Source organism: Nocardia canadensis (genome assembly GCF_032656385.1).
Taxonomy (GTDB): Bacteria; Actinomycetota; Actinomycetes; order Mycobacteriales; family Mycobacteriaceae; genus Nocardia; species Nocardia canadensis.
Genome location: NZ_JAVCWB010000008.1, coordinates 1,757,289 through 1,871,857 on the forward strand (window position 1 = coordinate 1,757,289; position 114,569 = coordinate 1,871,857).

Annotated in this window: 104 protein-coding genes (2 of these 104 cut by a window edge); 50 read left to right on the forward strand and 54 right to left on the reverse strand. The window is 70.6% G+C overall.

From position 1 onward, the window contains the following. A protein-coding gene (locus tag Q7X29_RS22010; protein ID WP_316575244.1) for a cytochrome P450 family protein crosses the window boundary here: on the forward strand, positions 1–787 show its 3' portion. It extends 440 nt beyond the left edge of the window; only the last 787 of its 1,227 coding nucleotides appear in the window; its start codon lies beyond the left edge, outside the window; its stop codon occupies positions 785–787. Positions 788–912: 125 nt separating this feature from the next. Here the strand turns inward: Q7X29_RS22010 and Q7X29_RS22015 are convergent, their stop codons facing one another. Both Q7X29_RS22015 and Q7X29_RS22020 read right to left on the reverse strand, forming a co-directional pair. Next, complete coding sequence (locus tag Q7X29_RS22015) at positions 913–1,830, reverse strand: DUF2797 domain-containing protein (protein WP_316575245.1); 918 nt, start codon at positions 1,828–1,830, stop codon at positions 913–915. Between the two features lie 296 nt (positions 1,831–2,126). Beyond that, positions 2,127–3,062 (reverse strand): PDR/VanB family oxidoreductase, encoded by a 936-nt coding sequence (locus tag Q7X29_RS22020; RefSeq protein ID WP_308248568.1) that lies wholly within the window; start codon positions 3,060–3,062, stop codon positions 2,127–2,129. Positions 3,063–3,208: 146 nt separating this feature from the next. On the opposite strand from Q7X29_RS22020, the gene Q7X29_RS22025 reads away from it, so the two are divergent. The 8 genes from Q7X29_RS22025 to Q7X29_RS22060 are packed head-to-tail and all read left to right on the forward strand — an operon-like array spanning position 3,209 to position 10,923. After that, a complete protein-coding gene (locus Q7X29_RS22025) occupies positions 3,209–4,369 on the forward strand; it encodes an acyl-CoA dehydrogenase family protein (protein WP_218719799.1) in 1,161 nt (386 codons plus the stop codon). Positions 4,370–4,380: 11 nt separating this feature from the next. After that, positions 4,381–4,905: a YiiD C-terminal domain-containing protein gene (locus Q7X29_RS22030; RefSeq protein WP_218719800.1), complete on the forward strand. Its 525-nt coding sequence runs from the start codon at positions 4,381–4,383 to the stop codon at positions 4,903–4,905. Beyond that, positions 4,905–5,771 carry an alpha/beta hydrolase family protein gene (locus Q7X29_RS22035; RefSeq protein ID WP_316575246.1) on the forward strand — a complete coding sequence of 289 codons (867 nt, stop codon included), beginning with the start codon at positions 4,905–4,907 and terminating at the stop codon, positions 5,769–5,771. Before Q7X29_RS22030 ends, Q7X29_RS22035 begins: the two co-directional genes overlap by 1 nt. Positions 5,772–5,780: 9 nt before the next feature. Further along, positions 5,781–6,911 (forward strand): ABC transporter ATP-binding protein, encoded by a 1,131-nt coding sequence (locus Q7X29_RS22040; RefSeq protein WP_316575247.1) that lies wholly within the window; start codon positions 5,781–5,783, stop codon positions 6,909–6,911. A gap of 33 nt (positions 6,912–6,944) precedes the next feature. Further along, positions 6,945–8,312, forward strand: coding sequence for an ABC transporter substrate-binding protein (locus Q7X29_RS22045; protein WP_316575248.1), 1,368 nt, complete (start codon positions 6,945–6,947; stop codon positions 8,310–8,312). Beyond that, positions 8,309–9,166, forward strand: coding sequence for a metallophosphoesterase (locus tag Q7X29_RS22050; protein ID WP_218719804.1), 858 nt, complete (start codon positions 8,309–8,311; stop codon positions 9,164–9,166). The genes Q7X29_RS22045 and Q7X29_RS22050 overlap by 4 nt, the downstream gene beginning before the upstream one ends. A gap of 1 nt (position 9,167) precedes the next feature. Continuing rightward, complete coding sequence (locus Q7X29_RS22055) at positions 9,168–10,121, forward strand: carbohydrate ABC transporter permease (protein WP_316575249.1); 954 nt, start codon at positions 9,168–9,170, stop codon at positions 10,119–10,121. Then, positions 10,111–10,923 carry a carbohydrate ABC transporter permease gene (locus Q7X29_RS22060; RefSeq protein ID WP_218719806.1) on the forward strand — a complete coding sequence of 271 codons (813 nt, stop codon included), beginning with the start codon at positions 10,111–10,113 and terminating at the stop codon, positions 10,921–10,923. Before Q7X29_RS22055 ends, Q7X29_RS22060 begins: the two co-directional genes overlap by 11 nt. Here Q7X29_RS22060 and Q7X29_RS22065 read toward each other — a convergent pair. Genes Q7X29_RS22065 through Q7X29_RS22075 form a run of 3 tightly spaced genes read right to left on the reverse strand, consistent with a single transcriptional unit; the run spans position 10,916 to position 13,815 of the window. After that, positions 10,916–11,773, reverse strand: coding sequence for a sterol desaturase family protein (locus tag Q7X29_RS22065; RefSeq protein WP_218719807.1), 858 nt, complete (start codon positions 11,771–11,773; stop codon positions 10,916–10,918). The two genes, Q7X29_RS22060 and Q7X29_RS22065, sit on opposite strands and share 8 nt — an antisense overlap. Before the next feature lie 4 nt (positions 11,774–11,777). Further along, positions 11,778–12,566, reverse strand: a complete 789-nt coding sequence (locus Q7X29_RS22070) for a helix-turn-helix transcriptional regulator (protein ID WP_316575250.1) — start codon at positions 12,564–12,566, stop codon at positions 11,778–11,780. A gap of 31 nt (positions 12,567–12,597) precedes the next feature. After that, on the reverse strand, positions 12,598–13,815 hold the full coding sequence (locus Q7X29_RS22075) for a pyridoxal phosphate-dependent aminotransferase (protein WP_305082661.1): 1,218 nt from the start codon (positions 13,813–13,815) through the stop codon (positions 12,598–12,600). A gap of 87 nt (positions 13,816–13,902) precedes the next feature. Between Q7X29_RS22075 and Q7X29_RS22080 the strand changes: the two genes are divergently transcribed. Continuing rightward, positions 13,903–14,454: a winged helix-turn-helix transcriptional regulator gene (locus Q7X29_RS22080; protein WP_316575251.1), complete on the forward strand. Its 552-nt coding sequence runs from the start codon at positions 13,903–13,905 to the stop codon at positions 14,452–14,454. Positions 14,455–14,620: 166 nt separating this feature from the next. Here Q7X29_RS22080 and Q7X29_RS22085 read toward each other — a convergent pair whose 3' ends face one another. The 11 genes from Q7X29_RS22085 to Q7X29_RS22135 all read right to left on the reverse strand — a co-directional run bounded on the left by Q7X29_RS22085 (position 14,621) and on the right by Q7X29_RS22135 (position 34,055). After that, the gene (locus Q7X29_RS22085) at positions 14,621–15,991 is read right to left on the reverse strand and encodes an acetyl-CoA carboxylase biotin carboxylase subunit (protein WP_218719810.1); all 1,371 of its coding nucleotides are present in this window, start codon (positions 15,989–15,991) and stop codon (positions 14,621–14,623) included. Then, positions 15,988–16,503, reverse strand: a complete 516-nt coding sequence (locus Q7X29_RS22090; RefSeq protein ID WP_218719811.1) for an acetyl-CoA carboxylase biotin carboxyl carrier protein — start codon at positions 16,501–16,503, stop codon at positions 15,988–15,990. The genes Q7X29_RS22085 and Q7X29_RS22090 overlap by 4 nt, the downstream gene beginning before the upstream one ends. Positions 16,504–16,619: 116 nt before the next feature. Then, positions 16,620–18,308, reverse strand: a complete 1,689-nt coding sequence (gene accD, locus Q7X29_RS22095; protein WP_316575252.1) for an acetyl-CoA carboxylase, carboxyltransferase subunit beta — start codon at positions 18,306–18,308, stop codon at positions 16,620–16,622. Further along, positions 18,305–19,870, reverse strand: coding sequence for a PfaD family polyunsaturated fatty acid/polyketide biosynthesis protein (locus tag Q7X29_RS22100; protein ID WP_316575253.1), 1,566 nt, complete (start codon positions 19,868–19,870; stop codon positions 18,305–18,307). Before Q7X29_RS22100 ends, accD begins: the two co-directional genes overlap by 4 nt. Continuing rightward, the gene (locus Q7X29_RS22105) at positions 19,870–22,071 is read right to left on the reverse strand and encodes a beta-ketoacyl synthase (protein WP_316575254.1); all 2,202 of its coding nucleotides are present in this window, start codon (positions 22,069–22,071) and stop codon (positions 19,870–19,872) included. The genes Q7X29_RS22100 and Q7X29_RS22105 overlap by 1 nt, the downstream gene beginning before the upstream one ends. Beyond that, positions 22,068–28,376 (reverse strand): polyketide synthase, encoded by a 6,309-nt coding sequence (locus Q7X29_RS22110; protein WP_316575255.1) that lies wholly within the window; start codon positions 28,374–28,376, stop codon positions 22,068–22,070. Before Q7X29_RS22110 ends, Q7X29_RS22105 begins: the two co-directional genes overlap by 4 nt. A 34-nt stretch (positions 28,377–28,410) precedes the next feature. Next, entirely contained in the window at positions 28,411–29,016 is a 606-nt protein-coding gene (locus tag Q7X29_RS22115; RefSeq protein WP_218716282.1) for an SGNH/GDSL hydrolase family protein, read from the reverse strand. 73 nt (positions 29,017–29,089) lie between these two features. Beyond that, entirely contained in the window at positions 29,090–30,340 is a 1,251-nt protein-coding gene (locus Q7X29_RS22120; protein ID WP_218716283.1) for an NAD(P)/FAD-dependent oxidoreductase, read from the reverse strand. A 141-nt stretch (positions 30,341–30,481) separates the two neighbouring features. Further along, positions 30,482–32,143 (reverse strand): AMP-dependent synthetase/ligase, encoded by a 1,662-nt coding sequence (locus Q7X29_RS22125; RefSeq protein ID WP_218716298.1) that lies wholly within the window; start codon positions 32,141–32,143, stop codon positions 30,482–30,484. Between the two features lie 96 nt (positions 32,144–32,239). Then, positions 32,240–33,163 (reverse strand): LysR family transcriptional regulator, encoded by a 924-nt coding sequence (locus Q7X29_RS22130; protein WP_218716284.1) that lies wholly within the window; start codon positions 33,161–33,163, stop codon positions 32,240–32,242. 220 nt (positions 33,164–33,383) lie between these two features. After that, positions 33,384–34,055 carry an O-methyltransferase gene (locus Q7X29_RS22135; RefSeq protein ID WP_218716285.1) on the reverse strand — a complete coding sequence of 224 codons (672 nt, stop codon included), beginning with the start codon at positions 34,053–34,055 and terminating at the stop codon, positions 33,384–33,386. 253 nt (positions 34,056–34,308) lie between these two features. Here Q7X29_RS22135 and Q7X29_RS22140 point away from each other — a divergent pair, with 253 nt between their 5' ends. Next, positions 34,309–35,616 (forward strand): lipase family protein, encoded by a 1,308-nt coding sequence (locus tag Q7X29_RS22140; protein WP_218716286.1) that lies wholly within the window; start codon positions 34,309–34,311, stop codon positions 35,614–35,616. A gap of 55 nt (positions 35,617–35,671) precedes the next feature. Here Q7X29_RS22140 and Q7X29_RS22145 read toward each other — a convergent pair whose 3' ends face one another. From Q7X29_RS22145 to Q7X29_RS22155, 3 genes are read right to left on the reverse strand one after another with little or no spacing between them, the layout of a single operon-like run. After that, positions 35,672–37,393: an urease subunit alpha gene (locus Q7X29_RS22145; protein WP_316575256.1), complete on the reverse strand. Its 1,722-nt coding sequence runs from the start codon at positions 37,391–37,393 to the stop codon at positions 35,672–35,674. A 27-nt stretch (positions 37,394–37,420) separates the two neighbouring features. After that, positions 37,421–37,732, reverse strand: coding sequence for an urease subunit beta (locus Q7X29_RS22150; protein WP_316575257.1), 312 nt, complete (start codon positions 37,730–37,732; stop codon positions 37,421–37,423). Positions 37,733–37,741: 9 nt separating this feature from the next. Beyond that, positions 37,742–38,044 (reverse strand): urease subunit gamma, encoded by a 303-nt coding sequence (locus Q7X29_RS22155; RefSeq protein ID WP_218716289.1) that lies wholly within the window; start codon positions 38,042–38,044, stop codon positions 37,742–37,744. Between the two features lie 185 nt (positions 38,045–38,229). Between Q7X29_RS22155 and Q7X29_RS22160 the strand changes: the two genes are divergently transcribed. After that, positions 38,230–38,826 (forward strand): 3'-5' exonuclease, encoded by a 597-nt coding sequence (locus tag Q7X29_RS22160; protein ID WP_316575258.1) that lies wholly within the window; start codon positions 38,230–38,232, stop codon positions 38,824–38,826. On the opposite strand, the gene Q7X29_RS22165 is transcribed toward Q7X29_RS22160, so the two are convergent. Continuing rightward, complete coding sequence (locus Q7X29_RS22165; RefSeq protein ID WP_316575404.1) at positions 38,806–39,189, reverse strand: PaaI family thioesterase; 384 nt, start codon at positions 39,187–39,189, stop codon at positions 38,806–38,808. The two genes, Q7X29_RS22160 and Q7X29_RS22165, sit on opposite strands and share 21 nt — an antisense overlap. A gap of 272 nt (positions 39,190–39,461) precedes the next feature. Next, positions 39,462–40,163 carry a TetR family transcriptional regulator gene (locus Q7X29_RS22170; RefSeq protein ID WP_316575259.1) on the reverse strand — a complete coding sequence of 234 codons (702 nt, stop codon included), beginning with the start codon at positions 40,161–40,163 and terminating at the stop codon, positions 39,462–39,464. 598 nt (positions 40,164–40,761) lie between these two features. Between Q7X29_RS22170 and Q7X29_RS22175 the strand changes: the two genes are divergently transcribed. From Q7X29_RS22175 to Q7X29_RS22185, 3 genes are all read left to right on the forward strand, one after another. After that, positions 40,762–41,274, forward strand: a complete 513-nt coding sequence (locus Q7X29_RS22175) for a L,D-transpeptidase (RefSeq protein ID WP_316575260.1) — start codon at positions 40,762–40,764, stop codon at positions 41,272–41,274. Positions 41,275–43,362: 2,088 nt separating this feature from the next. Next, positions 43,363–44,400 (forward strand): alpha/beta hydrolase, encoded by a 1,038-nt coding sequence (locus tag Q7X29_RS22180; protein ID WP_316575261.1) that lies wholly within the window; start codon positions 43,363–43,365, stop codon positions 44,398–44,400. Continuing rightward, entirely contained in the window at positions 44,397–45,818 is a 1,422-nt protein-coding gene (locus Q7X29_RS22185; protein WP_218715951.1) for a wax ester/triacylglycerol synthase domain-containing protein, read from the forward strand. The genes Q7X29_RS22180 and Q7X29_RS22185 overlap by 4 nt, the downstream gene beginning before the upstream one ends. On the opposite strand, the gene Q7X29_RS22190 is transcribed toward Q7X29_RS22185, so the two are convergent. After that, positions 45,815–46,522, reverse strand: a complete 708-nt coding sequence (locus Q7X29_RS22190; RefSeq protein ID WP_218715952.1) for a hypothetical protein — start codon at positions 46,520–46,522, stop codon at positions 45,815–45,817. The genes Q7X29_RS22185 and Q7X29_RS22190 overlap by 4 nt on opposite strands. Positions 46,523–46,633: 111 nt before the next feature. Between Q7X29_RS22190 and Q7X29_RS22195 the strand changes: the two genes are divergently transcribed. The 13 genes from Q7X29_RS22195 (at position 46,634) to Q7X29_RS22255 (ending at position 60,149) form a co-directional block, all read left to right on the forward strand. Beyond that, complete coding sequence (locus tag Q7X29_RS22195) at positions 46,634–47,680, forward strand: FecCD family ABC transporter permease (protein WP_316575262.1); 1,047 nt, start codon at positions 46,634–46,636, stop codon at positions 47,678–47,680. Beyond that, a complete protein-coding gene (locus Q7X29_RS22200) occupies positions 47,677–48,795 on the forward strand; it encodes a FecCD family ABC transporter permease (RefSeq protein WP_316575263.1) in 1,119 nt (372 codons plus the stop codon). Before Q7X29_RS22195 ends, Q7X29_RS22200 begins: the two co-directional genes overlap by 4 nt. Beyond that, positions 48,792–49,616, forward strand: coding sequence for an ABC transporter ATP-binding protein (locus Q7X29_RS22205; RefSeq protein ID WP_316575264.1), 825 nt, complete (start codon positions 48,792–48,794; stop codon positions 49,614–49,616). Before Q7X29_RS22200 ends, Q7X29_RS22205 begins: the two co-directional genes overlap by 4 nt. A 71-nt stretch (positions 49,617–49,687) precedes the next feature. Beyond that, positions 49,688–50,068: a BlaI/MecI/CopY family transcriptional regulator gene (locus tag Q7X29_RS22210; RefSeq protein WP_019047691.1), complete on the forward strand. Its 381-nt coding sequence runs from the start codon at positions 49,688–49,690 to the stop codon at positions 50,066–50,068. Between the two features lie 64 nt (positions 50,069–50,132). After that, entirely contained in the window at positions 50,133–51,071 is a 939-nt protein-coding gene (locus Q7X29_RS22215) for a M56 family metallopeptidase (RefSeq protein WP_218715956.1), read from the forward strand. A 254-nt stretch (positions 51,072–51,325) separates the two neighbouring features. Beyond that, entirely contained in the window at positions 51,326–52,801 is a 1,476-nt protein-coding gene (locus Q7X29_RS22220; RefSeq protein WP_316575265.1) for a DEAD/DEAH box helicase, read from the forward strand. Positions 52,802–53,008: 207 nt separating this feature from the next. Further along, positions 53,009–53,881 carry a DMT family transporter gene (locus tag Q7X29_RS22225; RefSeq protein ID WP_316575266.1) on the forward strand — a complete coding sequence of 291 codons (873 nt, stop codon included), beginning with the start codon at positions 53,009–53,011 and terminating at the stop codon, positions 53,879–53,881. A gap of 42 nt (positions 53,882–53,923) precedes the next feature. Beyond that, positions 53,924–55,360 carry a GuaB1 family IMP dehydrogenase-related protein gene (locus Q7X29_RS22230; RefSeq protein ID WP_316575267.1) on the forward strand — a complete coding sequence of 479 codons (1,437 nt, stop codon included), beginning with the start codon at positions 53,924–53,926 and terminating at the stop codon, positions 55,358–55,360. Positions 55,361–55,662: 302 nt separating this feature from the next. Further along, positions 55,663–57,018: a hemolysin family protein gene (locus tag Q7X29_RS22235; RefSeq protein WP_316575268.1), complete on the forward strand. Its 1,356-nt coding sequence runs from the start codon at positions 55,663–55,665 to the stop codon at positions 57,016–57,018. After that, on the forward strand, positions 57,011–58,075 hold the full coding sequence (locus tag Q7X29_RS22240; RefSeq protein WP_218716528.1) for a hemolysin family protein: 1,065 nt from the start codon (positions 57,011–57,013) through the stop codon (positions 58,073–58,075). The genes Q7X29_RS22235 and Q7X29_RS22240 overlap by 8 nt, the downstream gene beginning before the upstream one ends. Positions 58,076–58,220: 145 nt before the next feature. Then, positions 58,221–58,586 (forward strand): ArsR/SmtB family transcription factor, encoded by a 366-nt coding sequence (locus Q7X29_RS22245; protein ID WP_218716527.1) that lies wholly within the window; start codon positions 58,221–58,223, stop codon positions 58,584–58,586. Then, a complete protein-coding gene (locus tag Q7X29_RS22250; protein WP_218716526.1) occupies positions 58,583–59,107 on the forward strand; it encodes an SRPBCC family protein in 525 nt (174 codons plus the stop codon). The genes Q7X29_RS22245 and Q7X29_RS22250 overlap by 4 nt, the downstream gene beginning before the upstream one ends. Positions 59,108–59,216: 109 nt before the next feature. After that, positions 59,217–60,149 (forward strand): 3-methyladenine DNA glycosylase, encoded by a 933-nt coding sequence (locus tag Q7X29_RS22255; RefSeq protein WP_394358725.1) that lies wholly within the window; start codon positions 59,217–59,219, stop codon positions 60,147–60,149. Here Q7X29_RS22255 and Q7X29_RS22260 read toward each other — a convergent pair. After that, positions 60,146–61,858, reverse strand: a complete 1,713-nt coding sequence (locus Q7X29_RS22260) for a BCCT family transporter (RefSeq protein ID WP_218716525.1) — start codon at positions 61,856–61,858, stop codon at positions 60,146–60,148. The two genes, Q7X29_RS22255 and Q7X29_RS22260, sit on opposite strands and share 4 nt — an antisense overlap. A gap of 223 nt (positions 61,859–62,081) precedes the next feature. Here Q7X29_RS22260 and Q7X29_RS22265 point away from each other — a divergent pair, with 223 nt between their 5' ends. From Q7X29_RS22265 to Q7X29_RS22275, 3 genes are all read left to right on the forward strand, one after another. Next, positions 62,082–63,656 carry an LVIVD repeat-containing protein gene (locus tag Q7X29_RS22265; RefSeq protein WP_316575270.1) on the forward strand — a complete coding sequence of 525 codons (1,575 nt, stop codon included), beginning with the start codon at positions 62,082–62,084 and terminating at the stop codon, positions 63,654–63,656. Continuing rightward, positions 63,653–64,273 (forward strand): DUF305 domain-containing protein, encoded by a 621-nt coding sequence (locus Q7X29_RS22270; RefSeq protein WP_308248364.1) that lies wholly within the window; start codon positions 63,653–63,655, stop codon positions 64,271–64,273. Before Q7X29_RS22265 ends, Q7X29_RS22270 begins: the two co-directional genes overlap by 4 nt. 250 nt (positions 64,274–64,523) lie before the next feature. Next, positions 64,524–65,732: a molybdopterin-binding protein gene (locus Q7X29_RS22275; protein ID WP_308248363.1), complete on the forward strand. Its 1,209-nt coding sequence runs from the start codon at positions 64,524–64,526 to the stop codon at positions 65,730–65,732. A gap of 9 nt (positions 65,733–65,741) precedes the next feature. Here the strand turns inward: Q7X29_RS22275 and Q7X29_RS22280 are convergent, their stop codons facing one another. From Q7X29_RS22280 to Q7X29_RS22295, 4 genes are all read right to left on the reverse strand, one after another. Continuing rightward, positions 65,742–66,554, reverse strand: a complete 813-nt coding sequence (locus Q7X29_RS22280) for an IclR family transcriptional regulator (RefSeq protein WP_218716523.1) — start codon at positions 66,552–66,554, stop codon at positions 65,742–65,744. 232 nt (positions 66,555–66,786) lie between these two features. Then, positions 66,787–69,066, reverse strand: a complete 2,280-nt coding sequence (locus tag Q7X29_RS22285; protein WP_316575271.1) for an ATP-binding protein — start codon at positions 69,064–69,066, stop codon at positions 66,787–66,789. A gap of 85 nt (positions 69,067–69,151) precedes the next feature. Beyond that, a complete protein-coding gene (locus tag Q7X29_RS22290) occupies positions 69,152–70,393 on the reverse strand; it encodes an SPFH domain-containing protein (RefSeq protein ID WP_218716522.1) in 1,242 nt (413 codons plus the stop codon). Between the two features lie 2 nt (positions 70,394–70,395). Then, a complete protein-coding gene (locus Q7X29_RS22295; protein ID WP_218716521.1) occupies positions 70,396–70,827 on the reverse strand; it encodes an NfeD family protein in 432 nt (143 codons plus the stop codon). 142 nt (positions 70,828–70,969) lie between these two features. Between Q7X29_RS22295 and Q7X29_RS22300 the strand changes: the two genes are divergently transcribed. Both Q7X29_RS22300 and Q7X29_RS22305 read left to right on the forward strand, forming a co-directional pair. Then, entirely contained in the window at positions 70,970–71,785 is an 816-nt protein-coding gene (locus Q7X29_RS22300) for a DUF3097 domain-containing protein (RefSeq protein WP_316575405.1), read from the forward strand. A gap of 71 nt (positions 71,786–71,856) precedes the next feature. After that, positions 71,857–72,672: a hypothetical protein gene (locus Q7X29_RS22305; RefSeq protein WP_218716519.1), complete on the forward strand. Its 816-nt coding sequence runs from the start codon at positions 71,857–71,859 to the stop codon at positions 72,670–72,672. A 6-nt stretch (positions 72,673–72,678) separates the two neighbouring features. On the opposite strand, the gene Q7X29_RS22310 is transcribed toward Q7X29_RS22305, so the two are convergent. From Q7X29_RS22310 to moxR1, 10 genes are all read right to left on the reverse strand, one after another. Further along, positions 72,679–73,080 carry a hypothetical protein gene (locus Q7X29_RS22310; RefSeq protein ID WP_218716518.1) on the reverse strand — a complete coding sequence of 134 codons (402 nt, stop codon included), beginning with the start codon at positions 73,078–73,080 and terminating at the stop codon, positions 72,679–72,681. Between the two features lie 112 nt (positions 73,081–73,192). Next, positions 73,193–74,263 carry a hypothetical protein gene (locus Q7X29_RS22315; RefSeq protein WP_218716517.1) on the reverse strand — a complete coding sequence of 357 codons (1,071 nt, stop codon included), beginning with the start codon at positions 74,261–74,263 and terminating at the stop codon, positions 73,193–73,195. A 23-nt stretch (positions 74,264–74,286) separates the two neighbouring features. Next, positions 74,287–75,420 carry a hypothetical protein gene (locus tag Q7X29_RS22320; protein WP_316575272.1) on the reverse strand — a complete coding sequence of 378 codons (1,134 nt, stop codon included), beginning with the start codon at positions 75,418–75,420 and terminating at the stop codon, positions 74,287–74,289. A 120-nt stretch (positions 75,421–75,540) separates the two neighbouring features. Further along, on the reverse strand, positions 75,541–75,939 hold the full coding sequence (locus tag Q7X29_RS22325) for a hypothetical protein (protein WP_316575273.1): 399 nt from the start codon (positions 75,937–75,939) through the stop codon (positions 75,541–75,543). Between the two features lie 86 nt (positions 75,940–76,025). Next, positions 76,026–77,075, reverse strand: coding sequence for a ferrochelatase (locus Q7X29_RS22330; RefSeq protein WP_218716514.1), 1,050 nt, complete (start codon positions 77,073–77,075; stop codon positions 76,026–76,028). Further along, a complete protein-coding gene (gene inhA, locus Q7X29_RS22335; RefSeq protein ID WP_218716513.1) occupies positions 77,075–77,911 on the reverse strand; it encodes an NADH-dependent enoyl-ACP reductase InhA in 837 nt (278 codons plus the stop codon). Before inhA ends, Q7X29_RS22330 begins: the two co-directional genes overlap by 1 nt. Before the next feature lie 73 nt (positions 77,912–77,984). Further along, positions 77,985–78,701: a 3-oxoacyl-ACP reductase FabG1 gene (gene fabG1, locus Q7X29_RS22340; RefSeq protein ID WP_019050352.1), complete on the reverse strand. Its 717-nt coding sequence runs from the start codon at positions 78,699–78,701 to the stop codon at positions 77,985–77,987. A gap of 84 nt (positions 78,702–78,785) precedes the next feature. Further along, positions 78,786–79,790 carry a VWA domain-containing protein gene (locus Q7X29_RS22345; protein WP_218716512.1) on the reverse strand — a complete coding sequence of 335 codons (1,005 nt, stop codon included), beginning with the start codon at positions 79,788–79,790 and terminating at the stop codon, positions 78,786–78,788. Next, a complete protein-coding gene (locus Q7X29_RS22350; protein WP_218716511.1) occupies positions 79,787–80,743 on the reverse strand; it encodes a DUF58 domain-containing protein in 957 nt (318 codons plus the stop codon). The genes Q7X29_RS22345 and Q7X29_RS22350 overlap by 4 nt, the downstream gene beginning before the upstream one ends. 23 nt (positions 80,744–80,766) lie before the next feature. Next, complete coding sequence (moxR1, locus tag Q7X29_RS22355) at positions 80,767–81,933, reverse strand: chaperone MoxR1 (RefSeq protein WP_218716510.1); 1,167 nt, start codon at positions 81,931–81,933, stop codon at positions 80,767–80,769. 443 nt (positions 81,934–82,376) lie between these two features. On the opposite strand from moxR1, the gene Q7X29_RS22360 reads away from it, so the two are divergent. Together Q7X29_RS22360 and Q7X29_RS22365 are read left to right on the forward strand one after the other, a co-directional pair. After that, positions 82,377–83,861, forward strand: a complete 1,485-nt coding sequence (locus Q7X29_RS22360) for a hypothetical protein (protein WP_316575274.1) — start codon at positions 82,377–82,379, stop codon at positions 83,859–83,861. 237 nt (positions 83,862–84,098) lie between these two features. After that, a complete protein-coding gene (locus tag Q7X29_RS22365) occupies positions 84,099–84,719 on the forward strand; it encodes a class F sortase (protein ID WP_316575275.1) in 621 nt (206 codons plus the stop codon). Positions 84,720–84,913: 194 nt separating this feature from the next. Here Q7X29_RS22365 and Q7X29_RS22370 read toward each other — a convergent pair whose 3' ends face one another. Together Q7X29_RS22370 and Q7X29_RS22375 are read right to left on the reverse strand one after the other, a co-directional pair. Further along, positions 84,914–86,278, reverse strand: coding sequence for an NlpC/P60 family protein (locus tag Q7X29_RS22370; protein ID WP_316575276.1), 1,365 nt, complete (start codon positions 86,276–86,278; stop codon positions 84,914–84,916). A gap of 324 nt (positions 86,279–86,602) precedes the next feature. Then, positions 86,603–87,163, reverse strand: a complete 561-nt coding sequence (locus tag Q7X29_RS22375; RefSeq protein ID WP_316575277.1) for an Rv1476 family membrane protein — start codon at positions 87,161–87,163, stop codon at positions 86,603–86,605. A 279-nt stretch (positions 87,164–87,442) separates the two neighbouring features. On the opposite strand from Q7X29_RS22375, the gene acnA reads away from it, so the two are divergent. Both acnA and Q7X29_RS22385 read left to right on the forward strand, forming a co-directional pair. Then, the gene (gene acnA, locus Q7X29_RS22380; RefSeq protein WP_394358712.1) at positions 87,443–90,256 is read left to right on the forward strand and encodes an aconitate hydratase AcnA; all 2,814 of its coding nucleotides are present in this window, start codon (positions 87,443–87,445) and stop codon (positions 90,254–90,256) included. A gap of 256 nt (positions 90,257–90,512) precedes the next feature. Continuing rightward, entirely contained in the window at positions 90,513–91,079 is a 567-nt protein-coding gene (locus tag Q7X29_RS22385; protein ID WP_316575279.1) for a TetR/AcrR family transcriptional regulator, read from the forward strand. Between the two features lie 132 nt (positions 91,080–91,211). Here Q7X29_RS22385 and Q7X29_RS22390 read toward each other — a convergent pair whose 3' ends face one another. Continuing rightward, entirely contained in the window at positions 91,212–91,706 is a 495-nt protein-coding gene (locus tag Q7X29_RS22390; protein ID WP_218718209.1) for a MarR family winged helix-turn-helix transcriptional regulator, read from the reverse strand. 65 nt (positions 91,707–91,771) lie between these two features. Between Q7X29_RS22390 and Q7X29_RS22395 the strand changes: the two genes are divergently transcribed. From Q7X29_RS22395 to Q7X29_RS22410, 4 genes are all read left to right on the forward strand, one after another. Further along, a complete protein-coding gene (locus tag Q7X29_RS22395; RefSeq protein WP_374104853.1) occupies positions 91,772–92,266 on the forward strand; it encodes a cupin domain-containing protein in 495 nt (164 codons plus the stop codon). Positions 92,267–92,351: 85 nt separating this feature from the next. Beyond that, a complete protein-coding gene (locus Q7X29_RS22400) occupies positions 92,352–92,768 on the forward strand; it encodes an acyl-CoA thioesterase (protein WP_218718210.1) in 417 nt (138 codons plus the stop codon). Positions 92,769–93,054: 286 nt separating this feature from the next. Further along, positions 93,055–93,474, forward strand: coding sequence for a hypothetical protein (locus tag Q7X29_RS22405; protein ID WP_218718211.1), 420 nt, complete (start codon positions 93,055–93,057; stop codon positions 93,472–93,474). A gap of 13 nt (positions 93,475–93,487) precedes the next feature. Beyond that, positions 93,488–94,447, forward strand: a complete 960-nt coding sequence (locus Q7X29_RS22410; protein ID WP_316575280.1) for a hypothetical protein — start codon at positions 93,488–93,490, stop codon at positions 94,445–94,447. A gap of 7 nt (positions 94,448–94,454) precedes the next feature. Here Q7X29_RS22410 and Q7X29_RS22415 read toward each other — a convergent pair whose 3' ends face one another. Then, on the reverse strand, positions 94,455–94,727 hold the full coding sequence (locus Q7X29_RS22415) for a helix-turn-helix domain-containing protein (RefSeq protein WP_019047730.1): 273 nt from the start codon (positions 94,725–94,727) through the stop codon (positions 94,455–94,457). A 307-nt stretch (positions 94,728–95,034) separates the two neighbouring features. Beyond that, complete coding sequence (locus Q7X29_RS22420; protein WP_218718213.1) at positions 95,035–96,666, reverse strand: ABC-F family ATP-binding cassette domain-containing protein; 1,632 nt, start codon at positions 96,664–96,666, stop codon at positions 95,035–95,037. Positions 96,667–96,815: 149 nt separating this feature from the next. Here Q7X29_RS22420 and Q7X29_RS22425 point away from each other — a divergent pair, with 149 nt between their 5' ends. Beyond that, positions 96,816–97,580 carry an SDR family oxidoreductase gene (locus Q7X29_RS22425; RefSeq protein WP_218718214.1) on the forward strand — a complete coding sequence of 255 codons (765 nt, stop codon included), beginning with the start codon at positions 96,816–96,818 and terminating at the stop codon, positions 97,578–97,580. Positions 97,581–97,650: 70 nt separating this feature from the next. Here the strand turns inward: Q7X29_RS22425 and Q7X29_RS22430 are convergent, their stop codons facing one another. Further along, complete coding sequence (locus Q7X29_RS22430) at positions 97,651–99,978, reverse strand: MMPL family transporter (RefSeq protein WP_316575281.1); 2,328 nt, start codon at positions 99,976–99,978, stop codon at positions 97,651–97,653. Positions 99,979–100,268: 290 nt separating this feature from the next. Further along, a complete protein-coding gene (locus Q7X29_RS22435) occupies positions 100,269–101,342 on the reverse strand; it encodes a lycopene cyclase family protein (protein ID WP_316575282.1) in 1,074 nt (357 codons plus the stop codon). A 109-nt stretch (positions 101,343–101,451) separates the two neighbouring features. Here Q7X29_RS22435 and ku point away from each other — a divergent pair, with 109 nt between their 5' ends. The 4 genes from ku to Q7X29_RS22455 all read left to right on the forward strand — a co-directional run bounded on the left by ku (position 101,452) and on the right by Q7X29_RS22455 (position 105,642). Then, positions 101,452–102,369 (forward strand): non-homologous end joining protein Ku, encoded by a 918-nt coding sequence (gene ku / locus Q7X29_RS22440; RefSeq protein ID WP_218718216.1) that lies wholly within the window; start codon positions 101,452–101,454, stop codon positions 102,367–102,369. A gap of 15 nt (positions 102,370–102,384) precedes the next feature. Further along, a complete protein-coding gene (locus Q7X29_RS22445; RefSeq protein ID WP_316575283.1) occupies positions 102,385–102,930 on the forward strand; it encodes a GNAT family N-acetyltransferase in 546 nt (181 codons plus the stop codon). A 19-nt stretch (positions 102,931–102,949) separates the two neighbouring features. Beyond that, positions 102,950–104,212, forward strand: a complete 1,263-nt coding sequence (locus Q7X29_RS22450) for an NAD(P)/FAD-dependent oxidoreductase (protein WP_218718218.1) — start codon at positions 102,950–102,952, stop codon at positions 104,210–104,212. A 248-nt stretch (positions 104,213–104,460) separates the two neighbouring features. Next, positions 104,461–105,642 carry an MFS transporter gene (locus tag Q7X29_RS22455; protein WP_316575284.1) on the forward strand — a complete coding sequence of 394 codons (1,182 nt, stop codon included), beginning with the start codon at positions 104,461–104,463 and terminating at the stop codon, positions 105,640–105,642. On the opposite strand, the gene Q7X29_RS22460 is transcribed toward Q7X29_RS22455, so the two are convergent. After that, entirely contained in the window at positions 105,596–105,802 is a 207-nt protein-coding gene (locus tag Q7X29_RS22460) for a hypothetical protein (protein WP_316575285.1), read from the reverse strand. The two genes, Q7X29_RS22455 and Q7X29_RS22460, sit on opposite strands and share 47 nt — an antisense overlap. Next, positions 105,771–106,157 (reverse strand): TetR/AcrR family transcriptional regulator, encoded by a 387-nt coding sequence (locus Q7X29_RS22465; RefSeq protein WP_316575286.1) that lies wholly within the window; start codon positions 106,155–106,157, stop codon positions 105,771–105,773. The genes Q7X29_RS22460 and Q7X29_RS22465 overlap by 32 nt, the downstream gene beginning before the upstream one ends. A 187-nt stretch (positions 106,158–106,344) precedes the next feature. On the opposite strand from Q7X29_RS22465, the gene Q7X29_RS22470 reads away from it, so the two are divergent. Genes Q7X29_RS22470 through Q7X29_RS22480 form a run of 3 tightly spaced genes read left to right on the forward strand, consistent with a single transcriptional unit; the run spans position 106,345 to position 108,889 of the window. Further along, the gene (locus Q7X29_RS22470) at positions 106,345–107,217 is read left to right on the forward strand and encodes a MetQ/NlpA family ABC transporter substrate-binding protein (RefSeq protein ID WP_394358713.1); all 873 of its coding nucleotides are present in this window, start codon (positions 106,345–106,347) and stop codon (positions 107,215–107,217) included. Continuing rightward, the gene (locus Q7X29_RS22475; protein ID WP_316575287.1) at positions 107,214–108,227 is read left to right on the forward strand and encodes a methionine ABC transporter ATP-binding protein; all 1,014 of its coding nucleotides are present in this window, start codon (positions 107,214–107,216) and stop codon (positions 108,225–108,227) included. Before Q7X29_RS22470 ends, Q7X29_RS22475 begins: the two co-directional genes overlap by 4 nt. Continuing rightward, positions 108,227–108,889, forward strand: coding sequence for a methionine ABC transporter permease (locus tag Q7X29_RS22480; RefSeq protein WP_316575288.1), 663 nt, complete (start codon positions 108,227–108,229; stop codon positions 108,887–108,889). The genes Q7X29_RS22475 and Q7X29_RS22480 overlap by 1 nt, the downstream gene beginning before the upstream one ends. Positions 108,890–108,957: 68 nt before the next feature. Here Q7X29_RS22480 and Q7X29_RS22485 read toward each other — a convergent pair whose 3' ends face one another. From Q7X29_RS22485 to Q7X29_RS22495, 3 genes are all read right to left on the reverse strand, one after another. Beyond that, positions 108,958–109,458, reverse strand: coding sequence for a DUF4189 domain-containing protein (locus tag Q7X29_RS22485; protein ID WP_316575289.1), 501 nt, complete (start codon positions 109,456–109,458; stop codon positions 108,958–108,960). A gap of 92 nt (positions 109,459–109,550) precedes the next feature. Beyond that, positions 109,551–110,108: an NADAR family protein gene (locus Q7X29_RS22490; RefSeq protein ID WP_316575290.1), complete on the reverse strand. Its 558-nt coding sequence runs from the start codon at positions 110,106–110,108 to the stop codon at positions 109,551–109,553. 67 nt (positions 110,109–110,175) lie between these two features. Further along, a complete protein-coding gene (locus tag Q7X29_RS22495) occupies positions 110,176–111,399 on the reverse strand; it encodes a PucR family transcriptional regulator (protein WP_316575291.1) in 1,224 nt (407 codons plus the stop codon). 157 nt (positions 111,400–111,556) lie between these two features. Here Q7X29_RS22495 and Q7X29_RS22500 point away from each other — a divergent pair, with 157 nt between their 5' ends. After that, a complete protein-coding gene (locus Q7X29_RS22500; RefSeq protein WP_218718226.1) occupies positions 111,557–112,192 on the forward strand; it encodes a TetR/AcrR family transcriptional regulator in 636 nt (211 codons plus the stop codon). 60 nt (positions 112,193–112,252) lie between these two features. On the opposite strand, the gene Q7X29_RS22505 is transcribed toward Q7X29_RS22500, so the two are convergent. The 5 genes from Q7X29_RS22505 to Q7X29_RS22525 form a co-directional block, all read right to left on the reverse strand. Continuing rightward, positions 112,253–112,681, reverse strand: coding sequence for a DUF4189 domain-containing protein (locus Q7X29_RS22505; protein WP_316575292.1), 429 nt, complete (start codon positions 112,679–112,681; stop codon positions 112,253–112,255). 127 nt (positions 112,682–112,808) lie between these two features. Beyond that, complete coding sequence (locus Q7X29_RS22510; RefSeq protein ID WP_316575293.1) at positions 112,809–113,183, reverse strand: hypothetical protein; 375 nt, start codon at positions 113,181–113,183, stop codon at positions 112,809–112,811. Positions 113,184–113,311: 128 nt separating this feature from the next. Next, the gene (locus Q7X29_RS22515) at positions 113,312–113,695 is read right to left on the reverse strand and encodes a metal-sulfur cluster assembly factor (RefSeq protein ID WP_316575294.1); all 384 of its coding nucleotides are present in this window, start codon (positions 113,693–113,695) and stop codon (positions 113,312–113,314) included. Next, complete coding sequence (sufU, locus tag Q7X29_RS22520) at positions 113,695–114,171, reverse strand: Fe-S cluster assembly sulfur transfer protein SufU (protein WP_316575295.1); 477 nt, start codon at positions 114,169–114,171, stop codon at positions 113,695–113,697. The genes Q7X29_RS22515 and sufU overlap by 1 nt, the downstream gene beginning before the upstream one ends. Positions 114,172–114,197: 26 nt before the next feature. Next, positions 114,198–114,569, reverse strand: the 3' portion of a protein-coding gene (locus Q7X29_RS22525) for a cysteine desulfurase (RefSeq protein WP_316575296.1). It continues 906 nt past the right edge of the window; 372 of the gene's 1,278 nt are visible here — the last part of the coding sequence; its start codon lies off the right edge, out of view; its stop codon occupies positions 114,198–114,200.

The window sequence follows — 114,569 nt, forward strand, 5'->3', positions numbered from 1 at the left end:
ATTCGCCAATCCGCTACCGGTGACGGTGATCTGCGAACTGCTCGGCGTGCCCTACGCCGATCGCGACGACTTCCAGACCTGGACCAGGGCCCTGGTCACCGTCGTCGGCGAAGGCGAGGACGACGAACGCCCCGCGGCCTCGGCCGCGATGGTCGCCTATCTGGCGAACCTGGTGCGCGCCAAGCAGTCCGAGCCCGCCGACGACCTGCTCTCCCAGCTGGTCCTGGCCGACGACGACGGCGACCGCCTCACCGATCGCGAGCTGGTGTCGATGGCGTTCCTGCTCCTGGTCGCCGGGCACGAGACCACCGTCAATCTCATCGGCAACGGCGTCAACGCGCTGCTGCGCCGCCCCGCGCAGTGGCGGGCCCTGGGCGCCGACCCCGCCGGCATCCCCGCCGCGATCGAGGAGTTCCTGCGCTTCGACGGCCCGGTCGACATGGCCACCGTCCGCTACACCGCCGAACCGGTCACCCTGGGCGATACCGAGATTCCCGCGGGCGAACTCGTCTACGTCGCGCTGGCCGCCGCCAACCGCGACCCGGCCCGTTTCACCGACCCCGACGCGCTCACCACCGACGGCCACCCCTCCGGCCATCTGGCCTTCGGCCACGGCATCCACTTCTGCGTCGGTGCTCCCCTGGCCCGCCTGGAGGCCGAGGTCGCCTTCACCGCCCTGCTCCGCCGCTTCCCCGACCTGCGCCTGGCCGAGGTCGCCGGCACCGGCCACTGGCAGACCAGCACCCTCATCCGCGGCCTGCTCGAACTGCCGGTGCACGTGCGCTGAGACCCCGGTCACCCAGACCGGCGTACCGTCGGGAGTCGATCGGATCGTCGAGCTGCTCGCCTGCCCGGCGCCGCCTCGGCGTCCGCCGACCCCGCCCAGGGTTGCGCCACCTGATCCGGACCAGGTCAGAACAGGCTGGTCTGGGCAGGCGCGGTCACCGCGGTGATCGTGGCGTCGAGTTCGATGCGGCGGCCGATGAGCCGGGAGTCGTTGACGAGCACGAGTTCACCGGACCCGGTGTCGTCGGCGCAAGCGATGGTGTGGCCGTGGGCGGTGACGGCGTCGAGGACGTATTCGCCGGCGTCCTCGGTGAATACGATGGCCTCCGGGTAGCGCCCACGCTCGAGGATGGTGGCGTAGAAGTCCCGCCCGCCGGACCACGCGGTGTCGGTGCGGGCGATGTCGTCGGGCAGGGTGCTCGCCGCGTGGTCGGCCGCGTCGGCGACGGCGGCCTCCAGCGCCGACCACGGCCGCAGCGGCTTGGTCAGGATGCGGGTCTTGGTGACACCGGCGACCGCCTGCCGCAGCCCCGCCCGTTCCGAGACGACCCGCTCTAGCTCACGCACATGCAGCCCATCCGGCGAATCGGTGATGAAGCGGGCCACCAGCGCACCCTGCTCGAAGAGCCGCCGCTGCCGCCGTACCGCCGACGCGGTCCCGACCTTGGTCATCCCGTCGCCGAAGTAGGCGATGTAGAGGTGATGGGGCTGCGCGACATACCCGCGCACCTGCTCGGGCAAGGCCGTGAGCGGACCACGATGGCTGTGCACCACCGACCACCCCTCGGTGACCCGGCATTGCGCGCACTGCTTTCCGCTGTCGACCCGGGCCCGGCTCGGGCACGCTTGACGCCCCCTGCGCCCGGCGCCGAACCCGTGGTACCCGAGACAGAACCGCCCGGCCCCGGCGAGCCGGAACGCCAACCGCGTCCCGATTCCCGGCAGCAGCTCGGTACTGCCGTCCTCGCGGATCACCTCGTAGAACCACCGGCCCTGCTCATCCCAGTGGGTCCCGCAATACAGGGCGGTGGAGGTCGCGGTCATCGGTCGAATCTACTGAACGCGCCCGGTGTTCGGTCGACGGGAGGACAGATCGCCCAGCAGGCGGGGATCGGCGAGGTTCGGTGCGATCGCACAGCCTCGGCGCGCGCTGTCGGCCCCGCACCACGTCGAATTCGATCCGGCAGACCGGGTCGACCCACCGGACGCGGTGATCGGCGACTGTTGCGCCGTAGCTGTCAGTGGTCGGCCCGTGCCTTGCCTGTGCCCGCGCGGACAGCGACCGGACTCGCTCGTTCGGGATCGATCCCCACGCACGAGGCCCACCCGGGCTCCCGAGCTCACAGGTCGAGGACAAGGACCTCCGAGCGGGCGCGGGAGACGCACAGCATCATCGTCTTGCCGCTGTCGCGCTCCTCGGCGGTGAGCAGGGAATCACGGTGGTCCACCTCGCCGTCGAGCACGGGGGTCTCGCAGCTGCCGCAGGTGCCTTCGCGGCAGGAGGTGATGACCGCGACGCCCGCCGATTCCAGGACGTCGACGATGGAGCGGTCGGCGGCGACCCGCAGCGTCCGCCCGGTCTGGGCCAGCTGGATCTCGAAGGCCTGGTCGGCGCCGGCCGGCTCGAGCTGTCGCGGGACGAAGCGTTCCGTGCGTACTGTGACGCGCTGCCGCTGTCCCTCCGCCTCGACCGCGGCCAGCAGCGGTTCCGGGCCACAGCAGTACACGGTCGCGCCGGGCCGCTCGGCCACGATCTCGGCCACCGGCAGCAGGCCGGACTCGTCCTGGGGCACCAGCCGCACCGCCGGATAGCGCGCGGTGAGCGCCTCGGCGAAGGCCATGTGGGTGCGTGAGCGCGCGCCGTAGTGCAGCGTCCAGCGCGCGCCTGCCCGCTGCGCGGCGGCGATCATCGGCAGGATCGGGGTGATCCCGATACCGCCAGCGACGAACGTGTACTCCGGGGCCTCGGACAGCTCGAAGTTGTTGCGCGGCAGAGAGACCGACAAAGTGGTGCCGGGCAGCGCGGTCCGGAACAGGTGCGCGGACCCGCCGCGGCCGTTCGGCTCGTGCAGAATCGCGATCCGCCACCGGTCGCGCTGCGCGGGGTCGCCGCACAGCGAGTACTGGCGCAGGCCGGCCGCGCCCGCCGCCACGTCGATATGCGCGCCCGGCGTCCAGGCGGGCAGTTCCCCACCGTCGGCCGCGGCGAGCACCAGGGCGAATACCGCGTCGGCTTCGTCGGTGCGCTCGATCACCCGCACGCTCACGTCGGTCATGGCCATCCCCTCGCCCGCATGGTTGTCGAGTTTCACCGTGCTCGACGTCCGGCGTGTCCGCCCCGTGGGCGCGGCGAGACGATTGGCGCGATCGACATTCACTATCGTCCCGCCGCCCGATGCGCACCCCGCCCGACACTGACGGCATGACTCCAGTGGCGGAACTGGTCGCCAAGACCAGGCAGTTCGTGCAAGACCACGTCATCCCGGTGGAACGCGAGGTCGTGGTCGGTGGCCGGGTCACCGACGACGCCCTCCGCCTCGACCTGCAGAAGAAGGCCAAGGAGGCCGGTGTCTTCGGCCCGCTCTCGGATCCCGCCTACGGCGGCCTCGGCCTCGACACCAGGGCGCAGGCCGAGGTGCTCGAAGCCGCGGGCGCCAGTCTGCTCGGCCCGCTCGCGGTCAACGCCTGGGCGCCCGACGACGGCAACATCCACCTGCTGGCCGAGGTCGCGAATCCCGAACAACGTGAACGGTATCTGGCCCCGCTGGCCTCCGGCGAGGTCCGCTCGGCGATCGCCATGACCGAACCGGCGCCCGGCGCGGGATCGGACCCGCGGATGCTGGCCACCGTCGCCGAGGAGACCGACACCGGCTGGGTCATCAACGGCCGCAAGCACTTCACCACCGGCGCGCAGGGCGCGGCGTTCACCATCTGCGTCGCCTCCACCACCGACGGCCCGACCATGTTCCTGGTCGACCAGGACAACCCCGGCCTGAAGGTCGGCCGCCGGATGCCGACACTGGACCACACCAGCGCGCCCGGCGGGCACTGCGAGGTCGAGTTCGCCGACTGCGAGGTCCCCGAGTCCGCGATCCTGGGCGCGGTGGGCCGCGGCCTGGATCTGGCGGCGGTCCGGCTCGCGCCCTCACGCCTGGTGTTCTGCATGAACTGGCTCGGCCTGGCCGTGCGCGCCCAGCAGCTCACCGCCGAGCACATCAACGGCCGTCACGCGTTCGGGGTACCGATCGCCGAACACGGTCTGGCCCAGGGCCTGATCGCCGACAACGAGATCGATATCGCGGCGTCGCGCAGCCTGATCCGATCCACCGCCGCCACCATCGACGAGCACGGCGCCGCCTCCTCCCAGGCGCGCCACGAGGCCTCGATCACCAAGACCTTCGTCTCCGAGGCGGTCTGGCGGGTGCTCGACCGCGCGGTGCAGCTGCACGGCGGCCTCGGCGTCTGTGAGGACCACCTGGTGGCCCGATTCCTGGTGGAAGCCAGGGCTTTCCGCATCTACGAGGGTCCGTCGGAGGTGCTGCGCGGGTCGATCGCGCGGCGCGTCCTGCGCGGATCGCGCTGAGAGGACATCCCATGACCACCCGCAGCATCGCCGGATTCGGCGCCGCCTACCCCGCCCTCGACGCCGAGGCCGTCGACTACGCCTACCTGCGCGACGCCTCGCAGGCCCTGGTGCCCTTCGGCGCGCACGTCGGCACCCGGATCACCGAGATCTCCCCCGCCCGTTCGGTCGTCGAGATCCCGGCCGAACCGGTGATGTGCAACCACATGGGCACCGTGCACGCGGGCGCGCTGTTCACCGCCGCCGACATCGCCGGCGCCGCGGCGTTCGTGGGCGCGGCGGCGCACCGGCTGTTCACGGTCGACCGGCTGGTCCTGCGCGGCGGCACCGCCGCCTACCGCAAGCCGGCCCGCGGCCGCATCCGCGCCGTCGCCACCGTGGACCCCGACGGCCTGGCCGCCGTCCTGGCCGCGACCGCGACCGCCCGATTCGAGCTGTCCGGCCGCGCCGAGCTGCTCGACGACAACGACGTGCTCACCGCCGAATTCACCTTCGACTACGTGTGCGATGTGCGCATCGCCGGAACGGACGAGTGATGACCACGACCACGCCCGACGCCACCACGGTCGACACCGCCGACGGCGTGCGCTTCACCGTGCGCTGGCTGGCCGCCGACGACCCCACCGCCCCGGTGGTGCTGATCCTGCCCGCCATGGCGATGAAGGCACGCAACTACCAGTCGCTGGCCAAGGCCCTGCACGCCACCGGTCTCTCGGTGGCGACCTGCGACCTGCGCGCCCACGGCGAGGCCGAGCCCGCGCTCGGCGAGCACACCGACTTCGGCTACCGCGAAATGCTCGAGATCGACCTGCCCGCCGTCGTTTCCGCGATCGAGGAGCGGTTCCCGCAGGCGCCGCTGCACCTGTTCGGGCACAGCCTGGGCGGCCAGCTCGCGCTGCTGTTCGCCGCCGCCGAACCCGAGCGCGTCGCCGGGGTCACCGTGATCGGTACCGGCACCGTGTTCTGGTGGGCCTTCGGCCCGCGCCGCTGGTTCGAGGCACTGAGCCAGATCCAGTGGATCGGCCTGGTGTCGCGGATCAAGGGGCACTGGCCCGGCGGCGTGCTGATCCCGGCGCCGATGCCGGGCGGGGTGATGGTCGACTGGTCGATCCACTCGCTGACCAGCTACTACCGCCCCAGCGGCAGCAAGCGCCGCTACAACACGCTGCTGGCGAACATGACCCTGCCGGTGCTGGCGATCTCGCTGTCCCAGGACGTGCTCGGCCCCAAGTCCAATGTCGACTTCCTGGTCTCGCGGATGCCCTCGGCCGCGGTGACCCAGTGGCACCTCGACGAGAACTCCGCGGTCGAGCACCTGGATCACTTCACCTGGCTCAAGGACTCGCCCGCGATCGCGGCGGGCGTGTCGCAGTGGATCACCGCCGGCACCGCGCCGGCCTGAAGGAGAGACGTGGCACGACTGCAGATCGAAGCGGTGTCGAAGAAGTTCGACACCGACTACGCCGTGCGCGAGGTCAGCCTCGACATCGCCGACGGCGAATTCATGGTGCTGCTCGGCCCCAGTGGCTGCGGCAAGTCCACCCTGCTGCGGATGATCGCGGGGCTGGAGGAGCCGAGCGAGGGCCGCATCCTGGTGGGCGGCAACGACGTCACCGACGCGGCGCCGCAGCGTCGTGACCTGGCGATGGTGTTCCAGAGCTACGCGCTCTACCCGCACCTGTCGGTGGCCAAGAACATCGGGTTCCCGCTGCGGGCCCGGCGCAAGCCGCGCGCCGAGATCGCCCAGCGGGTCGCCGAGGTCTCGGCCACCCTGGAGCTGTCCGCGCTGCTCGACCGCAAGCCGGTCGCGCTCTCGGGTGGCCAGCGCCAGCGCGTCGCCCTGGCCCGCGCCATGGTCCGCGATCCCGGCGCGTTCCTGATGGACGAGCCGCTGTCGAACCTGGACGCCAAGTTGCGCAGCGCGACCCGCGCCGAACTGATCGCCCTGCACCAGCGACTGGGCGCGACGTTCCTCTACGTCACCCACGACCAGGTCGAGGCGATGACGATGGCCTCGCGCATCGCGCTGCTCAACGAGGGCCGGGTCGAACAGTGCGGCACCCCCTCCGAGCTCTACGACCAGCCGCGCTCGACCTTCGTCGCCGGTTTCCTCGGCTCGCCGCCGATGAACCTGTTCCCCGCGGTCGTCCAGTCGCGCGCCGGTGCCCTGCGCGTGACGGCCGACGGTGTCGACGCCGCGCTCGACATCACCGACGAGCTCGACACCGCCACCGCGGTGATCGCGGGTATCCGGCCGGAGCGCCTGCGCATCGACCCCGCCGGCGGCGCCGTCCGCGGCCGGGTGCGGATGGTCGAGAACCTCGGCAGCGAGGAACTGGTGCACCTCGACGCGGGCACCACCAGCCTGTGCGTGCGCGCGCCGCGCCCGGCCGGGGTGCGCGTCGGCGAGGACATCGCCGTGCGGGTCGACCCCGCCGACATCCACCTGTTCGATCCCGACACCGGCCTGCGCCTGACCTGGCAGGCGCCGCAACCGGAGTCGATCCCCAGCCAGGACGCGGCTGCCGTGCCCGTCCCCTGACTACCGCACGAACCATTGATGAGGAGAACCACCATGAAACGCACCCTGCCCATCTTGGGCGTGGTGTTCACCACCGCCGTCGCCCTGAGCGGCTGCGGTCTGGGCGGCACCGTGTCCTCGGACACCACGACGACCGCGCAGATTCCGGAGCTGAAGCCCGACCAGCAGGTCTCGATCGTGTTCGAGTCCTACAACTACGGGCTCGCCGGCGCCTGGACCGACACGTTCAACGCGCTGATCGCCGACTTCGGCAAGAAGTACCCCAACATCAAGGTCACCGCGCAGAAGCCGCAGGGCAACAGCCCGAACCCGGCCACCGACACCATCTCCAGCATCCAGAACCAGATGGTCGCGGGCACCCCGCCCGACGTCGCCCAGCTCGGCTTCTCCGACCTGGACTTCACCGTGCACCAGCTGCAGGCCAAGCCGCTCGACACCCTCGTCGGCAAGCAGGAGGTGGCCGAGAACTTCGACGGCCGACACGCCTACGCCCCGCGCGCCCGCGTCCTCGACGACTGGGACGGCCACACCTACGGCGTGCCCTTCGTGTTCTCCACCCCCGTGCTGTACCTGAACGCCTCGCTGTTCACCGAGGCCGGTCTGGATCCGGCCACACCGCCTGCCACCTGGGCCGAGGTCGCGACCGCGTCCAAGCAGATCGCCGACCGCACCGGCAAGGGCGGTGTCTACATCGACTGCCTGACCAAGACCGCCAAGGACTGGTGCTTCCAGTCGCTGGTGCGCTCCAACGGCGGCCGGGTCATCGCCGAGGACCGCCGCACCCTCACCTACGCCTCCGCGCCCGTCGTCGAGGTGACCAAGATGGCGCAGGACCTGGTGAACACGGGCAGCATGCCCAAGCTGAACCAGAAGCAGGGCTACGAGGCGTTCGCGCGCGGCGAGATCGGCATGATCCTCGAGACCAGCGCCATCCAGGGCACCTTCGTCACCGGCGCCAAGGACAAGTGGGACCTGCGGTCGGCGCCGATGCCGTCGTTCGCGGGCAAGCCGGCCGTGCCCACGAATTCCGGTGCGGGCCTGCACATCCTGTCCAACGATCCGGCCAAACAGCGTGCCTCCTGGGAGCTGATCAAGTTCCTCACCAGCGAGGAGTCCTACATCAAGATCGCGCAGAACATCGGCTACCTGCCGCTGCGCACCGGACTGCTCGATCAGGCCGACGGACTCAAGGACTGGGCCGCCAAGAATCCGCTGCTGAAGCCGAACGTCGCCCAGCTGGCGAACATGGAGCCGTGGGTGTCCATGCCGGGCAACAACTATCTGCAGATGCGCGACGGCATGATGGACGCCGTCGAAGCCATCGTGTTCCAGGGCAAGGATCCGCAGTCCACGTTGACCGCTGCGCAGGCAGAGGGCACCAAACTCCTGCCGGTCGCATGAGCGATCTGACCATCGTCCAGCTCACCGATACCCACCTGCGCCCGGCCGGTGAGCTCGTCCACGGTGTCGTCGACACCGACGCGAACCTCACCCGGGTGCTCACCCACCTGCGCGAGGCCGGGCAGCACGTCGACGCCCTGGTGCTCTCGGGTGACCTGTCCGACAACGGGTCACCCGAGGCGTACCGGCGGCTGCGGGCGGCCGTCGAACCGGTCGCGGCCGAACTCGGCGCCGAGATCGTCTACGTCATGGGCAATCACGACGAACGTGGCGCCTTCGGTGAGGAGCTGCTCGACCTGGCTCCCGGCTCGGTGGACACCACGCTGCCCCACGACCGCATCGTCGAGGTCGCCGGTCTGCGCATCATCGCGTTGGACAGCACCACGCCGCTGCGGCACGAGGGCAGGCTCGAACTCGAGCAGCTGGCCTGGCTGAGCGTGCAGCTGCGCACCCCCGCGCCCCGGGGCACCGTGCTGGTGCTGCACCATCCGCCCCTGCCGTCGCCCATCGCCACCGTCGACTTCCTCAAGCTCGAGGACGCCGACCGGCTGGCGGAGGTCCTCGCGGGGTCCGATGTGCGGATGATCCTGTGCGGGCACAACCATCTGACGGCCGCCGCGGCGGTCGCGGGGATCCCGGTGTGGATCGGGCCCGCGCTGTCGTACCGGATCGATCCGATGCCCCCGGCGGGCAGGCACCGCGGGTTCGCCGGATTCGGGTACAGCCGGATCGATGTCGTCGGTTCGACGGTGCTGGCCACCGCGATCGAGGCGACCCCGGCCACCCCGGTCTACGACCGGCCCGAGGCCGAGGTGCTCGAACAGCTGGCGGCGATCGCCGCACGGACGCGGTGACATGTTCGTCATCGACGACAGGCAGGACCCGGCGCGGGCGGCGATCATCGCCCCCGCGGCGGGTCCGCGCCGGTTCACCCGGCGCGCGGCGCTGCGCCTGATCGCGCCCTATCTGTATCTGGCACCGGCGGTGGTGTTGCTGGTGGTGTTCACCTACCAACCGCTGGTGCAGGCGGTGCAGCTGTCCACCGTGTCGTGGAATCTGCTGCCGACCGCGCCGATGAAGGCGGTCGGTACCGCCAATTACTCCCGGCTGCTGGATCTTCCGGCGTTCTGGGGCTCGCTGGGCCGCACCGCGACGCTGATCCTGGGCCTGCTGCCGTTCACGGTGCTGCTGCCGGTGCTGATCGCGCTGGCCAGCAGGCGGGTGCAGGGCCGGGCCCGCACGTTCTATCAGGCGCTGGTGTTCGCCCCGTTCCTGGTCGCGCCGGTCGCGGCGGCGGCGGTGTGGCGCTGGCTGCTGCATCCCGGCTCCGGATTCGTCGACCAGGTGGTCGATTCCGGCCGCAATTGGGTCTACGACGCCTCGACGGCGCAGGCGGTGATCGTGCTGATCACCGGCTGGCAGCTGCTCGGTTTCGCGGTACTGGTGGTGTGGGCCGGACTGGCCGGGATCAGTGGCGACTACAGCGAGGCCGCGCAGGTCGACGGAGCGACGCCGGGGCAGATCCGGCGCTGGATCACCCTGCCACTGCTGTCGCCGACGCTGCTGTTCCTGGTGCTCACCACCGTGCTGCTCAGTCCCACACTGTCGTTCCCGCTCATCGACTCGATGACCCAGGGCGGACCGGCGCAGGCCACGACCAACATCTACTACCTGCTCTGGGACTACGCGTTCCACAGCTTCGACGCGGGTCTGAGCGCGGCGGCGGGCGTGCTGTTGTTCGTCGGGTTCGGCGCGCTGGCGGCCGTGCTGGTCTGGATCTCGGAAAAGGTTGCCGTTCATGATGATTGACCGTCTCCGCCTGGCGGGCAGCCATGTGCTGCTCGCCGGGACGGCGCTGGTGTGCGTGTTCCCCATCTATTGGCTGTTCGCCACCGCGCTGCGCAGGCCCCAGGACGTCACCTCGCTGTCGCCGCTGCCGTGGCCGTTGTCGATCGACAACTACCTCGACGCGGCGCAGAAGGTCGACGTCACCGGCTTGATCGTCAACACCTTCGTCGTGGCGATCCTGTCCGCGGCCGGTCAGCTGCTGATCGCGCTGCTGGCGTCCTATGCCTTCGCGATGTACACCTTCCCGCTGCAGCGGCTGATGTATCTGGCGTTCGTCGGCGTCTGGCTGGTGCCGTTCCAGGTCACCATGCTGCCCAACTACATCCTGCTCAACCGGATGGGGCTGATCAACACGTTGATCGGCTGCGTGCTGCCGACACTGTGCTCGGCGCTGGCGGTGCTGCTGTTGCGCCAGCACATGAACGCCTTCCCGAAGGAGCTCGTCGCCGCGGCCAAGATCGACGGCCGTTCCTCCTGGGCCATCCTGTGGACGGTGGTGGTGCCGAATCTGCGCCCCGCGCTGGCCGCGCTGGGCATCCTGCTGTTCATCAACGCCTGGAACGAATACTTCTGGCCCGCGGTCGTTCTGCGGCAATCCAACGATGTCCTCCAGCTCGGTCTGCGCAGTTTCATGGGCACCGAGGGCGACCAGTGGGGTCCGATGATGGCGCTGGCGAGTCTGGCCTGTCTGCCGGTGCTGCTGCTCTATCTGGTGTTGCAGCGCCACATCGTCAACGCCTTCGTCCGGTCGGGGCTCAAGTGAGGCGGCGGAAGGGCGCGATCAGCTGATCCAAGTAGCCGACCGGATAGTCGGGATGTGCCGCCATGCCGAGCTGGTCGGAGGTGAACCGGCGGCGCGGATCGTAGCTGTAGGTGCGCAGCAGGTGATCCCAGAGCAGGGTGAACAGGCCGAAGTTGACGTCGCCGACGCCGGCCCATTTGAGGTGATGGAAGCGGTGACCCTCGTTGAGGGCGAGCACGTACTTCAGCGGACCGACGCGATAGTCGGCGTTGGAATGTTGCAGCAGCAGCTGCACGGCCACGGCGAGGGCCAGCGCGGCGGCGACGTCGACCGGCAGCCCGATCACGATCAGCGGGGCCACGCCGGCGGCCATCTCGGCGGTCTGGTGCAGCGGATGCTTCATCAGGCCGTTGAGGCCGTAGAACCGGGTGACGCTGTGGTGCACGGCGTGGAAGCGCCACAGCACCCCGATCTTGTGACTGGCCCAGTGCACCAGCGTGATTCCGGCGTCCGCGATCAGGATGGCGAGGACCACCTGGACCACGAACGGCCAATCGCCCGGCCACAGCCCCGGGGCGGGCACGATCGCGGCAAGCAGCGGGATCACCGCCACGCTGACCAGGATCAGCGTCTCGTTCACGACAGCGTGCAGCCGGTCGCGGACGCTGTCGGCCTGGGGTCCGTTCCAGGCGGGTTCGTACGGGATGACCCGTTCGACCGCGAACGAGGTGGCGATCGCCACGGCGAGCACGAGCAGCAGCCAGGGTTTCGGGGCATGGGCGGCGGCGAGGGCGATGCCGATTCCGTTGAGCCCCACCAGCATCAATGGGACGTAGCCGTAGCGGGCGAGACGGCGCACAGCGAGGTTCATGCCCTCAGCCTGGCCGCCGGTCCCCCGTGGACGCTTGAACGATTCGGCTGGCCCGACCGTCCCAGACCACGGCGCTGGTCAGCGCCGACGGCGGCAGTCCGAAGATCTCCCGGCACGTGCGGGTGAGATGCGCGCTGTCGGCGAAACCCGTCGCGTGCGCGATCGAGGTCAGATCCTGTCCACCCCGCGCGAGCTCGACGGCGTTCATCAGCCGCAACCACAGGATGTAGCGGCGCAGCGGCAGCCCGACCTGGGCGGTGAACAGGTGGGTGAGCCGGCTGGCCGACAGGCCGACGACGGCGGCGACCTCCCCGGTGCGCACCGGCCCGCGCGCCACCATCGCCGGCAGCGCGGCCACCGCGGCCACGACCGCCGGATGCCGCGGGGAGACGGCACCGCCGCTCGCCGCCGCGAGCGTGCCCAGCAGTCCGTCGACGAAGTCCGCCGTCGAGGTGATCGGCCGGGCGCGATCGCGCAGGGCGGGACCACCGCACCACCCGGCGGTCGCCGCCCGGAGTTCGGCACCGCGACCGGCCGGAGAATCGGGGTCGAGGAACACCACGATCCCGGTCGCGCCGCCGGTGTCGACGCGGTGTTCGGTGTCGGGCGGGATGACGATCTCGGCCCCGGTGTGCGGTCGGCCGTCACCGTCGAGCACGGTTACCGGCGCGTCGGCCACGATGATCTGCGCGGCATGGTGGGCATGCGCGCGGGTGCCGCCGATCGTCCCGGTGAAGGCGAGCACGCCGGGCCGGATCAACGCCCCGGCACCGCGCCAGGCGACCTCGCTCACGCCACGGACCCGGCGCCGGAGCCGGCCGGTGTCACTGCCGGTAGGTCGCCAGGAAGCGGCCGATGCGCTCGATGATGGCCTCGAGCTCGTCGGCGTGCGGCAGGGTGACGATCCGGAAGTGGTCGGGGCGTGGCCAATTGAAGCCGGTGCCCTGGACGATGTGCAGCTTCTCCTGCAGCAGCAGGTCGAGCACGAACTTCTCGTCGTCGTGGATGCGGTACATGTCCAGGTCGATGCGCGGGAAGGCGTACAGCGCGCCCTTCGGTTTCACGCAGGACACACCGGGGATGGCGTTGAGGGCTTCCCAGGCGCGGTCGCGCTGCTCACGCAGCCGCCCGCCGGGCAGGGTGAGGTCGTAGATGCTCTGATGCCCACCCAGAGCAGCCTGGATCGCCTGCTGCGCGGGTACATTCGCGCACAGCCGCAGACCGGCCAGCATCGTCAGGCCCTCGAGGTAGCTCGCGGCGTGCTGGGTGGGGCCCGACACCACCAGCCAGCCCGAGCGCAGTCCGGCGGCCCGGTAGTTCTTCGACAGACCGGAGAAGGTCAGGCACAGCAGATCGGGCGCGAGCGAGGCGACGGCGGTGTGCTCGAGATCGTCGTAGTAGATCTTGTCGTAGATCTCGTCGGCGAAGACGACCAGATTGTGCCTGCGGGCGATCTCGAGGATCTCGCGCAGCACCTCCGGCGGGTACACCGCGCCGGTGGGGTTGTTCGGGTTGATCAGCACGATGGCGCGGGTGCGGTCGGTGATCTTGGCCGTGATGTCGGCCAGGTCGGGGTACCAGTCGGCACCCTCGTCACACAGGTAGTGCACCGGCGTGCCGCCGTTGAGGGCGGTCGCGGCGGTCCACAGCGGGAAGTCCGGGGCGGGGACGAGGACCTCGTCGCCGTTCTCGAGCAGCGCGGTCATCGCCATCATGATCAGCTCGGAGACACCGTTGCCGAGGAAGACCTCCTCGACGCTCACGTCGTCGACGCCGAGGGTCTGGTAGTACTGCACCACCGCGCGCCGGGCCGAGAGCAGGCCCTTCGACGAGCTGTACCCGGTGGAGGTGGGCAGCGTTCGGACCATGTCCTGCAACAGATCCGGGGGCGCGTCGAAGCCGAAGATCAACGGGTTGCCGGTGTTGAGCTTGACGACGTGATGGCCCTCGGCCTCGAGCCGGGCCGCCTCCTCCGCGACCGGGCCGCGGATCTCGTACGACACTCCCGACAGCTTGCTGGACTGCTTGACCTGCATGAACATCCCTCCGAAGTGTGGTTGCCGCACACACTACTTGGTATTTCCAAGATTTCACTTGGTTTTTCCAAGTCTATGGTTAGAGTAGGACACGTGCCACGCCGAAGCTACGACCACTACTGCGCGGTCAGTCGCGCGCTCGACCTCGTCGGGGACCGGTGGACCCTGCTCGTGGTCCGCGAACTGTGCGCGGGCCCGCGCCGCTACAGCGACCTGTTCGCCGACCTGCCCGGGATCAGCACCGACATGCTCGCCACCCGGCTCAAGGATCTCGAGCGCGAGGGCATGATCACCCACCACCGCAACGGCATGCGCTCCAGCTACGAGCTGACCGACGCGGGCCTGGCCCTGCGCCCGGTGCTCGACGCGCTGTCGGTGTGGGGCACACCCCGCCTCGGCGACCGCAAGCCGACCGACGCGGTGCGCGCGCACTGGCTGGCACTGCCGCTGGGCCACGCGGTCGCCCAGATCGTCCCGGCGGGCACCGTGACGGTCCACATCGGCGACACCGTGCTGCACTACGTGATCACCGCCGACGGCGTCACCCACCACGACGGACCAGCCCCGGCACCGGACCGGGAACTGCGGCTCGAGCTGGCCGAGGCCACCGAGATCGCCACCGGCGCCCGGTCACTGACCGCCTGACCGGATCAGCGGGAAATCCGTGACCGCACCACCGAACCGCCGGTGACGCCTCGGCCGGATCTCGGTGCTGATGACGGTGGCCGGATCGCGTGATCGTCGTACCGGCAGCTCGGTTCGCCGGCGCTCGCCCGGACCGGCCCGGGCAGGGAGCCGTTCCGGGCGGGTGTCAGCGGGCGGCGACGGCCGGGGCCGTGCAGGTGCCGATGAGGGCGGTGTCGTGGGTGGCGGCGCGGAAGCGGGGGTGGTCGAGGATGTCGTGCAGGAACTCGGTGGTGGTGGCGACGCCCGCGCCGGTGATGGTGGTCTCGGCCAGCGCGCGGCGCATGCGGGCGATGGCGGCCGGGCGGTCGGGCGCCCAGACGACGACCTTGGCGAGCAGCGAATCGTAGTGCGGGGGAATCGCGTAGCCCGTCCCCACATGGGTGTCGACGCGCACGAACGGACCACCGGGCAGCGCGCACTCGACGAGAGTGCCTGCGGCCGGGGCGAATTCGCGCTGGGGATCCTCGGCGTTGATCCGGCACTCGATCGACACCCCGCGCGGGCGGAGATCGGCGGGCAGGGACAGCGGTTCGCCCGCCGCGATCCGCAGCTGTGCGGCGACCAGGTCGACGCCGGTGACCATCTCGGTGACCGGGTGCTCGACCTGCAACCGGCAGTTGACCTCCATGAAGTAGAACTGCCCGTCGGGACCGAGCAGGAACTCCACGGTGCCCGCGCCGACGTACCCGGCCGCCGCGCAGCCGCGCACGGCCGCCGCGCCGATCCGGTCAGCGAGTTCGGCGGACAGGCCGGGAGCGGGCGATTCCTCGACGAGTTTCTGGTGTCTGCGCTGTAGCGAGCAGTCGCGCAGGCCCAGGTGCACCACCGTGCCGTGGGTGTCGGCGAGGATCTGGACCTCGACGTGCCTGGCCGATTCCAGGTAGCGCTCCAGGTAGAGCCTGCCGTCGCCGAAGACCGCGGCGGCCGAGGCCCGGGTGTGCTGCCAGGCGGCCCCGAAGTCGTCGCCGTCGCGGACCACCCGCATCCCGCGGCCACCGCCGCCGGCGACGGCCTTGATGATCACCGGGTAGCCGATCTGCTCGGCCAGCGCTCGGGCGGCCTCGGCGTCGTCGATCGGGTCGCGGCTGCCGGGCAGCAGCGGCAGCCCCGCGTCGGCCATCAGCGCCCTGGCCGTGGACTTGTCGCCCAGCCGCGCCATGACGGCGGCGGGCGCGCCGACGAAGACGAACCCCTCCGCCTCGCACACCTCGGCGAAATCCGGGTCCTCGGAGAGGAATCCGTAGCCGGGGTGGATGGCGTCGGCGCCGGTGGTGCGGGCGGCCTCGATGATCGCCGGGATCGACAGGTAGCTGCGCTTGGCCGGGGCGGGCCCGATCTGCACGCGTTCGTCGGCCAGCCGGACCGCCGCCGAGTCCCGGTCGGCGGCCGAGTGCACCGCGACGGTCGCGATGCCGAGTTCCCGGCAGGTGCGGATCACCCGCACCGCGATCTCGCCGCGGTTGGCGATCAGCACCTTACGGAGGGGGCGGGTCACCGCAGCGCCTCGAACACGATCAGCGGCTGGCCGTGCTCCACGGCGTCGCCGTTGTCGACGAGCAGTTCGGCGACGACGCCCTCCGTGGTCGCGGTGACCGGGATCATCAGCTTCATCGCCTCGATGATGCCGACCTGCTGACCCGCCCGGACGGGGTCACCGACCGAGACGAACGGCGCGGCACCGGGTTCCGGCGACCGATAGAACACCCCGACGGTCTCGGCGGTCAGGGCGAAGGTGTTCGCGCCGGTCGCGGCGGACTCGACCGGCGCGGGCGGGGTGACGAGCGCGAGATGCCCCGTGGTCTCGGGGACGACGGCGGGAGCCGAGACGGGCCGGTCGTCCCAGGTGACCCGCAACGAGACCGGGCCGTTGGCGACGGTCACCGAGCTCGGGTCGGCGGCGGTGGCGCGCACCTGCAGCGCGTGGCGGGTCAGGACGGCGAGGCTGTGGTCGGCGTCGGTGGCGCTCACCGCCCGCTGGACGGATTCGCTGAGGGCGGGCTCGGTCATCGGTTCTCCTGAATCTCGGTGCGGGCGAGTCGAATCGGTGGTCCGGTCCGGCAAGCGCAGGACCTGACCGAGGGCCGTCAAGGGAAGGCGGAGGCGGAACGGGCGGATCGTGGCCGTCATCGGGTCGCCGCGGCCTCGGGACGCGCCAGGCCGTAGGCCCGGAATCGGCGGTGGCGCTGGGCCAGCAGCTCGGCGGTCGGCCAGGCGCGCAGTTCGTGCACGGCCTGGCGCACCGCGCGCCGCAGCAGCGCGGCCGCGCCGACGGGATCGCGATCGGCCCCGCCCGCCGGCTCGGGAACGACCGCGTCGGCGATGCCCAATTCGAGCAGGGCGGCCGCTTCGACGCGCAGGGCGGCGGCCGCGCGCGGCGCGGCGGCCGGGTCCTTCCAGAGGATGGCGGCGCAGCCTTCCGGGCTGATCACCGAGTAGACCGCGTTCTCGCACACCAGCACCCGGTCGGCCAACGCGAGCGCGAGCGCTCCCCCGCTGCCGCCTTCGCCGGTGATCACGGTGACCACCGGAACGGGCAGTCCGGCCAGCAGTTTCAGCGACTCGGCGATGGCCACGGCCTGACCCTGCTCCTCGGCCTCGATGCCGGGGTAGGCGCCCGCGGTGTCGACCAGCGCGACGACCGGGCGACCGAGCTTGGCGGCCAGCCGCATCACCCGGGCGGCCTTGCGGTAGCCCGCCGGGGTCGGCATGCCGTAGTTGCGTTCGGTCAGTTCGGCGCCGGTGTGGCCCTTCTGGGTCCCGACCACCACGACCGGCAGGCCGTCGAGACGGGCCAGGCCCGCGATCATGGCCGGGCAGTCGGCCGACATCCGGTCGCCGTGCAGCTCGACGAAATCGTCGAAGGCGGCAGCCAGGTAGTCCAGGGTGGTCGGCCTGCCGAGCTGGCGGGCCGCGCGCACGCAGTCCCAGGATCCGCGGGCGGCGAGCACGGCCGGGTCGGTGATGACGGCGTCGGTGTCGGCGGGCTCGGTGCGGCGCGACGGGCGAGTGGTCATCGCGACCAACCGCGACAGCCGGGCGCGCAGTGCCGAACGATGGCAGATCATGTCGACGATGCCGTGGTCGAGCAGGAACTCGGCGGTCTGGAAGCCGGCGGGCAGGATCTGGCCGATGGTCTGCTGGATCACTCGTGGGCCCGCGAAGCCGAGGCGCGCGCCGGGTTCGGCGATGATGATGTCGGTGGCGGTGGCGAAGGAGGCGGCCACACCGCCGTAGGTCGGGTCGGTGACGATCGAGACGGTCAGCACGCCCGCATCGTCGAGACGGCGCAGCGCGCGGCTGGTCTTGGCCATCTGCATGAGCGCGAGAATGCCCTCCTGCATGCGCGCGCCACCGGAGGCGGTGACGATCACCAGGGGCGCGCGGTCGGCCAGCGCCGCCTCGGCGGCGGCGGTGACCGCCTCGCCCACCGCGCTGCCGAGACTGCCGCCGAGGAAGCGGAAGTCCATGACCGCCAGCACGATCGGCGTGCCGTCGAGGGTGCCGCGCACGCAGCGGATCGCCTCGGGCAGCCCGGTCGCCCGGCGCGCCTGCTCGGCCCGCTCGGGGTACGGGCGGGTGTCGACGAATCCCAGCGGATCGGTGACGGTGGCCGCGGTGACGATCGGCCGGGCCGAATCCTCGTCCAGCAGTTGGTCGATGCGCTGATCGGCGGTGAGCATGCCGTGGTCGTCGCATTCGGGGCAGACCCGGTCGGCCCGGTCGTAGCGTTTGACGTAGATCACCGTCCCGCAGGCCGGGCACAGCATCCAGGCGGTGCCGGTGGTGGCGGTTCCGGTCTCGACGATGGTCATCGGTCCTCCAGCGGGCGTGGGACGTAACGGGCACTGGCCGCGGGCAGCCGGACACCCGCTGTCCGCAGCTGGGCGACGCGGGTCAGGTAGGCGGCGCCGAACAGCAGCTGTCCCGCGATGTCGGCGACGGCGCGGTTCTCCGGCGCGGCCAGGTAGGTGCCCGCCGCCCAGGTGTTGAAGGCGCCCATCGCGGGCCCGCACCAGATCTGGTAGTCGGCGACCCGGTCGGCCTCGCCGCGGATGCTCCAGCCCGAGGACAGGCCGAGATACCAGCGGAACACCAGCGCCATCTTCGCCTTCGGGTCCTGTTCGGCGCCGGCGAGCTGGGCCGGGTCGCGTTCGGTGAAGTACCGCACGCACTCCTGCCACACCTCGTCGAGCGGCCTGCGGAACAGGCTGGACTCGAGCTCGGCGCGCAGCGTCGCGGGCAGAGCGTCGAGACCGTCGTAGGCGCGGTAGGTGTCGTAGAGCCGCTGGGCGCGGGCGGCGAACATGGTGCCGCGCCGCAGCACCTGGACCTGCACGCCGAGTTCGAACATGTCCGAGGACGGCGACATGGCGCAGTCGGCGAATTCGGCCCTGGCCAGCAAGGTCTTGGTGGCGCCGCATTGCGCCGCCTCGACGGCCGACTGGTTGACCGACCCCGTCACCACATAGGCCGCGCCGAGCCCGAAGGCGGCCGCGACGGCATCGGGGGTGCCGATACCGCCCGCGGCGCCGATGCGCACCCGGTCGGCCCCGGTCACGGTGGCGGCCAGGCGATCCCGGGCCGCGATCAGTTCGGGCAGCAGGACCGTGAGCGGTCGGCGGTCGGTGTGGCCGCCGGAATCGGCCTCGGCGGTGATGTCGTCGGCCATCGGCACCCGCTCGGCGAGGCGGGCCTGCTCGGCGGTGATCCGGCCCGCCGCGACGAGCTCGCTCAACAGCCGCGCGGGCGCGGGCCGCAGGAACAGCTCGGCCACCTCGACCCGGGACACCTTGGCGATCACCCGATGCCCGATCGCGATGCCGCCCTGCCGGTCCACCGTGAGGCCGGCGGCCCGGTACCGCACGACCTCGGCGGTGAGATCCATGAAGGCCGAGGCCTCCACGCAGCGCACGTCGTGGCGCAGGCAGGCCTCGACGATGGCGCGTTCCAGCGCGGGCTCGCTGGGACTGTGGATGAGGTTGCAGGCGAACGGCTGTCCGCCCAGCTCCCGGGCCAGCTCGCCCAGCGCCGCGTCGACCGCGGCGGGCGGGACTCCGGCCGCGCCGTAGGCGGCCAGATAGCCGTTGCGCGCCATGGCTTTCACCAGGGCGGGTGAGGCGATGCCATTGGCCATGGCGCCCGCGGCATACGCCGCCCTGACCCCGTGCGCGGCGCGGAACGCGCTGTCGCCGAGCCGTTGCGGCGGCAGCGGCGCGACGGCGGCGAGCACCTGGGCTCCGGCCGCCACGGCCTGGTCGGCGGTGGCGCCGACCCCGTCCGCGGTGCGGACGATCCAGACGGGGGCGTCCAGATCGAGCAGCAGCGCGGTGATCTCCTCGGCGGTGTTCGCCACCGCGGTGCGCATCGTGGTCATCACGCCCTCCGATCGACGAGTTCGACGGCCAGATCGGTGACTTCGTAGATCCGCAGGCCCGGCTTCCACAGCGAACCGTCCACGACCGCCGTCACCCCGTGCGGACCACGGCGCAGTTCCTTGATGTGCGCCTCGAGTTCGACGGTGCCGTCGGTGGGCAGGAACTGGCCGCGATAGCGCCAGCTGAACGGGATGCCGGCGGGGATACGGAACACCGGATCGGCCATGCCCGCGGCGTGGCCTGCGTCGACGAGCCATTCCTGCACGGCGTGGATCACCGATTCCACGCCGAGCGAACCGGGGATGACCGGGTCGAGGTGGAAGTGGCGGGCGAAGAACCAGTCGTCGGGGTCGATGGCGCGCAGCGAATGCAGGTATCCCGCACCGTGTTCGCCGCCGCCGTCGACCACGTCGATCCGGTCGATCAGGGCCAGCGTGCCGCGCGAGCACAGCGGTGCGGACGGATCGGCGCGGCGAGCGGCCACGTCGATCGTCCTGACCTGGGCCCGCGGGTGCTCGGCCAGCCAGGACGGGGCGGGACGGCCCGCGTCCAGGCCGGTCTGGTTCGCCAGCGCCTCGTCGCTGAAGTACCCGAACATGGTCTCGCCGGTGTAGAACGGCTCACCGTCGACGCTGAGCGTGTAGTCGAAGGTCTGCAGCGAGGACCCGGGCAGGATCGTCGTCGACAGCATCCGCGAGGACTGCTCGATCGTGCGGTCGCGCAGGTCGACCTGGCGCAGTACGGTGGCCGTGCCGCCGAGATTGCGCAGGCTCAGAGTGACGCCCGGCTGGGTCAGCGTCGGCCCGGCGTAGTAACCCATGAGCAGCGCGGCCTGCAGCGAGGTCTCCATGTACACGAAGTGCGGCATGGAGTCGTTGGCCGTGTCGGCGTAGTACCAGGAGTCGGCGGGCGAGTCGTACTCGGTGGTGTAGGACGCGGCGTCGAGCGTGCCTCGGGCACCGTCGAAGTCGCGGACCCGGTCGACCAGGAGCAGGCCGCCGGTGGGCAGGCGGGTCGCACGCACACCGGTGTACTCCGCGAACTCCGGGCCCATCGCGATCGCCTGATCACCGCGGGCCAGGTGCGTCATGTGGAACTCGTTGAGCAGCAGGCCCGGCACGGCCCGGCCCGGGCCGACGTCGGCGCCGGAGGGTTCGGCGACGGTGACCTGGACCGCCACGCTCGCCTCGCCACCGCTGACACTCGCGGTGGCCGCGACGTGCGGGCGGGGCACGAGATCCAGGCCGGTGACGACGAGTTCGAGCGTCCCGCGGGCCGCGCCGGACACCGCCGGGGTGGCACCGGTCAGTGTGCTGCCCGACAGACACAGGTGCATACCGGTGAACAGAGCGAACACCTCGGCGGCCTGACGCGCGGCCGCGCCGAACGCGCCGTCGTAGTGGGCGACCACGCGACCGTCGCCGGTTCCGCCGTAGAGCTCGATCGAGGCGATCTCGGTGAGCGCCAGCGGTTCCCCGGCAGCGAGCCGTGCGGCCACCGCGACACCGTCGCGCTGATGGCCGGGTCCGAACACCTCGGTGATCGCACCCTGGGCCAGTGATTCCAGGGCCGCGCGGTCGAGCTGGGTGCGCCCGGTACGCGCCAGCGGCTTGAACGCGCCTTCCCTGGCTACCGGAGAGGTTGCCGAACCGGCCTCGCCGGCCACGGCTCCCCCGGTGCCCGGCTGCGGCACCGGACCAGCCGCCGCGCCGCGGGGGCCGATCGACGCCGACTCGCCACCGTCGGTCCGGCCCGCCCCAGCGGCCTGGCCTGTGCCTGTGAGCTGGGCCGTACCTGCGGGCTGGGCTATGTCGGCTGAGCCGGCCGGTGCGCCGGACCCCGCTCGGTGGCCGAGGGACGTCGCGGCAGCCTGTGCGGTGACGGCCGACCCCGCCCCGCCGACGGCTCGGTCGGCGGCCGGCGCGGCGCCGGTCGCCCGCTGCCACAGGGCCCGCTGGAGCGCGACCTGCGCGCCGAGGGCTGCGCGGTGGGCGGCGACGAGGCCGGTGCGCAGCTCGCCGATCGGGCCGAGGGCCGAATCGGGCACCGGCGCACCGGAGTACCGCGCGCTTTCGGCGGTGGGCGCAGGCGACATTGCCCGCGCGGTGGACGTGGTGGTCGGCTGGGCCCGCGGCGCGGGCGGTGCGTCGACCGCACCGACCGGGTCGAAGGCGACGCCGTCGAAATCGAGGACTGTCATCGGGTCCACTCCCTCACCGAGGTCTGGAACTTCTCCGTCAGATCGGGCGTCGTGAGGACCGTGACGTCCGAGAACCGCTGCAGCACTGTGCCGTCGGTGGCCAGCGCGGTCGCGTCGATGCGGGCTTCGAGCCGCCCGGCGCGCGGGTTGTCGACCACCAGGACGAACGGTTCGGTGGTCGGCAGCGGGTGGTGGTAGCCGATCCGGCCGACACCCAGCGGCAGGCAGGCCGCGCCGAGCAGGCGGTGGCCGAGGACCGGCGGTCCCTGCAGGATCAGGTCGGCGGCGACGGGATCGTGCAGGCGGCCCGCGTAGGCGCCGTCGGCGACCGGGCCGGTGGGCAGGAAGCACTCCAGCACGATCGCGCTGTCGCTCTCGGAGCGGATGCCGCGCAGCCCCTGGAGCGCGGGGGCGTGGAACTGGACGGCATCGCTGTAGATCCGTCCGGCGTCGATGCCGGGACCGGCCACGATCGGCTGGGTGCCCGCCGTCTCCGGCCCCGCCGCCAGCAGCAGGGTCGCCCGGAAGTGGGCAGCCTTGTCACCGAAGACGGTGGCGCGCACCGCGGTGCGGCCGTCGACATCGGCCACCGGTTCGAGCTCGATCTCCAGCGCGGTGACCGGATGATCGAACACGAGCCCCTTGAGCACCTGGTAGTCGCGGACTCCGATCACGGTGCGGCCCGGCCGGGTTCGCTCCGCGAGGTTGATCATCGCGCCGAGCCCGAAGGTCGCGGGCAACACGATGTGCTCGCCGATCCGGTGCGCGGCGATCACGGGTTCGTCGACCAGATCGGTGACGTCGCGGCGGGCCCGCACCGGCGTCGCCGGGCGTTCGCCCGTCGACAGCGCGGTAGCCGCCCCGACCAGCAGGACCGGTTCGGGCCTGCGCGCCGTGGTGAACTGCGTGGTGAACGCGGCGGCACCGGCGGCGGGTGCGAGCAGCGGGATGCCGCGGCTGCGGAAGTGCTCGCGCAGGTCGTCGGTCACCATGCCGCCGTCCCAGGCGCCCCAGTCCAGCGCGGTGACGCGGTGGCCGGGATGCCTGCGCCGCCAGCTCACCGCGAAGCGGCACAGCGCCTCGTTCGCGGCGGCGTAGTCGGCCTGCCCGGTATTGCCGAACAGCCCGGCCACCGAGGTGAACAACACCAGATCCTTCGGCTCCCCCACCGCGGCCAGCACGGCGGCGAGACCACCGATCTTCGGACGCAGCACCCGCCCGATCGAGTCCACCGTCTTGTCCGGGATCAGCGAGTCGGCCAGCACACCGGCGCCGTGCACGACACCGGTGACGGTGTCGCGCCACGGCGCGATCGCCGCGGCGAGGGCGGCCGCGTCGGTGGCGTCGACGGCCAGGTAGTCGGCGCGGTCGCCGAGCGTGGCCAGGGTGGCGCGGATTTCGCGGATCGCGCGGATCTCCCCGCACGCCCGGTCGATGTCCTTGGGCTTGACCCCGGTGCCCGCCAGGGCCCGCACGGCGGCCGGCTTGAGGTCACCGTCGGCGACCCCCACCGCCCAGGTGGGCTCGTCGGTGAGCTGGGTCCGCCCGAGCAGGACGAAGCGCGCGGCGCTGTGCGCGGCGAGGGCGAGCACACAGGTGGCGGTGACGCCGCGCGCGCCACCGGTCACCAGCAGGACGTCGTCGGCGGTCAGCACCGGCGGATCGAGTTCTGCTGCGGCACTGACGATCTCGGTGGTGAGGGCGGGCTTGTGCCCGCTCGGCACCGGCGTGCGGCGGCGGCCGGAGCCGTCGACGCCGACCTCGACGGTGTCGATCGCCGCGTCGCACAGTTCCTCGAGCACGATCTGGGCCACCCGCCCCGGCGTCGCCGCGGGGGCGATGTCGAGGGCCCGGCAGAACAAGGCCGGTTCCTCCGCGGCCAGGGTCTTCACCAGACCGCCCAGCCCGCCGAGCAGCGCCGGCACCGGCTCGGCGTCACCGAGCAGACCCAGGTGCCCGTCGAGCCGGGTGACGGTGACAAAGCCCGCCCGGGCGCTCGCGCCGCGCAACGCGGGCAGCACCCGGCCGCCGACCAGGATCGCCTCGGTGAGGACGCGTTCGGCCTGCTCCCATTCCGACGCGACACCGGCCACGACCACGCAGACGTCCGCCGGTCCGGTCATGGCGTCGGCCGCGCCGACCCGCTGCACGCTCCAGCTGCGTTCGCGCAGTGCCTCTTCGATCGCCTCGCCGTCGGTCTCGGCGGATTCGTCCAGGCAGACCACCAGTGCGCGACCCGCCGGGCGATACGGATCGACCGCGAGATCGACCGGCGCCAGCTCGACGAGTTCGACGACGTGCCGCGGCGTTTCGGCCGCGGCCTCAGCTTTTGGGTGGACATCACCCCCGGCCAGCTCGGCCACGATCTGATCCAGCGACCGCAGGGTGCCGAGTTGCTCGGGTCCGAGGCTGGGCAGATTCGGAAACCGTTCCTGCAGAGCGCCGATCACCTGGACCCGCTTGATCGAGTCCACGCCCAGATCCGCTTCCAGATCCATGGTCGGGTCGACCATCTCGACCGGGTAGCCGGTTTTGTCGGCGACGACTTCCCGCAGCGCCTGCCGCAGGGTGTCGGCGCTGGTGGCGTCGTCGGCCGGGGCGGCCTCGCTGGTCACGGGGACGTCGGGCGCGGCGGAAGTGGCGTCCGCGCCGGCCAGCAGATCCGCGATCTGGTCCAGAGTGCGCAGGGTGCCCAGTTGCTCGGGGCCGAGGCTGGGTAGCGACGGGAAGCGTTCCTGGAGTGCGCCGATGACCTGGACGCGCTTGATCGAGTCGACGCCGAGGTCGGCTTCCAGATCCATGGTCGGGTCGACCATCTCGACCGGGTAGCCGGTCTTGTCGGCCACGACCTCGCGCAGTGCCGCGCGGACGGCGTCACCGGTGACCGCACCAGCCGAAGCCGCGGGCTGCGGGGCGACGGCGGCCGGAGCGGCCTGCGCGGCAACCGGCGGTGTGGCGACCGCAGGAGCGGCCTGCGGCGCGATGGCAGTCGGAACCGCCTGGGCGACCGACCCGTTCGTGGCGGGTACGGACTGGGCGGCGTGCCCGTTGGTCGGCGCGGGAGCCTGGGCGGCGATCGCGGGTACGGCGGGCGCGGCGGTGATCGCCCGCGGCGCGGGCCGGGCGGCGGCGACGGTGCGGGTCCCCGAGATCGGCGCACCGCCCTCGAGCTCGGCCAGCTGGGCGAGCACATCACTGGCCCGCGAGTGGCTTTCGCTGATCGCGATGCCGTGGTCCTTCACCGCTTCGATGGCGCGCAGGGTGTTCTCGTCGAGCGTGCCGTTGCTCAGCGCGCCCGCCAGGCCGCGGGCCAGGTCGAGCTGTCCGTCCAGGTACTGCCGGTGCGTGTCGAGGTGCTGCACCAGGGCGGTGTCGAGCGAGTCGGTCGTCCGGTACTCGGACGGGCCGGGGGCGGGGATGGTCACGAGCTGTTCCTCCACGATCGGTGGCACCACAGGCTGGTGCGGGGATGCGGGCACCTCGATGTGCACGCGGTAGCCGTCGGACAGGGCCGCGGCGTAGGCGTCCCGGCGGCTGTCGGGCACGTATTCCGGGGCCGACAGGGTCACGGTCATCCGGTTGCCCGCGGGGGCGGGCCGCGCGTCGTCGCCGGCGGCGTAGCGGTTGATGCCGGCGATCTCGACGCCGAGGACGGCCAGGCGCACCGCGGCGCGCTTGAGGGCGACGTCGCCGTTGCCGATGGGACCGGTGTCGGTGGCGAAGGCGATCACGTCGTCGCCGAGGGTGCGGCGCACCAGCGAGGTGAGGACCTGCTTGGGACCGCATTCGACGAAGACGGTGCATCCGTCGGCGTGCATGGCGCGCAGCGCGTCGACGAACTCGACCGGCTGGCTGAGCTGGGCGGTGAGCGTCGCCCGGTTGGCGGCCACGTCGGCACCGTAGGACGCGCCCGCGGTGTCGGCGTAGACCGGCGCGTCCGGCTCGGTGATGTCGACCTCGGCCACGGCGGCACCGAATTCGGTGACAGCGTGCGCGACGTAGGGCGTGTGGAAGGCCGCCGCCACCGGCAGATCCCGGGTGGCCCAGCCCTTCTCGGCACTGCGCGCGGTGAAGGCGGCGATGCCCGCTCCGCCGCCGCCGACCACGATCTGATCGGGGGCGTTGTGGTTGCAGATCCACACGTCGTCGAGCTCGGCCAGGACCGCGGCGACGTCCTCGCGCGGTGCGTTGACGGCCACCATCGTGCCCGCCTCGGCGTCGTCGGCGACGGTCATCGCCTCGCCGCGGGCCCGGGCCAGGGCGAAGAAGTCCGCGGTGCTCAGCGCGCCCGAGGCCCACAGCGCGGTCAGTTCGCCGAAGCTGTGGCCGAGGTACCCGTGGGCACGCAGACCGAACTCGGTCAGCACCCGGAACTGGCCCGCGGCGAGCGCGCCGATCGCCGGCTGCGCGAACGCGGTCCGGCGCAGGGCGGATTCCTGGTCCGCCCGGTCCTGTTCGGTGAACGCGGGCGGCGGGAAGACCACCGCGCCCATCCGCTGCGCGGCACCGGCGAACGCGGCGTTGGCAGCGTCGAAGGCCGCGCCGACGGGCGGGTTGTTGAGCGCGGTGTCCAGGCCCATGTCCACGTACTGGCTGCCCTGGCCTGCGAACAGCACGCCGACCTTCGGGGCGGGCAGCGCCGCGGCGCGGAAGTAGACGCCCTCGGGGTGGTCCCAGTGCGCCGCTTCGGGATTGCGCACCATCTCGTCGACGGCCAGCGCGCGCAGATCGGCGGCGGTGTCGGCGTCGACGGAGACGAAACCGATCCGGGCGTGGTCGGCGGGAATGTCGCCGCCGTCGGTGCCCGGAGTGCTGCGCACCACGTCGATCAGGCCGGCCACGTCCGGCGCGTGCCACAGGTGCGCGCGGGGGACGCGGTGCAGCACCGGGCCGCGCTCGCCGTCGGCCTCCTCGAGCACGAGGTGGAAGTTGGTGCCGCCGAAGCCCATCGCCGAGGCGGCGGCCCGGCGCACCGGGCGCTGCGGGTCGCGCACCCACGGCCGGGTCCTGGTGTTGACGTAGAACGGGGTCCGGGTGGCGTCGACCTCGTTGTTGGGCGCGTCGACGTTGATCGTCGAGGGCAGGATCTTCTGGTGCAGGGCGAGGGCCAGCTTCATCACGCCCGCGGTGCCCGCGGCGCCCTTGGTGTGCCCGATCTGCGACTTCACACTGCCCAGCGCGGCGAACCCGGTCTCCGAACTCGCTTCGGCGAGCAGGCCTTTCAGCGCGGTCAGCTCGGTCTTGTCGCCGACGGCGGTACCGGTGGCGTGCGCCTCGATCAGCTCCACGTCGGCGGGCGAGCATTCGGCGTCGGCGTAGGCGCGCTCCAGCGCCACCCGCTGGCCGGCGGCGACCGGGGCGTAGATGCTCTTGGCGCGACCGTCGCTGGAGGACCCGAGACCGCGGATCACCGCGTAGATCCGGTTGCCGTCGCGGCGGGCGTCGGCGAGCCTGCGCAGCGCCAGCATGGTGATGCCCTCGCCGAGCAGGGTGCCGTCGGCCTCGGCGGAGAACGGGCTGATCCGGCCGGTCGGCGACAACGCGCCGACCTTGCTGAAGCACAGATAGATGAAGATCGAGTTCTCGGTGTCGACGCCACCGGTGATCATCATGTCGGCGCGACCGTCCTGCAGTTCGGCGATCGCGGTGCGGATCGCGGCCAGCGAGGCCGCGCACGCCGCGTCGACGGTGCAGTTGATGCCGCCGAGGCCGAGCCGGTTGGCGACCCGGCCCGCCACCACATTGGCGAGCAGGCCCGGAAAGGAGTTCTCCTCCCACGGCGCGAACGCGGCCACGAACCGGCGCGAGATCTCCGCGACGTCGCTGTCGGACAGGCCGACCGAGCGGGCCGCCTCCTCGAGCACCGGGGTCGACAGGCGCGCGGCCAGCGGGTGCATCAGCGGCACCGGGCCGGTGGTGCCCAGCACCACGCCGGTGCGGGCCGGGTCGTACCACGACGAACCGGTCGCGCCCGCGTCGAGCAGCAGATCCCGCGCGACCCCCAGGCTCAGGGTCTGCATGGTGCTGGTGACCTCGAGCTGGTTCGGCGGCATGCCGAACTCCAGCGGGTCGAACTCGACGTCGGGCAGGAAAGCGCCACGACGCGAATAGGTCTTGTCCGGCGCCGAGCGGTCGGCGTCGTAGTAGTCGTCCAGGCTCCAGCGCGACGCGGGCACCTCGGAGGTGCAGTCGACGCCGTCGATGATGTTCTGCCAGTACTCGCGGTGGGTGTGTGCCTTGGGCAGCAGACCCGACATCCCGACGATGGCGATCGGGTCGCGGGCCAGACGTCGTTCGTCCGTCACGTAATTTCCTCTCGAAAACGGGCAGTCGCGAAACTCAAGCGGCGACAGTGGTGGCGGTGGTCGACGAGATCAGTTCGGCCGCGGTGGCGGCGAAGAGGCGGTGACCCGCCGGACTGGGGTGCAGACCGTCGGCGGTCCACACCTCCGGCCGGGCCCAGTCGGGGTGCGCCGCGATGTCGAGCAGCAGGGTGCCCGTGTCGGCGGTGACACGAGCCAGCACCTCGTTGGCGACGGCGAAACGCTCACGCAGCAGGGCGCGGAAGCCGTCGGGGACGGGCAGCCGGGCGGGGATGTCGGGGTAGGTCGCCGTGAACACGGTGGCCCTGCCCGCCCGCAGGGTGGTGAAGATGGTGTGCAGATTGTCGGCGAACCGGTCCTCGTCGTAGGCGCTGACCAGGTCGTTCACACCGACGACCACACCGTAGAGGCCGGCCCGGGCGCTCGTCGCCGCCGCGAGCTGACCCGCGACGACATCACCGGTGGTGGCGCCGTGGGTGCCGAAGTTGCGAATCGTGGCGGGGCGCAGGCCGAGCTGGCCGCCCAGCCGCGACACCCAGCCCCGGTAGCCGCCCGCCGCGGCCGGGTCGCCCCGGCCTTCCACGAAGCTGTCGCCGAGCGCCGTCAGGCCGGCCGCGATCACGCCGCCACCTCCCGCGGCAGCGACGGGTGCCCTGCCTGGTGCCGCCGCGCTATCACCGCCGGGCGCTGACCGTTCATGCCGAGACTCCGGTGTTGACCACGTGCCGGTCGGCGACGGGGAAGTTCACCTCTTCGTAGAGCGCGGCCAGCTCCTGCTCGCCGAAGAACTTGTCCGGCGGGTACAGCCCGGCGATCAGACCGAAGAACTTCTTCGAGTAGTGCGGGCTCAGGCTCGCGGCGCGGAACACCGAGTCGTAGTACGGCGTCAGGGTGAGGTCGGAGATCGACTGGGTCAGCTCGTAGGTGCTGGCGCTCTGGGCGTCGCGCTCGCGCTGGTACTCCGGCATGGTCTCTTCGAACGGCCGCGCGCCCGAGAGGCTTTCGTGCACCAGGTCGGCCAGCAGCTGGCTGTACTTGAAGGCATCCGTGATGCCCCAGCCGGTGAACGGATCCTTGTGGTAGCCGGCGTCGCCGACCAGGGCCCAGCCGGGGCCGAAGGACTGGCGACGGTAGTTGTCCGGGTAGAGCATCGGCCGGAACGGCTCGACGCGCTTGCCGGTATCACGCAGGCGCGCACCGATCTCCGGGTCGACCTGGTCGACGATCTCCTGCAGGCCCGCGTCGGGATCGGTGCGGAAGTCGCGGAAGCGGTCGCGCTTGCGCATCACCGCGACCAGGGCCAGGCCGTCGTTGGTCGGCCAGGAGGCGAACTGCTGCTCGCCGAAGCCGGTGCGGTGGTGCATGCCCCAGTCGACGCCCTCGTAGTAGGAGTAGTAGACGAAGCAGGCGGCGGGCGAGCCCTCGTAGGTGGCCGCGCCGACCTCCTTGGCGACGATCGAGTTCGCGCCGTCGGCACCGACGACCAGCCTGGCCCGGAACTCCTGCTCGGGGCCCTCGCCGACGCGGCCGCGGATACCGGCGACCCGGTCGCCGTCGCGCAGCAGGCCGGTGACGGTGAAGCCCTCGATCAGCTCGGCGCCGGACTCCCCCGCCGCGTCGACCAGGATCTTGTCGAGCACGGTGCGGCGCGGGCAGTACACGGCGTCGATGCCGTCGGCCGACGGATCGGCCATGCCCGGGATCTCGATGTCGGTGTAGGTGAAGTTGAGGTGGCGGATCGGCGGGCAGCCGGTGGCCACGACGGTGTCGAGCAGACCCCAGGACTTCAGAAAGCCGAGGCCGGCCTGGTGGATGTAGTGCGTGGACGGGGTGTCGCTGGGAAAGGTCGCGCGATCCACGGCGAGCACCCGGTAGCCCTGACGGGCCAGCAGCATGGCCAGGGGCGAGCCCGCGACCCGGGTTCCGACGACGATGACGTCATACATGATGTGATCACTTTCGGTGGTCGAATTCCGATTTCGAGTCTGTCGCCGATGAATTGCGGAAACCACTGCGGGCCACCGCTATTCATCGGCCGATCGGTCCCGGCTATCGTCGGCGGGACGGCTGGGGAATTTCGCGCCGCGTTACCCGCGCGACATGTACAGCTGATCTATTTCCGCGGAATAGGCGTCGGCGATCGCCGCCCTGCGCAATTTCAGCGACGAGGTGAGCAACCCGGCCTCGACGGTGAAATCGCCGTCGACGACACGGAACGCGCGAATGGATTCCGCGCGCGACACCAGGGAATTGGCGTCGTCGACGGCGGCCTGGATCTCGGTGGCCGGCTCCGCGTCGGGATGGTCGATCTGCCACTTGGCGGCGCGATCGGCGTCGAGGGTGATCAGCGCGGTCACGAACGGGCGCCCGTCACCGACGAGCATGCAGTTGCTCACCAGCGGGTGCAGCCGGACCCGGTCCTCGAGCAGGGTCGGGGCGACGTTCTTGCCCCCGGAGGTCACCAGGATCTCCTTCTTGCGCCCGGTGATTCGCAGGTGGCCGTCGTCGAGCTCGCCGATGTCGCCGGTGTGCAGCCAGCCCTGCTCGTCGACGGGCCGCTGATCGGCCGCCGCGCCCCAGTACCCGGGCGAGACGTGCGGACCGCGCACCAATACCTCGCCGTCGGCGCCGATGCCGACCTCGGTGCCGGGAATCGGACGCCCGACCGTGCCGACCCGGTTGGTCTCGGGCGCGCTGACGGTGACCGCGGTGGCCGCCTCGGTGAGGCCGTAGCAGTTCAGGATCACCACGCCGACACCGGCGTAGAAGCCCGCGGTGGTGTCGTCGAGCGATGCGCCGCCGGAGATCACGTAACGCAGCTGCCCGCCGAACGCGGCCGAGACGGCGTCGTTCGTCGCGGTCGGCGCCGCGCCCTCGGCCAGCAGGGCGAGTCCGCGCTCGACCGCCGCCGCCTCCTGCTCCTCGGTGAGCAGGGCCCGGGTGTGCTTGCGGATCTTCTCCAGCGCGTAGGGAACCAGCGCCAGGAAGGTGGGGCGCAGCCGGGCCAGCGCCGGCACCAGGTCCGGGACGCCCGGCAGCAGGTGGGTGCGGCTGCCGCCGTAGAGGCAGGCGAACAGGATGGTCTGGCCGAACACGTGCGACAGCGGCAGGGCCAGCGCGGTGGTGCCGTCGAACAGCGTGCCGGTCTGGCGGGCGGTGTTCGCGGCCGTCACGTACATGTTGCGGTGGCTGATCATGCAGCCCTTGGCCAAGCCGGTGGTGCCGCTGGTGTAGACGATCATCGCCAGATCGCCGGCGCCGACCGCGGCGATCCGCGCGTCCAGCTCCGGGTGCTCGCCGTCTCGGCCGGTGGACCACGCGCCGAGTTCGTCGAACGACCACACCTCGCCGTCGGCGCCCGCCGAGGTCAGGCGGACCGCGTCGGCGGCGGTCTCGGCCGCGAAGAAGCGGCTGCCGCTGTCACGCAGGATGTGCTCGATCTGGGCGGGTGAGGAGGTCGGGTACACCGGCACGATCACCGCGCCGATGGCGACGGCGGCACAGTCGAGCAGTGCCCATTCCAGGCTCGTGCGCCCGAGCACCGCCACGCGATCGCCCGCGGCCACCGCTCGGTCGAGCAGGGCCGAGGCGAGCGCGCGGACACGGGTGTCGAGGTCGCCGGTGGTCAGCTGGGTTCCGTCGACGGCACACAGGGAATGGCGCGCGGGGTCACGCCGTGCCGCTTCGGAAACAATCGCATACAGACTGGAGGTATCGGATGGAACGAATCCGTTCGCGGTGACAGACACTGTGTTCACGAATTGAATTCTTCACGGCGGCAACCATTCCCGTCGCCGCCGCCATCGCTGTTCCTACCGCGCGAAAGTCATGTCCTATCGACGGGTTCACGCCGACAATGCCCGGACATCATCTAGCTGTGTCGATTCGATGCATTCCAGGAACAGCGCGACGGCGGGATTGGGCTCGTCGGCACGCCACACCGCGTGCAAATCCAGGGTCGGCACCGGGTCGAACAATTTCACCGCCACCGAACTACTGCCCGCCACTCCCATTCCCATCGAAATCGCCCGCGGTAGCGAGGCGAATCCGACGAGCGGACGGACCGAGACCATGTGCGCGGTCGCGCCGGGGTCGTCGGCCGAATGCGTGACGTTGAGCGAGATCCTGGTCTCGGCGGCCGAGCGCAGGATCGTGTCGTACATCGCGGGACACTGCTCGCGCGCGAACAGCACACAGTCCTGATTCTGTAGTTCGGCGAACGGGACTCCTGGCCGGTCCGCCCACCGATGTCGTCGTCCGACGACAGCCACCAGTGGAACCCGGTGCAGCAGGCGGCGATACCGGAAGTCCGCGGTACTGGGATGACCGTAGACCAGGGCCAGATCGAGTGAGCCGTCGGCGAGACCGGCCAGCTGGGGCCCGGTCCGCTTCTCCCACAGCGACACCACGATGTCGGGGTGTCGTTCGGTCATCCTGGTCAGCGCCTCCGGCAGCACGTGTCTGCTGGCAGGCAGGTTGTAGCCGATGTTGAGACTGCCCGCGCGACCTTCGGCGGTCGCCTTGGCCGCCTGGGCGGCACGGTCGAGCTGGGCGACGATCTGGCGGGCCTGGAGTTCGAACTCCCGTCCCGCCGGGGTCAGCCGCACCTCATGGGAGTTGCGGGCGACCAGTTGGACGCCGAGCGACTTCTCCAGCTTCTGCAGCTGGGCACTGAGACTTGGTTGGGTCAGATGGAGGCGCTGCGCTGCGCGACCGAAATGCAACTCTTCGGCGATGGTGATGAACGAAACGAGGTGTCGGAATTCCATGACGCCGGGCTCCTTCCGAGTACCACCACGCTATCGAGAGCGGATAACCCGTGATGAATACCGATCGCCCAGAAGTCGCCATGCGCGTTGCCGGTGGGTGAACCCGCCCCGGATTCGGCGTGGCCGCCCCGGCGCGGCGCGCGTGCGGCCGAAACACACGGCGCGCCACCGGCGCACCGGGGAACCGCCCACTCTACCGCGCGGCCGCCCTGGATGGCGCTCAGGAGACCGGGCCGTTGACCACCGCGTAGGCGAAGCCGTCCCAGCCCTTCGCGCCGACCGTCTGCAGCACCGTCGCGTCCAGGCTCGGCTCCGCGGCGAGCAGGTCGACGAGCTCGCGGCTCGCGCGCACGTTCGGGTCCTCGGAGTGCTCGTCGGCCAATCCGCCCTGGCGCACCACGTTGTCGACGATGATCACCGAGCCGGGACGGGTCAGCCGTAGCGCCCACTGCACGTAGTTGGCGTTGTTGACCTTGTCGGCGTCGATGAACACCAGGTCGAACGGTTCGGTCGTGTCCTCGGCGACCTCGGGCAGCGTGTCCAGCGCGGCGCCGACCCGGATGTCCACCCTGGCCCCGACTCCGGCCCGGTCCAGGTTCTCCCGGGCGACCTTGGCGTGGCGCGGCTCGAATTCGAGGGTGACCACGGTGCCGCCGTCGCCGACCGCCCTGGCCAGCCATTCGGTGCTGTAGCCGCCGAGCGTGCCGATCTCGAGGATCCGCCGCGCGCCGGTCGACCGGGCGAGCAGGTGCAGGAACTTGCCCTGTGGGGGCGAGACATCGATCGCGGGCAGTCCGGCTTCGGCGTTGGCGGCCAATGCGGGCGCGCCGTCGCCGCCGACCAGCGCGTCCACGATATAGCGATCGACAGCGGCCCAATCGTTGTCCGTCATGGGGCCAGTGTGCCACCGTCGGCGGCCCTCGGCTTGTTCTCGACCGCGCGAGCAGCCGGATGTCCCACTCCCGCAGATGCGCTCGCCGCCCGGCACCGCCGGACGGAACACATCCCCGACCCGGGGTTCCCGGCGTGCAGTAACAGTGTTACCGTTCGGTCGGCCGCTGCGGCGTGACGTGCGTCATGAATCCGCTCCGACGCGGCCGGGGACACAGTCGCGACGGTGCGGCGGTGGCATCGATGGGAGTGGTATGCAGCAAGCACGATCGCTGGCGCGCCGGGCGGCGGTGACCGCACTGGCCTGTCTGGCCGCGGTGGCCGGGTCGGGGGTGGTCGGCACGCAGGTCGCCGCGGAGCCGGTCAGCGCGTTCTACGTGCCGCCCGCGCAGATCCCCCAGGCGCCGGGCGCGATCGTGAAGACCCAGCCGATGACGATCCTCGCGACGCCGCCGACCGCGGCGGGCTGGCCGACCCAGGCCCAGCACGTGATGTACACCAGCCGGTTGCAGGACGGCTCCCCCGTCGCCGTCACCGGCACCTATATCGAGCCGAAGAACCCGTGGCAGGGCGCCGGTCCACGGCCGACCGTGGTCATCGGTCCCGGCACCTCCGGCCAGGGCGACCGGTGCGCGATGTCGGTGGCGTTCTCGACCGGCGTCTCGGTGACCGCCGATCCGCTCGGGCTCTCGGCGAATCAGGAACTGCCGTCCTCGGCGGTGTGGAGCGCGCTCGGCGCGCGGGTGCTGATCACCGACTACATCGGTCTGGGCACCCCCGGCATCCACACCTACGCCAACCGGTTCGAGAGCGGCCACGCGATCCTCGACGGCGCTCGTGCCGCGAACGCGCTCGGCGGGGTCGGCCCCGAGACGCCCCTGGTGCTGTGGGGATACTCCCAGGGCGGCGGTGCCACCGCGGCGGCGGCGGAGATGGCGCCCAGCTACGCGCCGGAGCTGAACCTCAAGGGCACCTGGGCCGGTGGACCGGTCGCCGACCTGTCGGCCATCCTCGAGCGCATCGACGGCGCGCTGATCGGCGGCGCGATCGGGTTCGCCGTCAACGGCATGCTCGCCCGCTACCCCGAACTCGAGCAGGCCGTCGACCGGGTGACCAGCCCGCAGGGCCGCGCCATGCTCGCCACGCTGAGCGACTCGTGCGTCGCCGACCTGATCACCTATCACCCGTTCCTGCGGACGAATTCGCTGACCGTGGACGGGCGTTCGCTCACCGAGCACCTCGCCGAGATCCCCGAGGCCGCGCCCGTACTGGCGGAACTGCGCCTGGGCAGCACCACGCCGACCACCCCGGTGCTGATCACCAGCGGTCGCAACGACGACACCGTCCCTTACGGCCAGGCCCGGCGGCTCGCCGAGGACTGGTGCGGGCAGGGCGCCACGGTCACCTTCCGTACCAACGAACTGCCGCCGATCCTGCCCGGCACGACCATCCCGAACCACTTCGGTCCGGAACTGATCGACGGCTTCGGTCCCGACAACGCGGTGACCTACCTGCTCGACCGGCTTGCGGACAAGCCGGTCGGCGGCTGCTCGTTCGACTGAGCGCCGCACGGCAACGGGGCCCGCAACGGCGCGGGCCCCGTTGTCGTGTCCGGTCTCAGAACAGGAAGTAGCGCTGGGCCATCGGCAGTTCGGTGGCCGGGTCCTCGGCCCACACCTCGCCGTCGACCCGGACGGTGAAGGTGTCGGGGTCCACCTCGATGCGCGGCATGGCGTCGTTGCGCGGCATGTCGGCCTTGGTGACCCGGCGGACGTTCTTGACCGGCACCAGCTTCCGGCGCACGGCCAGCCGATTCGCGAGACCGTCGTCGATGGCCTGCTCGGAGACGAAGTGCAGCGAGGTGGCCGCGGCGGCGGGCGCCGCGGCGCCGAACATCGGCCGTGGCAGCACCGGCTGCGGGGTGGGGATGGAGGCGTTGGCGTCACCCATCGCGGCCCAGGCGATCATGCCGCCCTTGAGCACCGCGTGCGGGCGGACACCGAAGAAGGCGGGCTCCCACAGCACCAGATCGGCCAGTTTGCCGACCTCCACCGAGCCGATCTCGTCGTCGAGGCCGTGCGAGACCGCCGGGCAGATGGTGTATTTCGCGATGTAGCGCTGCACGCGGGCGTTGTCGGCCGCGCCGTCGCCGGGCAGGGCGCCACGGCGGCGCTTCATCACGTGCGCGGTCTGCCAGGTGCGCATCACCACCTCGCCGATGCGGCCCATGGCCTGCGAGTCCGAGCCGATCATCGAGATGGCGCCCAGGTCGTGCAGCAGGTCCTCGGCGGCGATGGTGGACGGGCGGATCCGCGATTCGGCGAAGGCCAGATCCTCGGGGATCGACGGGCTCAGGTGGTGACACACCATGAGCATGTCGAGGTGCTCGTCGAGGGTGTTGACCGTGTGCGGCCGGGTGGGGTTGGTGGAACTGGGCAGCACGTTCGGATGCGAGGCGACGGTGATGATGTCGGGCGCGTGCCCGCCGCCCGCGCCCTCGGTGTGATAGGCGTGGATGCCGCGGCCGGCGATGGCGGCCAGGGTGTCCTCGACGAAACCGGCCTCGTTCAACGTGTCCGAGTGCAGCGCCACCTGCACCCCCGCCGCGTCGGCGACGGTGAGGCAGGCATCGATCGCGGCGGGCGTGGAACCCCAGTCCTCGTGCAGCTTGAAACCCGAAGCGCCGCCGCGCAACTGCTCCCACATGGATTCCTGGCTGACCGTGTTGCCCTTGCCGAGCAGCACGATGTTCATCGGCCAGTGGTCCAGCGCTTCCAGCATCCGGGCCAGGTGCCAGGAGCCGGGGGTGACGGTGGTGGCCTTGGAGCCCTCGGCCGGGCCGGTGCCGCCGCCGATGAGCGTGGTGATGCCGCCGCCGAGCGCCTCGTCGAGCAGCTGCGGACAGATGAAGTGCACGTGACAGTCGATGGCGCCCGCGGTGAGGATGCGGCCGTTGCCCGCGATGATCTCCGTCGACGGGCCGACGACCAGGTCCGGGTGCACGCCCGACATGGTGTCGGGGTTGCCCGCCTTGCCGATGCCGCAGATGCGGCCCTCGCGGATGCCGACGTCGGCCTTGATGATGCCCCAGTGGTCGATGATCACCACGCCGGTGATGACGGTGTCGGGGGCGCCGTCGGCGCGGGTGGCCCGGGACTGGCCCATCGACTCGCGCAGCACCTTGCCGCCGCCGAAGACGGCTTCCTCACCGGCGAGTCCCGGTCCGCCGCTGCGGTCCTCGGTGATCTCGATGATCAGGTCGGTGTCGGCGAGCCGGATGCGGTCGCCGGTGGTCGGCCCGAACAGTTCGGCGTAGCGGGCGCGGCTCAGTTCGGTCATCGGTTCTCTCCCGAAGAGGTCGTGTTCTCACGCATCGAGGCGGCCCGGCGGGTTGGCGCTGATCCCGTACACCTCGCGGGTGCCGCCGATCGGCACCAGCGAGACTCGTTGTGGCAGACCGGGTTCGAAGCGGACAGCGGTGCCGGCGGGGATGTCGAGGCGGTGGCCGTGGGCGGCCGCGCGGTCGAAGTCCAAGGCGGCGTTGGCCTGCGGGAAATGGACGTGGCTGCCGACCTGGACGGGGCGGTCGCCGGTGTTGACGACGTCGAGCGCGAGGCGCACCGCGCCCGCGTTGAGTTCGATCGTGCCCTCGGCACAGAGGTATTCACCGGGAATCATGGACCTCGCCTATCCGATCGGGTGGTGCACGGTGACGAGTTTGGTGCCGTCGGGGAAGGTCGCCTCGACCTGCACGTCGTGGATCATCTCCGGCACCCCGTCCATGACGTCGTCGCGGGTGAGCACCGAGCGGCCCGAGGACATCAGCTCGGCCACGGTCCGCCCGTCCCGCGCCCCTTCGAGCACGTGATCGGTGATCAGGGCGACCGCCTCGGGGTGGTTGAGCTTGAGTCCCCGCGCCTGCCTGCGGCGGGCGAGTTCGGCCGCGTAGCTCAGCAGCAGCCGTTCCTGCTCGTGCGGCGACAGGCGCATCGGGTCTCCTCGCGGATCGTGGACGGGTGTCCGACATTCTGACACGCCCGACGCGCCCTCGCCCGTCCACCCGACACGATTACCGACCGCTCGGTCTCTCCCATCGGCCGGTCCCGAACCCGCACTCCGGCACCGAGGTCGAAATCGGTGGCACGCCGCGCGACCCGCGCCTGACGTCGCTCGGCATGGACGAAGGGACCGGGCTGCTCGATGTGGTCGACGTGGAGGCGACGTGCTGGGCGGGCGCGGTGCCGTCGGGGCAGTGCGGCGAGATCATCGAGATCGGACTCACCGTGGTCGATCTCGGGATGCGGAAGCGGGTGAGCAGGCATGGGATTCTCGTGCGGCCCGCGCGGTCGACGGTGAGCGCGTTCTGCACGGAGCTGGCCGGCCTCACGCAGGAGCAGGTCGACGGGGGTGTCACGTTCGCCGAGGCCTGCCGGTTGCCGGCAACCGAGTTCGACTCGGGGTCGCGGCAGTGGGCGAGCTGGGGTGACTACGACCGCAAGCAGTTCCTCGCGCAGTGCGCGGCCACGGGCGTGCGGTATCCCTTCCGTGGCCGGCACACCAACGCCGAGCAGGTCTTCGCCGAGAGCTACGGGTTGCGCAAGCAGCAGGACATGGCGGGGGCGCTCCACATCGCCGGATTGCCGCTCGAAGGCCGCCACCATCGCGGCGAGGACGACGCGTGGAACATCGGGGCGCTGGTCGTCGACGTGCCCGGCCGCGAGGGGTGGCGGGTCACCACGGAAGGAGTGGGGTCAGGCGGCGAGATTCTGTAGGCGGACCTGGCCGCGGGCGACGGTGCGGCCCTCGGCGTCGGTGATCACCACGACCCACAGCTGCTGGCTGCGGCCGCGGTGGAGGGGGGTGGCCTCGCCGGTGAGGACGCCCTCGCGGACCGCGCGCAGGAAGTCGGTGTTGTTGTTGACACCGACGACCGAGCCGCGCTCGCCGAACCAGACGCCGGCGCCCACGCTGGCCAGGGTCTCGATGACGGTGCAGTAGACGCCGCCGTTCTGGATGCCCGCGGGCTGGTGCAACTGCGGGCGCACCTCCCATTCGCCGCGCACCCGGTCGGGGCTCACCTCCGTGTAGCGCAAACCGATCAGATCGGTGAAGGTGCCTTCGCTGGCCTTGGTCATCAGCTCCGGGGTGATCTCGGCCAGAGACAGGGTGTTGTCGGTCATACGTTCCGGTCTACACCATCGAATTCGGCGGCCGACACCCCGGGAGACGAAGCGGCGGACCCCGTCACTGGGACGGAGCCCGCCGCGGCAGGAATGAGGGGGTCGACCGCAGCCCTCGGGACCACCGGCTCATCCATACGCCGAGATGAGCATAGGTCAGGCTTACCTAAGTGGTCAACCCTCACCCCGACTTGTCTCATCTGTCTCACAAAGAGTCTCATAATCATCTATTGGAGATACCGGTACACCGTCGCGCGAGAGACGCCGAGCGCGGCCGCGATCTCGGTGGCGCTGCGCTGTTCCACCCCGCTCATCCGGCGCGCGGTCGCGATGCGTTCCGCGTCCAGAGCCGCCGGGCGCCCGCGCGTGGCGACCACCCGACCGGCGTCCGCGGGATAGAGCAGTTCCACCCCGGCCAGCACCTCTGCCCGCAGGTCGCCGGGTGATTCCGCGGCGAACACCACCACCGGATCGCTGAGCGCGCCCAGCGCTTGCGCCGCGCGGACCCGGTCGGCCAGCGCCGGACTCGGCCCGGCGACGAGCCGGTGCGCGGCCAGCATCGTGGCACGGAACCGCTCGAAGATCGCGCCCGGCGCGGCGAGGGCCAGGTCGTTCACGGTGAGCCGCAACAGATACCGGTGTTCGAGGAAGACGTCGAGCAGTCCTTCGAGGACGCGCCGCCGGGCCGTGCGCGGATCGGGGTGGGCGGCCTCGGCGACCGCCGCCGCCATAGCGGCGAGCAGCGGCTCGGCGAGTCCGGCGAGGATGTCGTCTTTGCTCGGAAAGTGATAGAGCACACCGGCTTTGGAGATATCCAGCCGATCGGCGATCGCCCGGACCGTGGTGCGGTGGTATCCGTGCGCACCGAACAGTTCCAGGGCGACCATCAGGATGCGCTCGCGGGTACCCGGCATCCGCTCGTCGGTCATCGCGACATCCTAGCGCCCTTCACTGACCGGCGGTCAGAATCTACCGCGCGGGGACTGACCATGGGTCAGCCCCTTCGCGGAGAGTCACCACGCCGACCCGTCCACGCCCTCTCAGCTCCGGCGCCGGCATCGGCAGGCCCACCCTCACCTACCGGCTCGCCCGGCACGACGCCGAACCGACGGCCGTCGAACTCGCACCCGAGCCGCGTCCCGGCGGCAACGGCGTCGACCCGCGCGGTGCGCATCGCCGACGCCACGGGCGTGCTGCCCGCGACGAGCGGGGGGGTTGCACGCCACCGCGCGGTCGGTCAGCGCGAGCGGCGCCCTGCGGGTCCCGGCGTCGAAACCGCCCCCTGGCTGCGCAATCAGCTCACCCGCTGACGATGCGGCCGCCGTTGGTCGCCCGGGCGTTCCGGCCGGAGAGCGCGCGGGCCGCGTGACGGCACGCCGCAGCCGGCCGCGTGGGCTTGCTCAACACGATCGCAATACTCCATGATCACACCTACCTCTATGTTTCCGAGGCTTGTGTCGATGTTGAAAGCTCATGTTCTGGGCGCACGACGGCCAGGGGTGGGCGCGGCGAGAGAGGCAAGATTTCGTGAGTAGTAGTCGTATCCCCCGCTGGGCCGCGCAAGCGGCCATGTGCGCGGCCGTCGCCGGTGCCGCCGTCGCGGCACCGGTGCAGGCCGAGCCGCTGTGGCCCGGCGGTCCCGATGTGCCCGGCGTTCCGGCGATCATTCCCGCGCCGCCGCCGGAGCCGGTGGTCGCGCCGTGTAGTGAGAAGGCGCGCGCCTGCCTGCAGCTGTCCACCAACAATGCCTGGCTGATGGACAACGGCAAGGTGACCTACGGGCCGACCCCGATGTCGCACGGCCGTCCGGGTTACGAGACCCCGCCCGGCGTCTTCAAGGTGGCGTTCAAGAAGCCGTTCCACTGGAGCACCCTGCACAACGCGCCGATGGAGTACGCGGTGTTCTTCAACGGCGACATCGCCTATCACATCGGGCCCACCGAGGAGCAGTCCCACGGCTGCATCCGGCTGACGCCCGAAGGCGCCAAGGCGCACTACGAGTGGCTGGAACCGGGCGACGTCGTCGAAGTGGTGCCCTGAGTCGTCGCGAACCGAAGGGGAGGCCGGATCATCGGCCTCCCCTTTCTCATGCCACCGACACGGTCAGCGCGTCGAAGAGCCAGAGGTGGGCGGCACCGGAGGTCACCGTGGCGCCGGTGAGGGTCGCGGTGAGCCGCCAGTACCGGATTCCGGCACGTCTCCGGCGTGCTCCTCGCCAGGGGGATTGACGGCGTCGACGGCGAACGTGATTGTTCGCCGTCGACCTGACGGGACCGGTCGTCGGCACAGGTCACGCCGCGATCGGCTGTGACAGGACACCACTACCGGCCAGTAGTTCCACCAGGAAGTATCTGGATTCGAATTTCGCGAATCGGCCGATTTCCTTGCCGAGGGAAATGAGCGGGGCTACGTTACCCACATCACAGCAGAGGAGATCTGATTGTGATCCCCATCCCGGCCGACGGGTCCTCCATTTCCGGCGGGATGCTCATCGATCATGCAAGGAGATTTACCATGGGTTCGCTGACCGAGATAATGATGGCCGCCATTGCGGGATTGGGTTCGATGGTCGAGGGCGATGGACTCCTGGCGGTCTTCCTCGGCTCCGTCGAGGCATTCTTCCCGTAAAAACTGCCGGTGACACCCCCCCTGCCGGACTCGTCGACGAGTCCGGCAACCCTCCCGAGGCAAGGACAATAACCATGGGATCTCTCTACGAATTGATGCAGACCGGCGCGGGCAGTTTGAGCGATGCCGTGCTGCCTTTCATCCAGGCGCTGATCACCGTCAGCGGCGGCACGCCGACGCCGGGTAAATAGCACACAGCGAAACAGCGCGGGGGCGGGCCGGTCACGGTCCGCCTCCGCCCCGTTTCCGGCAACCCCTCTCACCCGAGCAGCACAGCATCAATAGCTGAACCGAATAACTGATCAACACCGCGCGGCGAGAAGAATGAGGCCGCCGAACACTGTTCGAATCCGCGGAAAGTGGGGACCGGCGAACAGGCCGGTGCGCGACTGTTGCCACACGTCCGCTCACTTCAGGCGCTGCGGCGGTGCCCCCGCAGCACACCGCCCCCATCGCGAGTGCCACCATCAGAACTCCCTCCGCCCCACCCGCGACGACGACTCATCGCAGATCAGGCCGACCACAGGTCGAAATCCACCCCACTTGACGCACTCGTCGTGAACAGCTCCGTTCGCAGCGTCCACCCGGAGTCGCCGTACCAGACAGTCGCCGTAACCACAGGTCACACGTAGCTCCGCCACGCCGGACGGCAATCGTCGAGCAGCTTCCAGAAGGAAAGAAAAGAATGAACGAATCACCATGAGTGAAACAGTGGGTTGCCACACTGTGGCGGCAGCGCTACGTTACCGGCATCACATCGAGTTACGACGTGATGACCGCCCCGGGAAGAGGGACCACCCCATTTTCGGGGGCATGACAACAGCGCAAGGAGATACTGCATGGGCTCGTTCGATGAGCTGCTACTCGGCGTACTGGGAGGAATGGCTTCCGCGAACCAAGGAGATCTTCTGCTCGAGACCTTCCTGGGCTCCGTCGAAGCGTTCTTCCCGTAATCCGAAAACACCCGCAGGAGTAATACATGGGTTCCCTCTACGAAATGTTCGCGACCGGCATGGCCAGTCTCGGCGATACCACCCTGCCCCTCGTCCAGGCGCTGATCTCCCTGAGCGGTGGCACGCCCATCGGCGGCTGATCCACCCGCTGACCTCAGGTTTCTCGACAATCAAGCAAGGAGTTCGACCATGGGTTCGTTGACAGAGCTGATGATGGCGGCGATCGCGGGCTTGGGTTCCGCGGCCGAAGGTGACGGCCTGCTCGCCGTCTTCCTGGGCTCGGTAGAAGCCTTCTTCCCGTAAACCGCCCACCCCACCGATCCTCAGGAGTACGACATGGGTTCCCTCTACGAACTGCTGGAGACCGGCGCCGGCAGCCTCAGCAATGCCGCGCTGCCCTTCATCCAGGCGCTGATCACCGTCAGCGGTGGCACGCCCACCCCGGGCAAATAATCACCAGCGCACGTAGTTTCAGCGCGGTGTGGGGGCAGGTCGCCCACCGGCCCGCCCCCGCATCCGCCCGAGAAGTCAGCAGGCTCGCATCACCATGAAGATCGACATGCTCCGCGCGCTCGTCGCGGCCGCCTGCGTCGTGGCTGTCGCCGCGACGCCCGTGTTCGTCGACACCGCGCAGGCCGGAGCCACCCCCGGCGCCCGGCTGGTCAGCCGGACCGAATCCGGCCAGGTCGCCGACATCAGCGTCTACTCCCCCGCCATGGATCGCACGATCGCGGTGCGCGTCCTGCGACCGGTCGATGCCTCGACCCCGGCGCCGACGTTGTACCTGCTCAACGGCGCGGGCGGCGGCGAGGACTCGGCCAACTGGCCGGGGCAGACCGATGCGGGCGGGTTCTTCGCCGACAAACACGTCAATGTCGTCATCCCGATGGAAGGCGCGTTCAGCTACTACACCGACTGGCTGCGCCCCGACGAGAAACTCGGCAAGAACCTCGAGAACAACGGCCGCAACATGTGGACGACCTTCCTGACCCAGGAACTGCCGCCGGTCGTCGACGCCGCCTTCGGGACGAACGGCGTCAACTCGCTGGCGGGCATCTCGATGGCGGGCACATCGGTCCTCGACCTCGCGATCCAGGCCCCCGACCTGTACCGCAGCGTGTCGGCCTACAGCGGCTGCGCGATGACCAGCGACCCGATCGGGCGAGCCTTCGTCTCGACGGTGGTGCGTATGGGCGGCGGCGACGTCGAGAACATGTGGGGTCCGGTCACCGACGCCGCCTGGCGCGAACACGACCCCTTCGTCCAGGCCCACCGCTTGCCGAATATCCCGATGTACATTTCCGCCGGCACGGGTTTGCCCGGAATTCACGATACTCTCGACAATCCGCGCGTCCATATCAATGGAAAGAATCCGACCTCCATTCTGACGAATCAGATGATCGTCGGTGGCGGTATCGAGGCGGCGACGATGTATTGCACGGCCAATCTGGCTCAGCGCACCCGCGAACTCGGCCGCACGAATATCACCTACAACCTCCGGCCGACCGGCACCCATTCGTGGGGCTATTGGGAAGACGATCTGCACGAGTCGTGGCCGATGATGGCGACGGCACTCGGCCTGTGAGCGCCGAACTGCGCGTCGGCACCGAGCAGCTGCGCCCGCGCGACGCGGTGTTCGTCTACGACGAGACCGACCGCCACCTGTCCAACGTCGTCGGGGTGTACTTCGCCGACGCGTCGGACCGGGAACCGTTGACCCTCGGCGAGGTGCTGGACTGGGCGCGGGCGGGTATCGGGCACGCGGCGCTGTTCCACCGACGGCTCCAGCGCGTGCCGATGGATCTGGATCTGCCGTACTGGGTGCCCGATCCGTCCCTGTCGGTGCGCGAGCACGTCACCCTGACGCGGCCGGGTGCCGGAACCTGGGACGACGCGCGCGCCCGGATCGCCGAGATCACCGCCACGAGAATGGATCTGACGCGGCCGCCCTGGCAGATCCACGTGCTCGATCGCATCGAGGGTGTCCCGGCGATGCCGGGCCCGACCACGATCGTGGTGCTCGCGTTCCATCACAGCGTCGGCGACGGCGTCGCCACCCGCGCGCTCGAGCAGCGGCTGTTCGGTACCGCCCCGGCGCCCGCGATCCGGCTCGACGAACCGCGTCCGCTGGTGCGGGCGCTCCGGACGACCGCCGCGCTCCCGCTGCGGCCCGCGCAGTTCGTCGGCGGACTGCGGCGGGCCCGCGCGGCGCGGGACGAACTGCGCGCGCTGGTCGAGGCGGGCGCCGTGCACGAGCCGGTGGCCGAGCGTCCGGCGACCCGGTTCAACCGGGACATCCACGCGGAGCTCACCTTTCACCTGTTCCCGATTCCGCTGCCGGAGGTGCTTGCCGCGAAGACCGCCGCGCCGCAGCGGGTGACGATCAACGACCTGATGCTGACGACGATCGCCGGCGCGCTGGCCGCCTATCTGGCCGAGCACGACGAGACGCCCGAGGGCTCGCTCGCCGCGATGGTGCCGATGTCGATGCGCGGTGTCGCCGACTGGGATTCGGCGAATCAGCTCTGTCAGATGATCGTCGACCTGCACACCGACCGCACCGACCCCCTCGCCCGGCTGACCGCGCTCAAGCGATCGGCGGACCTGGCCAAACAGCGCACCGCCGATCCGGTGGTGCGGCGTGGGGACCGCCGGGTGGAGACCGCGCCCGCCCTGCTGCTGCGCGCCGCCGGATGGGCCAGGGCGCAACGACGTTTCGACGACGCGGCGACGGTACCGCTGTGCAACACCACCATCAGCAACGTGCCGCCGGTGACCGACACCCTGGTCTTCTGCGACCGCCCGATCCGCCGGGTCGTCGGCTCGCTGCCGATCCTCGACGGTGACGGCCTGCGGCACCTGATCACCTCGCAGGGTGACGAGATCGTCATCGCGGTGACCACGAATCCCGCGATGATGCCGGACCCGGAGCACTACGGCGAGCTGCTGCTGCGGTCCTTCCGAGAACTCGCCGCCGCGCTGCGCGCGTCGACCGATCCCTAGCGTTGCAGGCAGCTGGTCCGGCGCACCGGCAGGCCCCGATCCTCGAGCGCGCCGAGCAGCAGCTGGCCGCGCCGGGCACCCGCGGTGGCGTCGGTGCGAGCCAGGTCGGGCACGTAGGTCGCCGCGCCGATGACGGATTCGCCGACCAGCGACCAGAACCGGCGCGCGGGCAGGCCCGAGCAGCGGGTGAGCACCGATTGCAGCGGGATCAGCGAGGACGCGCACCGCTGGGCCAGCCAGACCGCCATCGCCGCCTCACAGGGCAGGGCGACGGTGTCGCGCTCGTCGACCTCGGGGTCACCGTCGACGACGCGAATCGTGGTGTCGGACAAGCCCGCCCAGTCGATGCCGCCGTCGTTGTCGTGGTGGATCCAGAGGTTGTCGCGGCCGGGGTCCCAGGCACGGCCGGCCATCACGAACAGGGCCGTCACCCGGCCCGCGACGGCGTGGATGAGGGCGGTCGCCACCACCTCGGCGGCGATGTCGTCGTTGATCATCTCGGCGGCGTGCCTGCGGTACATGAGTTCGACGCGGCCCTCGGACAGGCCGTTCGGCACGTGCCACCAGCGGCGTTTACCCTGACCGGCCATCGCCGCCACGGCATAGACCCGCGGATGTTCGGGTTGCAGCGATTGCAACCGGGCGCACGCGCGATCGAACGCGGCGGTGCTGCGGGACGTGACGGTGGTGACGGGCTCGGGCATCGAACCTCCTCGAACAGTGGGTTCCCGTGACGATGATGTCTCGGAACATAGGTTAGGCTTACCAGACTTCACAAGTCGTGTCCGGATTCGAGTCAGGAGAAGTACGTCGCCGTGATCCACCCTGGCACCGTCAGACGTCGTCGTCTGACCGGCCTTCTTCTGCTCGTTGTACTGCTCACCGTCGCGGTGGTGGCGAGCATCGCCATCGGTACCCGCTCGCTCGCACCGGCCACGGTGTTCGACGCCGTCACACACGCTCTCTGCTGCGACGGCGGCCCGTTCCGATGCCCGGCCCGCTCCACCGCCGAGGAAATCGTGCGTGAGCTGCGTCTGCCGCGCACCGCGTTGGCCCTGGTCGCCGGGATGGCACTGGGCATCGCGGGCGCGCTCATCCAGGGGTATACCCGCAATCCGCTCGCTGATGCCGGTTTGTTGGGACTGAATGCGGGCGCGGGCTTCCTGGCCGCGCTCAGCATCTACCTGTTCGGCTTCACCGCGCCGAGCCAGTACATCTGGTTCGCCTTCGCCGGGTCGGCGATCGCGGGGGTGGTCGTGTTCGGGGTGTCCTCGATCGGCGGCGGCAAGGCGAGTCCGCTGAGCCTGGTGCTCGCCGGCGCGGCGGTCACCGCGTTCCTCCAGGCGATGACCAACGCCGTGGTCGTGCTCGACAACGCCGCGCTCGACACCTACCGGTTCTGGGTCGTCGGCACGGTGAACGGACGCGAGGGCGGGGTGTTCTGGCAGGTGCTGCCGTTCCTCGTGGTCGGCATGGCGATGGCGGTCGCCGCGGCGCCCAGCCTGAACCTGCTCAGCCTCGGCGACGACGTCGCCCGCGGGCTCGGCGTCGATGTCGGCCGGGCGCGCGCGTTCGGGCTGTTCGCGGTGGTGCTGCTCAGCGGCGCGGCCACCGCGGCCATCGGGCCGATCGCCTTCCTCGGCCTGGTGGTGCCGCATATCGCGCGCACGATCACCGGCCCCGACAATCGCTGGCTGATCCCCTACTCGGGACTCATCGGTGGACTGTTGCTGCTGGTCGCCGACATCGCGGGCCGGGTGGTCGCCCGGCCGGGCGAACTCCAGGTCGGCGTGATGCTGGCGGCGATCGGCGCGCCGTTCTTCATCGCGCTGGTGCGCCGCAAGAAGTTGGTGACGCTGTGAGCACACTCGAGACGGACAAGCTCACCGACGCGGGCGCCGCCCTGCGCAAGGTGCGCCCTGCGCTGCGGATCGGGCCGGTGTCGCTGGTGTGGCGACCGGTGCTGTTCGGGGCCGTGCTGGCGCTCGCGGCGCTGGTCTTCGCGCTGTTCTGCCTGGACATCGCCGTCGGCGAGACCCACATCCCGCTGCGCCGGGTCCTCGATGTGCTCGGCGGCGGTGGCACCCGGTCGCAGCGGTTCATCATCATCGAGTCGCGGCTGCCGCGGGCGCTGACGGCCGTGGTGGTCGGCGCGGCGCTCGGCCTGTCCGGCGCGCTGATGCAGTCGATCCTGCACAACCCCCTGGCCGGACCCGACGTCCTCGGGATCACCACCGGCGCCAGTGTCGGCGCCGTCGCGGTGCTGGTCGGCAGCGGCGGCGCGACCACGGGGCTGATCGCCACCCTCGGCGCGCCGCTGGCCGCGCTCACCGGCGGGCTGCTGACGGCGGTCGTGATCTATCTGCTCGCCTGGGGCCGCGGCCGGGCCGGGGAACGCGGGGTCACCGGATTCCGCCTGGTCCTCATCGGCATCGGCGTCAACGCGGTACTCCTGTCGGTGATCAGCTGGCTGCTCACCCGGGCCAGCCTCACCGATGCCGCCAGGGCCCAGCTCTGGCTCACCGGGTCGCTCAACGCCGCGGACATGGCCAGGGTCGCGCCCGCCGTGGTCGCATTGGCCCTGGTGACCGTCGTCGCGCTGGTCTCGGCGCGCACGCTGGCCGCGCTGCGCCTCGGCGAGGAGTCGACCCGGGTGCTCGGCGTGCGCATCCAGGCCCAGCAGGCGCTGCTCATCGGCGCCGCGGTGGTGGCGGCGTCGGTGGCCACGGCGGCCGTCGGGCCGGTCGGTTTCGTGGCGCTCGCGGCGCCGCAGATCGCCAGGATGGCGCTGCGCACGCCGGGGGAACCACTGCTGGCCTCCGCGCTGACCGGCGCCGGGCTGGTCGCGGCGGCCGATATCATCTCGCGCACACTGCTTCCCGTCGAGCTGCCCGTCGGCATCGTGACCGCCGCGCTCGGCGGGCCGTTCCTGCTCTACCTGCTCGTCCGCATGAATCGGAAGGCCACGCTCTCATGACCAGCCCCGCCCATCGCCTCGCCGCCGACAGCGTCTCCCTCGGCTACGGCGAGCGGGTGATCGTCGACGAGCTCAGCCTCGACATCGCCCCCGGCGTGGTCACCACCGTCATCGGCCCCAACGGCTGCGGCAAGTCGACGCTGCTCAAGTCGCTGGGCAGGCTGCTGCGCCCGCGCGAGGGACAGGTGGTGCTCGACGGCAAGGCCATCTCGTCGATGAAGACCAAGGACGTCGCCCGGGTGATCGGCATGCTGCCGCAGACCCCGGTGGCCCCGGAGGGACTCACGGTCGCGGATCTGGTCGCCCGTGGCAGGCACCCGCACCAGTCCTGGCTGCGGCAGTGGTCGGCCGACGACGAGACCGAGGTCGCCGCCGCGCTGGCCCAGACCGGCATCGCCGACCTCGCCGAGCGCACCCTCGACGAGCTCTCCGGCGGCCAGCGCCAGCGCGCCTGGATCTCGATGGCCCTGGCCCAGGGCACCGACATCCTGCTGCTCGACGAACCGACCACCTACCTCGACCTCGCGCACTCGCTCGAAGTGCTCGACCTCGTCGACCGGCTGCACGCCGAGTTCGGGCGCACGGTGGTGATGGTGCTGCACGATCTCAACCTCGCCATCCGCTACAGCGACGAGCTCGTGGTGATGTCGGCCGGGCGCATCGTGGCGCGGGGGAAGCCCGCCGACATCGTCACCGCCGAGCTGCTGGCCGAGGTGTTCGGACTCGACGCGACCGTGCTCACCGATCCGGTCTCGGGGCGGCCGATGATCGTCCCGATCGGCACCCGGCACGTGCACGGCGCGGACGGGTATGACGAATGACACACCAGCAAACCCCCCGTTACGACAATCTGTAGTACGCATCTTTGTCGTTGAGTCCGTAAAATTGTGGGATGGCAGGACTCGGCGAACTCGAAAAAGCGGTCATGGACCAGTTGTGGTCGGCCGACGAACCGCAGACGGTGCGGCAGGTCCACGAAGCACTGGCCGCACGGCGCGAGCTCGCGTACACGACAGTGATGACCGTGCTGCAGCGGCTGGCGAAGAAGGATCTGGTGGTGCAGCGGCGCGATGATCGTGCCCACAGATACGCACCGGTACACAGCCGCGACGAACTCGTCGCGAGCCTGATGGTCGACGCATTGCAGCAGGCCGACGCGGCGGGCAGCCGTGCCGCGGCACTGGTGCACTTCGTGGAACAGGTGGGCAAGGACGAGGCCGATGCCCTCCGGGAGGCACTCGCCAAGCTCGAATCCGACGAGAAGAGCAGCTAGACTCCCTGGCGGCTCTCACAACGACGTGAGCGCCCCTGGTCCCACAACGCAGTGAGCAGAGTCGATGAACGCAACCGCGGCAGTCTTCGCCGGTCTCGCCTTGCTTCTCGCAGGGCCGGTACCAGCGCTGCTCAGCCGCGCGACCTGGGTGCATCGGTCCCCGCGCGCGGCCCTGGTGTTGTGGCAGGCCATCGCGCTGGCCGCCGTGCTCAGCGCCTTCGGCTCCGGGCTGGCCATCGCCAGCCTGCTGCTCGTCCCCGGCCCCGACGGTAGGCCGACCACCTCCCCCACCCAGGAGATCGACGCCCTCGGTCTGCCGCTGTGGACGATCTACGTGCTGGTCTTCGCGCTGACCCTGATGATCGGCGCCCGGCTCATCTTCTCCATCGTGCGCGTCGGCGTGCACACCCGTCGCCGCAGGTCCCGGCATCGCATGCTGGTCGATCTGCTGGATCAGAGCGGGCCGGTCCGCCGCGCCGCCGATATCCGCGTGCTCGCCGCGACCGAACCCATCGCCTACTGCCTGCCCGGGCTGCGGCAGCGGGTGGTGCTCAGCGAAGGCACGCTGACCAGCCTCGACGATGCCGAGGTCACCGCGATCGTCAGCCACGAGCGCTCCCATCTGCGGGCCCGTCACGACCTCGTGCTCGAGGCGTTCACCGCCGTGCACGAGGCGTTCCCCCGGGTGGTCCGCAGCAAGGCCGCGCTCGGCTCGGTGAAACTGCTGATCGAACTGCTCGCCGACGACTCCGCCGTCAAGGTGACCGGCCCCAAGCCGCTGGCCCGCGCGCTGGTCGCCTGCGCGAAGTCGACCGCACCGCAGGGCGCGCTCGCCGCGGGCGGACCGAGCACGCTGATCCGCATCCAGCGGCTCGCCGGCCGCACCGGCGACGTGAGAGTCGCCACCGTCGCCTACCTCGGTTCGGCGGCCATCCTGGTCGTGCCGACCCTCGCGGTCGCGGTGCCGTGGCTACAGGAGCTCAACCGCCTGTTCCGGGGCTGACCTGGCTATTCGCCGCCGCGTGTCCGTCCTGGCGACGACCCGATCGACGCTTCGCGCCGCCGCCGGACCAACCCGCACAATCCTCGCTACAAACAGTCACCTGACCAGCGTGTTTACCCACGCGCCGCCGATCCCGCCTATCCTGGGAGATCGGTCCTTCCTGCTGGGCCGCACCCCGTGCACGCCGTCGGCGTATCCGGGTCATCGGCGCCGGTCATCTTCCAGCGCGATGCGCAGCCCAACGAAAGGCCATTTTGTCTTCCTCTCCGCGTCCCGACGCCTCCTTCGCCGACCTCGGTCTGCCCGTCGCACTGGTGCAGACCCTGCGCAACGCGGGCATCGAGAAGCCCTTCCCCATCCAGGCCGCCACCATCGGCGACGCGCTCGCCGGGCGTGACGTGCTCGGCCGCGGCCCGACCGGCTCGGGCAAGACCCTCGCCTTCGGCCTGCCGATGCTGACCCGGCTCACCGGCGCGTCCGCCAAGCCGGGCCGCCCGCGCGGCCTGGTCCTGGTGCCCACCCGGGAACTCGCGACCCAGATCGAACGCGCGCTCGACGAGGCCGCGCGCTCGCTCGGCCTGCGCGTGGCCTCCGTCGTCGGCGGTGCGCCGATCAAGCGCCAGGCCGACCGGCTCGCGCGCGGCGTCGACCTGCTCATCGCCACCCCCGGACGGCTCGACGACCTGATCAAGCAGCGCGCCGCCGATCTGTCCGACGTGATGATCACCGCGCTCGACGAGGCCGACCACATGGCCGACATGGGCTTCCTGCCCCAGGTGACCCGCTTGCTCGACCGCACGCCGAAAGACGGTCAGCGCCTGCTGTTCTCGGCCACCCTCGACGGTGACGTCGACAAGCTGGTCAAGCGCTACATGCACCAGCCGGTCACCCACTCCACCGCGCCGCCGGAGGCGTCGGTGACCACCATGTCGCACCACCTGCTCTACGTACGCGACAAGAACGTCAAGCGTTCGGTCGCCACCGAGATCGCCGCCCGCGAGGGCTTGACCATCATGTTCGTGCGCACCAAGCACGGCGCCGACCGGCTGGCCAAGCAGCTGCGCGGCGCCGGTGTCGCGGCGGGCTCGCTGCACGGCGGCAAGGCGCAGAACAACCGCACCCGTACGCTGGCGGCCTTCGCCGACGGCTCGGTGCCGGTGCTGGTGACCACCGATGTCGCCGCGCGCGGCATCCACATCGACGGCGTCTCGCTGGTCGTGCACTTCGACCCGCCCGCCGAGCACAAGGCCTACCTGCACCGCGCGGGGCGCACCGCGCGCGCCGGTGAGGACGGTGTCGTGGTCACCCTCGTCACCGATGAGGAGCGCAAGGACGTCGCCGCGATGACCCGCAAGGCAGGCGTGCAGACCGACGGCGTCGACGTCCGCCCCGGCGACCGCAAGCTGGTGGAGATCACCGGCGCGCGCAAGCCCAGCGGCATCGCGCTGGCCGCCCCGGCCGCGCCGGCGCAGGCCACCGCACCGAGGTCGGCGACCGGTGGACGCACGCGACGCCCCCGCTCCGGTGGCGCACCGGCGAGCGAGGCCGCGCAGGGCCACAGCCGCACCGGCGGCGCGCCGCACCGGGAACGTCCGACCGGCGAGTCCCGCAGCCGCAAGCCCGCGGGCACCGGCGGACACGCCCGCAGCGGCGACACGCCGACGAATTCGCGTCGTCGAGCCGCGCGTCCGGCCGCTCCGGCGGCCCGCCGCAACCGCTCGGCAAACTGAATCATCGCGTGGCCGAACCGATTACGGTTCGGCCACGCTGCTGTTCGGAGTGCGTCGGATCGGTGCCGTCGCCGACGTCGTGATCCGGCGCCGACGACGTGTTCGCATCGCGGGCGCCGCCCGCGTCCACACCCACGGTCGGCTCGGCCCCTCGAAGCGGCCGGGCGCCTCCCGCCGACGTCGTGATCCGGCTGCCACACTGACCTGGTGACGAACCGTTCGATCGCCACGATCGTGTGCGCCGTCGTCGCCGCGATGCTGTTCGCGGTGGCGTCGGTGGCGCAGCAGCGCGCGGCCGCCGCGGTCCCCGGCGACGCGTCGCTGGTGCGTTCGCTGCTGCGGAACAAGCGGTGGTGGGCCGCGATCGTCGGCGATGCCGGCGGGTACGGCATGCAGGTGCTCGCGCTGGCCTTCGGCGCGGTATTGGTCGTCCAGCCCATCCTGGTGAGCTCCCTGGTCTTCGCGTTGCCGCTGTCCGCGCGGTTGAACCATCAGCGGATCACCGGCCGGGCCGCCGCGACGGCGCTGGTGCTCGTCACCGCCCTCGTCCTGTTCCTCGTCATCGGCGATCCGACCGCGGGCGAGCAGACCGCGCCGCTGCGAGAGTGGCTGGTGCCCTTGGCGATTCTGCTGAGCGTCGTCGCGATCGCGACGCTGGCGGGGGTGCTGCTGCGCAATCCGTCCGAGCGGGCGCTGTGCCTCGGACTCGCCGGTGGCGCGCTGTTCGGCCTGGCCGCCGCCCTCACCGATCGCGTGGTCACCCTGTTCGGCGACGGGCCCGGCAGCGTGATCACCGGCTGGCAGACCTGGGCGCTGGTCGGGGCCGGTCTGCTCGGCTTCTACCTCCAGCAGCGGGCCTACCAAGCCGGACCACTGTCGGCCTCCCTGCCGGCCGCGGCGGTGGCCGAACCGCTGGCCGCCGCCTTCCTCGGCCTCACCGCCCTGAACGAGCAGCTGCGCACCGACGATCTCGGCCTGGTGGCGGTCGTGACCTGCGTCGTCGTGATGTGCGGGGCCACCGTCGTGCTGTGCCGGACGCAGGCGGCGCCGCTGCCGGAAGCGGCCGACACCGCGCACTGAGGTGCCGCCCACGGCAGACCTCACCCGGCTATCATCGAACAAGTGCGATTTCTTCCGGGACCCCAGCCGCCGTACGACCTGACCTACGACGACCTCTTCCTCGTCCCGAACCGGACCGATGTCGCGTCCCGGTTCGATGTGGACCTGGCCAGTGTCGACGGGTCCGGCACCACCATCCCCCTCGTGGTCGCGAACATGACGGCCGTCGCGGGCAAGCGGATGGCCGAGACCGTCGCCCGGCGCGGTGGCCTCGTCGTCCTGCCCCAGGATCTGCCGATCCCGGCGGCCGCCGACACCATCGCGTTCGTCAAGAGCCGCTCGCTCACCGCCGACACCCCCGTCACGCTCGACCCCGACCACTCGGTGTCCGACGCGGTGGCGCTGATGCACAAGCGCGCGCACGGCGCGGTCGTGATCGTCGAGGACGGCAAGCCGGTCGGCGTGGTCACCGAGGCCGCCTGCGCGGACGTCGACCGGTTCGCGCGACTGCGCGAGGTCGCCTTCACCGATTTCGTCCAGGCCCCCGTCGACGAATCCCCGCGCGAGATCTTCGACCGCCTCGCCGAGGCGCACGCCCAGCTCGCCGTACTCACCCACACCGACGGCACGCTGGCCGGGGTGATGACCCGCACCGGCGCGATCCGGGCCGGCATCTACACCCCCGCGATCGACGCGAACGGCAAGCTGCGGGTCGCCGCCGCGGTCGGCATCAACGGTGACGTGGCGGCCAAGGCGAAGGCGCTGGCCGAGGCGGGCGCGGACGTGCTCGTCATCGACACCGCGCACGGCCACCAGGCCAAGATGCTCGAATCGCTGCGCGCCGTGGCCGATCTCGGCCTCGGCGTGCCGCTGGCCGCGGGCAATGTGGTCTCCGCCGAGGGCACCCGCGATCTGGCCGCGGCGGGCGCCACGATCATCAAGGTCGGGGTCGGCCCCGGCGCCATGTGCACCACCCGCATGATGACCGGCGTGGGCCGCCCGCAGTTCTCCGCGGTGGCCGAATGCGCCGCGGCGGCCAAGGAACTCGGCGTGCACGTGTGGGCCGACGGCGGCGTACGGCACCCGCGCGATGTCGCGCTGGCGCTGGCGGCGGGCGCGTCGAACGTGATGATCGGCTCCTGGTTCGCCGGCACCTACGAATCCCCCGGCGACCTGCGTGTCGACCGCGACGGCAATGCCTACAAGGAGAGCTTCGGCATGGCCTCCAAGCGGGCCGTGGCCGCCCGCACCGCCGCCGACAGCGGCTTCGACCGGGCCCGCAAGGCGCTGTTCGAGGAGGGCATCTCCAGCTCGCGCATGCGCCTGGACCCCGAGCGCCCCGGTGTCGAGGACCTCATCGACCACATCTGCTCGGGCGTGCGCAGCTCCTGCACCTACGCCGGCGCCCGCTCGCTGCCGGAGTTCCACGAACGCGCCGTGCTCGGCGTGCAGTCCGCGGCCGGATTCGCGGAGGGCCGCCCGCTGCCCAGCGGCTGGTGACGACCGACCGACCACGGCCGATCGGCACGCCGGTGCCGATCGGCCGCTGTCGTTTCCGCCGGTCCACCGGTCTGCCCACCCGCGCCGCTGACACATCATCGGTGGGGACCGATTACTATGGAGTTGCCGATCTCGGCAGTGCTTTCTTCCCCACTCGAAAGGATCCAGTTGTCACCCGCGTCCAAGGGCGCCACACAGGAGGGTTCCTCTACGGAGCCGGGTGACCAACCCGGCGTCCTCCTTTCCGCAGCGTCCGTTCGATCCTCCGATCTCCCCACGGCATCACCCGGGTGGTGCTGAGGATGTCCATCGTTGTGACCGTGCTCAGCCTTCTCGGCTTCGTCGCACTCACCCTCGGCACGGCGCTCTTCGTCGCCGCCGAGTTCTCGCTCACCGCACTCGAACGCAGCACCGTCGAGGCCGCGGCCCGCGAAGGTGACGTCCGCTCCCGGCTGGTCAAGCAGGCCCACCACACCCTGTCGTTCCAGCTCTCCGGTGCGCAGCTCGGCATCACCATCACCACCCTGATCACCGGCTTCATCGCCGAGCCCGTGCTGGCCCGGCTGCTGGACCCGCTGCTGGACGCGGCCGGTCTGAGCCCGAGCGCCGCGCACGGCGTCGCCCTGGTGGTGGCGCTGGTCCTGGCGACCTCGCTGTCGATGATCTACGGCGAGCTCGTGCCGAAGAACATCGCCATCGCCAAGCCGATGGCCACGGCCCGGCTCACGGCGGGCCCGATGATCGGGTTCTCGGCCATGTTCAAATGGTTGATCCGGTTCCTCAACGGCGCCGCCAACTGGATCGTGCGCAGGCTGGGCATCGAGCCCGCCGAGGAACTGCGGTCGGCCCGCTCGCCGCAGGAGCTGGGTTCGCTGGTCCGCACCTCGGCGCTGCGCGGAGCGATGGACCAGCGCACCGCGCAGGTGATGGACCGCTCGCTGGAATTCGGTGAGCGCAGCGCCGAAGACCTGATGACACCGCGGGTGAAGGTCGAATCGCTCGATCGCGACGACACCATCGCCGACCTCATCGCCGCCTCCGCCCGCACCGGATACTCCCGGTTCCCGGTCATCGACGGCGACCTGGACAACACGCTGGGCGTCGTGCACGTCAAGCAGGCGTTCACCCATCCGGCGCATCTGCGCAAGCAGATCCCGCTGAGCAAGCTGGCCGTCGCGGTCCCGATCGTGCCGGCCAGTCTCGACGGCGACGCCGTGATGGAGCGCGTGCGCGCCGACGGCATGCAGGTCGCGCTGGTCGTCGACGAGTACGGCGGCACCGCCGGCATGGTGACCATGGAGGACCTGATCGAGGAGATCCTCGGCGACGTGCGCGACGAGCACGACGAGGAGGAGCGCGATGTCCGCCGGGTCTCCGACGGCTGGGACTGCTCGGGTCTGCTGCGCATCGACGAGGTGTCGCGCGCGACCGGATACGAAGCGCCGGAAGGCGAATACGAGACGCTGGGCGGCCTCGTGCTGACTCAGCTCGGCCGGATCCCGGCCACCGGCGACGAGGTGGTGCTGCCCGAATCCCGCGGTTCCGGCGGCGGCTGGATCGCCCGGGTGGAACGGATGGACGGCCGGCGCATCGATCGGGTGCGGTTGATCCCGGTCGACGCGGCGAACCTCGCGGCACGGGAGCACAACCATGGGTGATCTGTTCGGCATCGTGCTGACCGTCGTGCTGCTGGCGGGCAACGCCTTCTTCGTCGCCGCCGAGTTCGCGCTGATCTCGGCGCGGCGCGACCGGCTCGAGGCTCTTGTCGCGCAAGGCAAGAAGAACGCGAAGACGGTCATCGAGGCGGGTGAGAACCTGTCGATCATGCTGGCGGCGGCTCAGCTCGGCATCACCATCTGCTCGATCCTGCTGGGCCGGGTCGGTGAACCCGCGGTGGCGCATCTGCTCGAGCGCCCGTTCGAGCTGCTGGGCTTGCCCGATCAGCTGCTGCACCCGGTTTCGTTCACCCTCGCGCTGACGCTGGTGGTGATCCTGCACATCCTGCTGGGCGAGATGGTGCCGAAGAACATCGCGCTGGCCGGGCCGGAACGCTCGGCGCTGCTGCTGGTGCCGATCCACCTGATGTGGTTGCGGATCGCGCGCCCGCTCATCGCGCTGTACAACTACCTCGCCAACCTCTCGCTGCGGATGCTGCGGGTGGAACCGAAGGACGAGCTCGACGCGACGGTCTCCACGGTGGAGCTGGCCGAGATGATCGGCGAGTCCCGCTCGGAGGGGCTGCTCGACGAGGAGGAACACCGCAGGCTGACCCAGGCGCTGGGCACCTCGGAGCGGATCGTCGGCGATGTGATGGTGCCGCTGGCGCAGGCGCGCTCGGTGCCGTTGCGCGGCAACGGCACCACGCTCGGCGACATCGAGGCCGCGGTCGGCGAGACCGGGTTCTCGCGCTATCCGGTGCGCGCGGCCGACGGGTCGCTGGTCGGCTATCTGCACGTCAAGGATGTCCTCGACAAGGTCGCCGACGACACCGCGGGACCGGAGACGCAGATCCCGCGCACCGACATCCGCCCGCTGCCGACGGTCAGCTCCGGCACCACGCTCTACGAGGCGCTGGCGCGGCTGCGCCGGACCAACAGTCACCTGGGGCGGGTGGTGGACAGCCGGGGCAACACGGTCGGCGTGGTCGCGCTGGAGGATCTGATCGAGGAGTTCGTCGGCACCGTGCGCGACGGCACCCACCGACTCGCCGAATGAGTTCCGTGACACCGGATCTCGCGCTCGTCGACACGGGGTAACAGGCATCTCGGGAACGGCTCGACCACATCGGTCGGGCCGTTTCTCGTGCGCTGCGTGACTCGCGCCCTTGACTAATTGGTAACCGATGCGTTACCAATAGAGGATGGATGTGTTCGAGGCGCTCGCCGATCCGGTACGTCGCGACCTGCTCGTGCGGCTCGCCGGGGCACCGGCCCGGGTCGTCGATCTCGCCGCCGAATACCCCATCAGCAGGCCCGCGATCAGCAAGCACCTGCGCCTGCTCACCGAGGCGGGGCTCGTCGAGGCCGAACCACAGGGCCGCGAACGGCACTATCGCCTCGCCCCCGAGGGCCTGGCCCCGCTGCGGGCCTACCTGGAACAGCTGCCCCTGATCAGGCCACTGATTCCGGAGCACGCGCTCGACGGTCTCGACCTCGAGGTCCGCCGCACCACCCGGGAACGCCGGGCCACCACCGGCACCGCCACCGACAAGGAGCAGACAGCATGACCATCCCCACCGCGACCGGACATCGCCGCGATCTCGCCGACGGCACCTATTGCGAATGGACGCGCACCTTCCGCGCCCCGATCGAGGACGTCTGGGCCGCCGTCACCGAGCCACACCGGCTCGCGCGCTGGCTCGGCACCTGGACCGGCGACCCGGCCACCGGCGAGGTGAAGTTCCAGATGCTGTTCGAGGGCGAGATGCCCGCCGAACGCTTCCACATCGACGAGTGCGATGCCCCGCACCGGCTGCGGATCACCACCGCCATGCCCTACGACGGGGACAACCCCGAGCACTGGCAGCTCCGTCTCGATCTCTCCGAAGAAGCGGGCATCACCACCCTCGTCTTCGCCCAGAACGTGCCCGACCCCACCATGGCCGAGGGCGTCGGCCCCGGCTGGGACTACTACCTCGATCGCCTGGTCGCCGCCGAAACCGACCAGGACCCGGCCACCGTCCGTTTCGACGACTACTTCCCGGCCCTGTCCGAGCACTACCGCAAGGAATTCGGCGCGACCGACTGATCCCCTCTTGGTGCCCGCTCCCCTCCGGGCAAGCAGGCCGTCGCCGACGTCACCAGCGAACAGTCCCGTCACCGGCGTGAGTTCGGGGTGGCTCCGCCGCGTCGAACCGATGCGGGAGAATGTCCCGGTGAGCGCGCATGACGACCTGGACCATGCTCTCGGCCCGCGGGTGCTGCCCGCGGTCGAGTGGCAGGCCCGCGCGCGGGCGCATCGGGAGCGGCTCGACGAGCTGGTCGGGCCCTACCTCGAACGCCGGGCGGCGGGCACCACCCATCCGGTGATCGACTTCCTGTTCACCTACTACGGCCACAAGCCCGCGCAGTTGCGACGCTGGCATCCCGGGTTCGGCATCGCCCTGAGCGACGCGCGCGAGTACGCGGGCGCTCGCGGCTACCACCGGGTCGACGCCGACGTGTATACCGCCGACCCGGCCTACCTGGCGAAACGGCGCGACACGATCGCCTTCGTCGAACGGCTGCTGAGCGCGACCGCCCAGCGTCCCACCCACCTGTCCTGCTTCGGCCTGCACGAGTGGGCGATGGTCTACCGCACCGACGACGTCCGCCACCAGCAGGTCCCCCTGCGCCTGGGCCACGCCGGTACCGACGCGGTCGTCGAGTCGATGTCGCTGCGCTGCACCCACTTCGACGCCTTCCGCTTCTTCACCCCCGACGCCGTCGGCCGCAACGCCGAGCCCCTCACCCGCGCCGACCAGATCCTGCGGGAACAACCCGGCTGCCTGCACGCCAACATGGACCTCTACAAGTGGAGCTTCAAGCTCGCTCCCCTGATCCCGTCGGACCTGCTGCTGGACTGCTTCGAACTCGCCTGCACCGCACGCGAACTCGACATGCGCGCCAGCCCGTACGATCTGCGCGAATTCGGCTACGAGCCGGTCCGCATCGAAACACCCGGCGGCCGCGCCGACTACGTGCGGGCCCAGGCCGCGGTGGCCGAGAGCTCCGATATCCTGCGGGACCGCCTGCGCCGCGCCTGCGCCGAGCTCACCTCGGCGCAGGCGCGGATCGAGCGGACGGTCTAGCTCGGCTTCTCGTCGGCGTCCTCGGTGGGTTCGGTGACCAGGGCGAAGTCGCCCTCGTGTTGTTCGGTGCCCTTGTCGACGGCGACCTCGACGAGTTCGATGCCGCGGTCGGCGCGCAGGATCAGGGGGTCCTCGCGGAGGTCCTTGTAGAGGGAGACACACATCGCGGCCATCACCACCAGGAACGGCAGGGAGACCACGGTGGTGAGGGCTTGCAGGCCGGTGAGGGCGCCGCCCAGGTCGTCGGAGTCGGCGATGACCAGCATGATCGCGGCGACGGCGCCGGTGGCGGCGCCCCAGAAGATGACGATCGGGCGGGAGGGTTCGATGCTGCCGCGTTCGGACAGGGTGCCCATCACGATCGAGGCCGCGTCGGCGCCGGAGACGAAGAAGATGCCGACCAGGATCATCACGACCACCGTGGTGATCGAGGTGATCGGGTACTGGTCCAGCAGGTGGAACAGCGCGAAGTCCGAGTCGACCGTGCCGTCGGGCTCGGTGAGGTCGCCGTGCTCGGCCTGTTCGGCGATGCCCGCGCCACCGAAGATCGCGAACCACAGCAGGCTGACCACGCTGGGCACCAGCAGCACGCCGGTGACGAACTGGCGGATGGTGCGGCCGCGGCTGATCCGGGCGATGAACATGCCGACGAACGGGGTCCACGAGATCCACCAGGCCCAATAGAAGATCGTCCAGCTCGACAGCCACCCTTGCATCGCCTCGTCGCCGGCGCCGGTGCGGGAGGCCATCGTCGGCAGCATCTCCACGTAGTCGCCGATCGAGGTCGGCACCATGTTCAAGACGAACAGGGTCGGCCCGGCGACGAAGACGAACGCCGCGATCGCCAGCGCCAGCACCATATTGATATTCGACAGCCACTGGATGCCGCGCTCGACACCCGAGACCGCCGACAGCACGAACGCGACGGTCAGGCCCGAGATGATGGCGACCAGGCCGATCTTGCCGATGCCGTCGATCCACCCGTTGAACTCCATGCCCGCGCCGATCTGCAGGGCACCGAGACCGAGCGAGGCCGCCGAGCCGAACAGGGTCGCGAAGATCGCCATCATGTCGATGGCGCGCCCGCCGATCCCGTCGGCGTGCCTGCCCAGCAGTGGCCGGAACACCGCGGAGATCAACTGCGAGCGGCCCTTGCGGAAGGTGCCGTAGGCGATGGCCAGGCCCGCCACCGCGTAGATCGCCCACGGGTGCAGTGTCCAGTGGAACAGCGTGGTGGCCATGGCGACCTCGGCGGCCGCCGGGGTACCGGGTTCGGCGGTGTGCGGCGGCGGAGTCACGAAGTGCGACAACGGTTCCGCCACACCCCAGAACATCAGGCCGATGCCCATGCCCGCGCTGAACATCATCGCGATCCAGGAGACGGTGCGGAATTCGGGTTTCTCGTCGTCGGCGCCGAGCGGGATCCGGCCGTAGCGGCTGACGGCCAGCCAGATCACGAACACGACGAACGCCGTGGCGACCAGGACGAACAACCAGCCGGTGTTGGTGATGACCCATTTCTGCGCGGTGCCCGCCGCCGAGGCCAGGCTCTCGTCGTCGAGGACACCCCAGGCGACGAAGGCGAGTGCGCCGATCGCGGTGGCGCAGAAGACGAACAGATCGATCCGGGGCTTGCCCGGCGATCGACCGGCAACCCGGCCACCGTCCGCGTCCGCGGCTCCGGACCTGCCTACGACATCGTTCGACATGGAATCCGAGTCCTTTCCGGTCGCGGAAGACGGCCCTGACAGACGCGCAGTCGTAACGCAGGCAACCGTACAGCGTTCCCCCACCGGGGTGGGGGACCCCGACCCGCCGGTCGAGCGGCCGTTCGGCGAAATCGCCCGCGCCGAGGGGCCGCCCGACTTACCATCCAAAGCAGCGACTGCTGTCTGAGTCAGTTTGGTCGCAGGGCATGATCGGGAGGCAACGATGCGCGCACGGTCGGGACGGACGGTCCTGCGATTCACGGCTTCGGCCGCGGTCGCGGTGCTGGTGGCGATGGGGGTGCCGGCGGGATCGGCGGCGGATCCGTTCGCGGATCTCACCGGTGCCGTGCAGGAATTCCTGGATGTCGGACGAACATCGGTGCCGCGGGCCGACTGTGGACCGGGTTCGCTTCCCGAGACGGGAATGCAGGGCGACGTGCCCGCCGCTGACCGAGACAGTGGCCGCAGCACGCAGGGCTACCGCTGCAATATGTCGATGGTCGGCAACTACCAGGGGCGCGGGGCTGGCATCACCTCCACCAGCTTCGAGCACTGCGCCTATGTCGGCACGTTCTTCCCCGGCAACATGCTCAGCGAGCAGCAGGGCGTGCAGGTGCTCGACGTGTCCGATCCGGCGAACCCGCGTCGCACCGCGACGCTGGCCGAGCCCGCCATGCTGGCCGGGACCTGGGAGACGTTGAAGGTCAACACCACTCGCAAGCTGCTGGTCGGCACCGGGGTCCCGGTCGGGATCGGCGCGGGCTATCTGTCGGTCTACGACATCTCCGACTGCGCGCACCCGCGACTGCTCAATCCGGGCACCGGCTCGAATCTGCTGATGCCGCTGCCGATCACGACGCACGAGGGCGGCTTCTCCCCCGACGGCCGCACCTACTGGGCCTCCGGGATCGCGCCCGGCTTCCTGAGCGCGATCGATCTCACCGACCCCGCCCACCCCCGCGTGATCTGGCAGGGACTGACCGGAATCGAGGCGCACGGCCTCGGCGTGAGCCCGGACGGCAACCGGCTCTACATCTCCGCGCTCGGCGGTTTCACCGTGCTCGATGTGAGCGCGGTGCAGCGGCGCGACCCGAATCCGCAGGTGCCCCACCTGGGCCGGACGTTCTGGACCGACGGGTGGGCCACCCAGCACAGCGTGCCGGTGACCTACGACGGTGTGCCGCACGTCTTCACCGTCGACGAAGGCGGTTCCGGCGGGGTGAAGCTCATCGATGTCTCGGTCGACGGTGATCCGCGGATCACGGCGAAGATCAAGCTGGAGATCAATCTGCCGGCCAACATCGATGCCAATGTCGGGTCGTCGATGGGCGGTTCGGCGTTCTCCTACGAATCGCACTACTGCGCGGCGGATCGCCCCGACGATCCGACAGCGCTCGCGTGCGGATGGATCTCGTCGGGAATCAGGGTGTTCGACGTGCGCGATCCGGGGGCGATCCGCGAGATCGCGTACTTCAACCCGCCCGCGCGGACCGGCCGCAACCTGGAGGTGTGGAACTCACCGCACGCGCTGGCCTCGATCATCGGCGTTCCGGTGATGAGCGCGCCCGCGGCCCTGCGGGCGATGGCCGAGGGGCTGTTCGATCCCGCCCAGGTGCTGACTTCGCGGGCGGGCGACATCGCGTTCGGCGACATGTCGAGCGACTGGTGTTTCTCGCCGCCGGAGTGGCGAGGCGACCAGCTCTATGTCACCTGTTCCGACAACGGGTTCATGGTGCTGCACCTCGACAACGACGTGTATTCGCCGCCGGCGGATCAGCAGTCGACCGTGGGGTCGTGAGGGTGGGGCGCGCGATGCGGGTCGCGGCTCTGGGGGCGGCCGCGGTGTTCCTGATGGTGCTCGGCGCGGCGCTGCGGCCGTTGCTGATCACCGAGACCGCCACGCCCGCACCGGTACTCGACGCGGTCGAGCTGGGCTTCGTGCAGGACATGACCGCCCACCACCAGCAGGCGCTGATCCTCACCGAACGTCTCGATCCCGCCGCCGATCCGGCCGTGCGCAAGATGGCCGACCAGATCGCCGCCGTCCAGCGGGTGGAGATCGGCACCCTGCTCGGCTGGACCCAGCTCGCGGGCGCGGCTCCGACGTCGGCACAGCCGATGACGTGGATGGCGACCTCCCCAGGGCACCACCATGATTCGACGACGGCGATGCCGGGTATGGCCACCCCCGCCGACCTCGACGCGCTGTCGGCCGCGCGCGGCGCCGACGCCGAAACCCTGTTCCTGCAACTGATGTACCGCCACCACTCGGGCGGGGTCACCATGGCCAGGGCCGCCGACGCCCTGCTCACGTCCGGGCCGGTGAAACAGGCCGCCCGCGCCATGGCCCAGTCCCAGAGCCAGGAACTCGGCTACCTCGGCATGCTCCTGGACGCCCGGGGCGTGCGTCCCTGAACGACCCGGCGCTCCACCCGGCGGGTCGCTACGATGCGATCGGGGATCGGGCTCCGGGGGGGCACGGCTGCGCGCGAGGAGCGGCCGGGGATCGCGCCGAGGGTGATGTGTCCGAATCCGCACGAGCGGGGCTGCCGCCGGGTGAGCACAACGTCATCGTGGGGCAACTGGCCAGAAAATCGCAGGCAATGGCCGATGCGCACGATGAGTCGGATTGTCGGTGAATTGTGGGCGGAGGCTGGACGTGGTGGTGAGCGCGCGAGCGGGCGTGGTTGTTCCGGCCGTGGGATGTGGGCTGGCCGAGGTGCGCGCACTGATCGCCGCGCGTCTGCGACCGATCGGGGTCAGGGAGCTACCCGTGGCCGACGCGATCGGCGCCACGCTGGCCACCGCACTCACGACCGGCGGGCCACTGCCCCGCGTGGACAGTGCGGCGATGGACGGCTACGCCGTCGCGGGCCCCGGACCGTGGTGGAGCCTGCACCAGCAGGTCCGCTACGCAGGCCGCGGCTGCTCGGTGGTGCTCGCGCCCGGTGAGGCAGTGCGGATCGCGACCGGCGCCGCCACCCCGCTGGGTACCACCGCCACGCTGCGCGACGAGCACGTGGTGCAGACGACCGTCTCGGGCAAGCCGGTGGTGATGCGCGCGCCGGGCGCCCCGGTGCGCGACGACACCCGCCGCCAGGGTGAGCACTGGGACAGCGGGGTCGAGCTGGCGCGCGCGGGCACCCGGGTGTCGGCCGCACTGGCCTCGGCGGCCCTGAGCGCCGAAGCCGAGACCGTCACGGTGCGCGGCCCGCTGCGCGCCGACGTCGTGATGACCGGCGACGAGATCCGCGCGGTCGGCCCGCTCGGCGCGAACGAGACCAGGGACTCCCTCGGTCCGGTGCTGCCCCAGTTCCTGCGCTGCTGCGATATCGAGAGCACCGGCCTGTGGCATCTGGCCGACGGCGAAGACCTGCTGCGCTCCTGGCTGACCCTGAAATCCCACGCCGACCTGGTGGTGATGGTCGGGGCGACCGGGCGCGGCGCCGCCGACCACCTGCGCACCCTGCTGGCCGACCTGGGCGCCCGGATCGTGGTCGAACGCGCCGCCATCCGGCCGGGCGGCTCCACTCTGGTCGCCCAGCTGCCCGACGGACGCGTACTGCTCGGGCTGCCCGGCAATCCGTTCGCCGCGATCGCGGCGCTGCTCGCCATCGGCCCTGCGGTGGTCGATGCCCTGACCCAGCGGACACCGGGGCCCACCATGTGGGGGCGGCTCTCCGACGCCGGCGTGCTCGAAGGGGCCTCGACCCGCCTGGTTCCCGTTCAGCAGCAGACCGGTGGTGTGTGGCGCAGTACCGGACCCGCGCACACGCCGCACCTGGCCGGGCTGATCGGCTGCCAGGCCCTGGCCGTGCTGCCACCCGGCACCGGCCGGGGCACGCTGGTCGAGCTGCTCCCGCTCCCGCACTGACCCCGGGGGCTAGTGCCGGCGCCCGCAGCGCGGAAAGACCGCCCGCGCGGCCTCGTCGGCGACGTCGACGAGGATATGCGCCAACCGGCTCGTGCCGGGTGCGCGCGGCCCACCGAGCCTGCCCGACAGCGACAACGCGGCGACCGCCCCGGGCGCCCGGCCCCGGATCGGCACCGCCACGCACACGACACCGGCGACCGATTCCTCCCGATCGACAGCGATCCCCTGATGACTCCGGACGCGATCGAGCTCGCGGTGCAGTTCGGCCCGGCGACCGATCGTGCGGGGCGTCCGCTGCGGCAGCCGCTCCCGGAACGCCAGCTCGACGACGCTCGGCTCCAACGTGGCCAGCAACGCTTTGCCGACCGCTGTGCAGTGCGCGGGCATCCGGCCGCCGAGCCGGGTGGGGATGCTGTCGCGGGAACGGCCCGCCGCCTTGTCCAGGTAGAGCACTTCGGGACCGTCGAGCACACCGAGGTGCCCGACCATGCCGGTCCGCTGACACACCTCGTGCAGCAGCGGACTCACCGCCTCCCTGATCTCGTTGTGCTCGACCGCGAGCCCGCCGACCTCGAGCGCCCGTGTCCCGAGCCGGTAGCCGCCCGGCGCGTGGGCCAGCCAGCGCAACCGGACCATCTGATCGATGATGCGGTGCACGCTCGAGCGGGGCAGGCCGGTGCGGTCGGCCACCTCGAGCAGCGAGCGGACCGGGTCGGGCCCGTCGAACGCGTCCAGGATCGCCGTCATCCGCTCGATCATGGACGACGGCGGCGGACCGCTGTGCTGCGCGGACCGGGGCTGGACGAGTACGTCGACCGTCATGGGTCACCTCATTTGCCTAGCGATGGTGTCCCCCATCACAGTGCCGTCCCGGTGGTGCGCGGGAATCGCGGAAACTACGGAGATCGCTCGGCGACTACGGATGTTTCCCCCGTCACCCCCGTCCCCACTCTCGGCACGGGGTTGCACTGCGCGCGGATTCGGTCCCACTCAGTGGCAGGCCGGGCCCGCCCTGTGGGACCGCCTGCCCCGTGTCACCGCGACGGTGTCACCGTCAGAGGGAGTTCCGGCTGGCCCAGGCGGCGATCTGGGTGCGCGAGGTGAAGCCGAGTTTGGTGAGGATGTGGTCGACGTGGCTCTCGGCGGTGCGGATCGAGATCACCAGCTCCTGCCCGATCCGGCGATTGCCGTAACCCTTGGCGATCAGGCGCGCGACATCGCGTTCCCGCCGGGTCAGTATTTCCATCCCGCCGGGTTCGGCGGCCGGGGCCTGCGCCGACGAGGTGTCCATCGCGTAGTCGACGGCGTCGTCGAGGGGCAGCGCGGCACCCGCGGCGAAGCACGCCCCGAACTCCCGCTCGCCCAGTGCGGCGAGGACCTGATCGCGCACTCCCCGACCGATGAGCTGGGTCATCGCGTGCGCCAGCCGTTGCGAACTGCCCCGGCGGACCGTCGATGCCACGCCCATCAGGCGGGCCGCGCGCACCAGGTCGCCGTCGGCGGCGGCCGCCCAGGCCAGGCCGTCCACGCTGGTGGCGAGCCAGGCGCACCGATCGAAGAGCTGGAACAGTTCGATCGACCGGCGCAGCGCCGCGACCGCGCTCCGCTGATCACCGTCACGCCACTGCTGGGTGCCGACCGCCCAGTAGGCCAGCCCCCCGAGCAGGTGCGAGCCGTGCTCGGTGGTCACCGCCAGCAGCCGCTCGGCCATGGCACCGGCGATCGGGTCGTCCAGGGCCAGCGCGCAGACCGCGGCGAAGGCCAGGCTCTCCATCTCCACTTGGGGGTGCGCGCACTCGTGCGCGCTCATCGACGAGGCCACCGAGATGTCCAGCGCCCGATGCAGCTCGCCCGCCCCGAAGGCCAGCACCGCGCCCGCCATCGCGGTCTCGACCTGCACTTCGGCCGACCCGGTCTCGACCGCGATCTCGGTACCGGCCCGCACGAATTCCGCCGCCGTGTCGGTCTCGGAGAGCATGGCCGCCATCACCGAGCTCGCGGCCAGCGCCCTGGCCCGACAGACCGTGCGCTCGGTGTCCTTCGCCAGCGCCGCGGACAACCAGCGGTAGCCCTCCAGCAGGAAGTGACAGTGCTCCCAGAACGGCCACAGCTCCGTCGCGATCTCCAGCGCCCGCCGCGCACCGGCCGGATCGTCGAGTGAGAATTGCAGTGCGGCACGGAGATTGGCGTGCTCGCGGCTGACGTCGCGGAACCAGTCGACGTCGGTGGCGCTCCAATAGTCGGTGCGCCCGCGGCACGCGAGCCGGTAGTAGTACTCGCGATGACCGACGCGCACCGTGTACTCGGTGCCGCGTGCCCGCAGCCGGTCCCCGGCGAACTGACGCAAAGGCTCGAGCATCGAATACCGGCCTGCGCCGTCGCTGCCGGGCCCGTAGGCCAGCACCGACTTCTCCACCAACCCCGTCAGCGCGGCCAGCAGCGCGTCCGGCGCATCGACCAGGCAGACCGCTTCGGCGGCGTCGAGGTCGAAGCCACCCGCGAACACCGACAGCTGCTCCCACAGCGACTGCTCGTCGGGAGTGCACAGGTCATAGCTCCAGCGGATCGCCGAGGCCAAGGTCTGCTGCCGGTGCGGCGCGGTCCGCAGCCCGGTGGTGAGCAGACCCATCGCGTCGTCGAGGCGGGTGAGGACCTGTTCGGGGGTGAACATCCGCATCCGCAGCGCCGCCAGTTCCAGCGCGAGCGGAATACCGTCGAGCCGTCGGCAGATGGCGGCCAGGGTCGCCGCGTTGGCCGGGGTCCGCCGGAAGGCCGGGTTCGCCGCGCTCGCGCGATCGACGAGCAGCCGGGCCGCGGGACTGTCGAGCTCGCCGGAGTCCGGGTCGGGCACCGACAGCGGCGCCACCGGCAGGACCTGCTCGCCCGCGACGCCGAGCGGCTCACGGCTGGTCGCGAGGATCCGCAGGCCGGTCGTCGCGGGGATGATCCGGTCCGCGAGCGCCGCGCACGCGCCGATCACGTGCTCGCAGTTGTCCAGGATCAGCAGGAGATCGCGGTCGGCCAGGAAGTCGGTGAGCACGGCCAGCGGGGCGCTGGTGTCATCGCGCAGGCCGAGCTCACGCGCCACCGTCGGAGCGACCAGGTTCTGGTCGCTGACGTGCGCCAGCTCGACCAGCCACACACCGTCGGCGAACGCCCGCTGCACGGCCTCGCCGACCCGCCTGCTCAACCGGGTCTTGCCGACCCCGCCCACCCCGGTCAGGGTGAGCAGCCGGGTACCGGCGAGCAACTGCTTGGCCGTCGCGACATCGTCATCGCGGCCGACGAAGCTGGTCACTTCCGCCGGGAGGTTCCCGGACACACGCCTGCCCACGCCCGCTACTGTCGCACGCGCGCCGAGGCCGGTGGCGGCTTTCGGCACACTCGCGCGCAGGCGGGGGCGGCCGGGACCGCTCGGCTCAGCCGTGGTGCGGCGGCTGCCAGGGACGGCCGTACGGATCGTCCGGGCGCGACGCGGGCGGCTGCTGCTGCGGGGCGATCGGCGGCGGTGTCGGTAGCGGCGAGGGCTCCACCGGCGCAACGGTTTTCGGTCGTGGCGGCTCGAAACCCTCGACGGGGGTGCGAGCGGTGGCCTCGGCGGCGCGCACGGCCTGCTCGATCTTGGGGTCCGACGCGGTCTCGAACCAGTCGGCGACGTCGGAGTCGTCCTCGATCTTCACCGGCGGATGGTCCTCGGTCGACGGCTCGTAGCGGAACACCCCGTCCTCGCCCTTGGTGGCGAAGTTCTGGGCGAAGCCCTCGAGCGCCTTGCCGAAATCGCTGGGCACCAGCCACACCTTGTTGGCGTCGCCGCGCGCCACCATCGGCAGCGTCTGCATGTACTGGTAGGCCAGCAGCTCCGGCGTCGGCTTGCCGTTCTTGATGGCGGCGAACACCTTCTCGATGGCCTTGGCCTGGCCCTGGGCCTGCAGGTAGGAGGCGGCGCGTTCACCCTGCGCGCGCAGGATGCGGCTCTGCCGCTCACCCTCGGCCGACAGGATCGCCGACTGCTTGCCGCCCTCGGCGGCCAGGATCTGCGCCTGTTTGGCGCCCTCGGCCGTCTTGATCTGCGATTCGCGGGTGCCCTCGGCGGTGAGGATCATCGCCCGCTTCTCGCGGTCGGCCTTCATCTGCTTCTCCATCGATTCCTGGATCGACGGCGGCGGATCGATGGACTTGAGCTCGACCCGGGCCACGCGCAGGCCCCAGCGACCGGTCGCCTCGTCGAGGACGCCACGCAGCTGGTTGTTGATCTGGTCGCGGGAGGTCAGGGTCTCCTCCAGCGTCATCCCGCCGACCACGTTGCGCAGCGTGGTGACGGTGAGCTGCTCGACGGCGGCGATGTAGTTGCTGATCTCGTACACCGCGGCCTGCGGGCTGGTGACCTGGAAGTACACCACCGAGTCGATCTGCAGGGTGAGGTTGTCCTGGGTGATCACCGGCTGCGGCGGGAAGGACACGACCCGCTCACGCAGGTCCACCTTCGCGCGGACACGGTCGGCGAACGGGACGAGGAATGTGAGCTGACCGGACACGGTGCGCGAGTAGCGTCCGAGCCGTTCGATCACCGCCGCCTCGGCCTGCGGAACGAGGGCGATCGATTTGAAGACCACCACCACGACCAGCAGGACGAGGACAGCGGCCACGATCAAGGCAACCATTGCTAGGGACCCTTCCAGACGACGGCGGTCGCGCCGTCGATCTTCATCACATAGACGGTCACGCCGGCGTCGTAGACTTCGGTCGGGTCCAGCGGTCGTGCGGTCCAGACCTCACCGCCGAGCTTCACCTGACCCGAATGCGCCGCGACCTGTTCGAGGACGAGCGCCGACTTCCCCGGCAGCGCATCGACATTGGTCGGAATCGGGGGCGGGGAACCGAATTTGCGGCGCAGCACCGGCCGCACCCCGAGGAACAGCACGCCCGCGACCGCACCGAACACCAGCGCGTCGCCCCACAGCGGTAGGTCCGCGGCGGCGCTGATGCCCGCGGTGCCCAGCGCGGCGACACCGAGCATGAGCAGGGTGAGATCCCCGGTGAGCATTTCCGCCGCCGCGAGGACGATGCCCGCGATCAGCCAGACTATTGCGGCCACCATCCCAGACTAGCCGCGATAACGGCTTTCTGGGCGGCCTCGCCGACCCCGGCCGCGATCATGGGGTCCAACCGCTTTCGCGCGCCGCTACCGCCGCCGGCCTGCCCGCGCCTCTAAGCTCGGCCGGGTGAGTGGGCGTGACATGTACGGCGGCGACATCTATTCCGGACACCGGCGGACCAAGAAGACACCGGTGCCGAAGGTGAGCGCCGACCGGGATCTGGTCGTGGAGGACGCGGCGAGCGGATTCTGCGGCGCGGTAGTCGGTTTCGATCGCAGCTACGACGGCGACTTCGTCAAACTCGAGGACGGGCGCGGCGCGGTCCGGCTGTTCGCGCTGCGCGAGGCGGCCTTCCTCATCGACGGCAAACCGGTCACGCTGGTACGGCCGACGGCGACCGCGGCGGCCAAACAGCCGACCCGGTCGGCCTCCGGATCGACGCGGGTCGAGGGACTGCGCGCCCGCGTGGCCAGGACCAGTCGGATCTGGGTGGAGGGCGTGCACGACGCCGCCCTCGTCGAACGGGTCTGGGGTCACGACCTGCGAGTGGAGGGCGTCGTCGTCGAGCATCTGGAGGGGCTGGACAATCTCGGCGGCAAGCTGACCGAATTCGGGCCGGGCCCCGGCGCCCGGGTCGGCGTGCTGGTCGACCACCTGGTGACCGGTTCCAAGGAGACCCAGCTGACCACCGGCCTCGGCCCGCACGTCTTGGTGACCGGGCATCCGTTCATCGATGTGTGGCAGGCGGTGCGGCCCGCCGCGGTCGGTATCGAGGCCTGGCCGACTGTCCCGCGCGGCGAGGACTGGAAGACCGGGATCTGCGCGCGCCTGGGCTGGGGAACACCGCAAGAGGGGTGGCGGCGCGTCTACAACGCCGTCGACTCGTTCCGCGATCTGGAGGCGCCGCTGATCGGCGCGGTCGAACGGCTCATCGACTTCGTCACCGAGCCGGAATAAGTCCACCCGCAGGTCAGACAGGCCCTCAGTGCCCGCACACGATCCCGGGCAAACCTTTATGCTCGATGATTATGTGCTCTCCCAGTGCCACGCTGACGCTGTGGGCCGGCTCCTGGCTGGCCGGTACCAGCGCGCCCGACGACGTCCTGGAGGCACTGCACGCCTGGGCGGCACGACACACGCTGGCCGCGGGTGACCCGGTCACCGGCGGCCGCACCGACCTGCCGTGGACCTCGCGGGGCGAGTCCGTCGGCACCGGAGTCATGCCGCTGCTCAAGGTGATCCGCGAAGCGATGGCACCCGAGGGCGCGCACCTGCGCCTGGTCCTGCCCGCCCCCGGTGACGTGCGCGGGCTGCCGGTCGGCACCGCCTTCGCCGCCGACGCGATCGACGCCGAGGAGGGCCTGCTGCTCGGTGTCCCCGGCGAACAGGGCACCGGTTTGATCCCGCAGTGGGATGACGACGAGACGCTGCAATGGACCGTGTACAGCGTCGACATCCCGCACGTCACCGGGCCCGACATGTCGCTGGGCGAAGCCGAATACACGATGCGCGAGTCCGTCCGCGACGCCGCCGACGCGCTCATGCAACTGCACACCACCTCCGTCGGCACCGGCGACGCGGACCCGCGCGAGCAGATCGAAGCGCAGCTGGCAGCGTACTCCCGGCACGCCTATCCCGACTCGATCCCGTTGCGCGCCAAGCGCATTCTCGACACCGCCGACCATGTGGCCGCGATCCTCACCGTCGCCCAGCACGAGCCCGCGTCCGCGCCGACCTCGGCCAGCGCGATCGGCGCGCACGAGTCGCTGCTGCGGCCACTGTGGAACACCATCAGGGAAGCCCGGCTGGTGGCGGTACACGCCGCCGCCGGGCCCGCCCGCTAGCCGCGGTCAGCGCCGGTAGGGCTGCTGATACTGCGGCTGTCCCTGGTACGGCGCGTACTGCTGCGGATACGGCATCGGCTGCTGCGCCGGGTACGGCTGCGGATACTGCGCCTGCGGATACTGCGGCGGGTACGGCTGCTGTTGCGGGTACGGCTGCTGCTGCGGGTATCCGTGTGGCTGCTGGTACTGCTGCGGATACGGCTGCTGGTACTGCTGCGGCGGCATCTGCTGGGGCGCACCCGCATTCGAGCCGCTGCTGAGCTTGCGGATCACCACGACGGCGACGATCACCACGACGATGATCAGGATGGTGATCCACAGCCAATCGGGCAGGCCGATCCCGACGCTGGTTCCCCCGCCACCACCGCGGCGGGCCAGCACACCGTCCGGCATGTGGGCATGATTCATCGGGCCTCCCCCGTCTCGAACATCCACCTTCCCTCGAAGGTCTGCGCGCAGATGCTAGCGCAGCGGATATCCGAAGTGGCAAGCGCCGGTTCGGAATCCGTTCACCTCGCGCTCAGCGGCAATCGTGGGCGGGTGGGACGGCGCCCGGGGGAAAGAAGTCGATCCGGCTGGCCTCCGAGCGCGGCAGCAGGAAGGCGACCCCGCCCGCCCGATTCCAGGACTCCGGGAGCAGCAGGTACTGATTCCCCGACTGCAGAACGAGTTTGAGGCCGTCGTAGCGGAAGTGGTAGGCGGTATCGGGCGCGGGGCAGGTGAGTTCGGTGACGCCGGGAGCCGCCAGACCCAGGCGCTTGTCCGAATACACCGAGACACTGGGCTGGTCCGGGAACTGCGCGACCTGCTCGATCGCCCGTCCGGTGCCGACCGCCGCCGAATAGTCTGCGACCGCCCAGAACAAGCCGACCCCGACGAGCGCGAACACCGCACCCCACTCCCCCGCGGTGAGCACGTCCCCGACCGGTTCGGCACCACCGCGCGCGGCCCGCCGCAACCGCACCGCGGCGACGACCAGCACGACACCACCGACCAGACACAGCCCCGGCGCCCCGACCAGCGACCGCAGCGGGGTCGCGACAACGATGCTGACCAGTCCGGCGGCCACGAGCACACACCCGACCACCATGGTCACACCCACCAGCCGACGACGCTGCGCCTCACTCAGCCGCGGCACCACGAACTCCCGGAACACCCTGCGTCCCAGCAGATACAGCAGGAACAGACAGGCCCCAGCCGCGAGCGGAATGAACAGCGAATCCTGACTCCGCATCAGATAGTCCTGCGTCGTCAACCCGATCGTCGTCGAGTTCACGCCGAAGTAGTCGAAGAACCAGAAGGCGTGCGACCACCCGAAGAAGAACAGCAGCGCGGTCACCAACGTGGTCGGCGCGGCGAAATTGCGGACCATCGGACCGAGGCGGGACAGGCCGGTCTCGGCGGGCGGCGGGGCCGGGGCACCCGGGGCCGGGGTCGAGACCGGCGCGTCGGTCGTGGGGGCCGCCGCAGGCGCGTCCGAGGCGGGGACGGGGGTGGAGGTAGGGGCCTCCGTGGTGAGGGTGGGTCGCGGTACACCGTTTACCCGGTGTGTGCTGTTTCCGGGGTCGGCCGGGGTGGTGTCTGTGCTCATGTCGTCCTCCTTTGCCTCGCGGTTCAACCGCCGGACGGTGCCGGTGAGACTTCGGTGCCGCCGGTGTCCGCAGGGCCGTTCAGGGTGTCGTCTCCGAGGCGGGAGCTCGTGTTTCCAGCGGTTCCGCTGCTGTCGCCCGGCCCGCCGCCCGAAGTCCCGGCGCCCGTTCCACCGGTCGTCCCCGAGCCGGGACCGGTTGTCTCGCCGCCGCTCGTACCCCCGCCGTTGCCGGCACTGCCGCCCGTCGAACCGTCGCCGCCGCTAGTGCCGCCGGCGGCCCCGCCTCCACTGGTCGTCTCGCCGGGCGTCTCGTCTCCCCCAGTCGTTCCCTCTCCGCCGGGCGTTCCGCCACCCCCAGTCGTTCCCTCCCCGCCGGGTGCTCCGCCTCTGCCGCTGCCCGCTGTTCCGTCACCGCCGGTCCCGCTACCTGCGCCGCCACCACCGGTGGAACCACCGCTGCCGGCCGGGCCTGCGCCACCGGTTCCGGTGCCGCCGTTGTCGTCGGTGGTCGGGCACGGCTCGCTACCGGACAATTGCACCGTGACCGGGGTGCCGGGGTCGACGGTTCCGTTGGACGGCGAGAGCCCGCTGAAGGTACAGACGCGGGCGTCCGGGGTTCCCAGGACGAAGGAGAGTGCGAGGCAGGTCGGGTCGTGTCCGGCCTCCTGGCAGGCCGTGGCGACGGCGGCTTCGATCCGGCCCTTCAGCTCCGGGGTGAACGGGCTGCCGATTTCGGTGAAGGACGGGATCTTGACCGGGGAACCCTTCGCCTGGTTGCCACCGGGCTTCTTCGCGGGCGCCGGGCCGCCGCCGGGAGGCCGGGCGCCGGGACCGACCGGGCCGCCCGGTGCGCTCCCACCACCGGCCTCACCGACCGGACCGCCCGGGGCCCCGGCGCCGTCGGGAGCCGACTCACCGCCGGGTGACCGGCCACCCGGTGCGGTCGCCGACTGCTGATCGGCGGTCGCCGAGAGACCGGGGTCCGAGGGGCCGGGCGAGCGCGAATCGGCCGCGGGCCGCACACAACCCACCGACAGCGACACGACGGCGGCCACCGCGGCCAGTACCACGCCGCAGCGGATACGGCCGGTGGGCCGGCGGATGCCGGCCCGGGGGCGGGCTCGAGCCGGATCAGGTCGAACGGGGTCGCGTCGCATCGTCCTCTCCTGTCGTGCAGGTGGGACGAGAATGCGCCGGGCGGGCGAGGGAACGCGCGAGTACCCGACTACTCGACTATCCGGTCCGCGATCAGGTGCGGCGAAGCGGCAAGCGCTGGTTCAGAATCCGCCGAGCGCGGCCTTCAGGTCGGGGACGTCGAGCACCACCAGGGTGTCGTCACGGACGACCGGACAGGTCTGAGTGGTGACGGTGTCGACGATGTGGCGATTCCAGGAGAGCGCGGCGTTGGCGGTGGTGTCCTGCACGGTCCACAGCTTCATCGCGCCGGTGAACGCCACCCGGGCGACCCGGGGGCCCAACGCCTTCCAGGTGCCCTGCTGACCGTCGAGGATCCCGCAGAGTTCGTCCACCGAGGCCTGCGAGATGGTGGGTTCGGTGGGGACCGGGCCCGCGTCGCCGTACCCGGAGTCGTCGCCGCAACCGCTCAGGCCCAGTGCGGTCACGGTCAGCACGAACAGGGCAGCCACCCGGCCGCGGTGGAGCATCGTCGAACGCATCGGAATACCTCCGATCTGTCGAGCACAACTCCGCAAAGCCTACTCCCCGGACCCGGGCGACCCGGCGAATGTTTATCCGGTTGTGTTCAGGGCCGGGCCGGACGCGACGCCGGTGCGCAGCAGCCGGGTGCGCACAGGGCCCCGTCGACGGTGCAGCCGTAGCCCGGCACCTCGCCCAGTTCGCGCACCGGTCCCCCGGCGAGTCGCTCCTGGATCAGCTCGACGATCATGCGCGAGAAACGCGCATCGGTGCCCGGCGTCGCGGCCCGGGCGAAGGCCATGCCGAGCTCGGCCGCCTTCTGCGCGGCCTCGTTGTCGAGGTCCCAGATCACCTCGAGATGATCGGAGACGAAACCGACCGGGCAGACGACCACGGCGTCGATCCCCTTGCCGTGCAACGCATCCAGATGGTCGACGATGTCGGGTTCCAGCCACGGCACCTGCGGCGGGCCCGACCGTGACTGCCACACCAGGTCGTAGTCGGCGAAACCGGTCGCGGCGGCGCACAATCGGGCCGCCTCGGCGACCTGCCTGCTGTAGAGGCGGCCGCCGTCGGCGGGCGGGCCCGCGGCGATGTCGGCCGAGATCGGGATGGAGTGCGCGGTGAACACCAGGCGCACACCGTCGCGGCGATCGGCCGGGATCCGGGCGACCGCGGCGGTGATCGCGTCGGCGAACGACGCGATCAGCAGCGGATGGTCGAAGTACTGGCGCAGCTTCACCAGTTCCGGCGCATCGGCACCGACCGCGGCCCGCGCGCGGGCGATGTCCTCGTCGTACTGGCGGCAGCCCGAGTACCCGCCCCACGCCGAGGTCGGGAAGACCAGGGCCGAGCGCACACCGTCGGCGGTCATCCGCGCGACCGTGTCCTCCACCAGGGGATGCCAGTTGCGGTTGCCGAAGTACACCGGCAGGTCGAGCCCGGCGTCGGCCAGATCGGCCTCGACCGCGGCGATGATGTCGCGGTTGAGCGCGTTGATCGGCGAGACACCACCGAAATGCAGGTAGTGCTGGGCAACCTCGTCGAGCCGCGCCCGGGGTACCCCGCGGCCCCGAGTGACGTTCTCCAGGAACGGGATCACGTCCTCGGGACCCTCGGGACCGCCGAAGGACAGCAGCAGCAGGCCGTCGGTCATCAGTTGGCGGTGAAGCCCTCGGGGAACCACATGTTGTGGCTGGCGCCGCCGTCGACGTAGATGATCGAGCCGGTGGTGGCGGGCAGCCAGTCCGACAGCAGCGCGACGATCGACTTGCCGACCGCGCGCGCGTCGGCGCCGTCCCAGCCGATCGGCGACGCGCCGTCCCAGTACTCGTCGAGCTGACGCAGCTGCTTGGCGTCGTCGGTCGCGGTACCGGCGATGGCCTTGGCCGCGAGGGTCTTCACCGGACCCGCGGCGATCAGGTTGGAGCGGATCTTCTTGGCGTAGCCCACTTCCCGGGCCACGTACCGGTTCACCGACTCCAGCGCGGCCTTGGAGACACCCATCCAGTTGTAGTACGGCATCGCCACGCGCGGATCGAAGTCCATGCCGACGATGGAGCCGCCCTCGTTCATCACGGGCAGCACGGCGCGGGCCAGCGAGGCGTAGCTCCACGCGGAGATCTCGAACGACTTCGCCACATCGGGGCCGGGGCCCTCCAGGAACGGCACCGCGTCCGGGCCCATCAGGGTCTTGGGCGCGAAGGCGATCGAGTGCAGCACACCGTCGATGCCCTCGGGCGCCAGCTCGCGCAGGGCGTCGGCCAGCGCGCCCAGGTTCTCCTCGTTGGTGACGTCCAGCGGAATCGCCGGCGGCACCTCCTGCGGCAGGCGCTTGGCGATGCGGTCGATCAGCCGCAGCCGTTCCGGGATGCCGGTGATGATCACCTTCGCGCCCTGCTCCTGCGCGACCGCCGCCGCGCTGAACGCGATCGACGAATCGGTGATGATGCCGGTGACCAGAATGGTCTTGCCTTCGAGCAGTCCGCCCATGAGTTTTCGGTTCTCCTGAAATCAGTATGGTTGCCGCCACCTTGTCGGTGGCGCGGGGCAATCCGTTAGCGGATCAGTGACCCATGCCCATGCCGCCGTCGACCGGAATGACGGCACCGGTGACGTAGCGCGAGTCCTCCGACGCCAGGAAGCTGACCACCGCGGCGACGTCCTCGGCCTGGCCGAGGCGACCCAGCGGAATGAACTTCTTGGCGGTTTCCTTCAGATCCTCGGGCAGCTCGGCGGTCATGTCGGTCTCGATGAAACCGGGAGCGACCACGTTGGCGGTGATCGAACGCGAGCCCAGCTCACGAGTGATGGAGCGCGCCATACCGATCACGCCCGCCTTGGAGGAGGCGTAGTTGATCTGGCCGGGGCCACCGCCGAGACCGACGACGGAGCCGAGGAAGATCATCCGGCCCCACCGCGCGCGGAGCATGGCGCGGTTGGCACGCTTGGCACAGCGGAAAGCGCCGGTGAGGTTGGCGTCGATGACGCGCTCGAACTGGTCCTCGGTCATCCGCATCAGCAGGGTGTCGTCGGTGATACCCGCGTTGGCGACCAGCACCTCGACCGGACCCTGGTGCTCCTCGACCTCGGTGAACGCACGGTCGACCGACTCGCTGTCGGTGACATCGCACTTCACTCCGAACAGACCCTCCGGCACCCCCGATCCGCGGTGCGTGACGGCGACCTTGTGGCCGTCGGCGAGCAGGCGCTGGGCGACCGCGAGACCGATACCGCGGTTACCACCGGTCACCAGGACCGAGCGGGATGTGACGTTCGACATAGGGTCCAACCTATCTGTTCCGGTTCGTGTGCCCCGCGTCAGGGTCGCGGCACTGCGACGTCTCACAACGCGGGGCGAGGCGTGCTAGGGCAGGCGTTGACGATAGAGCAAACTGACCACGACGCCGGCGGCGACGAACAACATACCGAGCAGCAGCCACGGCCTGCTCGCGTCGCCGCGGGTGGTCTCGTAGCCGATCTGTTCCTCGAGGGTGTCGTAGACAGCACGCAGTTCGGCCAGTGAGGAGGCGGTGTAGAACTCACCGCCGGACAGCTTGGCGATCTCCTGGAGCGAGGCGTTGTCCACGGGCACCTTCACCCGCTGCGAACCCTTGCCGTCGGAATCCGGGATCTCGACGGTGCCCCATTCGGTGCCGAAGGAGATCGTGGAGACCGGGATGTTCTTGTTCTTGGCCAGCCGGGCCGCGGTGAAGCCGTGCCGCGGGTTGTCGACGTCCTTGTCGTCGGGCACGGTCTGCTTACCGTCCGACATCAGCACGATGCGGGCGGGCGGCGGGGTCTCCGCGCCGCCGAGCACGGCGGCCAGGGTGTCGATCGACTGCAGGGCGGTCAGGATGCCCTCGCCGGTGGCGGTGCGCTCGGCCAGCTTGATGTTGTCGATCGAGTGCTTGACGGCCTCGCGGTTGGTCGTCGGCGACACCATCACCGACGCGGTTCCGGCGAAGGTGACGAAACCGAGGTTGATGCCGGGGGTCAGGCCGTCGACGAATTCCTTGCCTGCCTTCTGCGCGACCTGCAGCCGGTTCGGCTCCACGTCGGTCGCCTCCATCGACAGCGACACGTCCATCACCAGCACGACGGTCGCGCGGTTGCGCGGCACCTTCTGCACGGCGGTCGGTCCGGCGGCGGCGACGGTCAGCAGCACCAGGCCGGCGAGGATGAGCGCGATCGGCACGTGCCGCATCGGGCTGGGTCGCGACGGGGCGACCCGCTCGAGCACGGACATGTTGCCGAACTGCAGCATCCGTTTGTGCCTGGCCCGCTGGACCAGCACATAGCCGAGGACCAGCAGGGCGACGACGACCAGGAAACCGAGCCAGACGACGGCCGTGAAATGCGAAATACTCACTGGCGAGGCACCCGCCCGCTCGGGGCGCCGAGGCTGTGGCGCCGGGTGGACACGAACCGGACCACGTCGGCGATCCAGTCCCGATCGGTCTGTAGCGACAACACCGGCGCACCGCAACTGCGCAGCGCCTGCTGCACCTGCGCGCGCTGGGCCTGGGCGGCGGCCGCGAAATCGGCACGCAGTGTGGGGGTGACGCTGAACTCGCGGGTGCGACCCGATTCCGGATCGTGCAGCACCACGTCGCCACCGTCGGGCAGCGCGACATCGAGGGGATCGAGCACCTCGACCGCGAGCAGGTCGTGGCGGGCCGAGATCGCGCGCAGCGAGCGCTGCCAGTCGACGTCACCGAGGAAGTCGCTGATCACCACGGCCAGACCACGTTTGCGCTGCGGGCGGCGCAACGACTCGATCCCGGCCTTGAGGTCACCGCGCACGCCGTCGCGGGCGTGCGGGGTGGTCGCGATGCCGCGCAGCATGGTCTGGGCGTGCAGGCGACCGCTGCGCGCGGGGATGCGCACCAGGTCCTGGCCCGTGGCGACGACGGCGCCGATGCGATTACCGCCGCCGGAGGTGAGGTGGGTGATCGCCGCGGCCGCCGCGATCGCGAGATCGCGCTTCTGCACCCGGCCGGTGCCGAAGTCCAGACTCGACGACAGGTCGACGACGAGCCAGGTCTCGAGCTCGCGGTCGGCGATCATCTGCCGCACGTGCGGATGGGTGGTGCGGGCGGTGACCGACCAATCCATCTGTCGCACATCGTCACCGGGCTGGTACAGCCGCGCCTCGCCCGGTTCCGAGCCAGGCCCGGGGATCAGGCCCTGGTGGTCGCCGTGCAGGACACCGTCGAGGCGGCGCCGCACCGTCAGTTCGAGTGTCTTGAGCGCGGCGGCCAGCTTCGGGTCGGTCAGTTCACCGGCACGGAACGACGGCGGCGCGTGGGACGAGGTGGGCACGCGGACAACGGGTTCCGGCGCACTCACTGGGGCGCGACGTGGCCGGCGGGCTGGGACTGCTGCCCGTTCACCGGCTGCGGCACGGGCTGTTGCTGGGCGGGCGGCTGGGGTACCGCGGGCTGCTGGGGCGCGGCCTGGCCACCGACGGCCTGGGGCGCGACCTGCGGCAGGCCGACGGTCTGCAGCACCCGCTTGATGACGTCCTCGGGGGTGACCTCGTCGGCCAGCGCGTCGTAGGACAGCACCAGACGATGGCGCAGCACGTCCGGGATCACCTCGACGACGTCCTGCGGCACCACGTAGTCGCGGCCGCGGATCAGGGCGACGGCGCGCGCGGCGGCGATGATGCCGAGGCTGGCACGCGGCGAGGCGCCGTAGGAGATCCAGCTGGCCACATCGGGCATGCCGAACTCGGCGGGGGTGCGGGTCGCGGTGATGACGCGGACGACGTAGTCGACCAGCGCGTGGTGCACGAAGACGTTGGCCGCCAGCTTCTGCAGCCGGATGATGTCCTCGGGCGCGAGGATCTGCTTGGGCTCCGGCGGGGTCACGCCCATCCGGTAGATGATCTCGCGCTCCTCCTCGACCGAGGGGTAGTCGACGACGACCTTGAACAGGAAGCGGTCACGCTGGGCCTCGGGCAGCGGGTACACGCCCTCGCTCTCGATCGGGTTCTGGGTCGCCATGACCAGGAACGGATCGGGCATCGGGTAGGTCTTGCCGCCGATCGACAGCTTGCGCTCGGCCATCACCTCGAGCAGTGCCGACTGCACCTTGGCGGGCGCGCGGTTGATCTCGTCGGCGAGAACGAAGTTCGCGACGACCGGGCCGAGTTCGGTGTCGAACTCCTCGCGGCCCTGCCGGTAGATGCGGGTACCGATGAGGTCGGTGGGCACCAGGTCGGGCGTGAACTGCACACGCGAGAACGACCCGCCGACGACCTTGGCGAAGGTTTCCACGGCGAGGGTCTTCGCGACGCCGGGCACACCTTCGAGCAGCACGTGGCCGCGCGACAGCACACCGACGAGCAGCCGCTCGACGAGACGATCCTGGCCGACGATGACCCGCTTGACCTCGTAGATCGCCTTCTCGAGAGTCTGGACGTCACGCTCCAGGGTGCTCGGCGTTGCCGTACCGGCGTCCTTCGCCAGCTTCGGCCCGCTCACACCTTCCGTCGAAGTCACCAACATCCCCGCTTTCGCTTTGGTCCTGTGCGTGCCGCCCCAACTATTCCAGGTAATCGCCCGGCGCGCCGCAACCGGCCGGGAGCGGACGCGGATTCGTCGTATTACCCAGCCCAGCTCGGTACGCCCGTCACCCTACGCATGTCGCGTGCCGGTCGCCCGCGCGACGCGGACACCCGGCCGCAGCGCCGATTCCGGCGGAGCACAGTGGCTAATCATCAGCAACATGATCTCGCTCGCAGGAGACCCCACCGGTAACGATCCGGAATCGGCGATGGTCACTCGCCCAGGTCGGCGCGGCCATCCGCCCGCGCGTGGTGTTGAACACACAGATCAACGGCATTTTGACTGACCTCGTTGCGGTTCCATGGACTACCTCCGCAAGCCGATCAACTTTTCGCATCCATACCGGCCTGTCGGATTGTTTCGATCCTTAGAAGGTGATGTTCATGCGGTTTCCACCCCTCTCGCGATTCTCTCGCCATTTGCTGCCGTCGGCCGCCGTCGCCACCGTGGCGGCGATCGGCCTCGCCGCCGCGCCCGCGGCCGTAGCGAACCCCCTCACCCCACCCGGCATCGGCGTGCTCGGCATCGACACCGGTTCCGCGGGCCTGGATCTCGGCGCTACCGGTTCCGGCGCGGCGGGCCCGGCGCTCGGGCTGGGGGCCGACGGCTCCGGTGCGGGAGTGCTCGACACGGGCAGCGGCGCCGGGACCGAGCTCGGCCTGGGCACCGGCTCGGGAGCCGGTGGCGCGCTCGGCACCGGCAGCTCCGACGCGGCCGCGGGCAGCAGCGCCGCGGGAACCGAACTCGGACTGGGTCCGGGGGCCGGCGGTGCGGCGGGATCCGGGAGTGGCGCGCTGGGTTCGGGTAGCGCCGACGTCGGCAGCGCAGCGGCATCCGGCAGCTCCGAAGCACTCGGCACCGGCAGCGCGCTCGGCGCGGGCGACGCCCTGGCCAGCGGCAGTGGGGAGGCGCTCGGGACCGGCAGCGCCCTCACGGGCAGCGCTGCGGGAGCACTCGGCACCGCACTGGGCGCGGGCGGTGCCCTCGGCAGCGGCAGCGCGGCGTCCGGAAGCGGGGCCGAGCTGCTCGGGACCGGCAGCGCCCTTGCCGGCGGCACGGCAGGAGCACTCGGCAGCGGCAGCGCGGCGTCCGGAAGCGGGGCGGGGTTGCTCGGGTCGGGCAGCGCCGCCACCGGTGGTGTTGCCGGACTCGGCTCCCTCGCAGCCCTGCTCGACACGGGCAGCGCGCTAGGCGGGTTCGGCGCAGCAGCCGGCTCGGCAGGGCTGCTCGGCACCGGCAGCGCGGGAGCGGGCGCCCTGGCGACGGGCAGCGCCGGGGTTCTCGGCACCGGCAGCGCGCTCGGCCTCGGCAGCAGCATCGCAACACTGGCCCTCCTGCTCGGCACCGGCAGCGCCGGGGTCGGCAGCGCCGCAGTCGGCAGCGCCGCAGTCGGCAGCGCGGCGGTCGGCAGCGCCGCACTCGGCAGCGCCGCACTCGGCAGCGCCGCAGTCGGTGGCGCGGTGCTCGGTGGCGCGGTGCTCGGTGGCGCGTTGGCAGGGTCGGGGTCGGCTCAGGGGCCCGGCGCCTCCGGCGACCAGGGCGCACCTTCGCCGGTCGAACAGGCTCCGGGCGCCGGCGCTCGGAACGGGTCCGACACGCCCGCAGGGAATTCCGGCGACACGACGAAGCCGGACAACGACCGTTCCGGTGGCGCGTCCGTCACCGGCGGCGCCACCACAACCGGCGGCACGGGAACAGCGACCGCCGCGAGCGGCTACGGCATGCCCTCGGGCGCACCCGAGACCGGTGCCGGCGGCCGGTTCCGCGACGACCGGCTCATGCTGGCCGGGTTCGGCGTGCTGGCACTGCTCGGCGCCGCCGTCGCCGTGACTCGCGACCAGCGCCGCGCAGGAAGGACCCGACCGTGACCACTCGATCGACAGCCGGTCCGCGGCCCGACCACACCCGGGTCCGATGGGCCACCGATGCCGACCCCACCCGGCTCGAACGAACTCGAGCGCTGCGCTCCGGCACTGCTCGGCGCCGCGGCCGCGCTGACACTCGACCGCTCGGTCCGGACGACACCGAGGCAGGCAAACGACGTGGTTCCAGGTCGGGCGGCGGTCGACGGCGCGATCGAGCATGGCGCAGAACGAGTTTTGGCGATGCGCGGTAGGCAGGGGTGGCGGACCGTCGTGGTAGCGGTGGTCCTGGTCGGTGTGGCGGCGGCGTTCTTCCGGGCCGCCGCCACACGGGTTCCGGGGCAGGCCGCACCGCCGCCCGCCCACGTCGCCACCGCGCTGCCGGGCGCGGTGGCGGCGGCCGCCCCGCTGGGCCGCTCGGCACCGGTCCGGCTGGAGATTCCGCGGATCGGGCTCGACACCGGCGTGGAGCGCAGCGGGACCACCGCGGCCGGGGCACTCGCCGCGCCCCCGGACTTCGAGCGCCCGTCGTGGTTCGAGCCGGGCGCCAGTCCCGGGGAGGCGGGGGCGGCGGTGATCCTCGGACACGTCGACTCGACCGGCGGGCCCGCCGTCTTCTTCCGGCTCGCCGAGCTCGCCGCGGGCGACGAGATCCGGCTGACCAGGGCCGACGGCAGCACCGTCCGGTTCGTCGTCGACCGCACCGAGTCGGTGGACAAGACGCAGTTCCCGACCGAGCGCGTGTTCGCCGACGACGGCACGGCCCGCCTGCGCCTCATCACCTGCGGCGGCGCGTTCGACCCGGCCCAGCGCCGCTACCTGTCCAATGTCATCGTCTCCGCGACCCTGGTCGCCACCACCTGACCCCGGTGACACCACCTGAGCGGAATAGCCATCAGGGTCCGGTCCTGGCTCGGCCTCGGTGCGCAGGTCGGCCCCAGACGCGCAACCCGATCCAAGGTCCGCAGCCCGAGCCCAGGTCGGCACAACACGACCCCAGGACCGCAGCCCAACCCCAGGTGCCCGACCCGGCCCAGGCGCACAACCCGGTGCAGCGCCTACTCGGTGACGATGCGGACCGCGTACGGCATGATCCCGTCCTCACGGACCGGCGAGATCTTCACGACGTCACCGGATTCGGGAGCCTCGATCATTTTCCCGTTGCCCAGGTAGAGCGCGACGTGCGCGCTGCCGCCCGGCCCCCAGAACAGCATGTCGCCGCGTTCGCGGTCCTCCACGTCGACGCGGGTGCCCGCGTTGTATTGGTAGCCGCTGTAGTGCGGCAGCGAGACGCCGATCCCGGCGAAGGCGTAGAGCATCAGGCCCGAGCAGTCGAAGCCGACCTTGTTGTAGTCGCCGTGCGCGTCGGCGGTGCCGCCGTCGCGGATGCCCAGGGTCGGCCCGTCCTCGTCCCCGCCGCCCCAGGCGTAGGTGACCCCGAGTTGCGACATCGCCCGGTCGATCACCGTCTCGATCGCGGCCGATCCGGTGACCTGTGGTTTCGTCGGTTTCGGCTGGGTCTTGCGCGGCGAGGCGGGCGTGGACTCCAGCTCTGTGTGGGGGCGCTGGCCCTCGCCGAGGCGGGCGGCGCGGTCGCGGGCGGCCTGATCGGCGGCCGCGCGCTGGGCGGCGGCGTTGGCGGCGGCGAGCAGCGCGGTGACCTCGGCCTGGCGCTGATCGTTCCAGGCCAGGAACACCTCGCGCTGGCTCTGCAGGCCCGCCACCGTCTGGCGGGCGACGTCGAGGGCGGACTGCGCCGCGGCGCGATCGCGCTGGAGGTTGTCGCGGGTCACGGTCTGGCTGTCGTATTCGGACTTGGCCACGGCCACCGCGTTCTGGGCGGCGTTCTTCTTCTGCTCGGCGGCGTCGGCGGCACTGTCGGCGTCGGCCTTGGCCTGACGGGCCGCGGCGTTCTGGTTGGCCTGCGCGATCTGGGTGCGGCGCAGGTCGTCGAGCACCTGGCGCTGGTTCTTCGACACCATGCTCAGCACCTGCGCGCGATCCATCGCGGCATCAGGGGTCGAGGAGGCCAGGTAGGTGACGACCGAACTGTTCACCGGCCGCACGTAGGCCTGGGTCGCGAGCTGATCGAATTCCTGGCGGGCCACACCCACTTTGGCGCCCGCGTCGGCCAGCAGCGCCTGGGAATCGGTGACCGCGGCCGCGGCCGCGTCGGCGGCGTCACGGGCGGTCTGCAGATCGACCAGCGCCTGGTTGACCGCCTCGCGTTTGGCGGCGAGCACGTCGTCGAGGGCTCGCAGCTGCTGATCGGCCGCGGCGACGCGGTTGATCAGCACACCGATCTCGCCGACCCGCGCGTCGACCTGCGCGCCCGCGCCCGCGATCTCGCCGTCGGAGGGATTGGGCGGCGGCGGTGGCACCGCCGCGACCGGTCCCGCACTCGCGAGAACGGCCAGCGCCATCAGCAATCCTGTCGCTACCCGTAATAGCCCTGGTTCGTCCTGCCTGCCCGCACCGCGCACGGCACCTCCGAGTGACTCGACTCGACATACGCCACCGGTGCATCAGCCCACCCATCGACCACACAAGTCGACCAATGCCCCCTGTACCACTGCTTTCACGATCGCGATCACCGCAACCGTACGACACATAGTTCACAAAGGAAACATCTGCCACAGGATGACAGGGGTGTAATTTGCCGATTGCCCGGAATTAGCCTTACGAGCGACAGGTTTGCACGCGAAAAACAGACCAGAGGTCTGGAAATGTGACGAAAGGGAGACTTGTTACTCGGGGGATCCCGCATCGCGGTGCGCCACAGCGACCCGCTCCCGCTCATCGCCCTCGGGTCCGCGACGGACCTTGACGAGGTACAGACCGGCGATCACGAGCGCGGTGAGCACCAGCAGCACAGCCGTGATCACCCCCCAGGACACACCTTCGGGCTCCTCGAGCCGGGTGACGAAGGCCTGCACGGCCTCCTCGGGATGGTTGCCCTTGTATTTGGCGCCGTCCTCGGCCCACTCCAGCCGGACGCGGCTGATGCCGTCGCTGTAGGTGCCGATCCAGTCGTCGCTGAAGACCGCGACGGTGCCCTGCGTACTTTTGCCCACCTCGGTGGCCAGGTCACGTAGGCTCGAGTCGTGGCCTGGGTTGCCGGGAACGACGACGACGCTCAGCGGGATCCCCTCGGATCGCGCCTCGGCGACGATCGCCGCCAGCTTCTCCTGGTTCACGCCTTTGGGAGCGGCGACATGATTGTCGGCGAGATCGGACCGGACACTGCTCAGCACGGTGTTCGGCGGCAGTTCGGCGGCCATCGGCGCAAAGGTGTGCAAGACGGTCATCTTCCATCCGGTCTGTCGAGCCTCGATCGCCTGCGTTGCGACGGGCATCCAACACTGCAGGGTGAGCGTCAACGCGTCATTCCCCGACTCGCTCGACTGGCACAGTAGCCGACGGTGCGCGCGGACACGCTCACACGGCTCGCCGAACCGCCCCCGCGTATTTCATAGGACAAGCGTACTGTTAGGCTCGTACGGCGAGGAATCCGGCGCTCACGGCGCCGAACCCCCTCCGAAGACGCGAGTCGCCGGCACAGCCCCGCCGGCGGCACACCCTCACAGATGAGTGGAGCTGACGTGACGAAGATTGATACCTTCGGCGCCAAGGGCACGCTCGAGGTCGGAAGCAACTCCTACGAGATCTTCCGTCTCTCGGCTGTTCCCGGCACCGAGAAGCTGCCCTACGCCCTGAAGGTGCTGGCGGAGAACCTGCTGCGCACCGAGGACGGCGCCAACATCACCGCCGATCACATCCGCGCGATCGCGAACTGGGACCCCTCGGCGCAGCCGAGCGTCGAGATCCAGTTCACCCCCGCGCGCGTGATCATGCAGGACTTCACCGGCGTGCCCTGCATCGTCGACCTCGCCACCATGCGTGAGGCCGTCACCACTCTCGGCGGCGACCCGAGCAAGGTGAACCCGCTCTCCCCCGCCGACATGGTCATCGACCACTCGGTGATCCTGGACGTCTTCGGTCGCGCCGACGCGCTGGAGCGCAACGTCGAGCTCGAGTACGAGCGCAACGGCGAGCGCTACCAGTTCCTGCGCTGGGGCCAGGGCGCCTTCGACGACTTCAAGGTCGTCCCCCCGGGCATGGGCATCGTCCACCAGGTCAACATCGAGTACCTGGCCCCCACCGTCATGGTCCGCAACGGCCAGGCCTACCCCGACACCTGTGTGGGCACCGACTCGCACACCACCATGGTCAACGGCCTGGGCGTGCTGGGCTGGGGCGTGGGTGGCATCGAGGCCGAGGCCGCGATGCTGGGCCAGCCGGTCTCCATGCTGATCCCGCGCGTCGTCGGCTTCAAGCTGACCGGTGAGATCAAGCCGGGCGTCACCGCCACCGACGTGGTGCTGACCGTCACCGACATGCTGCGCAAGCACGGCGTCGTCGGCAAGTTCGTCGAGTTCTACGGCGCCGGCGTGTCCGAGGTGCCGCTGGCCAACCGCGCCACCCTGGGCAACATGAGCCCCGAGTTCGGCTCCACCGCGGCGATCTTCCCGATCGACGAGGAGACCATCAACTACCTGCGCCTGACCGGCCGCACCGACGAGCAGCTCGCGCTCGTCGAGGCGTACGCCAAGGAACAGGGCATGTGGCACGACGCCGACAACGAGCCCGCGTACTCGGAGTACCTGGAGCTGGACCTGAGCACCGTGGTGCCGTCCATCGCCGGCCCGAAGCGCCCGCAGGACCGCATCCTGCTCAGCGAGTCCAAGGCGGCCTTCCGCTCCGACATCGTCAACTACGTCGGCCAGGGCGAGCTGTCCGCGCTGGACGAGGCGGGCGAGGAGTCCTTCCCCGCGTCGGATTCGGTCGCCGTGTCCGCCAACGCCGCCGACGACACCTACACCCCGGCCCACTCGGCCGCCAAGGGCGCCAACGGCCGTCCGTCCAAGCCGGTCGAGGTGCGCTCGGCCGAGCGCGGTGACTTCGTCCTCGATCACGGCGCCGTCGTGGTCGCGGGTATCACCTCCTGCACCAACACCTCCAACCCGTCGGTCATGCTGGGCGCCGCCCTGCTCGCCCGTAACGCGGTGGAGAAGGGCCTGTCGACCAAGCCGTGGGTGAAGACCAACATGGCGCCGGGCTCGCAGGTCGTCTCCGACTACTACGAGAAGGCCGGTCTGTGGCCCTACCTCGAGAAGCTCGGCTTCTACGTCGGTGGCTACGGCTGCACCACCTGCATCGGTAACACCGGCCCGCTGCCCGAGGAGATCTCGGCCGCGATCAACGACAACGACCTCTCGGTCACCGCCGTGCTGTCGGGTAACCGCAACTTCGAGGGTCGTATCTCCCCCGACGTGAAGATGAACTACCTGGCCTCCCCGCCGCTGGTCATCGCCTACGCGCTCGCGGGCACCATGGACTTCGACTTCGAGACCGACGCCCTCGGCCAGGACGCCGACGGCAACGACGTCTTCCTGAAGGACATCTGGCCCTCGGCCCAGGAGATCGACGACACCATCAAGGCGTCGATCAGCCAGGACATGTTCCGCAACTCCTACGCCACCGTCTTCGACGGCGACGCCCGCTGGCAGGGCCTGGCCACCCCGGAGGGCGACACCTTCGCGTGGGACGAGAAGTCGACCTACGTCCGCAAGGCGCCGTACTTCGACGGCATGTCGATGGACCCGAGCCCCGTCACCGACATCAAGGGCGCCCGCGTCCTGGCGCTGCTGGGCGACTCGGTCACCACCGACCACATCTCCCCGGCCGGCCCGATCAAGCCCGGCACCCCCGCCGCGCAGTACCTCGACGCCAACGGTGTGGCCCGCAAGGACTACAACTCCCTGGGCTCGCGTCGTGGTAACCACGAGGTGATGATCCGCGGCACCTTCGCCAACATCCGGCTGCGCAACCAGCTGCTCGACGACGTCTCGGGTGGCTACACCCGCGACTTCACCCAGGAGGGCGGCCCGCAGGCGTTCATCTACGACGCCTCGCAGAACTACCAGGCCGCGGGCATCCCGCTGGTCGTGCTCGGTGGCAAGGAATACGGTTCGGGCTCCTCGCGTGACTGGGCCGCCAAGGGCACCAGCCTGCTGGGCGTCAAGGCCGTCATCACCGAGTCGTTCGAGCGCATCCACCGCTCCAACCTGATCGGCATGGGCGTTGTGCCGCTGCAGTTCCCGGCCGGCCAGTCGGCCGCGTCGCTGGGCCTGACCGGCACCGAGACCTTCGACATCGAGGGCATCACCGCCCTCAACGAGGGTGTCACCCCGAAGACCGTCAAGGTCACCGCCACCGCGGAAGACGGCAAGGTCACCACGTTCGACGCGGTCGTGCGCATCGACACCCCCGGCGAGGCCGACTACTACCGCAACGGCGGCATCCTGCAGTACGTCCTGCGCAACATGATCCGCGGCTGAGATCATGCGCCGCTTCGCGGCGGGGTCCGGGGCCTCGTGACCCCGCCGCCGGACACTCGAGACTCGCGCCTGCGGCGCATGCGCTTCGAGTGCCCGGCGGCGGGGCGGCCCCGGACATCGCTCGTCGGGCTCGCTCCCGACGGGGTGGGTTCCTGCTCGGACCTCATCCACCATTGCTCGGCCACAAGCCAATTCATCATCGACCCCCGCTCCGCACTCCGGGGCGGGGGTCGGTGTATCGTCAGTCGGAGGACTCATGCCCAAGGTCAGCGACGACCACCTCGCCGCCCGCCGCAGCCAGATCCTCGACGGCGCACGGCGCTGCTTCGCCGAATACGGCTACGACGGCGCCACGGTGCGCCGTCTGGAGGAGGCCATCGGCCTCTCGCGCGGCGCCATCTTCCACCATTTCCGCGACAAGGACGCGCTGTTCTTCGCCCTGGCCAAGGACGACGCCGAGCGCATGGCCGAGGTCGCGGCCAACCAGGGCATCGTGCAGGTCATGCGGGACATGCTCGCCCGCCCCGAGGAATTCAACTGGCTGGGCACCCGCCTCGAGATCGCGCGCCGGGTGCGCACCGACCCGGAATTCCGCGCAAGCTGGACCCAGCGCTCCGCCGAACTCACCGCGGCCACCCTGGCCCGCCTGGAACGCCGCAAGGCCGCGGGCGCGCTGCGCGACGACGTCCCCACCGACGTCCTGCTCGGCTATCTGGACCTGGTGCTGGACGGCTTGATCGCCCGGATCGCCTCCGGCCACACCGACGACAACCTCTCCGCCGTCCTCGATCTCGTCGAAGCCTCCGTCCGCCGTCGCGACTGAGCTCCGGAACCCGAACCGCCGCAATGTTTTCCGGAACACCGCGGCGGTTCTTTCGTCGGTGCACCCACTGCCGACTCACCGATTGCGGTGAGCGGGATCTCCGATGACGATGGTTGCGCGTTGCGGGATCGGCTAGCCTTCGAGGCTGCGCAGCATGATGCGCGCGATCCGGTCCAGCGCCACGCGATCGGCGGGATCGAGCACCGACAGCATGCGCGTCTCGTTCTCGATGTGCGCGCCGACGACGACGTCGACGAGTTCGCGCCCCGCGCCGGTGAGCGCGACGCGCACCGCCCGGCGATCGCCCTGATCGGCGATCCGGCGGACCAGTCCGGCCGTCTCCAGCCGGTCGATCCGCCCGGTCATCCCGGCGCGCGAGAGCATCAGCGTGTCGGCGAGCACCGAGGGGTTGAGTTCGTACGGCGCCCCCGAACGGCGCAGTGCCGCAAGCACATCGAACTCACCACGCTGCAATCCGTGCGCGGTGAACACGGCCTCGATGCGGGCCGTGGCGACGGTCATCAGCCTGCCGAGCCTGCCGAAGACGGCCATCGCCGCCAGGTCGAGGTCGGGGCGTTCGCGCCGCCACTGGGCGGCGATGGCATCGACGGCATCCGGATCATCCATGGACGCAATTCTATTCGCTGCGATATAGTTTGGTAGCGAATTATCAACCAGCGAATGGAAAAGCCATGACGAACGCCCGCGATATCGCCCTCTGCCTGCCCGAGGACGCGGAGACCCTCGGCACCGAGTCCGTGCGGATGCGCCTGCTCACCGACGCCGACGCCAGCGACGGCACCGTCAGCACGCTGGAGGTCACCATGGCGCAGGGCGCCGACGGCGCGGCGCCGCACTTCCACACCCGCTCCGACGAGCTGTTCTACGTCGCCGACGGCGAACTCCAGGTCATGGCGGGCGACCACATCCACACCGTCGGCGCGGGCGGCTCCCTGGTGGTCCCCCGCCACATGCCGCACGCCTTCGGCGCCACCCCCGACAGCGGCGCGCGCATCCTCATCGCCCTGATGCCCGGCGTGCAGCGCTTCGAGTACTTCCGCCTGCTCGACCGCCTGATCCGCGGCGAGGCGACGCACGACGAATTCGTCGCCGCCCAAGAGGAATTCGACAACCACTTCGTCGACGCGCCCGCCTGGTGGGCCGAGCGCAACGCCCACCGCCGCTGACCCGCGATACCGAACCGAGCAGTCTGTGGCGCAGATTGCAGCCATCGCGGGAACAATAGCGGCGAAACCCCTGGTTATACGCCGTATGACGTTCTCCGTACCGGTCCTCGTCCGCGGCTACGAGCTCGACACCCAGGGCCACCTCAACCACGCCGTCTACCACCAGTACGGCGAGCACGCCCGCTGGGAGCTGATGCGGGCGGCGGGGATCCCGCAGGACAAGTTCCTCGCCGGCGGGATCGGCGCGGTCGTCCTCGAATCGACGATCAAGTACCGGCGCGAACTGCGCGGCGGCGACGAGGTGACCGTGACGGCCACCTGCGAATGGGACGGCGGCAAAGTCTTCCGTTTCCACCACCAGATCATCAAGCTCGACGGCACGGTGTCCGCGGAGATCACCGTGGTGGCCGGCGCGATGGACCTGACCGAGCGCAAGCTGGTCCCCAACCCCGGCGAGCACTTTCGCGCTCTGGCCGAACGCCCGGAGCTCCTCGGCCTCTGAACCCGAGCCGACACGGCCCGTATCGTTCAGCAATCTCGCGGCGATGCGGGCCGTCGGCGTACCCGACATCGTTAGCTGATCGATTGCCGGTGCGACGGCGCGATCCCTGGTCGAGTTGTCCGAAATTCTCTCCCCGCTAGGCGATCACGCGCCGCTCGGCGGTTTGCCCGAGGCCCCGCAAATCTTGCGAACCGACTCGGTGACGCCCGCTCGCGCGTTATGATCCGTAGCACCTTCGGGGGTTCTGGCAAATCGCGAGCAGACGAGAAGATCGGAGTGAGTGCCCATGACCGACGCCATCCACCTCCCCGCTACCGCGTCGTCCCGAGATCGGGGCCCCGCCTTGCGCGGATTGCTGGTGGCCGAGTCCGAGCGCGACATCTCGGTGCGGGTCGACGGTGGTACGTGGACCTTCGACCGGCGTGACGTCGTGCGGCTCACCGAAGACCGCGCCACCGCGGGGGAACGGCAGGTGCGCGTCGACATCCGGCCCGGCGCGACCGCCGATTTCACCCGCCGGATGCGGGTGGAACTGGTCGACCGGCCGATCACCCTGGCGCCCGAGCCCTCCGAGGCACTCGGTGACGACCTGCTGGCCCAGGCCACCCGCGCCTGGGCGGCCAAGCTGCGGATCGCGGAGCGCGGCGGAGTCACCGGCGCCACGTTCACCTTCCGCGACGGCATCAACTGCGACAGCCTCGACTGAACGGCCCACGGTCATGGAACGCGCGACCGACGCGGTGCTCATCGTCTCCGAAACCGACGACCTGCACGCCGATGCGCTGGCCGCTACGTTACGAGAACACCACGGGCTCGACCCGATTCGGCTGGATCTGCGCGACTTCCCCAGGGAGACAGGCAGTTTCCGGCTGGACAAGGCAGGCACCAATCGCGCGCTGGCCCACATCCACGGTCTCGACGACGTGCGCGCGGTCTGGTGGCGCAGGCCGCACCCGTGTCTGGTACCGCACGGCGTGCGCGCCGCCGACGACGAGTTCCGCCAGGCCGAATGCGACGGGTTCCTCCAGGGCATGCTGTGGTCGATCCCGGCGTACTGGATCAACGATCCGGCCGCCGAGCGCACCGCCAGCCGCAAGATCGTGCAGCTCGAGACGGCACAGCGGGCCGGGTTCGCCATCCCGGAGACACTGATCACCAACGATCCGGACGAAGCCCGCAGTTTCGTCGAATCCCGTTCCGGCCCAGTGGTATACAAGCGCACGGGCACCGGGCGCGGCGAATTCTCCGAGACCAGGATCATCACCCGGCCGGAGCTGAGCAGGCTCGGCTCGATCCGGTCGACCCCGACCACGTTCCAGGACTACGTCGAGGCCAGCTGCGATCTGCGGGTGGTCTGGGTCGACGGCATCGAGTGGTCGGTGCGCATCGATTCCCAGGCCGGCGTCGGCCGGGTCGATTCCCGGCTGGACACCTCGGTCGGCTTCGCCCGCGACCGGCTACCCGCCTCGGTCAGCAAGTCGCTGGCCACCCTGATGGGGGCCCTCGGGCTGAGCTTCGGCGTCGTCGACCTGCGACTGGGCAACGACGGCGAGTACTACTTCCTCGAGGTCAACCCACAGGGGCAGTTCGCCTATCTCGAGATCAAGACGGGCCTGCCGCTGTTCACCAGCCTGGCGAACCTGCTCGTGCACGGGGACGGTGCGGTCCCCGGCTGGTGAGCGCGCCTCAGTCGGCCGGATTCTTGCGCCGGTTGGCGCCGCCACGGCCGCGCAACTCGACGTGCGACTCGACCAGCACATTGTGGATGAAGCCGTACGAGCGGCCGGTGGCCCTGGCCAGCGAGCGGATGCTCGCGCCCGCCTCGTACTGCTTCTTGAGCTGGGACTGCAACCGGTCGCGGGACTTGCCCGTGACCCGGGTGCCCTTTCCCAGCGCGGCCTTGCCGATCGTCGTCTTACCCTTGGCCGACCTAGCGGCCTGTCTCGCACTGTCGCTCATGGCTTCCTCCGAGTCGCCGAGCAGCTGATTCCAGGCTAGACACTCCGGAGTCGGTGATCAACGAAAACAGTGATGAAACTCACGCGAGTGCCGCGAGTTCCCTCCCGACACAGCGTTTCACGCGCGACACACCGCCGTCACGGGCCCCTGACGGCTCAGGCGGTATAGAACAGCGCCCGAGCCGAGGACCTCCGTGGTGACGCTGCGCTACCGCCTCCGGCCCCTGACGGCTCAGGCGGTGTAGGACAGCGCCAGAGCCGGGGACCTCCGTGGTGACGCTGCGCTACCGCCTCCGGCCCCTGACGGCTCAGGCGAGGTCGATCAGCTCGGCGTATTCCTTCGACCAGTGGTCCTCGGTGCCGTCCGGCAGCAGGATGACGCGTTCCGGGTTCAGCGCCTCGGCGGCGCCCGGGTCGTGCGTCACCAGGACGACGGCGCCCGCGTAGGTGCGCAGCGCCTCGAGCACCTGCTCGCGCGAGATCGGGTCGAGGTTGTTGGTCGGCTCGTCCAGCAGCAGCACATTGGCCGCCGAGGACACCAGCCCGGCCAGCGCCAGCCGGGTCTTCTCACCACCGGACAGGGTGCCCGCGGGCTGCTCGAGCTGCGGACCGGTGAACATGAAGGCGCCGAGCAGGCTGCGCAGCTCCTGCTCGCCCGCGTCCGGGGAGGCGTGCCGGATGTTCTCCCACACCGTCGCCTGATCGTCGAGGGTGTCGTGCTCCTGGGCGAAGTAGCCGACCTTGAGGCCGCGGCCCTGTTCGATGCCGCCCGAGGTCGGCGTCTCGACACCGGCGAGCAACTTGAGCATGGTCGTCTTGCCCGCGCCGTTGAGGCCGAGCACCACGACGCGGCTGCCCTTGTCGACGGCGAAGTTGACGCCGGTGAAGATCTCCAGCGACCCGTAGAGCTTGGTCAGGTTGTTCACCATCAGCGGCGTCTTGCTGCACGGCGCGGGCTCGGGGAAGCGGATGCGGGCGACCTTGTCGGCCACGCGCACGTCGTCGAGCTCGGCCATCAAGCGCTCGGCCCGGCGCACCATCTGGTGTGCCGCAGCGGCTTTGGTGGCCTTGGCGCCGAGCTTGGCGGCCTGCTGACGCAGTGCGCTCGCCTTCTTCTCGGCGTTGGCGCGCTCGCGGACGCGGCGCTGTTCGTCGGTGGCGCGGGCGTCGAGGTACTTCTTCCAGCCCATGTTGTAGACATCGGGCTCGCCGCGCACCGCGTCGAGGAACCACACCTTGTTGACCACGGCCTCGAGCAGTTCGACATCGTGGCTGATCACGATGAGGCCGCCGTCGTGGTTCTGCAGGAACCCGCGCAGCCAGGTGATCGAGTCGGCGTCGAGGTGGTTGGTCGGCTCGTCGAGCAGCAGGATGCGGTCCGAGCGCCCGCCCGAGCCGTCGGAGGCGGAGAACAGGATGCGCGCGAGCTCGATGCGGCGGCGCTGACCGCCGGAGAGCGTGCGCAGCTGCTGGCCCAGGACCCGGTCGGGCAGGCCGAGGCTGTTGCAGATGCGGGCGGCTTCGCTTTCGGCGACGTAGCCGCCGAGCGAGGAGAACTGGTCCTCGAGGCGGCCGTACTTGCGGATCGCCTTCTCGCGTTCCTTCTCGTCGGCCACCTCGGCCATCAGCGCCTGCTGCTTCTCCATGTCCCGGATCAGGGTGTCCAGGCCGCGCGCGGACAGCACCCGGTCGCGGGCGATCACATCGAGATCGCCTTCCTTGGGGTCCTGCGGCAGGTAGCCGATCTCGGTGGAGCGCGTGATCTTTCCGGCGTAGGGCTCACCCTCACCCGCGAGGATGCGCAAGGTGGTGGTCTTGCCCGCGCCGTTGCGTCCGACCAGTCCGATCCGGTCGCCGGACTGCACCCGCAGCGCCGGCCCGGGGGCCGAGAGCAGGGTGCGGACTCCGGCCCGGACCTCCAGGTCGGTCGCCGTGATCACAGGGCTTCTCCTCGTGTCGAAAAAGAATGGTGAGCGCCGATTCGACCCATCGTGCACCGTCGATGTCGGCAAGAACCACTCATTTTACCGTCCGCGGACTCGGCGACCGAACCGGCGCCGCCCGGTGTGAGCGTGGTTACTCTCGTCGCATGACTACCGATCTACTGGGCAGGACCGCCCTCGTCACCGGAGCGAGCCGCGGCATCGGCCTGGCCACCGCCGCCGAACTCCTGCGTCGCGGGGCCAACGTGCTGATCACCGCGCGCAAACCCGAACCGCTCGAGGCCGCGGCCACCGAGCTGCGCGCTCTCGGCCACCCGGGGCAGGTGAGCGCGCTGGCGGGCAACGCGGGCGACGCCGAGGCGCGCGCCGAGGCGGTGGCCCGCGCGGTCGCGGAGTTCGGTTCGCTCGACATCCTGGTCAACAACACCGGCATCAACCCGGTGTACGGCGCGCTGATGGACGCCGACCTGGGCGCGGTCGGCAAGATCTTCGACGTGAACGTGGTGGCCTCGCTGGGCTACATCCAGCAGGCCTACCGGGCGTGGATGGCCGAGCACGGCGGCGCGATCGTCAACGTGGCCAGCGTGGCCGGCATCCGGTCCTCGGGCGTGATCTCCGCCTACGGCGCCTCCAAGGCGGCGCTGATCCGGCTCACCGAGGAACTGGCCTGGCAGCTGGGCCCGAACATCCGCGTCAACGCGGTGGCGCCGGGCGTGGTGAAGACCAAATTCGCCGACGCCCTGTACTCGGCCGACGAGGACCGCGCCGCGAGCGTCTACCCCTTGAAGCGCCTCGGCGTCCCCGAGGACGTCGCCAAGCTGATCGCGTTCCTGGTCTCCGACGAAGCCGCCTGGATCACCGGCGACTGCGTCCGGGTCGACGGCGGCCTGCTCGCCACCGGCGGCATCTGACCGACGCGAACGGCGGCATCGGTTTTCCCACGCGAAACCGATGCCGCCCAGCGGAACTACGACGTCGGGGTCAGTCCGCGGACTCCCGTCCGGCGGCGGCCAGGCCCTCCTCGGCGCGGGCCGCCTGCGCGCGCGCCAGCGGGTCGTTGACCAGGGTCTCGGTCTCGGCCACCGGCCTGCCGGTGGTGACACCCAGCGGATCGCGCACGGGGACATCGTGATTCAGCGACCGGCCGGCGCCGCCCTCGTCCAGGCCCCACCGATCGTGCAGGCGGCGCAGGAATTCCGGTGCGTACCAGTTGGCGTCGCCGAGCACCTTCATCGCGGCGGGCAGCAGGAAGCCGCGCACCAGGGTGGCGTCGACGATGACCGCCAGCGGCAGGCCGATGCCGAAGGCCTTCATGAAGGTGATGTCGGAGGCCAGGAAGCCCAGGAACACCACCGAGATCAGGATCGCGGCGGCGGTGACGATGCGGCCGATCCGCTCCAGGCCGAGCGCGACGGCGGTGTCGTTCTTGCCGGTGCGGTCGTACTCCTCGCGGATGCGCGAGAGCAGGAAGACCTGGTAGTCCATCGCGAGACCGAACGCGGCGGCGAACAGCATCACCGGCACGGTGGCGGACAGATCGCCGGTGACGGTGAAGCCGAGCAGCCCGGACAGGTGCCCGTCCTGGAAGATCCACACCAGCGCGCCGAAGGTCGCGGTCAGGCTCAGCGCGCTCAGCACCACCGCGAGCACGGGCAGCACCACGCTGCCGGTGAGCGCGAACAGCACGAGCAGCATCACGATCACCACGAAACCGAGCGCCCAGGGCAGGGCGTCCTCGATGGCGGTGATGGAGTCGACGTTGGCCGCGGGTACGCCGCCGACCAGCAGCTCGCTCGGCGTCTCGACCGCGCGCACCTGCCCGACCAGGTCCGACAGCGCGGAGCTGTCGGTGGTGGCGGGCACGATGGACAGGTAGACGGCCCGATCCGCCCGGAACCGGGCGTTGGCCGCGGTGGGACCGGTGAGCAGACCGCCCTGGGCGTAGCTGCCGGTCGCGGTGTCGACCCGGCGCACGTGCGTCAGATCCGACATCCGGCGGGCGATGGCGTCCACTCCCGCCGCGCTGTAGGCGCTCTCGGGCAGCACGGCGACCAGGGGGTTCTGGTCGCTCTCGCCGAAGTCGGCGTGCACGATCTCGGTGACCTGGCGCGAGGGCATCGACGCGGGCAGGCTGCGCTCGTCGGGGAAGCCCAGCTGCACGCCCAGGAACGGCGCGCCCAGGATCAGCAGCAGCGCGGTCACGGCCAGGCCGATCGGGATCGGCTTGCGCATCACCGCGGTGGCCAGCTTGTGCCAGGCGCCCTCGCCCGGAGCCGGCCGCGGCGCCCGCAGGAACCACCAGCCGAGCTGGCCCTTGTCGATGCGGGTCCCGAGCAGCAGCAGGGTCGCGGGCAGCACGGTCAGCGAGACCGTCGCGGCCAGCGCCGCGACGAGGATGCCCGCGTATCCCATCGACCGGATCGCCAGCAGCGGGAAGAACAGCAGACCGGCGAGCGCGACGGCGACCGTCAGCGCCGAGAACGCGACCGTGCGGCCCGCGGTGCGCAGGGTGGTCGCCACCGCGCCGGCCGGGGTGCGGCCCTCGGACAGTTCGTCGCGATAGCGGTTGACGATCAGCAGGCTGTAGTCGATGGCCAGACCGAGACCGAGCAGGGTGGCCACGTTGGTCGCGCTCACCGAGAGCGGCGTGAACAGGGTGAGCATCCACAGCGCGCCCATGGTCGTCAGCACGGTCACGAACGCGACCAGCAGCGGCAGACTCGCCGCGACCAGCCCGCCGAAGACGAACAGCAACGCGAGCAGTGTGAGCGGGAAGGCGATCGCCTCGCCCTTGGCGATGTCGCGCTTGCCCTGCTCGACGGTCTCGTGCATCAGCATGGCGAAGCCGCCCGCCCGCACCTGCAGCGTCCCGTGGGTGCCGCTGAGCTCGTCGGCGATCGCGGCGACGCGTTCGTCGATCTCGCGTTCGCTGCCGAGCACACTGGCCACGATGAGGCCCTGCTTGCCGTCGACACTGCGCAGCGCGGGCTGGTGGGTGGTCCAGTAGGAGGCGACGTCGGTGACGCCCTCGCGTTCCTGCAGGTTGGCGACCAGCGCCGTTGCCGCGGCAGTGGATTCGGGGTCCTCGACCGAGGACTCCGTCTGTACCAGCAGCAGCAGGTTCGGCGGTGACTGCCCGAACTCCTCGCGCAGCACCTCGAGCGCTCTGCTGGATTCGCTGCCCGGGTCGGTGTATCCGCCGCCCTCCACCCGCTCGAACAGCGTGGCGCCGAGTGCGCCGAGCACCACCGCGAGCACCGCGAACACGCCGAGCACCCAGCGGCTGCGCCGCTTGGTGAATTCGAACACCGATATTCCCCTAACTAGTCACGCAACTGGGCGGCACGCACGTCGACGCGCGGGGCTGGGGGACCTCCCGGCCATCCGCCTCGTCGGCCCGATCCTGTTGGCGGGTGGGCGCGTTCGCTCGGCGATGGTAGCAACTTCGTGGCGCCGCCGCCGGGCCTCGGGCCGACCCCGCGCACACCCACCGGATCCGGGTCAGCGACCGGTCCGCTACACCGCGCCGCGCGAGCACCGCTCGTCGTGCTCGGCGCACCAGCACCCGGCACGTCGGGCGGTCGCGATCGGGCCGGATCTCACCCGATTCCGGCCACCGAGATCACCAGGGTGCGGCGCAGGCGCGGAGGTAGCGCGGCGAACAACGCGCGCATCGCCGCCAGGGTGCCGCCCAGGTCGTCACCGGACAGGTACGACCGTTGCAGCGTGTCGGGCAGCGCGAAGAAGGCGGCGAAGAAGATCGCGACGTCACGCGGCGGGAGCGCCAGCAGCGCCCGCAGACCTGCGCGGCGCAGGGCAGCCACGGCGCGCGCCCGGCCGGTCCACGCAGTCCCGCCCGCGACGACCAGGTCGGCCGCGCGCAGCGAGGCGGCGACGCTGTACCCGGTGGCGGGATGGGTCAGGCCACCCGCGGCCCCGAACCGGCCACCGCCCGGCCTGCCACCTTCCACGGGGAAGCGCACCCGCTCGACCGGCTCCGCACCGGTGACCGCGATGCCGCGGGCGCGCAAGCGGTGTTCCAGCCTGCGCCGCAGCACCTCGAGCCCGAGAGCTGGCCTGCCCGCGAGGCACGTTTCCTCGAACAACATGGTGTCCGGGCCGAGCGGGACGACGTAGAGGAACGAGGCCGGATCATCGGTGCCGGCGCCGTTGTCCGACCGCCAGTCCATGAACAGCGTCGGCTGGTCGGCGTCGAGGGTGTCGCGGCGGACGACGATGCCGTACGCCGTCTGCTCGGCCCGGCGCGCCGATCTGGTCAGGCCGCGGGCGTCGATGACCCGGCCGGCTCGGGTGATCCCGCTCGCCGTGCGCACCGTGCCCGCCCGCGCGTCCAGGTCGACGACTCGATCGGCGATCACCTCGGCACCGTCGATCGTCAGCGATCGTTGCAGCGCCGCGGTATCGAGGACCTGATAGGCGCGCTCGAGCCGGTGCTCGCCGAGCGCCCAGGCCGTCGGCCGGTCGACGGTCGCGGCGACGACCGCCGGGTCGAGCCAGTCCGGCAGTTCGTCGGCCCAGGCGGCATAGGTGGGCGTCCAGACGCGGTCGGGGTGCGGATCGATCACCGTCACCGGCCGCCCACGGGTCAGGGCGCGATGGGCCACCGCCCGGCCCGCGGGGCCGAGTCCGCAGATGATCAGCTCGGCGTGCACCCGTCGATTGGATCAGACGCGACGATTTCAAGCACCGCCGCGTCACGGACGGGCACCGGTTCGGCGGCGGCCGCTCGCCCCCGGGCGATATCTCGGCCATCATGGGGAAATGAGATCGATCTGGAAGGGCTCGATCGCATTCGGGCTGGTCAATGTCCCGGTCAAGGTCTACACCGCGACCGAGGACCACGATATTCGGTTCCATCAGGTCCACGCCAAGGACGGCGGCCGGATCAAATACGACCGTGTCTGCCAGGTGTGCGGCAATTCCGTCCAGTATTCCGACATCGACAAGGCCTACGTCTCCCCCGACGGCGACCAGGTCGTGCTCACCGACGCCGATTTCGCGAAACTCCCCGCGGCGGAGAAGCACGAGATCCCGGTGCTGGAATTCGTGCCCTCCGAACAGATCGACCCGGTGCTGTTCGACAAGAGCTACTACCTCGAACCGGATTCGGCCACGCCCAAGGCCTACCAATTGCTGGCCGCCACCCTCGAGCGCATCGACAAGACCGCGCTGGTCCACTTCACGCTGCGACAGAAGACCAGGCTGGCGGCATTGCGGGTGCGCGACGGCGTGCTCGTGCTGCAAACCCTGCTGTGGCCCGACGAGGTGCGTGCCGTCGACTTCCCGGCCCTCGACGACGCGCCCGCGCCGCGCCCGCAGGAACTGAAGATGGCCGAGACGCTGGTCGAATCCATGTCGGGCGATTTCGATCCCAGCGAATACACCGACGAATACCAGATCGAATTGCAGAAACTGCTCGACGAGGCGATCGCCAGCGGCTCGGGCAAGGTGGAGTCCACCGCGGCGGCCGAGCCCGCCGAACAAACCGATGCCGAGGTCGTCGATCTGGTCGCCGCCCTGCAACGCAGTCTCGAGGCGAGCGGCCGCCGCGACGCCGACTCGGCGCAGGCACCAGCGAAGAAGGCGGCGAAGAAGGCGCCCGCCAAGAAAGCGGCGCCCCGGAAAGCCGCGCCGAAGAAATCCGCCGACAGCAAGACCGCGGCGCGCAAAGGCGCGTAGGGCAGACTGGCCCGCATGGACTCCTCGATCGCTGTCGTGCCGATGGGGCTGGGACATCTGCGTCAAGTCCTCGATCTCGGCCACCAGGTGTTCGACACGACCACCAAGCCCTACACCTCGTGGTCGCTCACGGCGGTCGCCGAGCATCTGGACAGCCCCGACAACGCCTGCTGGGTCGCCCTGGACTCCGACCGCGTCGTCGGCTTCGTGCTCGGCTCGATGGAATTCGAGCACCGCGACGACTGGGCCTACCTCGAATGGATCGCCGTCGCGCCCGACATGCAGGGCCACGGCATCGCCCGGCGGCTGGTGGACGTGTGCTCGGAGGCGTTGTTCGCGCGCGGCGCCCGCCATATCGTCACCGATGTCGAGGACCGCAACAGCGCCTCGGCGGCGCTGATGACCAGCACCGGCTTCGTGCCCGCCGCGACCGTCACCCTGCTCGTGCGCCCGAACCCCGACGAGGCGGGCGGCGAACAGCCGCTGCCGCCGATGTCGGCCACCACCCGCCACGATCTGATCCGGCGCGGCAGGCTGTCGGTGGAGCACCCGCGCCGCTGAACGGGCCTATCCTCGACGGGTGGCTCCCACCGCACCGGACGAGCACGACTCCGCCGCGCTGACCGTGGTCGGCGAGGTGTGGTCGCCCGCGTGCGCGGCCATTCGCACCTTCCTGAGCCGCAACGAGATCGCCTGCCGGTGGGTGCGCCCCACCGATCCGGCGGGCCGGGAGCTGCTCACCGCGCACGGCTTCGACGCCGCCGACACCCCCGTGTTGATCGGGCCGGACGGACGCGCCCTGCGCCCCGCCGACGAGGAACAACTCGCCCGCTGGGCCGGGCTGCACACCACGCCGAGTTCCGGCGGCTACGACCTGCTCATCGTCGGCGGCGGGCCCGCGGGGATGGCCGCCGCCGTCTACGGCGCGTCCGAAGGGCTGCACACCGTCCTGCTCGAACGCTGGGCGATCGGCGGGCAGGCCGGGCTGAGTTCCCGCATCGAGAACTATCTCGGCTTCCCCGACGGCATCTCCGGCGCCCAGCTCACCGATCGGGCGCGTCGCCAGGCGGGCAAGTTCGGCGCGGAACTGGTGATCAGCCTGGCCGCCGACGCGCTCACGGCCGACGCCGACGGCGTCACGGCGCACTGCGGCGCCACGACGGTCACGGCGCGCTCGGCGATCATCGCCACCGGCGCGACCTTCCGCACCCTCGACGCGCCCGGCATCGCGGACTTCGCCGGTCGCGGCGTCTACTACTTCTCGGCGCTCACCGAGGCGCCGCTGTGCTCGGGGGCCGACGTCTACATCGTCGGCGGCGCCAACTCGGCGGGCCAGGCGGCGGTCTACTTCGCCAGCTGCGCCCGGCGGGTGTTCCTGCTGGTCCGCGCCGAGTCGCTGGCGGCGCGGATGTCGACCTACCTGATCGAGCAGATCGAGTCGATTCCGGAGATCCACGTCCGCACCGGCACCGAGGTCGCCGCGGCGGCAGGCGGCACCCACCTCGAACGCCTCACCCTGCGTGACCGGCGTACCGGCGCCGCCGAGGAGGTGGCCGCGACCTGGCTGTTCGCCTTCATCGGCGCCGACCCCGCCACCGGCTGGCTCGCCCCCGGGTTCGCCCGCGACGACAACGGCTATCTGCTCACCGGACCCGACATCGCGGCCGCCCCGCTCGCCGCCGCGCGCTGGCCACTGCCCCGGCCGCCGCTGCATCTGGAGACCACCGTGCCCGGCGTCTTCGCCGCGGGCGACGTGCGCGCCTACAACGGTCGCCGGGTGGCGGCCGCCGTCGGCGAGGGCTCGATGGCCGTGATGCTGGTCCACCAGTATCTGGGCGACTGAGCGCCGAAAACGCGGCGGCGCCGAGGATTTCGGTGCGGTAGTTTGGCGATCGTGACCACTGCTATCGAGGCCGACAGACTCTAGCCACCGGTCCGCCGGTGGCCGTTCCCGACGCGACGACACCGTGCCGACAGGCACGGCGGTTCGTCGTGCTCCGAACACACCGGCCGGCCACTGTCTGCCCGTTGTCGCGCGTCCCCCTGTCGCCGGGACGCGCGCCGTCAGCTCGGTACCAGTGGGAGTCTGCTATGCCTCGATGGTTGGTGGCGCTGTTCGCCGCCTCGTTCGTCTTCTACACCGACGATTACGTGATCGCCGGTGTCCTGCCCGAGATCGCCCGTGATCTCGGTGTGCGTCAGGCCGCGGCCGGTCAGCTCGTGACGGTCTTCGCCGTGACCGTCGCGATCGTGGCGCCGGTCGCCGGTGTGCTGCTCGCGCGCGTCGCGCGTCGCGCACTGCTCGTGACCTGTCTGGGTGTCTTCGTCGCGGCCAATCTCGGCGCGCTGCTGACGCCGTCGTTCGGTGTCCTGATGGGGTGGCGGATCGTGGCGGCCGCCGCGGCCGCGGCCGCGACCCCGTCGTTGTTCGCCACCGCGTTCCAGCGGGCGCCCGACGGCAAGGCGGGCCGCTATCTCGCCGTGGTGACGCTGGGCGTGACCGGCTCGATCGCGGTCGGCGTGCCGATCGGGACCTGGATCGGCGGCGCGTACGGCTGGCGCGCGAGTTTCGCCGCGATGGCCGTCGGCGGCGCGCTCGCCCTCGGTGGACTGCTCGCGACCCTGCCCCGGCAGCGCCCCGACGGGGTGGTGCCGGACTGGCGAGCACAGCTGCGCAGTCTCGGTCGGCGACCCGTGGCGGTGGGCCTGCTGGCGAACGTCTCGCTGATCACCGGGTCGATGATGATGCTCACCTATCTCGCGCCGTTCCTCACCGAGGTCACCGGGTCGGGCGTCGATGCCCGTGCGGTGTCGTTCGGGCTGGCCGGAGTCGCCGGGATGGCCGGAATGTGGGGCGGTGGCGTGGCGACCGACCGGTGGGGTCCGCGGCGCGCGCTGGCGGCCGGGATCACCGCGATCGCGGTCTCGATGGGATACCTGGGGGTGACGTGGGTCGTACGTCCGGTGCCGATCGCGGCGCTGCTGCCGGTCCTCGCGGTGTGGGGCGCGGCCGCGTTCTGGAACGCGCCCGCGATCCAGGCCCGGCTGGCGTCGCTGACCGGCCCGCTGGCGCCACAGGCGTTGGCGCTCAACACCTCCGGCACCTACCTCGGCGTCTCGCTCGGTGGTCTGGCCGGCGGCGTCGCGCTCGGCACGTGGGGCGCCGCGGCGCTGCCGCCGATCGCGGCCGGGTTCGCCCTGGCCGCGCTCGCGGTGCTCGCCGCCGCTAGGTCGCAGCGGCGGGCACCACGCCCGCGGCGAGCGCGTCGGTGACCATCCGGGCGACGATGCGCGCGAGTTCCGGTGCGCGCGTGGGGTCCTCGTCGAGCACGACGATCCACGCGAACAGCGGACCGAGCAGCAACGCCTGCGTGATCGCCGGATCGGGGCGACGAGCCAGCTCACCCCGGGCGATCGCGCGGTCGAGCAGCATGCCGATGACGGAGTTGCTCGCCGATCCGCTCGATGAGCGCGGCCAGGTCGCCCTCGAGCGAGCCGGTGTCGGCGGACGGGGCCTCGTCCAGGCCGTGCACCACGACCGCGAACGTCATTTCCTGCTTGGTGGCGAAGCGGCGGTAGATCGTCGCCTTGCTCACCCCGGCCCGCGCCGCGACCGCGTCGACGGTGAGTGCCGCGTACCCGGACTTCTTCAGCACGTCGGTCTCGAAGATCCCGGCGTAGCCGGTCTCGGCCCGGATCGCCGCGACGACCTCTGGATCGTGGTACAGGGTGAGCGGGAAGATCTCCGTCGCCCCGATCGGCACCAGGGCGTCACGGGGCGGGCACACCCACCGCCGGCGTGACCAGGACCGGGAGCATCGGCAGACGGCGCAGGAATCGCATCGTCCGCAAACTAGACGCCCGTCCAAGAGTTAGCGAGGGTTTCGCTCGAGGCAACGCAAACCGTTGTTTCCGCGTACGAACCACGGCTTGGATGACCGGGTTCACCCTCAGCGAGCAATTCGGGAGTATCAAGTGAAATTCCGTCGGGTACTGGCGATCCCGGTCCTGGTAGCAACCGCGGCCCTCACCCTCACGGCGTGCGGTTCGGACGACACCGAGTCCGGCACGGTGGTGCGTATCGGCACCACCGACAAGGACAAGGCCTGGGACGTCTTCGAGCAGAAGGCCAAGGAGCAGGGCATCACGCTGAAGATCACCAACTTCTCCGACTACAAGCAGCCCAATGCCGCGCTGTCGCAGAAACAGATCGATGTCAACCTGTTCCAGCACCTGCAATTCCTCGGCCAGTACAACGTGGCGAGCTCGGACACGCTGACCCCGATCGGCTCGACCTACATCGTGCCGCTGGGCCTGTACTCCACCAAGCACAAGGCACTGGCCGACATCCCGGCCGGCGGTGAGATCGCGATCCCCAATGATCCGACCAACCAGGCCCGCGCGCTGTTCGTGCTCCAGGCCGCCGGACTGCTGAAGCTGACGGGCACCTCCGCCCAGCCCACCCCCGCCGACATCGACAAGGGCGCCTCCAAGGTGAAGGTGACCCCGGTCGACGCCGCGCAGACCGCGCTGTCGCTGGCCTCGGTCGACGGATCGGTGATCAACAACACCTTCCTCGACCGCTCCGGCATCGACCCGCAGTCGGCCCTGTACAAGGACGATCCGAAGAACCCGTCCGCCGAGCCGTACATCAATGTGATCGTCACGCGGGCCGAGGACAAGACCAACCCGACCTACCTGAAGCTGGTCGAGATCTGGAAGGACCCGGCCGTGGCCGCCGCGCACGCGGAGGTCACCAAGAACACCGCGGTCGCCGTGACCCGTCCGGGCGCCGAGCTCGAGCAGATCCTCGACCGGGTGCAGCAGGGCATCCGCGCGAACAAGTGAGCGCACCCGACGCCGCCGTCGAATTCCGTTCGGTCACCAAGGTCTTCGGCCGCGGCGCCGAGCGGCACGTCGCGCTCGACGACGTCGATCTGCGGATCGAGGCGGGCGAGATCTTCGGCGTGATCGGCTATTCCGGAGCGGGCAAATCGACCCTGGTCCGGCTGATCAACGCCCTGGAGAAGCCCACCTCGGGCACGATCACCGTCGCCGGCGCCCCGATCACCGGGGTACGGGAGTCGGCCGTGCGCACCCTGCGCCGCGATATCGGCATGGTGTTCCAGCAGTTCAACCTGTTCCGGTCGCGCACGGCCGCGGGCAATATCGAATATCCGCTCAGGGTCGCGGGCTGGAAGCGCGCCGAACGCAAGGCGCGCGTCGCCGAGCTGCTCGACTTCGTCGGCCTCACCGACAAGGCGCGCGCCTATCCCGATCAGCTCTCCGGCGGTCAGAAGCAGCGCGTCGGCATCGCTCGTGCCCTGGCGACCTCGCCGTCGCTGCTGCTCGCCGACGAGGCGACCTCGGCGCTGGACCCGGAGACCACCGCCGAGGTGCTGCGGCTGCTGAAGAAGATCAATGCCGAGCTCGGGGTGACCATCGTGGTGATCACCCACGAGATGGAGGTGATCCGCGCGGTCGCCGACCGGGTGGCGGTGCTGGCCGAAGGCCGGATCGTCGAATTGTCGCCCACCTTCGATGTCTTCGCGGCACCGCGGGCCGCGTCGACCCGCTCGTTCGTGGCCACCGTGCTGCACAACCGGCCCGACGCGGCCGAACTCGAGCGGCTGCGCGACCTGCACGGTGGCCGGCTGGTCACCGTCGACGTCGACGACGACAGCGGGATCGGCGCCGCGCTGGCCGCCGCGGCCACGGCCGACGTGCGCTTCGAGATCGTCTACGGCGGGGTGAGCACGTTGCAGGACAAGACCTTCGGCAGCATCACCCTGGCGCTGCACGGTCCCGACGACGCGGTGGACCGCGTGGTCGCCGACCTGGAGCGGAGGGCGCGCTGATGGAGACCAACTGGGAGAAGTTGCGGCCCACGCTGTTCGAGGCGATCGGGACCACCGTCTATCTGGTGGGCGTGACCTTCGTGGTGGCCGGGGTGATCGGCCTGGCGCTGGGCACCGCGCTCTACACCACCCGCAAAGGCGGGCTGCTGGCGAACGCGCCGCTCTATCTGGTGCTCAACGTGCTGGTCAACATCGTGCGCCCGATCCCGTTCATCATCCTGCTGGCCGCGCTGGGTCCGGTCACCCTCGAGGTCGTCGGCACCACGATCGGCACCGAGGCGGCGCTGTTCGTGATGATCGTCGCGGCCTCGTTCGGCATCGCCCGGATCGTCGAACAGAACTTGGTGACGGTCGATCCGGGAGTGATCGAGGCGGCGCGCGCGGTCGGCGCGGGTCCGCTGCGGATCATTCTCACGCTGCTGATTCCGGAAGCGCTCGGGCCGCTGATCCTCGGCTACACCTTCGTGGTGATCTCGATCGTGGACATCTCCGCCATGGCGGGCACGGTCGGCGGCGGCGGCCTCGGCGATTTCGCGCTGGTCTACGGCTATCAGCAATTCGATTGGGAAGTCACGATCGTGGCGACGCTGATCATCATCGCCGGCGTGCAGGGCGTGCAGTTCTTCGGCAATTGGCTGGCCCGGAAGGTATTGCGGCGCTGAGAATATCGGCGACGAAGGAAAAGCGGGGTGCGGACCGAATCGGTCCGCACCCCGTTTCCGCTCGTTCGTCAGACGTTCGCCGTGCAGGCGGACAGGATGACGCTCGCCGCGCGCGGCGAGGCCGAACCCGGGTCGGGGAACGGCGGTGCGCTGATCCCGAGCACATCGATCGCCGAGCGCTCGGCCGCGGCCAGGGAGTGATCCCAGGACCAGCCGAAGCGGTAGTCGGCACCCTGCGCGACGGCGCCGCAGGCATTGCGGAACTCGACGACGATCTGGCAGTCCCAGACGCCGCACTCGGCCAGCGCGGCCTGGCTCGCGGCCGCCCAGCTGCCGTAGTTGACCGCCGAGGCGACCACGGCTTCCTTCGACGACAACGCCAGCGCGCCGTAGAGATCACCGGCGGCGGCCTGGAAACCACCGTCGCGCGAGACGGCCGTGTAACCCGGCACCTCGGCGATCGCCACCCCGCTCTCGGCCGCCGCGGCCGAGCCCGCGTTCACGACGGTGAACGCGGCCACCGCGGACATGGCGGCCACACCCAGGGCATATTTGCCCACAACAGACATCAGTGAATCTCCCCATCGAAAAGTCGGCTTCGAGGTCGAAGCCGAACCAATCATGAACCGCCGCACGCGCCATCGAGAAATAGCTTTCCCGCCTAGCTCGCCGCGGCCAGCACGTCCCGCGCCCGCATGAGAGCGAAACCGAGCAGGTTGAGGCCCTGCCACCGGCCCGGATCGGTGGCGCGCGCATCGTCGGCGGCCAGCCCGATGCCCCAGATCCGGTCCACCGGACTGGCTTCGACGAGCACGCGCGCGCCGGTGCCGAGCAGATAGGCGCGCAGGGCGTCGTCCTGGCCGAATTTGGCCACGCTGCCCGCGACGACGATCTCGAAGCGGGCGCGCTCCCAGACGGTGTCGTCGAAGGCGCGGATCTGTCTGCCCAGCTTCTTGGCCACACCGGGATGGTTGACCTCGAGCACGCGGGCGGCGGTGCGCTCGTCGTCGAACAGCAGCGCCTTGCGCCACATCATGTAGTGCTCGGCGCTGCGGAACGCGGTGCCGTCGACGACGAAATCGGTGGGCCACCACTGGCTCAGGCAGCTCGCACCGATCGTGCCGTCGGGGCGTGGGGTGTGCCCCCAGAACGCCAGGTACTTCGGTGTCGCACCCTGCTCGATCGCCTGGCGCAGCTGGTCGACGGTGTCGACGGTCATGATCCCTCCCCGGTTTTGGTCTAGTGAACCATATATCGGGGAGTCGGCCTCCGCCACCGGTTTCCGGTCAGGCCAGGCGCGCTTCCACGGTGGGGCCGGTGTGGAAGCTGCGCGCGATCATCGCCGAGCGCAGTTGCCACAGGCCCGAGCCCTGGGCCGGGTCCAGGCCGGTCAGCTGGGCGATGCGGCGCAGGCGATAGTCGACGGTGTTGGTGTGGATGTGCAGCAGGCGGGCCGTGCGCCTGCGATTCATATTGTTGGCGATATGCACCCGCAGGGTCTCGAAGAGTTCGGGGTGGTCGTCCAGCGGCGCGAGCAGCTCGCCGAGGCGGGCCCGGCCGGGACCGGGACGGGTGAGCTGATACTCCAGGGCGAGGTCACCGAAGCGATAGAGGCCGGGTTCGCAATCGAGGCGTTCCACCATGTCGAGCAGCTCGTGCGCGCGCTCGGCGGCCGCCGGGATCTCCTCGGTGGTCGCTGGGACCAGCGCGCCGGTGACGTCGACATCGGCCGCGCGCGACAGCGTCGCGATCAGGGCGTCGATGGCGGTGGTGTCCATCAGCTCGGCCGGGACGAGCAGAGTTCCACCGTCCACCGACAGCAGCGACAACACCTGGTCGCCACCGTGGTGCGCCAGCGCCGCCTGCACCCGGCGCAGTGCGCGCCGGGCGACCACGGCCCGGTCGACCCGCGGGTCGGCGGCCTCGCCGCGGCGCCGGATCGACAGCGCCAGCACCGAATACGCGTCGGCGACGGCGATCCCGCACTCGCGCGCCATGGTGACCGTCGACTGGCCCGCCAGCAGCGCCGAGGTGAGCGTGTGCACGGCCGTGTGGTGCTCGCCCGCGACATCGCGGTGCTCACGGATGTAGGCACGGGTCACGGTGGTGCACAGCTGATCCGAGATCGCGACCGCCCGGCGGAAGCCGTCGAGCAGGCTCGCCCGGTCGTCGTCGGCGCCGGCGTCGAAGACCGCGTCGAAACTCAGCCGCACACCCTCGTGGAAGGCGTGCAAGATGGCGTCGATCGGCACACCCTCGCGCGCCCAGCCCGCCGCGGCGACCGAGAGCCGGTTCAGCCGCTCGGTCTCGTCGCGACCGTCGAGCATCCCGCCGACGATCTCCAGGCACAATCGGGTGACCGCGGTGACGTCACCGGAGATCGCGTCGCCGGGCAGCGTTCGACAGGTGGCCACGGTCTCGACGAAGTGGCTCACCAGCGTGCCCGACAGCGTCCGGACATCGCGCAGCGGCTGCCACATCGGGGCTCCGTCCACGGGGATCGTCATCATCGTCGACTCCTTCCACACCGCGTCGGCGGGGCCGGCGGTGGTTCAGCTGCCGTAGTGCCCGGCCCCTGTGATGGCCTACACTCCGGTTTCTCCGTGATCATGACTCTAGGATGAGCAACTGCTCACCTTCTACTCCTCTTTCGACCGAGGTCGCCGAATGCCACCGCACGCCGATAAGCAGCGCAAACGCCCCAAGCAGGATCGGGCGAAGGAAACCCGCACCCGCATTCTCACCGTGTCCGCTCATCTTTTCGGCACCCGCGGTATCGGCAACACCTCGACCAACCGGATCGCCGCCGAGGCGGGCATGAGCATCGGCACCCTGTACCGGTACTTCACCGACCGCGACGAGATCGTCAAGGAGCTCACCGACAGCCTGTTCCTGCAGGTCGAGGACCGCTACGCGCGGTTGCTCACGGTCTCCGCCGACAAGCCGCCGCGCGACGCCGTCGCCGAGGTCATCCGGATCGCCGTCGAGATCCTTGTCGCCAACGGCCCCCTGGTGCGGGCCCTGGTGGCCGATCTGCACTTCTACGGCAGCGGCATCCCGGAATTCGAGCCCCGGCTGCGGATGATCATGAAGCTCTACCTGATCCACCTGCTCGGCCCGACCAAGGACATCGATGTCGACACGATGGCCTTCGTCGTCCTCAACGCCGGTTTCGCCACCGCGCTGCGCTCGGTCGAGATGGAGGACGACGGCCTCGATCGCGAGGTCGTCATCGACCACACCGCCGACATGATCGGCGCCTGGATCGCCTCGCTCACCGAGCCGGAGCCGGAGCCGGTCTAAGCCCACCCACCGCGAAGGGCCCGGATCCCTGCGGATCCGGGCCCTTCGGTGATGCGGTGATCAGCGCGCGTTGGCCGTGCAGATCGTCTTGACGACGTGAGCACCGCTCAGCGCGGCCGAACCCGTGTTCGCCAGCAGCGCCCGCGGTTCCAGCTCGCCCAGGGTGGCGTAGGCCGCGGTCTCCGCCTCACGGCTGGTGGCACCCGTGCCGACCCCGATCGCGCCGCCGTCGCCCTCGACGATGACACCGCAACCGTTGGCCCAGGCGGCCCAGATGTGGCAGTCGGCGAAATCGCAAGCGGCGAGCGCTTCGTCGGCGGCGGCCTCGGCGCTCGGCTTGTTCACGCTGTAGGCGAAGGCCCACTCCGCGTCGCTGAACGAGATCGCCGCGTGCAGGGTCTCCGCGTTCGCCGCACCGGCGCCGAAGACCGAACCCGCCGCAAGGCCGAGCGCCGCCACGGCGAGACCGGCCTTACCCAAGAAACTCATCGAACAACTCTCCTCTGGAAACTGCCCCGGAAATCCGGAGCCCCCAGATCATCGCCGAACACCGGCGTACATCCAATACCATTGAGCAAAATCACAGCGCGACAAACGAAGACATCACCGCGCGAACTCACCAGGGCCCGACGACGAATTCCAGCAGCGCCAGTCCGAGCGCACCCAGAAACGCCGCGCACACGCCGGCCGCGCCCGCTCGCAGATATGTCCGCCGGGTCGGCGCCGGATTCGCCCATGTCATCAGCAGCGCACCCAGCGCGCCCGCCGCCGCGAGCACCACAGCGCCGCCGAGTACCAGGTAGAAGAGGCTGCCGACCGCCGCGGTCAGGGCGCCACCGATTCCACGGGTATAGCCGACGAGCGGCACGGGGAATCGATAGACAGCAGCGGTCGTCGCGGCCGCCACCGGCGCGAGAACTACCGCGGCGAGGCCGCCGACGAGCGCGTGTCGACCGCGTTCGGCGACAATGCTCCTGCTCGACTCGGCCATTCCTCCATAATGCTCGCCCCGCCCTCGACCGCAACCACATATCGGCCCACAGCGGCGATTTCGACGGTGGCGCAGAGACCGGAAAAGGTCCGGATTCCCAAGGAATCCGGACCTTTTCGCGATGTTCGCTAGACCGTGAAGCCGAGAGCGCGCAGCTGTTCGCGGCCGTCCTCGGTGATCTTGTCCGGGCCCCACGGGGGCATCCAGACCCAGTTGATCTTCAGGTCCTCGACCAGGCCGCTGCGCACCAGGGCGTTGCGGGACTGGTCCTCGATGACGTCGGTCAGCGGACAGGCCGCCGAGGTCAGCGTCATGTCGAGGGTGGCGACATTGTCGTCGTCGACGGACATGCCGTAGACCAGGCCGAGGTCGACGACATTGATGCCGAGCTCGGGGTCGACGACATCGCGCATGGCCTCCTCCAGATTCTCGAGGTGCTCGGCCTGTTCGGGCGTCGGCTCCACCTCGGGAGCGGCGGCCTCGGTGGCTTCGACAGCCGGTGTCTCACTCATCACGCTTCCCCATTTCCCATGGCAGGCTTCACTTCTTCGGCCGAGGCGATCCGCACGACGGCGTCCTTGAACGCCATCCACCCCAGCAGCGCGCACTTCACGCGCGCGGGGTACTTGGCGACGCCGGCCAGGGCGATACCGTCGCCGATCACGTCCTCGTCACCGTCGACGGTGCCGCGGCTGGAGATCATCTCGCTGTAGGAGTCGACCACCTTCAGCGCCTGCTGCACCGGCAGCCCGATCACCTGATCGGTGAGGATCGAGGTGGCGGCCTGGCTGATCGAGCAGCCCTGCCCGTCGTAGGAGACGTCGGCGACCTCGCCCGCGTCGTCGATGTGCACGCGCAGGGTCACCTCGTCACCGCAGGTCGGGTTCACGTGGTGCACTTCGGCACCGAACGGTTCCCGCAGCCCGCGGTGGTGGGGATGTTTGTAATGGTCCAGGATCACTTCCTGGTACATCTGCTCCATGCGCATGACTTATGCAACTCCACAGTGTCTGATCATCGGCCCTCGCTTGCGCTCACGCCGAAGAAGCTCTGGGCCTTCCGCACGGCCTGCACCAGCGCGTCCACCTCGTCGAGGGTGTTGTACACGGCGAACGACGCGCGCGCGGTCGCCGCGACGCCGAACTTGCGGTGCAGCGGCCAGGCACAGTGGTGCCCGACCCGGATCGCGACACCCTGGTCGTCGAGGATCTGACCCACGTCGTGGGCGTGGATACCGTCGACCACGAACGACACCGCGCCGCCGCGGTCCACGTTCTCGGTCGGCCCGATGATCCGCACGCCCTCGATCGCGCCGAGGCCGTCGAGCGCGGCGCCGGTCAGCGCGTGCTCGTGGGCGGCGATCGCGTCCATGCCGAGGTCTTCCAG

Bases quoted from the DNA above. Each gene is read 5' to 3' on its own strand.
- Q7X29_RS22015 (WP_316575245.1), bottom strand. From the start codon at position 1,830: ATGACCGCGACCTCCACCGCCCTGTATTGCGGGACCCACTGGGATGAG.
- Q7X29_RS22020 (WP_308248568.1), bottom strand. From the start codon at position 3,062: ATGACCGACGTGAGCGTGCGGGTGATCGAGCGCACCGACGAAGCCGAC.
- Q7X29_RS22025 (WP_218719799.1), top strand. From the start codon at position 3,209: ATGACTCCAGTGGCGGAACTGGTCGCCAAGACCAGGCAGTTCGTGCAA.
- Q7X29_RS22030 (WP_218719800.1), top strand. From the start codon at position 4,381: ATGACCACCCGCAGCATCGCCGGATTCGGCGCCGCCTACCCCGCCCTC.
- Q7X29_RS22035 (WP_316575246.1), top strand. From the start codon at position 4,905: ATGACCACGACCACGCCCGACGCCACCACGGTCGACACCGCCGACGGC.
- Q7X29_RS22045 (WP_316575248.1), top strand. From the start codon at position 6,945: ATGAAACGCACCCTGCCCATCTTGGGCGTGGTGTTCACCACCGCCGTC.
- Q7X29_RS22050 (WP_218719804.1), top strand. From the start codon at position 8,309: ATGAGCGATCTGACCATCGTCCAGCTCACCGATACCCACCTGCGCCCG.
- Q7X29_RS22055 (WP_316575249.1), top strand. From the start codon at position 9,168: ATGTTCGTCATCGACGACAGGCAGGACCCGGCGCGGGCGGCGATCATC.
- Q7X29_RS22060 (WP_218719806.1), top strand. From the start codon at position 10,111: ATGATGATTGACCGTCTCCGCCTGGCGGGCAGCCATGTGCTGCTCGCC.
- Q7X29_RS22065 (WP_218719807.1), bottom strand. From the start codon at position 11,773: ATGAACCTCGCTGTGCGCCGTCTCGCCCGCTACGGCTACGTCCCATTG.
- Q7X29_RS22075 (WP_305082661.1), bottom strand. From the start codon at position 13,815: ATGTTCATGCAGGTCAAGCAGTCCAGCAAGCTGTCGGGAGTGTCGTAC.
- Q7X29_RS22090 (WP_218719811.1), bottom strand. From the start codon at position 16,503: ATGACCGAGCCCGCCCTCAGCGAATCCGTCCAGCGGGCGGTGAGCGCC.
- accD (WP_316575252.1), bottom strand. From the start codon at position 18,308: ATGACCATCGTCGAGACCGGAACCGCCACCACCGGCACCGCCTGGATG.
- Q7X29_RS22100 (WP_316575253.1), bottom strand. From the start codon at position 19,870: ATGACCACGATGCGCACCGCGGTGGCGAACACCGCCGAGGAGATCACC.
- Q7X29_RS22105 (WP_316575254.1), bottom strand. From the start codon at position 22,071: ATGACAGTCCTCGATTTCGACGGCGTCGCCTTCGACCCGGTCGGTGCG.
- Q7X29_RS22120 (WP_218716283.1), bottom strand. From the start codon at position 30,340: ATGTATGACGTCATCGTCGTCGGAACCCGGGTCGCGGGCTCGCCCCTG.
- Q7X29_RS22130 (WP_218716284.1), bottom strand. From the start codon at position 33,163: ATGGAATTCCGACACCTCGTTTCGTTCATCACCATCGCCGAAGAGTTG.
- Q7X29_RS22135 (WP_218716285.1), bottom strand. From the start codon at position 34,055: ATGACGGACAACGATTGGGCCGCTGTCGATCGCTATATCGTGGACGCG.
- Q7X29_RS22140 (WP_218716286.1), top strand. From the start codon at position 34,309: ATGCAGCAAGCACGATCGCTGGCGCGCCGGGCGGCGGTGACCGCACTG.
- Q7X29_RS22145 (WP_316575256.1), bottom strand. From the start codon at position 37,393: ATGACCGAACTGAGCCGCGCCCGCTACGCCGAACTGTTCGGGCCGACC.
- Q7X29_RS22150 (WP_316575257.1), bottom strand. From the start codon at position 37,732: ATGATTCCCGGTGAATACCTCTGTGCCGAGGGCACGATCGAACTCAAC.
- Q7X29_RS22155 (WP_218716289.1), bottom strand. From the start codon at position 38,044: ATGCGCCTGTCGCCGCACGAGCAGGAACGGCTGCTGCTGAGCTACGCG.
- Q7X29_RS22160 (WP_316575258.1), top strand. From the start codon at position 38,230: ATGGACGAAGGGACCGGGCTGCTCGATGTGGTCGACGTGGAGGCGACG.
- Q7X29_RS22165 (WP_316575404.1), bottom strand. From the start codon at position 39,189: ATGACCAAGGCCAGCGAAGGCACCTTCACCGATCTGATCGGTTTGCGC.
- Q7X29_RS22170 (WP_316575259.1), bottom strand. From the start codon at position 40,163: ATGACCGACGAGCGGATGCCGGGTACCCGCGAGCGCATCCTGATGGTC.
- Q7X29_RS22180 (WP_316575261.1), top strand. From the start codon at position 43,363: ATGAAGATCGACATGCTCCGCGCGCTCGTCGCGGCCGCCTGCGTCGTG.
- Q7X29_RS22190 (WP_218715952.1), bottom strand. From the start codon at position 46,522: ATGCCCGAGCCCGTCACCACCGTCACGTCCCGCAGCACCGCCGCGTTC.
- Q7X29_RS22205 (WP_316575264.1), top strand. From the start codon at position 48,792: ATGACCAGCCCCGCCCATCGCCTCGCCGCCGACAGCGTCTCCCTCGGC.
- Q7X29_RS22210 (WP_019047691.1), top strand. From the start codon at position 49,688: ATGGCAGGACTCGGCGAACTCGAAAAAGCGGTCATGGACCAGTTGTGG.
- Q7X29_RS22215 (WP_218715956.1), top strand. From the start codon at position 50,133: ATGAACGCAACCGCGGCAGTCTTCGCCGGTCTCGCCTTGCTTCTCGCA.
- Q7X29_RS22235 (WP_316575268.1), top strand. From the start codon at position 55,663: ATGTCCATCGTTGTGACCGTGCTCAGCCTTCTCGGCTTCGTCGCACTC.
- Q7X29_RS22240 (WP_218716528.1), top strand. From the start codon at position 57,011: ATGGGTGATCTGTTCGGCATCGTGCTGACCGTCGTGCTGCTGGCGGGC.
- Q7X29_RS22245 (WP_218716527.1), top strand. From the start codon at position 58,221: ATGGATGTGTTCGAGGCGCTCGCCGATCCGGTACGTCGCGACCTGCTC.
- Q7X29_RS22250 (WP_218716526.1), top strand. From the start codon at position 58,583: ATGACCATCCCCACCGCGACCGGACATCGCCGCGATCTCGCCGACGGC.
- Q7X29_RS22255 (WP_394358725.1), top strand. From the start codon at position 59,217: ATGCGGGAGAATGTCCCGGTGAGCGCGCATGACGACCTGGACCATGCT.
- Q7X29_RS22260 (WP_218716525.1), bottom strand. From the start codon at position 61,858: ATGTCGAACGATGTCGTAGGCAGGTCCGGAGCCGCGGACGCGGACGGT.
- Q7X29_RS22265 (WP_316575270.1), top strand. From the start codon at position 62,082: ATGCGCGCACGGTCGGGACGGACGGTCCTGCGATTCACGGCTTCGGCC.
- Q7X29_RS22280 (WP_218716523.1), bottom strand. From the start codon at position 66,554: ATGACGGTCGACGTACTCGTCCAGCCCCGGTCCGCGCAGCACAGCGGT.
- Q7X29_RS22290 (WP_218716522.1), bottom strand. From the start codon at position 70,393: ATGGTTGCCTTGATCGTGGCCGCTGTCCTCGTCCTGCTGGTCGTGGTG.
- Q7X29_RS22300 (WP_316575405.1), top strand. From the start codon at position 70,970: ATGTACGGCGGCGACATCTATTCCGGACACCGGCGGACCAAGAAGACA.
- Q7X29_RS22305 (WP_218716519.1), top strand. From the start codon at position 71,857: ATGTGCTCTCCCAGTGCCACGCTGACGCTGTGGGCCGGCTCCTGGCTG.
- Q7X29_RS22310 (WP_218716518.1), bottom strand. From the start codon at position 73,080: ATGAATCATGCCCACATGCCGGACGGTGTGCTGGCCCGCCGCGGTGGT.
- Q7X29_RS22315 (WP_218716517.1), bottom strand. From the start codon at position 74,263: ATGAGCACAGACACCACCCCGGCCGACCCCGGAAACAGCACACACCGG.
- Q7X29_RS22320 (WP_316575272.1), bottom strand. From the start codon at position 75,420: ATGCGACGCGACCCCGTTCGACCTGATCCGGCTCGAGCCCGCCCCCGG.
- Q7X29_RS22325 (WP_316575273.1), bottom strand. From the start codon at position 75,939: ATGCGTTCGACGATGCTCCACCGCGGCCGGGTGGCTGCCCTGTTCGTG.
- Q7X29_RS22330 (WP_218716514.1), bottom strand. From the start codon at position 77,075: ATGACCGACGGCCTGCTGCTGCTGTCCTTCGGCGGTCCCGAGGGTCCC.
- inhA (WP_218716513.1), bottom strand. From the start codon at position 77,911: ATGGGCGGACTGCTCGAAGGCAAGACCATTCTGGTCACCGGCATCATC.
- fabG1 (WP_019050352.1), bottom strand. From the start codon at position 78,701: ATGTCGAACGTCACATCCCGCTCGGTCCTGGTGACCGGTGGTAACCGC.
- moxR1 (WP_218716510.1), bottom strand. From the start codon at position 81,933: ATGTTGGTGACTTCGACGGAAGGTGTGAGCGGGCCGAAGCTGGCGAAG.
- Q7X29_RS22360 (WP_316575274.1), top strand. From the start codon at position 82,377: ATGCGGTTTCCACCCCTCTCGCGATTCTCTCGCCATTTGCTGCCGTCG.
- Q7X29_RS22365 (WP_316575275.1), top strand. From the start codon at position 84,099: ATGCGCGGTAGGCAGGGGTGGCGGACCGTCGTGGTAGCGGTGGTCCTG.
- Q7X29_RS22370 (WP_316575276.1), bottom strand. From the start codon at position 86,278: ATGGCGCTGGCCGTTCTCGCGAGTGCGGGACCGGTCGCGGCGGTGCCA.
- Q7X29_RS22375 (WP_316575277.1), bottom strand. From the start codon at position 87,163: ATGACCGTCTTGCACACCTTTGCGCCGATGGCCGCCGAACTGCCGCCG.
- acnA (WP_394358712.1), top strand. From the start codon at position 87,443: ATGAGTGGAGCTGACGTGACGAAGATTGATACCTTCGGCGCCAAGGGC.
- Q7X29_RS22385 (WP_316575279.1), top strand. From the start codon at position 90,513: ATGCCCAAGGTCAGCGACGACCACCTCGCCGCCCGCCGCAGCCAGATC.
- Q7X29_RS22390 (WP_218718209.1), bottom strand. From the start codon at position 91,706: ATGGATGATCCGGATGCCGTCGATGCCATCGCCGCCCAGTGGCGGCGC.
- Q7X29_RS22395 (WP_374104853.1), top strand. From the start codon at position 91,772: ATGACGAACGCCCGCGATATCGCCCTCTGCCTGCCCGAGGACGCGGAG.
- Q7X29_RS22400 (WP_218718210.1), top strand. From the start codon at position 92,352: ATGACGTTCTCCGTACCGGTCCTCGTCCGCGGCTACGAGCTCGACACC.
- Q7X29_RS22405 (WP_218718211.1), top strand. From the start codon at position 93,055: ATGACCGACGCCATCCACCTCCCCGCTACCGCGTCGTCCCGAGATCGG.
- Q7X29_RS22410 (WP_316575280.1), top strand. From the start codon at position 93,488: ATGGAACGCGCGACCGACGCGGTGCTCATCGTCTCCGAAACCGACGAC.
- Q7X29_RS22415 (WP_019047730.1), bottom strand. From the start codon at position 94,727: ATGAGCGACAGTGCGAGACAGGCCGCTAGGTCGGCCAAGGGTAAGACG.
- Q7X29_RS22425 (WP_218718214.1), top strand. From the start codon at position 96,816: ATGACTACCGATCTACTGGGCAGGACCGCCCTCGTCACCGGAGCGAGC.
- ku (WP_218718216.1), top strand. From the start codon at position 101,452: ATGAGATCGATCTGGAAGGGCTCGATCGCATTCGGGCTGGTCAATGTC.
- Q7X29_RS22445 (WP_316575283.1), top strand. From the start codon at position 102,385: ATGGACTCCTCGATCGCTGTCGTGCCGATGGGGCTGGGACATCTGCGT.
- Q7X29_RS22455 (WP_316575284.1), top strand. From the start codon at position 104,461: ATGCCTCGATGGTTGGTGGCGCTGTTCGCCGCCTCGTTCGTCTTCTAC.
- Q7X29_RS22460 (WP_316575285.1), bottom strand. From the start codon at position 105,802: ATGCTGCTCGACCGCGCGATCGCCCGGGGTGAGCTGGCTCGTCGCCCC.
- Q7X29_RS22480 (WP_316575288.1), top strand. From the start codon at position 108,227: ATGGAGACCAACTGGGAGAAGTTGCGGCCCACGCTGTTCGAGGCGATC.
- Q7X29_RS22485 (WP_316575289.1), bottom strand. From the start codon at position 109,458: ATGTCTGTTGTGGGCAAATATGCCCTGGGTGTGGCCGCCATGTCCGCG.
- Q7X29_RS22490 (WP_316575290.1), bottom strand. From the start codon at position 110,108: ATGACCGTCGACACCGTCGACCAGCTGCGCCAGGCGATCGAGCAGGGT.
- Q7X29_RS22495 (WP_316575291.1), bottom strand. From the start codon at position 111,399: ATGATGACGATCCCCGTGGACGGAGCCCCGATGTGGCAGCCGCTGCGC.
- Q7X29_RS22500 (WP_218718226.1), top strand. From the start codon at position 111,557: ATGCCACCGCACGCCGATAAGCAGCGCAAACGCCCCAAGCAGGATCGG.
- Q7X29_RS22505 (WP_316575292.1), bottom strand. From the start codon at position 112,681: ATGAGTTTCTTGGGTAAGGCCGGTCTCGCCGTGGCGGCGCTCGGCCTT.
- Q7X29_RS22510 (WP_316575293.1), bottom strand. From the start codon at position 113,183: ATGGCCGAGTCGAGCAGGAGCATTGTCGCCGAACGCGGTCGACACGCG.
- Q7X29_RS22515 (WP_316575294.1), bottom strand. From the start codon at position 113,695: ATGAGTGAGACACCGGCTGTCGAAGCCACCGAGGCCGCCGCTCCCGAG.
- sufU (WP_316575295.1), bottom strand. From the start codon at position 114,171: ATGCGCATGGAGCAGATGTACCAGGAAGTGATCCTGGACCATTACAAA.